This is a genomic window from Crocinitomix catalasitica ATCC 23190, from assembly GCF_000621625.1.
GTDB classification, from domain to species: domain Bacteria; phylum Bacteroidota; class Bacteroidia; order Flavobacteriales_D; family Crocinitomicaceae; genus Crocinitomix; species Crocinitomix catalasitica.
In genome coordinates this window covers 1-95,259 of the sequence record NZ_JHXV01000018.1, presented here as the reverse complement: position 1 = coordinate 95,259, position 95,259 = coordinate 1, and the positions used below count along the sequence as shown (strand labels likewise).

The window sequence follows — 95,259 nt, the reverse complement described above, 5'->3', positions numbered from 1 at the left end:
CCGCATACTACAATGCTGAATAAGCTTCCTATCGCTGATAATATTCTCTAAATACCCCACCAAACACAACTTAAAAAATACAACGGGATCAATACTTTTTTGCCCACTTTCACCATAAAAAGGCTTGGTTAACTTATACAAGTAATTTAAGTCTAAAACCGACTTCAATTGTCTATAAAAGTTATGTTCAGGTACACGTTCACTCAGCAAAAACTGAGTAAATAACTTCTCTTGATATGTTTTTTTACCCTGCATACCTAAAAATACGAAATTCAGGCTTTTACTTAAAATCTAATTAATTATATTTATCAACAGATTAGTTGTGCAACAGGCACAATGGTTATAGTTAATACGGGTTTTGGTGCTTAACCTAAAGTTTAGAGCTTTTAACCAAGTCCGACAAATCTTTTGATTTGGCTTTATATTAAAAAAGATAAAACAAAATAAAAAGTTTTGGCTAAGTGCTTAATCGGGAATTCAGTAATTTTAATTCCCGCACTAACCATAGCCGAGTCGTTGTAGGTATTAAAAGGGAAATAAAACAATTAGAAATTATGGCATGAAATATTAGCTTCATGTGTGTTAAAGCATCAAAGCAAGAAACTGACAAAATTATACCTGATGTACTTTACAAATCAGAAGAAAACCTGTTTTTTGAAGATGCTACTTCATACAGAATGGAAAAAGCAATGGGAGTTACTGAATTAAACGGATGGTTAATTATAACTGATGTTGCAAACAGAGTGACCCAAAACGAAGAGTTCCCATTAGATGTCTCTAAAAGTTTTGAGGTAAAAACATTCTACATATCTGAAACTCCAATCTTCAGGACTTATTCAGAAGGAAAACTAACTGAATCGTGCAAAGGAATTGAGGAGTTTAAAACTCTTTTGAATAGTAAGAATATTGAACCAAAGGATGCTTACGGTGAAACAACATCTATTCAACTTTTTGAAAATGAAATATTAAACGGATTGAATGACGGTTGGGGAGAATATTTATTTAGAGCAAAATTTGATAAGTACGAATTGGATTAAACTAGCTACAATAACTAAGTATTTCCCTCTCGCGCTCATTACGCTAAGGCTAAATGAGCGCGAGAGTGTGAAATTACTCCCAATTCAATTTCAAGAAGATTAACGTTCAGTCCTTCCCTGCTTCTGAGACCTATGTGACTATGCACAACTCGTTTCTTAAAGGTACTATGACTTCTGCTGGCTTGTTCATTTGTTAATTTTTTTTTATTAGTTTTCACGAATTCCGCTTTGCTCCATTTCTTGGCGCATAGAAAACTAATCTATTCCAAGACCTCTCCAGGTAATTGCATCTTCTTTCCCTTGATCCCTGCCAGATCTAATATTTTGGTCATCACTTTCGTGTTTTGGACTTCACAATGATGCGGTGCGCTGAACGCAGCTGAAGCGTGTTTGCTCATCCGACCTAATAGCCTCATATCTGGTTTATTCATTCTTGTTTATTTTTAATGGTATTCATGAATTACGCTACACTTCATTTCCGTTCGTCATTACCAAGTTTTGCAGTTTCGCTTCCTTCAGTGCATAACTCACGATATACCACCTTTCGACTTACTAATGGTTCGATGCGTTACCTCCGCCCATAAGGGACTTGCACCCTCTAGATTAATTCCTATATTTATAGGAAAAGATGCCCATGCTGGGCACACACAATGTGTATAGTGCATAGCACCCTTCGGGATGCTACGACACCATACACGGAACGTTGTAACTAATTAAAGATACTCATCACATAGAAATGATAGAAAACGACTTTCAAAAAATTTGCTTGTCAGTTCTGAATGGCTTAGACAACAAAGCCGAATATGTTGAATTGTGCAAAAAATATTGGGATTTTGAAAATAGAAAAGGGTTAAGTAAAAAAGAAGCTACAGAGGTTAAAGATGAACTTGAGCTGGATTTTAAATTAGCAGGAACGGAAAAAAGGTATTATAAAGACTATTTTTTCGGGAGTATTCAATTGCGGTTTATGATACCTTATGGGCACGGAATGGTTGACTGTTCTTACAGAGTTTTTAGTCCTATGTCGGACAATTCAATTCCTTCTTTTTCTTATCGAAGAATAGTTCAAAATATTACAGGAGATTTCGAAAACTATGAACTAACTTTTCCTATGAACAAGAATATTGAAGAATTTAAAGTGAATCTGAAATTTATATTGAAACTAAACGAAAAGATAATTGATATTTTTGATAGCGAATTTTCAAAGTTGAATAATAAAAACTAGCTACAATAACTAACTATTCCCGCATAAGGCGGACACGCGACGCGCCGAGTGCTCCCTCTCGCGCTCTCCCGACCACTTTCGGGATAATAGAGCGTAATGAGCGTTGCACTGAGCTTTTGCTGAACGTTTCTGTTCTTATGTTGGCCACAATTATGAAAGGACTGATATACATATTATTGACTTTGACATTTATTAGCTGTTCAAATTGTCCTGAAAATCCAGAATTGGATACTTCTTGCTTCAGTTCAGTGATCACTAAATTGACAAATGACTCTGTTAAAAAAATTGACCTAGGATCTGAATTAAATTGCTTTCAATGGGATAGCATAGAAATTGGTGGTCGTGGATCGTATGAAGCTTATCCGTGTATGAATTTTACGATGATTGAGAATGGAAAGTATGCTGAGAACGGAAAAGTAGTAGAAGGGAGTAACCTTGAATCCGAAATGGATTGGTTTGATAGGGACGGACATTGGCAGATGGTTTATTTCTACCATAACGGAAAGATTCAAAATGAAGCTTTTGCAATTTCTCAATCCGCTGTAAGTTTTTTTGACATGACTTTAAATAGAGGAACAATATTCCTGGATAAGTCCGAGTCAAAATTTGACATTTCAGACAGAGTATTAGGTGGGATTTCAGGAATAGAATTAATTGAACACAGACAAATGATAAAAAAATAAAAGCCAGTTGCCAATAACTAAGTTATTCGTTTCACCAAAGAGGTTTTGTGACCGATACTAAACTTATAATCAAGGAGTTTTTATTACTTCTGAAATCTCGTTTTTCATTTTAGGATATTTACTGTATGAGCATGGGATTATATGTGACCCCTACCCTTCGACTGCCGCTCAGGGCAGAGCAGGATCGTCAAGTACTCAGTGTGACGCAGGTTTAGTTGATGATCAGCATCGAGTATGTGCTGGTTATTAATTGCGTGATCAACTAAATAGTGTTTAGACCATACAAATTTCACTTTTCAAGTATCCTCAGGTATAATGATTATTTTTAACCCTAAATATGCCCTTTACTTGTAATTTACGGCACCCAATACCCAAATAATCATCAGCTAAACAATCCATACATGTCAATCACAGAAGAAAACGATAAATATGCTTCACTTTCTTTAGATAATTTACTCGCTGATTTATCGGCAAAAGCAGTCGAACTTAACCCTGATGGTTTTGAAACTACCTGTGAGCATTGGATTGGTTTTGAAAATGCTTTGGAAGCTGATATTCTGGCTGCGGAAAATAGGTTAGCAATAACATTGCCGTCAGATTATAAGACGTTTTTAGGTATAACGAATGGCTTTCCGGCTGTGAATGATATTGCGACCTCGTTTTTACCAATTTCAAAAATTGATTATGCTAAAAATATTGTTCCTGACCTCATTAAAGTATATGGAACAAATGGCTTAAAGAAAAACCAAATCAATCCAGAAAAGTATGACCGTTCGATATTAATCGGAGGATTGGATGAAGAACAAATGTTTTTGCTTATTCCACCAGAAAATGGTGATACAAAATGGGAATATTGGAAATTCGCCAATTGGATTCCAGGTGAAGAAGTGTACGTATCACTTCGTGCATATTTTGAAAGTTCTTTAGATTTTTGTATTTATATTAGAGGTTAAAAATCAATCTTTAACACTTAAAAACTCTCGTTAACAACAATTTCACATATGTAATGCTTACATTCTTACCAAAGTTAATTCTTGGGTCAGTGACCCAAGCATTACAATATTTTGAAAACGAATTACACAAAATAGGATAAAACGCATGTACAAAATTCCATGGATTTTAATCATTTTTTGGCTTATTTCTCCAATACTAAGATCATTCCTAAAAATAGAATGGAATTCACCCGAATTATTGGCTGCATATCAACAAATCGTGGGAATTGCATTTCCATTCACTTTATTTGTTGCAATACTCACAACAATCAAACAAAATGATGAATTATCATCCACTGCTGTCAAAATTGTCTTGGCGATTATTCTGCCCTTATTTTCAATGGTCTTTTTTATGTTTCCTGGCATGTGTTCCTACAACAATCGTAACCTTTTTTACAATAAGGAATCAAAGTCTATAATCATTGAACGAAGTTTGAATTGTGGCGCTTGGGATTCAGATATGCCAAATTATAAAACGGTAAAAGTCACACCCTTTCTTGGCTACTTTAATTATGTATCAAACATAGATACTGCATCAATTGACAAAACTAAATGGATTCATGTCATTGAAGAATAAATTGCAGATTTTGGTGAAAGTAATTGATCCGAAAAGGGCATAGAACGCTAGTGCTCGAACATTATTCAATTTGACAGGAGGGTCAATTGATGTATACCCCTCGCGCTCATTTAGCAGAGCGTAATGAGTGTGTTCTTATTTTGGCATTTGTTATGCCACTACAAATAATCATTTAAGTTATTGTTTTCACCAAAGAAGCTTTGTAAACAATTGTTATTCAGGGTCTGAAGTAGAAAATTGCAAAGTTCTAAATATTCCAATGGTGCTACTTTTTAAAATTCAAGAATATTCGCATTACAAATGCGACTGAATAACACTCTCATTACGCTAACGCTAAATGAGCGCGAGAGTGCGTACCTTATTCTTGCGGTAATCTAGCCGTGCGTAATGAGCGCGAGAGTGGGTAAAATATAGAAAATCCACATTTTCAAGTAAGCATCATTAAGTCCGTTCGTCTTATTCATAAATTCTGAGTAATTTATTGGAATAATTCATAGCATTCAAATCTTGCAATCTGCGAATTAGAACCTGAATTATTTGTGGATGACCCGCGTTTAATATTATAAAACCATACCTATGACAAAAACATTAAAATTCGAAGACCTTAAAGACCGAACACCTGTCCATCATCAAATCAACGGACTTGACCTTGTCATTGTAAGATACGATGATAATGTTTCTGTTTTGTATGGAAGATGCCTACATAGAGGTGCGTTAATGTCAGATGGAAATATAGTGGGAGACAATTTAATTTGTGGTTTACACGGATGGGATTATCGTTATGATACGGGTGTTTCAGAATACAACAATAAAGAAGTATTACATAAATTTAAATCTGAAATTAAGGATGGATATCTTTGGGTTGATGAGGATGAAATAGATGCTTATAATATTAAATTTCCACAGCCTTTTAATCGGGATGAATATCAGGGGCAATATGCGGATACGCATCCTGAGGAAACGGAACCTTTTACTGGTTATATCAAAGCCTTATCTAAAAATGGTTTGAAGAATTTCGGTCATCACGGACCAAGTGCTTCGATGGGGGTTGATAGAAATACATTGCCGAAATGGGAGCATATCCAATTCTTACCGGCACAATTAGCCAGTCGCCCTTTAATGGATGAGGATGATGTGAAAACAGCTGTAGTCATTGGACCAAATGCCAAAAAACCCATGACATTGTCGATGCCCATTTTTGTGTCTGACATGAGTTTTGGTGCTTTGTCTAAGGAAGCTAAAATTGCTTTATCAAAAGGAGCTGAGCTTTCTGGTACTGGAATTTGTAGTGGTGAAGGTGGCATGTTACCCGAAGAGCAAGCCAATAATTCGAATTATTTTTACGAATTGGCTTCAGGGAAATTTGGTTTCTCATGGGACAAAGTAAAAAAAGCGCAAGCATTCCATTTTAAAGGTGGACAGGGCGCAAAAACTGGAACAGGTGGACATTTACCTGGAGATAAAGTAACAAAAGAAATTGCAGCAGTTAGAGGTTTAAAAGAAGGTGAAACAGCCATTTCTCCAGCAGCATTTCCAGACCTTAAAACGGTAGATGATTTTAAAAATGTAGCTGAAGAGGTTCGAAAAATTACGGGAGGCATTCCAATTGGATTTAAACTTGCTGCCAGTCATATAGAAGCTGATATTGACTTCGCAATTCAAGTAGGCGTAGATTATATTATTCTTGATGGTAGAGGTGGCGGAACAGGATCTGCACCAACAATTCTCCGAGACAATATTAACATTCCTACTATTCCTGCTTTAGCGAGGGCTAGAAAACATTTAGATAAAATAGGTGCAAAAGATGTTACCTTAATTATTACAGGTGGCCTACGCGTCGCTGAGGACTTTGCAAAGGCACTCATGTTAGGTGCAGATGCAATCGCTGTTGCTAATTCTGCCTTGCAAGCCATCGGTTGTTTAGGCATGCGTGCATGTGGCACGAATAATTGCCCTGTTGGCATCGCGACGCAAAAAGAAAACCTTAGAAGCAGATTGATTATCGATTCATCAGCAAAACAATTGCATAACTTTTTTCAAGCAAGCAATGATTTAATTAAAGTTGTCGCCCGTTCTTGTGGACATAATTCAGTAGAGAAGTTCAATTTTAACGACCTGTCGACATTAGATTACGAAATATCTAAACTCACAGGTATTCAATATGCGGGTATTCAATAGAATGTTAGATAAAAGACAAAAGAATAAAGAAATAAAGATAAAAGAATAAAGACAAAACATTTGAGACAGTATTGGGCTGCTTTATTCAAGCAGATGAATCAAATATGCGTCAAAAAAAAAGGGTCAAATCAGCAAGTGATTTGACCCTTTTTAAAAGCTTTAAAATAACTTTAGCTCTTGATAGAACAACCAATAGCAACAGTTTCTGTTACGGCAGGTTGCTCACCTCTTAATAAGGCATCAACTGCATCTTCAACATATTTTTCAGTTACTTGATCAGCTTCTTTTGCATTGTTATCAATTGCACCAATATAAGCAACTCTATTACCAGCATCCGTTTTCTCTAAAACATACATGTGAGGCGTTTTAGTCGCACCATATTGTGGAAAGATATGCTGACCTTCATCTAATAAATAAGGGAAATTAAATCCTTTTTCTTTAGCTCTTACTTTCATTAATTCAAAACTGTCATCTGGTGCCAATTCAGGATCATTAGGATTAATAGCAATTACAGGATATCCCAATGGCGCATATTTAGCATTCAATGCGATTAAACGATCTTCGTTTGCGATTGAGAAAGGACAATGGTTACAAGTAAATGTAATAATGAAACCTTTCGCCTCATTATAATCGGCCATTGAAACTGTTTTATTATCAACATTGATTAAACTGAAATCAGTAGCGATATCACCAATATTATAACCCGTTTGTTCAACTATTTCTTCAACAACTTCCACTTCAACATTTGCTGAATCGATTGCTCCTGTTGTTTCTTCCGTTGGATTTTCATTTCCACAAGCAAATAATGCCAAAGGAATTAAGTATGCGATTTTTTTCATTTTTATTATTTATGTATTTGTAAATTTATTCAATTCTGTTTGTAATTCTTCTTCACTAAATGATTTTTCATAGAACTCCCATTTGTCGTCTTGATAGATGATTGTAGCTGGAATTGCTCCTGACCAATTTTCATCAACTTGAGGAATCCAAGAATTACCATCTGGGTCGTCTAATAAAATAACACGCGATTGAATGTTATTCTTCTTCATAAAAGGAATCAAACTTTTTTCTACCTGATTCGCAAAATCCAATGAAACGAGCGTCACATCAATTTCGGGATGATTTGTAGTTATCGCCTCAAAATATGGCAATTCAGCTACACATGGCACACACCATGTTGCCCAAAAATTGATGACATGTATTTTGCCATCTTTTTGATTTAGAAAAGGTTTGAAAGTTTCAAAATCATACGATTCGATTTGGATATCATCTGAAGCAAAGGTCTCTTTACTCGGTGCTTCAAATTCGACTGCTGGTTCAATAATCTCTACTGATTCTGCAGGTTTTTCGTTATTACATGCGATAAACACAGTAGAAAATACTGCGAATAAAAAAAGTTGACCTCGTCTTTTCATTCACCAAAGATAATTAAAGTCGCATGATGGAGTGGCACTACTTTTCTAATTATATGTTAAAAAAAGTGATTTTAATTCGTTAGAATTTACAATACTAATCCCTATTGTTGGTTCAAGTTTGCCTATCGAAGCACCACTACTTACCGCCTCGCTTTTCATTTCAGGGGCCTTTTCTTTTTTCGATATGTTTGACTTACTTCTGAAAGCATTGGTATAATCCTTTCTTGCTGTCGTTTGGATTTCATTTAATTCTGTATTTGAAGATTTTTCCATTTCACCCTCTTCGTCTGCAAAATCAACAGCATCATCAAGTTCTAGCATTTCAGATCTATTATCTTTATCCGATAAAGACATATCTAATTGCGGAGCAGCCATTACAGGGGCCGCCGGCTCTTCTGCATTAACTTCTGCTGGCATATATTTTAAATCTTCAGAGATACTATTTTTACCATTATTCGCACTTCCAAAAACATCCTTCGTATCCCCTTTAAATTCTTGATTTGATAAAACTTCTGGAGCTTGATCAACGACCTCAATCTCCGTTAATTCGTCTTCAGTAAAAAGTTCAACTTCCATTTCTTTTTCAATTAATGGTGTAGTCTCTTGAATGGATTCTTGTCGTTGAACATCAATCTTCTGTTCATTATTCGCCAAATTAGGTTCGTTTACATCAAATTTAAACACGGTTAAGAAACCTAGAATCAATACGGCCGCTATTCCTATTTGGATGGCAGGTTTCTGAAAAAAAGATTTCTCTTTTGGCAACATAAATGCACCAACGGAATTCAACCAAAGTACTTTTTTACGATCCGAATCTTCGAGGTGCGCCATTACTTTCGAACGCAATTCACCGCTCGGAATAATTTGGCTTTTATCAAATTCATTTCTCGTTTGAGACAAAGTCCATTTTATCGCTTCAAATTCATCTTCATCTGCAGCAATTTCATTTACCAAAGTCCGCTCCTCTTCTGTCAATTCGAAGAATTCTTTATTCAATATGATATCTTCTATTTCTACACTCATGGTATTGTTTTTCTATAAACCGCTAACTTATCTGCTAAAAACTTTGTCGCATGATGCAGGCGCGATTTTACTGTTCCCGCATTAATTTCAAGTACCTCTCCTATTTCATTTATTGATAAACCTTCAAAATGACGCAACATAAATACAGCACTGTGTTTCTCTCCTAAATTTGCCAATGCGCCTTTTAACTCTTCGTTAAAGCTATCCTTATCAACTTGTCTATCTTGCAACTCTTCATTGTCAACCGATTGAAATCCTTCAGGCATATCATACCCTGTCGGTTTTCGAATTTCTTGTTTCTTGTACTCGTTTTTGCACATGTTATTGGCAACAGAAAAAAGCCAAGTTTTAAAATTTCTATCGGCATTAAAAACTTTCGGATTATCAATTAATTTCGCAAATAAATCATGTGCGAAATCCTCAGCTTTAATCCTATCCTGCCACAATTTTCTGTAGAAGAAATTAACCATATAGGACTCATATCTTTGATAGATTTCTTCAAAAGCTTTCCTATCACCGTCGGTAAATCGGCGCATCAAGTCTTCATCGCTAAAGTTTTTATAGTCCTTTTTAAAAAGCTTCATTTCTATTTACCGTAGGCGTCTATAATTTGATTTACTGCTGTTGTTTTATTTAATATTGTTGCTAATGTTTCGATGTCCGATTTTAATTTCGAGACTTCTAAACCTTGTGCTAAACTCAATTTATACAGCGTTAGCAGAGCGGGTAAATAATTACCATATAACTTTTTGTCCCGTGCGCTCATTTCTTTAATGTCGTTAATGCTAGGCTGAACTCTTTTATAATAGTAAGTCAACGAATTCAATTGATTTTTTGCTTTATACTCATAAAAATATCCGATCAAATAAACATCATTCATTATTTTACTCAAGTATCGTTGAGGCACTGTTGAAGCAATTATACGATTGGCAGGATTGGCTGCAATCATCATTTGTAAGTACTTTGATTCGTTCCCAACAAAAGTGGTATTGGCTATTTTTAATCTTGCTTCAACTTGTTTTTTATACGTTTTATTCTGTATTAAATCCAATGAAACAAGTGTAGCCTTTGCATTAACTTGTTCGAGTAAATTGACAACCATTGCGGGATAAGCATCTTGTTTACCACTAAATATGATAACATCTGCTTTCACAGACTTTAACATCGATCGGTAATAATTTAATTCACCTGTTGTAAATTGACTTTTAATCTTTTTAGCGAATTCAACTTGTTTCGCATGATCGTCTACCATTACATAATATGCAAACATTTCCAACCGAACTCTTCTATCGTCTGGTTTTAATTCATATGCCTTCAACAGGTTGTTTTTAGCAGCTAAATCGTAATTCGAATTGATATAATTAACCAAATTAAATTCGAATGAATTCGGTCCATTTTCTTTTAAAATTTGAACGAGATTATTTAAATCAGTCTGTTTTGTTTCGGGTAATGTTTTAAATTCGGTTCGATAATAGAAACTTCTTTTTTCCAAATAAGCCTCTTTTAAATCGTGCAAGGACATACTCGGCCCCTGTCCTAAAACGGATAAGGAAAGAAGTAAAATTGATATTTTAAATAATTTCAGCATTTTATTGTTTTAAAAGCATCTTCATATTTAACTACAAATGAAGTTATTAAAAGTTCATTTTTTATTAAAAAAACTATTGATTCTCGTTTTTTTTTCTGATTTTAGTCGTAACTAATTCATTTATACTAAACTATGAAAAATTTTATTCCTTTACTTTTAATCAGTGTTTCTTTTTTAATGTCGGCATGTGGATCTGGCGAAGCTAATAAAATAGTAGACGAGTTTCACCAAAAACTTGATGCAAAAGAATATGATTATATCTGTGATAATATGTTGTCAGAAGATGCCCTTGAAGCGACCTCAAGAGAAGAATGGATGGGCATGTTCACCACTTTAGATTCTTGGGGGAAATTGAAAAAACGCAAGAAACAATCAGGATTCAGTTCTAAAACAAATAATGGCATTAAACGGTGAAATTGAAATATACATTTGCAATTGATACGACACTTTTTTACGAGCGTATAGTCACAATAGACGACGGAACAGGTCCTAAATTACTGGCTTTTTCTGTGAATACAGATGAAGCGGTGGTTGATGAATTTGTTGCCGGTTATTAATTGGCAACTTCGGTTGTTAAACTAACCGATTTAGAGCCGTTTTCAATATTGGCTTTTATTGTGATTTGCTTCACTGTTTTACCAATAAGTTGATCTGTATCTAGGTCGACTTTTAATTTTGTAGACTCACCTGGAGCTAAAATTGATTGCCCTAATTCAAAGTTGGTACAGCCACATTCTGCTATTATTTCTTCAATAATCAATGTGGTATCACTTGAATTTGTGATTTTAAATTCGTGGGATAATTTTGTTCCTTTTTTAGCTGGACCGAAGTCGTGAATTGCTTTGTCGAATTTAATTTCAGCCAAACCAGATGCTTTATTCGCAAAGCGAACAGATTGAATCTCGATTTTTCGTTCCAACGCTGCTTTCCTGCTGTAGACGGAGTTCTTTTGATCGTTCACATTATCACTAATTAACGAATGGGCTGTATACTCACCAAAAGGGATTTTAATAAATGATAACCGTCCTCCGTTTGAAGCTGTTCCATTTAAATAGGGAGCCAATTCGCCATCCTCAAGCTCCATCAAATAATTAATTAAACTTGAAATTCGTCTTTGGGTTAATTTGACATTATAATCTGTTTTTGCCAAAGGACTTGCAAAACCTTTTACCGTAATTTCAATAGCATAACCCTTGTCTAATTCAACTTTTAATAAACGAATAAAGTCGCTGAGATCTACAATTCCTTGTCTCACATACTCTACAAAAAAGTCATTAATATCTTCTTTTGCCTCTTCTGCTTCATCCCCCGATAAACCTTTTGCATATTCAGTTTGATACTTTCCATCCATGTCAACATAGTTGTCATAGGTTTCTTTATAGGTTAAAGTCGTGGTTGTATCTACACTTCTAGGGTTCGGTCTGTCATTATGAAAATAAAGTGTTACAGGCAGTCGTTTATTTAAATCTGCCAAGCTTTCTTCTTTAGTTGGAGGCGGAACGACAGGTAAATAAGCTGCGAATAAATCGTTACAGCAATTGGGACTTTTAGCTGCTTTTACGCCTGTTCTATTTGTTGAGAAAATATATTTTGAGGCCTTTTGGTCAATCGTAAAATAAGTATCGTTTTGAGAAGAATTGATGGGTAAACCAAGGTTTACTGGTTCTGTAATAAAACGCATATTCTCTTGTGTGGCATAAAAAATATCTTGTCCACCAAAACCTTCGTGCCAAGCAGAACTAAAATAAAGTCGATCAGTTATTGTGTCATAAAAAGGAGAGATTTCATCATCCATCGTGTTTATTCCTCTGCCTAAATTGATAGGTCTGCCGTATTGATTACCTGATTTAATCGTACTGTACCAAATATCTAATCCTCCTGCCGACTTCTCTCTATTCGACACAAAAAACAATACTTCTTGCCCATTAATATTTGTACAATGTGGCATCGTATTGATGGCATTCGGCTCATTTATAATTTCCCCTAAACTGTCGACGTCAATGATTTTGCCATTACTAATTTTGCCCACCATTATTTTGCAACGGAAGTCAGCATCGCATTGCGAAAAATAAAACCTTTTACCATCTGGACTGACTGAACCATTCGCCGCATTCATTCCTTTTTCCTTCACCCCTTTTAAAGGTTGAACATTGCTAAAAAGGTCCTCCTTTTTATCTGCCGTATAAATTTGCAACGAATACTCTGTACTGAACACTTCCTCATGACGATTGATAGAATCAGCTTTTAAAGAAGTAAACCAAAGTTGGTCATTAACAATGAGTGGCGCTAATTCTGTATCGTTCGAATTAACAGGTGATGGCAACGCATCTACAATATAATCACTTGTATCTATAATCGCCTTTTGAGCCCATAAACAAGAGATTATTTCTTGCTGTGATTTGCGATACTCGTACGATTTTTTTTGCTTTTTAAAAACCTTCTTGGCCAATTTCCAGTTTACCAAAGAGGCTTCATATTCCCCGATCAACTTTTGCATTGATGCCAACCAGAAAACACTATTCGGATAAATCGATGCATTCTCTTTATCATAGACCTTATCGTAATAATAAGCTGCCTTTTTATAATTTTTAAATTTTCTTTGTGCCTCAGCGAATTTCCATAATATCTCCACCGAATTAGAATCGATCTTCATGGCCTTTTCGTAATAACGAATCGCATAAAAATAATCTCCTTCTACCACCTTTTCATCGGCAAATTCAACCATTTGACTGAATGACTGAGCAAATAAAAGAACCGGCATTAGACACCATAGTAAAAGGGTGTATTTCAGTTGAATTGATATCAGTTCTTTAAATTTAACAGGCATTATTTATAGATAGTCAGGACAAATTCGATGTTGAATCTCTTTAGGTTTAAACAAATGTAAGATATATTGTACTGAAAACTCTAATCCACCGCGCACATTACTGGCAGGTGCCAATTGTGACATATTTATATCATAACTAATACCAACGATCCAATTGTTATAATATGCACCAACCGATAAAAATAAAGCATCATTATTCCGGAACCATAATCCTGCATACGGAGCAATAAATTCACCTCTCTTATCCTTATAGATATATCTCAAATTAGTTCCGAGTACAATTTCTTTATACTTCCCTTGGAATTGCATGAATAATGCAGGCTGTAAATCCCATTCGAAGTTTAATTTATATGTAGCCCGTGCATGTAGCACAAACCTTTTGTCTCTTTTAATAATATTATCTCCAAAAAAACTTTGTTTAGGTTGTGCTAAATTAAACCACCCAATTCCAGCTGTAATTTCTTTACGGTATTCAGGTTTAAAAGTATAAATAGCACCTATCGCAAAATTTAAAGCCGTACGTTTCGCTTGTTGAAAAGATTCTTGTGTTGGTAGATCAGGATCGTAATAGTAGCCATTGAATTGATTGTCGAAATTCAATTTACTAAAGTTAATACTGCGGTGAATGATGCCCAATTGCACTCCAGCAGTTACTGTATGTAAAGAATCTAAATCGAGGTAATATTTATAGGCACTTGTTAAATTCACTTCAGTTGTACGATAATCTCCATCACCAGCGGCATCGTGCATTAAATTAAAGCCGTGATAAAGGTTGGGCAATAAATACTCTTCTCTATTCTCTGCAGAAAAGCCTATCGTATTAAATGGCCTTGACACCGAACGCCATTGGCTTCTTTGGTTTCCTCCAAAACGCCAGTCTCCATCAAAATTTCCTGTCAATGCAGGATTTAAACTAGTAGGATTCATGTAGAATTGAGAGAAATGAATATCCTGTGCCGTCCCATTGAGGCAGCAAAAGAAAAGCGCTATATAACTGATTAATTTCAATCGAATCAATACTATTTGAGCAAGGTTATATTCCCTTTGATTAAATTCTCTTGTCCATCAAAACAAATCACTTTGAGGTGATAAACATAAACATCTGGATCCATTTCTTTTCCTTTATAGGTTCCATTCCACCCAATAGCTTGATCGGTTGTTTCGAAGATTTTCTCACCCCATCTATCAAATATTTTGAATTCTATTTCCTCTATGTTTTTTCCTCGGACATATACTTGATCGTTCTCTCCATCTCCATTCGGCGAGAAAGCATTGGGTACAAAAATGTAAACATCGCCACAAACAAATTCATATACTTTTACATGGACTGTATCTTGTACAAAACAGACACCATTATTCATATAAACTAAAAACACTGTATTCTCATCAACCCTAGCTTTTGGTGTTCGTGACGTTGGATCGTCCAATCCTTCAGTAGGTAACCAATTGTATTCGAATCCTAACGGGAATGCTTCTAACTGCGTCTCACCACCTACAGGCACAAAAGCTGGTGTTGCTATCGCTTCAATTGTCCATCCATCTAAAACTTGAACTTCTACCCAAACAGAATCAGTAATTGTACAACCCAATTCGGAAGTTGCGGTTAGATAAAAATACATGCTTGTTGGCGGTACCGCTTTAGCTGTGTTTCCTACTTCCTCAAAAATAAATTCGTTCGGTTCCCAATTATAAGTCAGTACAATGTCTGGATAAATATTATCAGCATATAGATTCACAACATTTCCTTCACAAATCAATGTATCTGCCATCATCTCAATCGCACCATCTACAAATACAACGGTAACAGAGTCAATTATATCACAAAGCTCCCATCCATTTGATGCTTTAACATAGAAAGTAGTAGTTGTAGTTGGCGAAATTCGAATAGTTGAATCCATAACCCCATCGTTTAAAACGGTACCAAAATCTATATTGTCCGACCACGTAAATGAAATCGCTGAACCAAACGAATTTGCGAATAATTCATAATCTACTGCTGTACAAACAATGGTGTCATTCGGCACTTCCAAAACCAATTCGTCATAAACAGTAATTATTTTTACGGCCGTATCTGTTAAATCACAAATTGTGTCTGTTATCATTAGAACGACTTCGTAGGTTCCAGGTTCAGTAAATAAAACAGAAGGACTTGCTCCACCGGAAACGATTTCTGTTCCCGGTCCAAAATCCCACACAAAATTGACGGTATCATTGCTTTCATTTTCAAAATTCAATGTTAGTGGTGCACAACCTTCTAATAAATCCACCTCAAAATTAGCAACAGGTATAATTTCAAAATCGAATTTAAAAACGAGGTTATTACAATTCGAACTTTCATTGGTTGCCGAATGGGCACCTGGCGTAGTAGGGAAATCACTACGACCGCCACAACCTCCACAAACTGATTGGTAAACAACGCCATACTTATCAAATCTAGATGTACCACCATCTACATGTTCTTGCGCTAATCCACCACCCATATAGGTCCCATATAATAAAGAAGTAGCTTCTCTTTCCAATACCATTAAATAAAAATCAAATCCATTTGGCGGTGTCTCTTGAAAAGCATCATCAGTAGTAGGCATATCATCCAAACGTGTTCCGCCTAAAACACTTCCTCCCCAACCTGAAACATAAATATTACCACAGACATCAACTAAGAATGCTGAAGGTGAAATATTAATCCCTGCCCGCTCATTACCAAAAACTGTTGTAAATTCTGTTCCTGTAAGCGTAGGATTCAGCTTCCATATAAATTGAGATGATCCTGGATTATTGTATACATCTGCACTTATAGGCATTGATCCAAAACTTTGTCCGACGATATAAATATTATCCCATCGGTCGACTTCAATAAAAAAGGCTTGATCGTATAAACTTGTACCTACATAAGTACTTTGAACGATTGCTGTTCCATCAGGACTTATTTTAACTACATATCCATCAGTTTTGCCTCCATTATAAGAAGATTGAAAACCTCCTAACACTCCAGGAATGTCAGTAGAACTTGTACCTCCACCAAGAATCACATTAAAACTCGAATCAATTTTTACGGAGTATCCCGCATCATTATTTGTGCCTCCAAAATAAGTTGACCAAAGCAAAGACGAAAAATCTGCCTCAATCTTAAATAAAACCGCATCTTGCAATCCAGCATTGGTCATTTGAAAACTAGATTCAACTGGAAAATCCTCCGACCATGAACTAGAGGCAATTAAAATATTATTGTCTTCATCCAACATAATCTCACCTCTAAATTGGTCGCCGTAATTTGTAGTTAAAGAATCGTAATGTGAAACCAGGGTATATGCTCCTGAACTCAACTTATAATTAACACCATCGTTTCCAGAACCACCGACATAAGTTGACCCCATTAAATCCATTCCATTTGAACTGAATTTTGCAACAAAAATATCCGTTCCAGCAGAACCAAATCTCGCGCCATTCGAATTTATTGAAAGCGTATTACCACCCGCATGGTCAGGTTGAAAACCACCTGCAATTGGAAAATCCAAACTAGCCGTAGCGCCATATAAATAAACATTATTGTCTAAATCACAAATAAGACTGTGGACAGTTTCTGTTCCTTGCGTATTGTCACCTCCACCAATAAAATTGGTCCAGATCATATCCGTACCATCTTCAGAGTATTTGGAGATAAATACATCTGTAGTTAGCGTTCCAACGTCTTCTACTGTTATATTAGGTGTCGTATTCCATGCTGGAGCAGGTGTGGGATAAGAGTTCCCAAATAAGGTACCTCCACTATAAGCTTTGCCGTCATAGGCATAAGTCGCTGTCATTCCAAAATTATCAGAATCGGCACCACTATAGGTTGCAAAAATTAATATTGGATCAATTACCAATTCGAGTGACTGATCATATTCACCCAATTTAAACGTCACGATGTCTTTTGTTAAAACAAATTCACAAGGAATTTCAATTATTCTACCATTCTTAATTTGATAAGCATAAGGTTTTTGCTCTTCTAAGACACCAATTTTAGTTTCAATAGTCAGGTGCCCTTTTTTATTCAATTTGATATTGGTATACCCTTCGTATTCGATTTTAATTAGGTTCGTATTTACTTTAGGTGCTAGTTTGAATTCGTATTTTAATTGGCCTTCATGTTCAAAAAACACTGCATCGATACCATTGTATAATGATGGATAGGTGACACGATTATATCCGTGCACATTCGTCGCCCATCTCGACTTAATATTCCCTAAAAAATAATTCTGATAATCTTTAGTTGGCAATTCACTTTTAGGTTTGACATTCGTATTCGCTCCAATAAATTTGGCTGCCAGCAAAGCCTGTTTAAAAGTTCCATCATCATCAGACGGTTTATGATCAGGATTTGCATGTGCATCATGCAGATTACTATAATCTAAAAAATGATAGAGTACCCTTGCTTGTTCGAGCCAAATACTTCCACTAGGAAATTTAGCACGGTATAAAACACCGTTTGGCCATTGCCCTTTATTCTCATAAAAATTAAAACTACCTGTCGAATATTCGACAGATTGCGCTACTAAGAAATTAGTAGACAAAAACATAAAGAGGAAAAATATTATTTTTTGCATGGGCATCCTTGCAATTTACTTAAAATATGGCAAATTAATCGTTAACATACAAACGAAAATTTAACCCAATTGGTTGATTTAACATATTAGACGCTCTTACATTAATAACACCTATCAAATACTTTGTTTAAAAAAATATCTACATTTGCTTCGTATAAAGTTTAAACTAAAAACCATGTCAGAAAAACACAGTGCTCAAATTAATGAGTTCATGGACAAGGTAAAAGCTACTAACAGTCACGAGACTGAGTTTTTACAAGCCGTTATGGAAGTTGCTGAAGTAATTATTCCGTTTATTAACGACAATCCAAAATATCAAGGAATCAACCTATTGGAGAGAATGGTTGAACCTGAAAGAACACTTATGTTTAGAGTTCCTTGGCTAGACGACGCTGGAAACATCCAGGTGAATAGAGGATATAGAGTTGAATTTAACTCTGCTATTGGTCCATATAAAGGTGGTTTAAGATTTCACCCATCGGTGAACTTGTCTATCTTAAAATTCTTGGGATTCGAGCAAGTATTTAAGAATTCATTAACAACATTACCTATGGGTGGTGGAAAAGGTGGTTCTGACTTTGATCCAAAAGGAAAATCGGACAATGAAGTAATGAAATTCTGTCAATCATTTATGACTGAATTACAAAGACATATTGGCCCGGATACAGATGTACCTGCTGGAGATATAGGTGTAGGTGGTCGTGAGATCGGTTATATGTTCGGTCAATATAAAAGATTAAGAAACGAATTTACTGGTGTTTTAACTGGTAAAGGTAGAAACTGGGGTGGATCATTGATTCGTCCAGAAGCTACAGGATACGGAACAATCTATTTTGCTAAGGAAATGTTAGCGACTAAGAAGGATGATTTTGTAGGTAAGGTTGTTGCGATTTCAGGATCTGGAAACGTTGCACAATATGCTTGTGAAAAAGTGAATGAATTAGGCGGTAAAGTTGTTACCATGTCAGATTCTCAAGGATATATTTATGATGCCAATGGAATTGATGCTGAAAAATTAGCATGGATTATGGATCTTAAAAATAACCGTAGAGGAAGAATTTCTGAATATGCCGATAAATTCGGTGCTGAATTCCACCCAGGTAGACCTTGGGCTGTAAAAGCCGACGTTGCTGTGCCTTGTGCTACGCAAAATGAGTTGAATGGTGAAGAAGCGAAGACATTATTAGCGAACGGCTGCATTTGTGTTGCTGAAGGAGCGAATATGCCTTGTACACCAGAAGCTGTTACCGCTTTCCAAAATGCGAAGATTTTCTTCTCTCCTGGTAAAGCGTCTAATGCTGGTGGTGTTGCCACTTCAGGATTGGAAATGTCTCAAAACTCTTTAAGAATGTCTTGGACAAGAGAAGAAGTAGATGAGAAATTACACCATATCATGGTTTCTATTCACGAAGCTTGTGTTGAGTATGGAACAGAAGGTGATTATGTAGATTACGTAAAAGGAGCAAACATTGCAGGATTTGTTAAAGTAGCAGACTCAATGATTGATCAAGGAGTTGTTTAATTACAACTACCGTATAAATATTAAAAAGGCGCTGATTTATTTCAGGGCCTTTTTTTGTGCGTTAATTTTTAAAGCTACAATTGAAATCCTAAAATATTAAAAATGATAAAACTGAGTCTATAACGGAAAAAGACCAATTGTTGGGAACGAACTATATATTTGAGTTAATTATAATAAAATTAAAGAGACATTTTTGAATCATCAAAATTTTATTTTGATTTTTTGGATACCCGATTTGTTTTCAATTTTTATTTAACATCTTCTTCCTTTTTTTACAGCAAAAAAAGGAAGCAAAAAAGGCTGCCTGCCAGGGCCTACATCCAATAGCCCGCTTTTACTCACCAACGCTACTCTTGAAAATGGAAAAGATCGGTGATCTCCAATCAGAGATTGGAGCTTCCTCACTTTTTCACCAGTTTCAATTCGTTTCTTACGGCTCTTAAAAGAATGGCATCTAAAAATCTAGTTTAGGATATAATTATTGGGTTGAGTTGTAATTAATGATATTATTTTTCAATCTAAAAATCAATCCAAAAGTGAATATTTAGTACATAAAAAAATCATTTTGGCCTAAATTCCTCCCCACCTTTTGTGACAAATCCTCTATAACTCGTTTGAGAATAAGAATTTATTCGGTGTAGTAAATCTTTCTTTGATTGCATACATAACGATACCCGCTGTATTCTTAACACCTAATTTATTCATGATGTTCTTGCGATGTGTATTTACAGTATGCTTACTTAAAAACAGTTTCTCACTGATTTCGACATTGGTCATCCCTTCAGCGATTAAAGTAATCACTTCAATTTCACGAGGAGATAAAACAACAGGTTCACAGCTAAATTCAGCATCACTGATCTCTTCAACATCAATACCCTCTTTACGAATGGTTTCAAGAATTTGACCACAGAAAAACTTTTGACCACTTGCTGTTTCTTGAACCGAATCAATAATCTCAGACACACTGCAATCTTTCTTAATATGTGAAATCACTCCACTTTTTAAGGCATGAATTAAAGTCGCTCCAGACTGTTGTGGCGTAATGGCTACAAATTTCAATTCAGGGTGCAACGCAAGGGCTTGTGGAATAACATCAATAGAGAATCCTGGACCCGTATAATCAATTAGTACAACTTCTGGCTTAAACGCGTTTATTTGGCTTAATAAAGCCTTAGAATTATCAACTTCACCTACAATTTGTATGTCATGGTTCTTGAATATGGTTCTTAAACCAATTCGAGTTATTTCATTATCGTCTGCTAAAATTAAGTTGATCACTATTTAGAATGATTTTGAATAAGCAAAGATAGAAAACTATTTGACAGTTTAAAAAACAATTCCGTTAAAAATTAATTCATCTGATAATAATCATCTTTTAGAACCTCCAACCGACCTTGCCGGCTCCATAGAACTGTGTTTGTGTAGGATCGGCATGCACTTGATAAGCAATCTCTATTGACCAACACAATTGCTTCCGTTTAATACGATGAAAACCGAATGGAACGTAGAAATTATAACTTTGAATATGATCTTCATCAACGTGAAAGGCTGAATAAACACCCAAATACGGTGTCAAATTCGTTAAGGTATTTCCAAAAAAATGATATTTACCCCCAACAAAATAACCTGGTTTTTGAGCGGTATAGTCTAAACCAGCACCAACTTCGATATCAATTTTGGGGACAATAAAATAATCTACAGAAAACCCCATCAATCCAACAGGTCCTAGTAATGAGAAGTTAAAACCTAAGGGATGTCTTGCCCTTCTGTTAAACATTTCTCTTTTTCGATCTAAGGGAGACTTTTTAGCCGGAAACAATTCGTAACCAAATCCATCGATAGATAAAGCCATCAACAAAAACAAGGTACAAATTCGAAATTTATTTATCATATAATCTAGAGAATATCAAAAACCGCTCCAAATTACTGAAAATAAAGTATTAAAACTTAACAGATAAAGCTAAACTTGGCATTATCGGCAATTGATAAACTTTTTCGTTCGTTACTCTGTTTACATAGAAAATATTCTGTCTACTATATGCATTTGTTACACCAGCAACTAGATCCCATTTCAAATATTTAAACTTTTTAGACGTGAATGATTTTTTCAAGTTGACATCGAACCTGTGATAAGTCGGCAATCTACCGTCATTCTGTGTTTCATAAAGGAAAGTCAATTCGTTTGCATTATTGTCAATATAATCTTCTGAAATATTTGTAATCTCTGGAGATTCATAAACACCGTTTGTTTGTTTGAATGGCAGACCAGAACCTAAATTCCAGCGCGCTGTAAATTCCCAATCCATTTTTTTACCAAAAGTATAAGTCCCAATTAAATTAATATTGTGTCTTCTATCAAAAACGGGTGCATAGTATTCAAAGCCATTCCAACGTACCACTTTACCAATAGAATAAACACCCCATAAATAAAGTTTTTTAGTATTGTAAGCGATTACAATATCACCACCATATGCTTGACCACTCTCTACAATAAAATCCTTTTTATAAACGTCGTCAATTTTAGAATTATCACTATTGTCTTCGTAAATCTTATTGCTGTTAATATTCGTCATTTGGTCAAACCATTTATAATATCCTTCAATCTGTAAAGTGACCTTCTTAGAAATATCATATTCGGTACCAACAATAGCATGCCAAGCTTTTTGTAGACCATTTTCAATATCAACTTCGGTGCCATCAGGCTTCGTAAACTTGTCTGGTAATTTTGTTGCAGCAGGCGCTGTTAAGAAGCCGTAGAATAAGTTAACAACATCTTTATCCGAAGTTGTACTTGTAAAGTTCTGAGTATACCTACCACCAGCGGCTTTTACTCTGAAGTTCTCCGTAATATTATATTTTGCACTTGCTCGTGGTTCAATTGTTGCCTGTCCAGCAGAAGAATATCCTTGAAAACGCACATTTGGCTCAAGAATCAATCTTCTTGAATCACTTACCCATCTATAACTAACATAAGCCCCTGCCTCTATTGTATTTTCGTCTTGTCTAATCGCTTTATTTACTTCGTTAAAAGTTTCAAATTCTGTTATAAAATAATTAAATCCAAATCCATAGTCAATTCGACTTTTACCTGCTAAATAATAAGTAAAGTCAAATGCCAATTCTGTTCCGAATATTCCACTTGAACGATCCGGTAAATTTTCTTCTTCTAAGACAATATCATAAGATGAGAAGTTCAACCTACCTTTAACAAATAACTCTGAATTTTGAGGTACAAAAATGAAGTTACCTCCACCACCAAAGCTATTCCACTGTAAGTTAGAAACGGCTTGATAATTTACTTGATCATTAAAAGAGAAACCGAATAAACTGAATTTATTTGCGCCTTCACCTTGAATAGAAATCTTACCGTATAAATCATAAAAATTAAAAGGTAAACCATCACCATCGTTAATATAAGGATACAATGTTTTTGAAGTTTGCTCTAACAAGGAAGTCTTTCCAGAAACGATATAAGAAATATTATTTGCTTTAGAAATCGGTCCTTCAAGAATTAAACTAGATACAAAAGGAGACAAACCAATTTTACCACCGGTTCTTTTCACGTTACCATCTCTGTAAGTAATATCCATTACAGACGAAATTCTACCACCATATTCTGCATTAAATCCACCGGTATAAATATCTGCTGAACGAATAAGTTCAGTTTCAAATACAGAGAAAAAACCAATTGAGTGAAAAGGATTATAGATTGTCATCCCATCCAATAAAATTTTATTTTGAATCGGCGTTCCACCTCTTACATATACTTGCCCACCTTGATCTCCGGTTGATACAACCCCGGGTACAGTTTGGAAATAACCTGCAATATCTGCCACACCACCAGTAACTGGCACACGTAAAATATCTTCTTTTGTAATTTTTATAACTGAAGTTCCTGGATCAATTTGTCTTGCTTCTTTTTGATAATCAACATCCACCTGCCCTAACGTTTTACCTGCTTTTAATTCGGCAATTACTTCTGTAATATTATCTTTTGTAATTTCAATTTCAGCAGTATATTCCTCAAATTGCGGCGAAGTAATTCGAATAGTAAATTTACCCGTTTCAACTTTTGGTATAGAAAACAATCCATCAGCATCCGAAACAGCTGATCCACTAGTTGTTAAGATTAGAATTTTCGCAAAAGGTATTGAATTTCCATCCTCAGCGCTTTTAACTTTTCCCCTTACAGTTCCTGAACTTTGGGCGTATGAAAAAGTGGTAAAAATTACCAAAATCACTGTTGATAGTATTTGACGCATCATATAATTTAATTAAACGAACAAATATAATTAATAATACGGCGACAATTACATTTTAGGTGCCCGTCTATTGAACGGTTAGAAATAAACTATTAAATGTAAGTTTAGTGCAATAATTTGTAAACCAATTCTCGCAATAACTCGTTTTCTGGAACAGAAGCCTGACCAACACCTTTCGAAAGCAGGTCATATTCTCTTAAATAACTGAAATTTCTTGAAATTATTTTCGCTGGATGATTCCTTCTTTTAAGCAAAATTTCTTTTGCTGGATAAGGATGAATACTAATTAAAGCTGCAAATTGTTTAGGATCCTCCGTTTTTGCGAAATGTGCTTTAAATAGCCGTTGATACAACGTATGTAAATTAGACAGTACTACTGTTATATGCGCGGCTTTTGGATTTTGACCAAAATATTTAACGATTTTATTTGCTTTCACAATATCCTTGTCTAGAATTGCATTGGTCAATTCAAACACATTATAATCTTTACTAATTCCAATGTGTTTTTCAATATGTGCTTCCGTTATTTGAGGTGAATTACCTTCACTGCGCGGGACCATAATGAACAACTTCTGTAACTCATTGACAATTCGACTTAAATCATTGCCAATAAACTCGACCAATAGTGCTGTTGCCTTTTCAGTTATTTGATACTTCTTTGTTTTGATATAAGATTTTATCCAACCGCCCAATTGATAATCCTTCACCAATTCTGACTCGAATATTTCAGCGTTCTTTTTCAGGATTTTGTAGACCCTTGAACGTTTATCGAATTTCTTATACTTGTATGCAAAAATAAGTACCGTTGAAGCTGCCGGTTTCTCTAGATATTTCTCTAGCGCTTCCCAATCTTTAGCACTACTATATTCCTGTGCTTCTTTAACAATAACAACTTGCCGTTCACTCATCATCGGCAGACGCGTAGCAGAATCTACAACACTAATGGGTGGTGTATCTTTCGCGTAAAAAACAGTTTGATTAAAGTCTCTTTCGCTCTCGTCAAGAATGTTTTGTGCGGCATAATTTACAATCTCGTCAATAAAAAAAGGCTCCTCACCATTTAAAAAATAGATAGGTTTTAATGGCCCTGTTTTAATTTGCTTTATGACATCGAGATATGACACAATAAACTATTTTTTTCTGAAATAAATTCGAATTGGAACACCTTCAAAATTATAATTCGCACGCAATTTATTTTCCAAGAATCTTCTATAAGAATCTGGTACATATTGTGGTAAATTACAGAAGAATGCAAAGGCAGGTGCGTGTGTTGGCAACTGCGTCACATATTTAATTCGAACATATTTACCTTTAGTTGAAGGTGGTGGCGTATGATTAATCACCCCTAAACAAAATTCATTCAATTCAGATGTTGGAATTTTTTGAACTCTATTCTCAAATACCTCCATTGCTTTTTCCAAAGCTTTATGCAGACGTTGTTTTGTAATAGTAGAAGTAAAAAGAATTGGAACATCATTAAACGGCGCCAATTGTTCTCTTATTTTGTCTTCGTATAATTTTGTAGACATGGTATCCTTATTTTCAACCAGGTCCCATTTATTAATCAATACAACAACACCTTTACGGTTCTTTTCAATTACATAAAAAATATTCAAATCTTGTTTTTGAATACCTTCTTGTGCATCAACCATAAAGATACAAACATCAGAATATTCGATACTTCGTACCGAACGGATTACAGAATAAAATTCTAGATCCTCATGTACTTTACTCTTTTTACGAATACCTGCAGTATCGATCAATTTAAAATCGAAACCGAACATTTGGTATCTTGTATCAATCGAATCTCTAGTTGTACCAGAGATTGGTGTTACTATATTTCGTTCTTCACCAGTAATCGCGTTAATAAAAGACGATTTACCCACATTAGGTTTACCGACAACTGCTATACGCGGAATATCACCATCATCTTCTGGGGCATCTTCAACTGTGAAGTGTGAAACTAGATGATCTAATAAATCACCTGTACCAGAACCATTATTTGCTGAAATATTAAAAAGTCGATCAACTCCTAAAGAATAGAATTCAGCGGCATCATTTATTCTTGCTGTATTATCAACCTTATTAGTTACGACTAAGAATTCCTTCTCAGATTTGCGCAATAATTTCATTACAGAAGTATCCAAATCGGTAATTCCAACTGTAACATCCACTACGAAAAGGATAATTGAAGCTTCGTCGATAGCTATTTCAACTTGTTTACGAATTTCTTCTTCAAAAATATCAGCTGACCCTTTAACGTAACCACCAGTATCAATCACACTAAAATCTATGCCATTCCACACAGAAACACCATAAATACGATCACGTGTAACACCACTCACCTCTTCTACTATGGCTGATCGCCCCCCTGTTAATCGATTAAATAGTGTAGATTTACCAACATTTGGCCGACCTACAATTGCAACTATATTTGACATGTTTTTATGTTCTTTATTTAAGCTTTAATCTTGTCACTAAAAGCGATACAAAATTAATCATTCCTATTAACCTGCGATTGATTATCCAAGATTTTCACTGAAGACCTTTTCTGATAATGCAACTTGGTTTATTAATATCCGTAACCTTCTAACTTTTTATCGTCTTCTCTCCAATCCTTATCTACCTTCACAAAAAGTTCAAGATGCACATGTTTATCTATAAATTTCTGTATATCTTTTCTAGCATCAATTCCTACCCTTTTAATTTTCTCCCCTTGATGGCCAATGATTATTCCTTTTTGCGTTTTTCGTTCGACATAAATTATCGCTCGAATTCGCACAATCTTTTCGTCTTCTTTATATTCTTCAACATCTACTTGCGTAGCGTAAGGAATTTCCTTTTTATAATGAATGAAGATTTTTTCACGAATCATTTCACTGATAAAAAACTTCAACGGTCTATCTGTCAATGAATCTTTATCATAATAAGCAGGACTTTCAGGAATAAGTTCTACGATTCTCTTCCAAATAAGATCAATATTAAACTTTTGCAAAGCTGAAATTGGCAAAATCTCCGCATTTGGCATTATTTCGTGCCAATACGCGATTTTTTCTTCCATTTTTTCTTGATCACTTAAATCAATTTTATTAATCAAAAGAAGAATTGGTGTACTTGTTTTTTGTAATCGCTCTAATGTTTGCTCGTGATTCAGATTTGTTTCATAAATATCTGTAACAAAAAGAATAACGTCTGCATCTTTCATGGCAGCATTCACAAACTGCATCATATTCTCATGCAATTTATAATGAGGATTTAATACACCCGGCGTATCTGAAAAAACAACTTGATAATCATCATCATTAACAATCCCTAAAATTCGGTGTCTTGTAGTTTGCGCTTTAGAGGTTATAATAGATAGTTTTTCACCCACCAATTGGTTCATTAATGTTGATTTACCAACATTTGGACTCCCAATTATATTAACAAAACCTGACTTGTGACTCATAACATTCGAAAATAATCAACAATTAAGTATGCGCAATAAATGGATTTAAAATATAATTGAAATGAAATTTAATTCAACTATTTAGTCTTAGACTACACGCATAGAATTTGCGCAAAGATATACATTAAAAATAACTATATTTTCGGGAAATACTTTTTTAATTTTTCTGTGAGATCAGTTTTGCTCAATGGCTTATTAATAAATTCTGATGCGGTATATTGTTTCTCAAAATTTTCATGATCTCTTTGTTGCATAGAACTTGTTAAAATAAACAAAACGGGTTCAAATCCCTCGTCATAAACCTCAGCAATTTCATCAATCAATTCAAATCCGTCCATTACTGGCATATTCAAATCAAGTAAAATTAAATCTGGTAAATTTTGTTTATTGTTTTCGTCTAAAATAATTTCGAGTGCTTTCTCAGGATCTTCAAAAAACTCAATTTTATCAAACAATTCCGACTCCATTAATTCTTGACGAATTAAAAAAGAATCGACCTGTGAATCTTCTATTACAAAAACTTTTAATTTCTCCTCATTCATTACTTCAGTTTTGGATTTAGTAAATCTACTTAAAAAAGTCATCGAAAGTTACCCTCAAAAGCTAAAAACGAACTAAAAACGGCTATTTTTTCGACTAAGGGATGTTATTATAAGATGAACAATCAAGATAAAAAATAAATTCTTAATAATCTCTATTTTAATCATTTTTTCAATTAATTTAGTTTTTCTCCCATCATTCAACCCCAAATTAATGACTGATTTATTTAAAGAATACCAAGAATTACTAAACACGAATTTAGGTTTACAAAGCTTTATTCAGCATTCAGCACTAGACGGAGTTTGGTTTTTAGAATTAGACCAGATAGATCGTTCTTGGTATAATTCTACATTCCTAAAAACACTCGGTTTTAATGATGAAAATGATTCATCCTCTCATTTTAATTTTAAAGATGCTGTTGACAAAGATGACCTTGCTTTGCTTATGGCAAAAATCCAGCAATCCAAAAAAGATGAACTAATTGTAGAACAAGTCTTAAAATTTAAGACAAAAAATAATTCCACAATATGGTTTCGATGCAAGGGATTTCTGGTTTTGAATGAATCCGGAGCGGCGACAAGAATGATAGGTACACTTATCAATATTACAGCAGAAAAAAAGACAGCGATAGAATTGGCCCATTGTATTAAACAACACAATCAAGTGATTGAGGGTTCGGAATTGGCTACTTGGGAATGGAATTTAGAAAATGATGTATTGATATTAAATGATCATTGGAAGCGACTACTTGATTACGCTGACAACGAACTGGGAGTAACAACTATAAAATGGTGGGCTGATCGTATTCACAAAGATGATATCGCACAAGTAGAATCAAAATTGATAACTCATTTAAAAGGTGAAACTAAAAAACTTGAATGTCAATTGCGGATGCTCAAAAAAGACAATACATGGATTTGGTTGAGTTGCAAAGGAAAAGTAATTGAGCGAAAAAATGGTCGTGCAACCCTTATATCTGGCTTTCATCAAGATCTTACAGAGTCAAAAAAGTACGCGGACGAATTAGAGCATTATAAGAATTTGCTTGAACACTCCAATGAGGTCGCAAAAATTGGCACTTGGGAAGTTGATATTTCTAAAAATGAAGTACAATGGAGTAAAGTAACAAGAGAGATTCATGAAGTAGATGAGGATTTTATCCCACTTATATCTAAAGGTCTTGAATTCTATAAAAAAGGTAAAGATCGCGATAAAATCACATCCGAATTTAATTTGGCTGCAACTGAAGGAAAATCATTTGACGAAGAATTGAGGATTGTGACTGCAAAAGGTAATTTAAAATGGATTAGATCTGTCGGTGTGCCACAATTATCTAACGGCAAATTGGTTAAGGTCTACGGTGTCTTTCAAGATATTTCAGATAAAAAATTTCATGAAGAGGCGTTACAAAAGAGTTATAATCAAACAAAAGTATTTATTGAACAATCCCCCTCTGCGTTAGCGATGTTTGATTTAGAGTTAAACTATTTAGCAGCATCTAAACAGTGGTTAACGGATTATAAATTAAAGAATAAGAATATCATCGGCATGAACCACTACGAAGTCTTTCCAGGGATAGAAGAAGATCGGAAAACGATGCATCAAAACTGCTTAAAAGGAGAGACACATAGGAAAGATGAAGACGAATTTGTACGAGAAGATGGCACAAGCCAATGGATTACTTGGGAAGTGAAACCTTGGTACAATTTGAATAATGAAATTGGAGGACTGATTATGTATACAGCAATCATCACGCCCTTAATTGAAGCACAACAAAAAGCAAAAAACATGCTTGAAGTGATGACTAAACAGAATGATCGTTTATTAAACTTCTCTCACATCGTATCACATAATTTAAGGTCGCACACTTCAAACATGACCATGTTGATTGATTTTATGGATAAGGATAAATCGACAGAAGCTTTAGAGACCTATTATCCAATGTTTAAAAAAGCAACCGCCAATTTATCTGAGACGATACAGAATTTAAATGATGTTGCTAACATGAATATGCATTCATCCGATACCCTTGAGACATTGAATTTAAAAACATTTGTTGACAAGAACATCGCCACTTTAGATGCTTCAATTATTGATGTTAATTGTAATTTAACCATAGCCGTTGATCCTAAAATAGTTGTCAAAGCGATTCCTGCTTATTTAGACAGTATACTGCTTAACTTGTTTACAAATGCCATTAAATACAAATCTGAAGAACGTCAATTAGAGCTTAATATAACAGCCAGCACAACCAAAAAGTATACTATCATTACCGTTTCGGATAATGGATTAGGAATAGATTTAAAAAAACATCGAAAAAAATTATTTGGAATGTATAAAGTTTTTCATAAACATAAAGATTCCAGAGGTGTAGGATTATTTATAACAAAATCTCAAATTGATGCAATGAATGGAAAGATTGAAATTGAAAGTGAAGTGAACAAAGGAACAAGTTTTAATGTATATTTACTACGATGAAAAAATTTGATTTAGCGTGCCTTATTGATGATGATGAAATATTTGCTTTTGGAGCAAAACGAATTATTGAAATGTCTGAAATTTGTAATGAACTTAAAGTCTTTAATAATGGTCAAGAGGCCATTGACTTTTTAGTTCCAAGTCTGGACAAATTTGATGATAGACCTGTTTTTATTCTACTGGATTTAAATATGCCAATAATGGATGGATGGGAATTCTTAGATAGCTTTACAGCTTTGGCTCCCAAAAGATCAGCAATAATCTATTTGATTACTTCATCTATTGATCCTGCAGATTTAAAAAAGGCACATGAATATAGTAGTGTGAGTAACTATATTGTTAAACCAATTACGAAGGAAGGTTTATTAGAGACTTTAAGTTCGGATTTTGAATAATAATTATTGAACTTTAAAAACGAGTGCTGCTCGTTTCTCTTCACTCCCTGGTTCTTTATAGTTCACAAGAATAGTTACTTGTTTACCTGAAGATTTTTTAAGTATTTTTTTCGCATTATCATCTAACATTCCATTTGCTAATACTTTCCCCTTTGTAGAACTACCCTCTGCAGTAACACTGCCAGATAATATTTCAAATTTCAACGGTTCAATCTGTCCTTTTATTTGTACTTGTAATGATAAAGTTTGATTTAAATCACTTACACTTGGAGAATCACCGTTCTTGATGGTTCCCAGCATTAACTCAGGATTAGTTCCGCAATAAAAATAATATGTGAAAGACATGCGCTCATTCGTCGTTTCATCAACAACTTTAAGCTCAACATTTACCTGCTCATGAACTATATCCTTAAATACATCAGTCGAATTTAACACAACATTTCCCGAAGCATTCACTTGTCCAAATCTTTGATTAGGATCGGACTTTAAGTAAATAATCCCACCAATAACTTTATAATTATCAGCAACTTCACCTTCATAAACAACTTTAAAAATCATATCTGAAAAATCTACATTTTGACCAAAACAAGTTCCGTTGTACAATTTTTCATCACCTTTTACCAAGGCTATTTTTTTCGTTGGCTCAGCAGTTGTACTTGCGTGCAGAGGAGCACTTACAATTAATAAACTAATGAATAATAAAAATATATTTAATGTTTTCATATCGATAATCTTTAAATCGCTTGTAAGATACGACTTTTTTAGAAAGGCAACAGAAAATTTTATAAAGCTAAAAAAGTAAAAATTAGTTTAGAAAAACCGTTCACTCGATCTGCTGTTGACTCCATTATAATACTCCTGCCGGAGACTGGCTATAATCTAGGTTTTATTTGACATCGAAAACGAGCGCTGTTCGTTTCACTAAACCACCCTCGTCTTGATAATCGATGAAAATTGTAACTTTACTACCGCTCGAATTCGCTAATAATTGTTTTGCTTCCTTATTTAATGCACCACCTCGCAATACATTGCCTTGCCTCATTTTATCTTCTACTGATACCGTACCCGACAGTACATTGAAACTTATAGAGAGATCAGAGTCAGTATATTTGACAGTTATTTTACCAGACAATTCACTTACTCCATTTAATACATCTCCATTTTTTGTTGTCCCTAAAAACACTTCTGGAGTAGCGTTCGCGTAAAAGTAAAAGGTAAAAGAACTACGCTCACCAGTCGTTTCATTTATGACTTTAAGTTCAACATTTACCTGTTCACCCTCTAAACCTTTTAATGGTTCTTCAGAATTGAATTCAAAAGTGCCTGATTCGCCAACTTTCCCTAATCTATTCTTCGCGTTTGATTTTAAATAAATAATGCCTTCTATGATTTTATAATTATCATCAATTTCTTCACCATTCACAACACGGAAAGACATCGATTCGAAATACGTTTCATCTGTAAAGCAAACACCATCATAATAGTGATGGATACCATTTATAATTGCAATTTTTTCAACTGGTTCGGTAGTTGGTTTCGATTGCGCCGCTATTCCTACAAGTAGAACACTTGTAAAAAGCAATAAAATATTTAATGTTTTCATACGAATCCCTTTTAAATCAACTGTAAGGTACAAATTTTTAAGGAGTTGACCTAGGATTCTATTTTATTCGACCACCAATTTCGTGCTGTATTCTGCTTTATTTTCATTGTTTCGAAGTGATAAAATATATGTACCTGGAGATAACCATTCCAGTTTAATTGAATATTTTTCACCAATCACATCCTCTTTTGAATACACGATTTGACCCATAGCATTATGCATTATTATCTTGTGATCATTTGTCAAAACTTGCCCAAAATCAACCGTAATAAAATCGTTTGATGGATTGGGGTAGATCGTGATATTCTCATATTTACTATTTGTTGAAATACCAAGATCGTCTTCAACTTCATCTACAAAAACAGTAACACTAAGCGTATCATCACAGTCAAACTCATCAAAACCAATGACTACACTATAAATAGTTGTCTCAGTTGGTGTAGCATCAGTTACAGCTGAAAGCGGATCAGACAACCCGTCGGTTGGGAACCAAGTATAGGAATCTCCACCAGTTGCTTCGAGGGTCGTTGTTTCACCTATAAATATTCTTCTATCTCTAGAAATAGTGGTATTATACCCAATTGGCTCATATACAATATTTTTCGCAACAATTGGCATACAATCATCAACCTCAAGACTAACTGTATATCTCGTTAATTCTCGTGGAGATGCAAAAGTTGTATCACCAAATTCAGTTGTCAAACCTAATGGTGGCGACCAATGCCAATTATAAACATCAGTATTTTCTCCTTCAATGAATAACATTACTGGCACTCCTGGACAAACATGCACGGTGTCAACTTCAGTGCATTCGTTCCAAGCTAATCCGAGCCCATCATCATCCGTTGAATAGTTTATCCGAAATAAATCTTTCAGACCATCGTTCATTGCATCCTCACTCACGGCTACTATGAACGAAAAATTTACACTATCACCTGATAATAAATCTGTCTTATAAGCCAGTGAAATGGCCTCATCCATAATTACTCTGACAAAACTTTCATTACTCTCAAACCTTGGACTCTCACCGTTCCAAATATCTTCAGCGTCTCGATTTGAAAATCCACCCATACTTACTCTAAAATTCTCTCCAATTGCTCCAAAGCCTAAATAAGATTGGACGGGTAAATCTTGTGTTGCTGAGACCAATGCTTTTTGGCAGGCTGAATCTGGTTGTGAAACAATCGTATTTGTTGTTCTAAAATCGCCTGTCAATGCTTGATTATTATCTGGATCTACAGTTCTGTAATAATACAAATCAACCAAATCTTCGTCTGTATTATTAATCATTTTCACTGTAGTTTTATAATAGAGCGCATCCTTTTTCAATTGATAGTTGACTTTCACTTCCAAACCATCTATCTCACCCTGCCAAAATGCATTGATACAATTCCCTTCATCTGAATAGTTAATTAAAGCCGTAGTATCAATTTCGTGAACATTATAATTATTACTATAATCAATGCCGTTCATTCTTATTCCGAAACCATTTTCGGGCGTTCCAGCACTATAATAATCGCCATAGAAACTAGTGTAATCCCAATCCGATCTGTCGATATCAGCTACAAGACCGCAAGGAAACAATGGATCCCCTCCCCTTTCATGAAATACACCTGAATTTTGTCCTCCTTCATTTCCTCTAGTGCCATTTATTGCAATATTTAAATAATCACCTATTAGATATGCATCTCGCCCAATAATTTGAGCTGAAACAAAATGTGCATTTGCAATAAAAAAAGCAAAAAGTAATTTGAGATTTAAGTTTTTCATGGACCAGTTTATTTGACGATTAACTTTGTCTGAGAAAGCTTGTACGAGTTGATGAATTTCATAGTTTCAAGTAATTAGGTAGTCAAATATAAATAAAAAGCAGCATTTTCTGTATTCTGACATCTGAATTAATACGCTATTGCAATAATCGAAAGTCAAAATCTTAGCTGGCGGAATTCAATAATTAGTAGCTAAACTTTCAATATATATTTACGTCGAAAAGCAAAAGTATTGATCGATAATTAGCAAGAACATGAAAAAATTAATCGCAATTTTAGGTTTCACATTTATTTTGATAGGGTGTAATAAAAATAATGCAAACCATATCCCTGCAAATTATATAGGGAATTGGACCGGTCGAGAAGGTGGTTTTTTCGGAATTAATTACTGCATTGAAATAAACACAAATGGAAAAGGCACTTTTACAAAAGCAGCCTTTTTTAAAAGCACTGAGAAAGGAAAAGTAAAGATAAGCGGCAAAACACTTTCGATTGGCAAACTCGAATTTGAAATAAATGACCCTCCTGAGCCAAACAAATTTAATTTTGACAAATACGAAATGACACTGGATGGAATTTGTTATCAAAGACAATAATAAATATTGCTTATATTAATTCTGACTATGAAACACTTAATTACAATAATCAGCATTGTTATTTTATTTTTCAGCTGCCAAAAAAGTGAACCGATACCTGAAACATATATAGGCACTTGGCATGGTAAAGAAAAAATATACCTCACAAGTAAATTATATACCATTACGATTGAAATGAATGGAGAGGCAACCTATAAAAAGGAGACTTATATTAATGTCAATAGTTCAGGAAAGGTTAAGATTAATGGAGATGAACTTAGGATTGGTAAAAGCAAATTCTCTATAGACCAAGCTCCGACTTTAATTGACACAGTTAATAATACTTATGAAATGATACTGGATAGCGTTGTTTATTCGAGGTAAAATAACGTTTGACATTCATTATTCAATAGCACTCCTTCAATTTTCCACAATTTGTGTGGGTATTTCTCCACACATGCGATGCTAACAAAAAAATACAGACCATTAATAATCAACGAGTTAATTGTTTGGCGTATTTATTTCAGTTGAATTCTCAAAGATTTAAAAGATATGAGAGAAGAATTAAGTATGATTTGGGAAAAGCTAGACAATTGGTACTCAACATTAATAACGATGCTACCCAATATAATTCTAGCAATAGTGATCGCCGTTTCTGTGTTTTTCATTGCAAAAGGCGTTAGAATCGTGTTCAAGAAATACCTTATGGCAAAATGGAAAAACGAAGAATTGAAAGCTATTTTCGCCAAAGTCATTCAATTCATTGTGATTGTATTAGGATTTTTGTTTGCCTTATCGGTAGTAAACCTAGATAAAACCGTAACCTCCATTCTTGCGGGTGTTGGTGTTGCTGGTATTGCCATTGGATTTGCTTTTCAGGACATAGCCGCCAACTTTATTTCAGGATTATTTATGGCAGCCAACAAACCATTTAAAATAGGAGACATTGTTGAAGTTGAAGGACAAACTGGTGTCATCAGGGAGCTTAAATTAAGAACAACCATGATACGTACCTTCCAAGGAAACGATATAATTATACCGAATACCCATTTATTTCAGAACCCTGTTACGAATTATACATCGAATGATGAACGAAGAATTGATTTAGAAGTTGGTGTTTCATATTCAGACAATTTAAAAGATGTAAAAGCCTTAACAGAAGAGCGATTAAAACAACTAGAAGGACTTGTATCCGATAAAGCCCCTGAAGTTATGTTCAACGAGTTTGGTGGTTCGTCAATTAATTTCAATGTAAGAATTTGGACTAAAAACACGGATCAATTCAATATTGTTAAAATACAAAGTGATGCCATTATGGCCATTAAAGAATTATATGATGAAAAAGGAATTTCAATCCCATTCCCAATTCGAACATTAGATTTTTCGGATAGTGAAGAGTTTTTAACAACCTTAAGTAATGGCAAAGATTCGGAAAGCATTGCTTCCGATGATGAAGTTGAAGCAGCTGAGTAGAATTGTAATGGTGCTTATGCGATTATCACAACCGCAATAAATACTTGCTTAATTCAATTATTAAAGGTCTTGCACTAAAATTAAATTTGTAGTGACTTTAAATTGATTTGAATTGATAAAAAAAACACTATGAAAAATTTAATTATAATTCTTGGGTTCATATTGCTTTTATTAGGCTGTTCTAAAAAGGATGCTATTGTACCAAAAGAATATCAAGGAAATTGGATAGGTGAAGAAAAAGTTTTAGTATTTACTTATAAGCATTATCTCAATATTAACGACCATGGGAGTGGAAATTATAAAAGTGAAGGAACTTTTGGTAAAGATTATTCTGGTACTGTAACGTTAAATGGTTCGGAATTGAAAATATCTAGACATACTTTTAATGTTGATTAAGCACCGACATTATGCGAAGGCAGTACCGACAAATACGAAATGATTTTAGATGGAATAACTTTAAAGAGGTGATATTCTCTATTGAAGATTAACCATAATAACAGTAATAAACATTAATTTTATAAAGCTACTCAACCACCAACTTCGTACTCATTAGCTTTTCTGATTCGGGACTGTAAAAAGACAAAATATAAACCCCAACGCCTAATTGTTCTTTCTTAATTTCTAAACTAGTACCAGTGACATTTTCATTTCTGTAAACCTCTTTGCCTAGAATATCGTGAATAAGGATGGTGTGGTTTTCGGTAAGTGGTTCGTTGAAATTGATTGTTGTGTAATTACTGAAGGGATTGGGGAAGATTGTGAAATTCTCATGATTTAATTTAGAAACACCTAAACATGACACCACCGAAATTAGAATAGAATCTTTTGAGGAACATCCATTTTCATCCGTCAGTGAATAATAAATTGTATGATCACCTATCCCAGCTTCGTTTGGTTGAAATATATTACTTGCCATCCCTGCCCCACTAAAAACACCATCAGTTGGCATTGCAGAAAGCTCTACAGGACCACTCTCCAAGCAGACAATTTCTTCATCAATATCATCAATAAAGATAACTGGAAGATCAAACACGATTAATTCTTGTATTAGAATTGAGTCGCATCCGGTAACAGATATAAGTGTATCGTAATAAGTTCCGGAAAACATAAAATAATCACCAGAAAAGAACAAGCTATCTCCAGAGCAAATTTCAGCACCAACAAGATTGTTTATTTCTTTTGGTATCACCATCAATTCAAAAGTTGTATCTGTTGCGCAAAAATCTGTGGCTATACTTAAAGTAATATTAAAAGTACCAGCGGTATCTGCCATCCATGAAACATTTGGCTCATTTTCTTCCATGAACTCATCTATTGTCCATAAATAATCGATTGTGGAAGGAGCATTGATGAGTTCAGCTTCCCAAAAATAATCCTCGCAAACCACGGAATCCCCGTTTAATAATGAAAGTACTGATTCACAATCATATAATGTATTGATTTTTGTATTAGTAACAACCGCGGGGTTTGCGTCAAAATAGATATTAGCGGTATTATAAATACTTGTTCCTGGATCTAATCCTTCGTTCAAATGAATTCGATACCGCACATAGCCATGACTTGCGGGTTCATCCACGATACTGTCAGGGAGCATAATATTTTCAAAACGAAACTCCACTTCTCCATCATAATTTACTTCGACATCCATAAAATGACTGGTTGACAGTAACTCTATCGACTCCCAATTGAGATTTGTGTCTAGCTGATCGGATATTATTACAGTAAATGCGGTATCCGAACCAGTGTTTTGGAACCTGATGGTATAATCAAGCTCAGTTACACCTATTGGAATATAGCCTAAGTTATCCGTTCCTGCAGGAGTAGCTATTTTATCATTTGGATCATAGGCACACCTCAGAATTTGTTCCAATTCCGCTGTTGTGGAAAACACCATTCCTTCTAATGAATCAACCGTTGAAAAAAGAGTGCTTGTTAACGTATCTCCTTCACTTAAAAAGTCCGGCATTTGAACGTGCAGATTAATTTGATAGTTCGAAAAATACATTAAACTATCGAAGGACCAATAAATATTTTGACCAACTATGGAGTCAGGTGTTATAGCTGATGAAATATAGGTTAAACTGTCATCAAGCGTAAGTTTAATTTTTCCTGATGGAACTGTAGTTCCGATATTTTCAATATTGAGCCAATAGTTTACTTCTTGATTACATCTTGGAAAACCTCCGACGATATCGGCTGTTATAGCATCAAATACTGTATCAGGGTAGAACCCAAAATCAAGACTGTCCACTGCCGTAAAAAAATCACCAATAAAAATGGAATAAGTTAACGAATCCGTAACGACACTCCAATGTTCAATTTCATTTGGGGCTAATAAGTATGTTCCACTTGTATCAACGAAATTCATGAAATAAGCGCCACTTGGTGCTGTAAAAGCAAAGTCGCTTTCAGGCGTAGTACTTACATTAGTATAACTCATTCCTACGTCAGCTGAATCCAGGAATCCGTTTAAATTAAGATCAACAAACAAATTTCCCTTTATCTGTAAATTTGAATAATATAAATTCTCGTATATAGCCAAATAATCATCATTTATTGAAACGACTCCAGGATCAACATCTCCGTCTTCGTCAAAATCTGCCCCAAAAATCATGTAAGCATCAGCAGAAGCAACGAATATATATTCATCACTAAATGTCCCACCCCCAAAATTTTCGAACCAACCAAACTCCTCTGCCAGGACGTAATTTGAAACCACTCCTATATCTTGATCACCGTCTGCATCTAAATCCATCACTTTCAAACCTTTGCCCAATTCTGGTCCAGGCCCAACATAGATTGGGTCTCCAAACGTCCCTCCATCATTTGGATACCAATAAACCTCAGAATCACCAAACCATACCATTGAAGCTAAATCTATTTGACCATCTCCATTAATATCACCAAAATCAAGGTCAATCTGATCATTTGGCAATTCGGCGATTAGTTCTAAAGGACCAAAACTCACACCGTCCAAATTTTCAAAATAAAATAGTTCTAAAGTCACACTTGAAAAAGAAAAAATTTCTTTATCTCCATCATCATCTGAATCGAATGAAAGAATATCAACTAGATCAAGGAGTCCTTCCAATAAAATTATAGGTGATCCAAATACACCCTCTCCCTCATTCATAAAAGCAAGAATTTTATCATTCAATGCACAAAGGACATCCGCAAATCCATCTCCATTTAGATCATCAACCACTAAAACTTGCTCTGATTCAATTTCATCATAAATTAGTTGTGGATCACCAAAATTTCCCTCCCCATCATTCTCCAACCATAATAACTCATCTGCAATAAAATCTGTCAAAACCACATCCACATAACCATCTCCATTAATATCTCCAGCCCCCACTAATAAAGCATTTAATTCGTCTTCCAAAACAATTCTTTGATCGAAACCTGTTGCTCCCGTATTACGGACGTATTCTACTTTTTTATTTTGTACATACAGGACATCAATATGTCCATCCGAATTTAAATCGGTCGTGATTACCTCTTTAATTATTCCATGCACTGAATTATTGATAAAACCAACATCTTCGAACGTGCCACCACCATTATTTTTTAGTAAAATTATATCACCACTACCTCCAGCCCCGTCATCAACTCTTGAAGTAACCAAATCAATATTTTCATCTCCATCCGCATCCAATATTCGAATTACATTGCAATTATTAGGATTATCAATTATAACAGCATCTCCAAAATCTAAACCATCAAACGGATAACCTTTTATAACATCTCTATAAGAATCTGCGGTTAAAACATCCAGATAACCATCTTCATTATAATCAAATAGTTCAAGGTCATTGTAAACAGGCCAGGAACTACTATTAATCAACTCCAGAGTAAATGCTCCTGTACCGTCATTTTCATAATATGCAACCTTTGTATAATATTCACCATTACTACCACTAGCAACTAAGTCCATATCACCATCTCCATCTACATCTCCTGAAACTATGTAACTTCCATCCGGAAGGGAACCATCAATTTCAGTTTGAGGACCAAATACACCTGCGCCATCATTTTCGTACCATGCAACTTTGTCTCTATACACAACAGCCACATCATAATCTCCATCTCCATCCAAATCACTCGTACAAAGCTCATTTGGATACCCTTCGTAAACACCAAGATATGTCATATATTCCAAATTTCCTTCGCCATCATTAGAAAACCAAATTACTCTAGGTGCTCCTATGGCAGTCACAACTACATCTAAGTCTCCATCTCCATCTATATCTGCAACATCAACACCTTTACCATTCAATGATAAAACTAAAACTGCATCTCCAAACATTCCGGCTTCAGCCCCAAATACTCTATACAATCCATCTCCATCTACAAATATCAAATCTGTAAACCCATCAGCATTCAAATCGGCATTAACAAGCCCAGTCAGACCATTTGCAGCAGTAATATACCTTCCCAATTGAAATTCATATTCTCCTACGTTTTCATACCATAAAATATTTTTCCAGTATCCGGCGACATAATCCTCGTCTCCATCTCCATCTATATCAAAATTATTTATGGCGTAAGGAGAACTATAATTTGCCACAAGCTTCTCTGCTTCTCCAAACTGTGAAAATAAAGCATTGGAAAATACTAATAATAGTATCAGGAATAGGTTATTTACAATCGTTTTCATAGGTTAAAACTAAAAAATGAAATTATGTTCATCTTAATATATTCTTTTAATATTTTACTCCACTACCAATTTCGTACTCAACAATTTTTCAGCTGTGGAGCCGTAAAAAGACAAAATGTAAACACCTACACCGAGCTGTTCTTTCTTAATTTCTATGCTTGAACCGGTAACAGTCTCATTTCGGTACACTTCTTTCCCCAGCACATCATAAATGAAGATGGTGTGGTTATCAGTAAGCGGTTCGTTGAAATTGATTCTGGTGTAGTCGCTGAAGGGATTGGGGAAGATTTTAAAATTATTTACTCGCATATCTACTTCAAGACTAACATAATCATTATAAGTGACTTTTACAGGAGCGCCCAGATCATAACATCTATCTCCATCCCTATCCCAATGAATGGCTCCATTATCATTTATTCCGTTAGCGATATTACCGTTCCCACCAACTCCATCATCTGCAGTAAACGGAACAAAATAATAAGTTCCATAACCCAGTTCACGAACAATAGGACTGGCCGCATTATTAACATCATATATATCCTCAAAAGGTAACATCAAACCTGTAAACCTCAAATCTTCCATAGGATTAGACGTTACAGGTGTATCTGTATAAATTAACCAAATAATTTGTGATGAATAAATACCATCTCCCCCGTCAATGAATGATATGCTGTCCAATGGCAATACAAAATCGTCATTTGAAATGATGTGAAAATTATCCCCACTATATAATTCTATTTCATCATCAAGATCAATGATTTCTCTATTGTGTTTACCATTGAATGTACCAACATCAACTATACATAGTTCGGGAATATCGCATTCAAAATCTCCAGTTCCTCCAATTTTTGCCACAGTAATATCCTGAACTACCATTGCATAATTGGTAATCATAAACACATACACTTCACCGACAATACCCGCTGGAATTTCTGGTGTTTCGAAAAATGTTGCGGAATAACTACAATCAACGATGGGCGAATTGATAGAATCACCTAAAGTTCCGCAATTACTTCGTGCATCAAACAAATTTGCAAATGGGCCCCAAATAATAAAATCGATATCGCTTCCGGCTGAAAGTTCCAGTTCAATATTTCCTGAAACAGAAATTTCTAAAAAATACCAGTTAGGATTTGGTTGTGATGCTAAACAGCCGTAATCATTACCAATCTCTGCATCCTCTCCAATTCCAGCAGTATAAGAAAGCCCTTCATCCGAACAAATAATTTCCATTTCGGAACAAATTTCTCCTCCTTGTGTAAATCCCATGCAAGAGATAAATGAAGTAATTAAAATTAATAATTGACGAGACATCATGTTTTTCATAGGACTAACATAAGCTCATTTTCGCAGACAAGTATTAAAAAGACTAGTCTAAAACAACTTATATCAGTTAGGTTATCATGCGCAATATACGAGATTTCTCTCAAACACACTTAAGTCTATCAAACTTTGAATTCGTCAATATGAGCTGTAAATGAAATAATAAGCTTAAAATATATCATCTCCATAACTGTTCACCAACTCTACCTGACAATCGTTGGTCACATTAATTGTCCAATAATGAAAGTGCGGTTCACCTCTGCCATCTAGTACACCATATGAGAATTGAAATTGAGATACATCTCCTATTTTTTTTAGTTCTATTTTATTAAAATCATCAGGAACTGGTCTTGCCAAAGAATAGGCGGAATCAATATCTGGATATTGGGTTAAGCGATCAATAATAAAGGGGATATTGTAAAACTCTTCAGCGTATAAACCCACTTCCAACGAATCCCATTCGTAAGGATAAGTATTGAAGTTTAAATCATTTATAATGTATTTTAAAAAGTCGTTTTCTATTGATTGGAAGTCGTTTAGAAATTGTTCTTTTAATGCTGATGTACTGAATCGAATCACAAAATCGCGCAGTCCCACACTAGCTTTTTTATAAACATGTGTATTATGAATTAATTTGTAATAGCTACTGTCACTCTCTTGAATCTTATTGTAAATTGCAGACAACTTTCCCAAATAACAATTATAGATTGATTCATCAATTTTGTGATTTGTGAATCCGGAAGTCGCCTTTATTTCCTCATAAGCAAAAGCATACGCACTCAATTTAAATCTATCTGTACTTTCATCTGAAATTTCATATGCACAACACGCGCTTATTGAATGATCATCTTTACGACACCCCACCATCGATAAGAGAACAAAAAATGCAATAGAATTATTTAATAAAACTTTCATAATTAAAACATTCCCCAAGATTAATTATGTAGACAACTGCTAATTATGTATTTACGTTAATATAATCAATTTATTGTTCGGATTCATTAATTGATTGTTCGTAGATGAACTAGAATAAGAAGGAGGCGGTATTTGGAATTATTTGGATGATTAATAACGATCAGACCGAACATGCGTCCGCCTCAGGAGCATAAAAGCGCGACGAGCCTAATATTTTGAGAAAAATAAAAAAAGAGTTGCCAAAACTGAGAACTTTCGAAATTGATAAAGCAGGTGTTATTCATGTGATTTTTATGGGAGGCATTACATCAAACGACCGTATAATTTACCGTTTTAATAATAAGAATGAGTGGTCCAAACCTCAAACCCTAGAACGTAAAGGCAACAAAAGATTTGGAAATTGCCTAAAAATTGATGGAGATGATAATGTGCATGTAATCTATCGCGTACAGAAAAGCCGCAGCAACGCATTGAGCATAAGTCGAGATCCAGCACAACTTTGTTATGCAACAATAAAGAACAACAAGTGGCTAATAAACGAATTAAAATCAGATACTGGGTGGTACAGTACTATGGCTATTGACAAAGATAATATAGTTCACTTTGTTTATATATGCACCGAAGATAACGCAAACAAATTCGTCGCACTTTCGTAAATCATCAAAAATATTTGAACTTTTCAGGTGTCAGAATTCACTAAAATTTATGGTTGGTTCTCAAGTATTGGTCTTGAACCATTTTATAACCATTATATAATGTAAGTCCATCATCATTGCTTTTTTTTAACTGAAATTCAAAAATTTTTCATTTTATCTAACGATTAGTTTCGTCGTATAGATTTCATTAGAATTTGAATTGTACAAAGAGAGAATATATGTGCCTGAAGCAAAATTTTCATTCTTAATTTCTATTCTAGTTCCTGTAATATTATCCACCTGATATACTGATTGGCCAAGTGAATTATAAATCACGATACGCGACGGGTCAACTAATTCTCTACCGAAAGTAACAACAGTAGAATTTTTAAACGGATTAGGATAGATAATAACATTATCCAATTGGTTTGATTCGATATCTAAACAATGTAGAATATTTATTGTTATTGTGTCGGTTGCAATACATCCCGCACTGTCAATTCGAACCCAAAATTCACCTGAAAATTCTGGATAGAAAAATGGTTCAGAACTACCATCCTGCCAATAATTATCTGCTTCTGGATGTCCTGAATAGAGCGTATCAGTAGCGTGTTCGCAAATACTAGTATCGGCACCTAAATCCAAAACCGGCTCTACATTATAGTCAGGTATAAAAACACTGTCACTGAAAAGTGTGGCGCAACCGCTTGTCACCGTTACATTATAATAACCGCTAAGTTTACCTTCAATAGTATTTGAACTATCTGCTGTAGTTATCGTCTCTCCTGAGCTCCAGACAAAAGTTTTCGGGCAATCAGAACCATCGCTAAGATTCACTGTAGCAGAGCCAACACCAGAGGAACATGTATCGGAAATTACTTTAAAAACACCTTCCAATTGATTAAATGAAAACTTTGTAATCCCTAAATTATCACCTAAACTAGGTGTATCATCAAAATAACTTCCAAGTCCAGGATTTACTAGTGGGTATGTATCCCCATCGATTAGAGGATCATCAAACACACGTTCTCCTGCAATATAGATATTCGAATTATTATCTAAGGCCATAGCTTCACGAAAATCTGCATTCGCACCACCTAAAAAAGTCGACCATATTAAAGTACCGAACGTATTAAACTTCGCAACAAAAAGATCAGTACTACCATTTGCAGTGGAATCAGAAGTTCCATAACAATCATTTATTATTGGCATCTCAACAGATGTAGTATTGAATGATATGTATAAATTGCCACATTGGTCAAATTCAAGGTTATCAAAACTGCCCGTATTTTCAAATGATTCTCCACCAAAATAAGTTCCCCAGGTCCGATTTCCAAATCTATCAAATTTAACGATTGTCATATCATAAGCACCTCCCCATGTTTCGTCAAAATAAGTACCTGCATCTAAAACAGGAAAATCAATTGAAGTGGTCATCCCTAAAACAGCGATATTGTTATTATGATCCGCTCCAATACTCCTTAAATAATTCCTTTCATTATTCCCTCCATAACATGTTGCCCAAAGTCTTGTACCATCATTATCAAATTTCAATATAAAACCTTGGCTGATTGATGTTAATATAAATTCTTGAAAATAGGTTCCGGCATCAAAAGTCGCAAATTCAGGACTGTTCGTAAAACCAGTAACGAATACTTCATCAAAATCATTTATCGTTAAACTATAAGCTCTATCAATATATGTACCTCCGTAGCAAGACGCCCATAAGCGATTGCCCATATTATCAAATTTAAGCAGAAACACATCTTCACTCGCATTGTAATCTTCAAAATAGGTTCCGGCGTCATCGAGTGGAAAACTTGCATCCTCGACATTTCCACAAATGAAAATATTCCCTTCCGAATCACATGCGATATCCATAGCTTTTGCCACCGTATCACCTCCATAATTAGTTGCCCATAATCGATTCCCTTCCGAATCAAATTTTAAAATCAATGCCCCTTCATCCAAATCCTGAAAGTAGGTACCATTGTCATAAACGGGACAGTCTGAAGCAGTTGTCCAGCCTGCAATAAATAAATTATAATCTTCATCAAACGCCATGCTTTCTAGCCTCGTTTCATATGTGCTTCCTCCATAATATGTCGCCCAAATAGGTACTCCTGCTTCATCAAATTTCAAAATAAATCCATGTGCCGTAGGCACCATCTCTCCTTGAAAATAAGTCCCTGCATCTACTGTTGGAAAATTTGTTCCTCCATTTGCATACCCAACTATAAACAAATTATCATCATTATCGGTGTCTGCACATAGTGCACCTATTGCTCCGTCATTCCCATAAAAAGTATCCCAAACAACTTCTGGGTCAACAATTAATTCGTTTTTTATTTTTTTATTTTTTATCTTTTTAGTAATTTCCTCGTCAACATTAAAACTAAGCTGACTATCATAACCCTGAGTGATTTCATTATATTCGGATTTAAGCTTAAAGTCTGTTGAAATTAATTCCGCGTTAAAATAAGAAACGGGGGCCTTTTCTATTAAATTTCCTAATGCTGTATTGATCATTAAACTACCATCAAGTTTTAATTCAAGTTTTGTCTTAGATCTGTAGATTAATTCAATGTCATCTGGATCTGCTCCTTCGTGAAGGATAAAATCATATTTATACCCTTTTTCACTTGTATTGGTTAGTACCCAATCAATATTTGGATAAATATTTTGAATTGTTATTTTATTATAACCCTTCACTTTTTTTATGCCATCTGGACAATGACCGAGGTAATAACTGTTATCACTCTTACTTTCATCATGTTTAATTATGTTTTCTTTCGAAATAATCGCACCTTTTAACTCAAGGTCAATTCGTTCCCATTTCACTTTTTTAAGAGGTTCTTTATCTTTTACAGACTGTGCAAACAAAAACGTGATTCCTGAAGTTGTGATAAATAAATCCAATCCTGATCCAGATTTTTTAAATAAAACAAAGGGCACCAAAGTATTATCCATAGCTAACATTTGTCCACGATTCTCAATAAAATCACCTCCGCTGAAATATTCATTTAAAGCGTATGTATCCTCCACTTTTCGGTTGATAACATTGTTTTTTATTTGGGCATTCAAAGAAATTGATTGAAAAACGAGAAATAATAAAATAATACGCGTTTGAGATTTCATACAGCCTTTTTAATTAAAAAATTAGTTTACTTAAAATTAGTAAATTATTCCTAGCAATGCAATGACCATGCTTTTATCTCAAGTTCTACATTAAACGAAATCACATCTAGCCGATATCCAATTGTAAGGACCGCTGATTTAACCAACAATTATTCTTTAGTTCACAGCTTAAAAAACACATACTCGTATAAGCAAGACGTGCAATTAGATTTTTTCCGAATAACAAATTACTGAAATAACAAAGCTTTTAATGATAGCAAGAAGGTTCCGGCTTCCGATCAGCAAAGTGGATGAAGCGAACATGCGTCCGCCTCAGGAGTATAAAAGCGCGACGAGCCTAATATTTTGCTCAAAAACATACATGAGGAACAATTTTAGGAATTTTGCATAGCAATTCGAACCCTACCTGCATTAAACAGGGAAATACAAACATTATTATGATGCTATTTATAATCATTAAAGAATGCACCTGTTTTAGAATAACAGGTAGAATAAATTGCATATTAAATTTATATTAATATATTTGGTAAACCAATTTGGTAAACCAATTGAATATAGGTTTTACTAAATTCTAGAAAAAACAAATCATTCAATTGGTTGCGTTAAACCACTATTAGTAAATTATTAAAGATGAGCATAAAAATTCTTATATCGAGAACTACTCTCAGTTTATTATTGACCAGCACTATTCTACTTTCACACAGCTGTAACAATTCAAACGCAGAAAAAAAAGACAATACAGAAACTTCTACAACGACAACTACTCCCAATGATGTAATTCCATTTTTTGAACATTGGAATCTAATCTTGGGTGACGGTTCAAATGTTGGACAAGCTACCAATTATACAGATGAAAATTACTTCTTCACCGAAAATGACGACAAAGGTGATTGGGTAGTATTCAAATCACCTAATGGAGGAAATACGCATGGTACTTCAAACAATACAAGAACAGAACTAGCGCAGCTAAAAAAGTGGACAGCTATGACTGAAAACAAAATGAATGCGACCCTTAAAGTAATGAATGTTTCAGAAAGTGGCGATCCTCGTGTAGCAGCTACATTCGCCGTTGTTGTTGGCCAGATTCACAGTGCTGATGGTCATGAAAATGAACCACTAAAAATATTTTATAAAAAATTCCCTGGTCAAACAAAAGGTTCGGTATTCTGGAATTATGAAATTAATACCGCAGGTGATGATAATTCACAACGATGGGATTATTCTTACCCAGTATGGGGACATGATTTCGCTGTCACTGCAAATGAAGACAATACCTATCCTTCTGAGCCTGAAGATGGAATTACATTAAATGAAGAATTTAGTTATGAGGTAGATATTAAAGATGGCATGATGTACCTAACATTTAAAAGTGAAGGTCACGAAACTAAAACATTTACTAAAAATCTTATTTCCTCTGAATATACAAGACCTTCAGATTTGCCAGAGCAAGTAAAGAATATTTTTGTACCAATAGGACAAGACGGAGTTGAAGTTCCGGATGGTTATGCTAATGAGGGACTTTTCTTTAAATTGGGATGTTATAATCAAACCAATGGAAAAGATCCTAAAACCAATAAAGTCTGGTGTTCGGGTGCTGAAACTCATGATGGAGATCTTCAAAAACAATATGAAGATGGTAATTATGCGGAAGTATGGTTTAAATCAGCTAGTATTACTATAAGTGAAGATGCCTATTCGAATGCTGGCTATTTTGCAGCGAATGATGACTTAAGTAAAAAAAGAGTTACACCGCATGAGGTTATACCATTCATGGACAAATTCAAAATCATGTTAGGAGATGGCGAAACAATTGAAGATTTGGTTGATTTTGAAAATAAAGATTTCTTTTACACCGTAATTGATGGAACGAGACGATGGGTCGTTTATAAAACGCCAAATTCGGGCGTTACTTCGGCAAATTCTAAAAACACAAGAACAGAATTACAAGAAAAAAGAGAATGGACACCTGAACAAGGAGGAAAACTAACTGGCACATGTAAAGTTATGCATGTCTCTACTACTGGAAATGCCAAAGTTGCTGCCTCATTCGCAACCGTTGTTGGACAGATTCATAGCGGAGAGGGACATGAAAACGAACCAATCAAAATATTTTACAAAAAATTTCCAGGGCACGAAAAAGGGTCAGTGTTTTGGAATTATGAAATCAATACTGCAGGCGATGATAATTCTAAAAGGTGGGATTACTCTTATCCTATTTGGGGATATGATATGTCTGTAGTTGGTTCAAGCGAAAATGAATACCCCGTTGAACCTGCTGAAGGTATAGAGTTAGGCGAAGAATTTAGTTATGAAATAAATGTTTATGAAGGCATCATGTATCTTACATTCTGGTCAGAAGGACATGAGACTAAGACATTCGTTAAAAATCTGATTAAATCAGCATACGTTAATAAATCAGACATACCTGATCAGGTTAAGAAATTGTTCGTACCAATAGGACAAGACGGAACGGAACGTTCGAATGCTTACAGCGGAGAATTGATTTATTTTAAACAGGGTGCATACAATCAAACCAATGGAAAAAAATCAGAAACGAATTTCGTCTGGTGTACAGGTGCTGAAACTTACGGCGGAGATATCATGAAACAGTACAAGAATGACTGTTATACAGAAGTTTGGTTCAGAGAAGGAACAGTGGGACCAGGAACACCTCCAAAAAAGTCTCAATCAAAATAATCAGATATTTATAACTTATAAAAAACAATTTTAAATGAAAACATTTGGAGCTAGTAAAGAATTTGTGTTAGACCAAGACCTAGAATGGGAAACTGTAGGAGAAGGTGTAAAACGCAAAATTATGACTTTTGATGATAAAATAATGCTTGTTAAAGTACATTTTAAAGAAGGCGGAATAGGCTACAAACACGAACACTACCATTCACAAGTAACATATGTAGAAAGTGGAGAGTTTGAGTTTTCTATTGGGGAAGAAACCAAAATGGTAAAAGGGGGTGATTCAGTTTATATACCACCACATATATTACATGGTGCAATCTGCAAAAAAGAAGGTATACTAATTGATGTATTTAGTCCTATTAGAGAAGATTTCATGGTATAAAAAATAGGGATAGTTAATAACTTGTATGATCGCTTAAAATACGAATCACTCCCCTAATACTTTCTAAAATATTGATTTTCCATTGCTTTTAGCCAGGCAATATTTACACCCAATTTATTTTTGAATTGGGTGTTTTTTTTTGTCATTCATTTCATCTAATCACAATCCTATAAAAAAAAGTGAATAGTAATTTTAAAAGTTTTAACGTTTGGATGAACAATTGTATGAGTTACCAACCCTTTCTAATTGCAGTCATCATAGATCACTGTAGCCTGTCAACAGGATCAATTGACGCTATTTCAATTGTCTAGTCTAAAAAAAGTTAGTAATCATTTTGACATATAAAACGGGGTATTAATAGCAAATTGAAACACACATGGTCTCAGCTACCTCTATTTTTTTTTACTCAAGAGAATCAATTCACTTAGCATTAGTTATAAAAATGCCATTCGCATTCAATTGTGGAATGTTACGTTTAAAGGTCCAAATTATTGCCTAACTCTTATCGATTTTCGACAATTGAGGTGTAAATCATTCATTTTTCTATCAATACTTTAGGAAAAAACAGCGAAACCATCAAATTATCACCGATATTCCCCCCAAGCCACTTCACTTTTTAAAATTAGATAACGGTTACCTTCAACAACCAAAACACCTATCTCCACAACTCTTTTACAGTGTGTTAGCTCAATCAAAAACAAATCTACAAACACTATTCAAGTACAATAAAAGTCGATATAATTCAACATATAAAATTATTTCTTCCTATTTATTAAAAAAATGTTAAATAATTTAATATATTTGGATAACCAATCTGGTAAACCAGTTTGGTTGGCCAATTCGCGAGGCAGAAAAAATATAATATTTAAACCTACTTTTGTGTGCGTTTTCTCGAACAAAAGTTTGATACAGTCACTTGTATTAAAAAGGTTTATTCACACGAAAACAATTATATTATGAAATTAAAAATGATAATTATAGTAGTGTTTTTACTATTATTTAGCGCAGTAAACTTTGCTCAAGATGGTAAAACACTCACTGGTCAAGTCTTTGGCACAAATAATTCAACCATACCAGGTGCCGTCGTCAAAGTTTTAGGGACTTCAAAAGGTGTTAAAACGGATTTCGATGGAAATTATAAAATTAAAGTTAAAACAGGTGATAGTCTACGCTTTTCTTTTATTGGCTACATTCCTCAAACTATAGCATATCAAGGTCAACAAACTTTAGATATAAATTTGGTAGAAAAGACTTTAGATGAGGTGATTGTTGTAGGATATGGAACACTAAAAAAATCACACAATACAGGAGCAATTTCAAGTCTTAAAGGAACTGATGTTACAGCTATCCAATCAACTCGAGTAGATGAAGCATTAGCGGGCAAGTTGTCCGGTGTTCTCATTCAAAATCAAGACCCAGAACCTGGTGCCGCTCCAAAAATTCAAATTCGAGCTGCCTCCTCTCTATCGGGAGATTCGGGACCACTAATCATCGTAGATGGGTACCAAATTTCAGGAGATTTAGCGACTATAAATTCGTTTGATATCGAAAGTATTGAAATATTAAAAGATGCAGCATCCGCAGCTATTTATGGTGCAAATGGTGCAAATGGTGTAATTCTAGTTACCACTAAAAAAGGAAAGCCAGGTAAGACGGAATACAGTTATAACACCTATATAAGTATAGCTCAAAAATATCGAGATAATATTTTAAAATCGGGTCCAGAATGGGGCACGTATTCTCGCGAACAAATTGCTGCTGGTAATTGGGATGTCTCCGAACTAGACCCCGCATTTGTTGATTATAGATTATCGGCATATGAAAATTCGCCAGGTGCAATTAGTCCTGAAGATTGGTTATTTAGAACAGGTATTTCGACGAACCACAATTTTAATATGCGTGGTGGTTCTGAAAACGCTAGATATTATGGATCTGTAGGTTATCAAAACACCGAAGGAGTAGCAATTACTCAAGCTTATGAACGATTCAATGCACGCTTAAATTTAGATCTTAAATTAAGTGAAAAACTAGACGCAGGACTTAGTTTCAATGGGTTTGTATCTAAAAGAGACATGTTAGCTCATGATATGCGAGATCTATTAAGAGCATATGGTGTACATCCTATCTATCATACAGAAGAATCTATTGCCTATGTAAAGCAATTAAATTCTGAAGCAATCGGCCTAGGCTTACCATCATTCGATGAAGGTTATCGAGGAGGTGTTGGTCCAACTAGTATAAATGATTTACAGGTTGGTGACCCAGTTGATGATTGGCATTACGGTAGATCAAATAATGGTATTGGTGGTTCAGGTGATGCAGGTCCTGCCCAAAAGCTTGATAACGCACAGAGATGGCAAAAAACATATTTTGCAAACCTTGTTGCCTATTTACAATATGAAATTACTGATGGTTTAACTTTAAAAACTATTTTAGGGGGAGACTTAAACAATGTAGAAGATTATTATTATCAAGGTTTAGCTGCAGATTCAAGAGCAAGAACAGATCAAACGGATTTGGATTTAGCCAATAGAAATGCTACTTCTATCTTAAGTACAACTACACTAAACTACAACAAGTTACTTGGCAAACATATGGTTAACGCTGTAATTGGTGCTGAGGTATTAAATAATCACATTACTGGAACTTCGTTAACGGGAACAAATGTTCCATATAGTGAAATTATTAATTTTAATTTACTTGATCCCGCAGATATAATTGTTGGCGAAACAGATGCAACCAGAGCAAGACAAAGTCTTTTCGGGAGAGCTCAATACGCGTATGACAATAGATATTTATTATCTGCATCAGTTAGAAGAGATGGTGATTCTCGCTTCGGTTCGAACAAACAGTTTGGTGTTTTTCCAGCAATGTCAGCTGGGTGGAATATGCACAACGAATCTTTTTGGAAATCAAAAAAGATAAGTCTTGTAAAATTAAGATTCAGTGTTGGTACTTTAGGAACAAGTTCTTTTTTAAATGATTATGACGCTCAGAGCTTGCTAAATCCTATTGCAACTGTTTATGGAACTGGTTTTGGTATTTCAAGTAACATAAATAACCCAGATTTAACTTGGCAAACAAATAGAGAAACAAACTACGGTATAGATGTCGGTTTTCTTAAAAACCGCATTAGAGCGAGTGTAAACTATTTTGTCTCTGATATCGAAAATATGTTAATCGGAAGTACTGTTTCTTATACCACAGTTGGACAAGCATCTATTATAAGTAATACTGGTGATATGAGGAGTTCAGGATTAGAGTTTGAAATATCTGGAACAGTGATTCAGAAGAAAAACTTTTCTTGGGATATCAATGCAAACATATCTACTGTACAAACAGAAATTACAAGTTTAGATAATGTCGAAGAATTACCGCAAATACAATATGGACAAAGCGGTAGAGGTCCAGTTTTTAGAAATTATGTAGGCGGAGAAATTGGTGAAATGTGGGGCTTAGAAACTATTGGTGACGTAGAAATGATATATATGGAAGACCCTACAAGATACACTAATAATACTTCAGGAGAATCATATGTAGTTGACCAAAATGGTGATGGTGTAATTGACAATGAAGATTTTGTAAAAATAGGATCTGCAACACCAGATTTTTATTGGGGAATAGGTACTTCTATGACTTATAAAGATTTTGATTTATCAATGCAATGGCAAGGTTCGTATGGAGCAGAAGTCTATAATATAGATCCACTTTATTACGAATCACAATGGTCAGGTTTATTGAAAGATAGTTTTGATGCCGATGATGACGGTATTGCAGATCATAATGGAAAGTATTATGTTGCAAATAGAAATCAAACAGATCACGGAATTCAAAGTGCATCATACGTAGCTTTAAGAAACATAACTTTAGGTTATACGATCAATAAAGACTGGATGACTAAAGCAGGTTTAAGCTCATTAAGAATATATGTTGCTGCAACCAACTTGTTGTATATCATGGCTAGTGACTATACTTCATATAATCCAGAAGGTGTTGAAACACAAACTACGGGTTATTTAGGACCTACTACTTACGGCATTCAAAACGGTGCAAGCCCAATTGTAAGAAGCTATACGTTTGGGATAAATGTTAATTTTTAAAAAGAGGACAAATGAAAAAAGTAATTTTATTATTCGGAATATGCTTATCGATTGTGGCTTGTGAAAAGTTAGAACAAGTCCCAAAAAATATTGCTAACTCAAATTCATTAACTGATTTTGGTGGTGTATTAAATGCCGCATATTATTATCAATTGGGGTCTGTAACTCCACTAGCAATTATGGGAGATTTTAGAGCTGATAATGCTTTAATGATAGAAGAACCCTATACTTCTTTTGATAGATTCAATAATGATTTATTAGATATGGAAGAACAATTTTTTAGTCCTTTCTATATTGCCATGTACAGATCTATTCTAAGTGCAAACACTGTAATTGAAAACACAGATGATATGAGCATTGTTGGTGAAGCTAAGTTTTTAAGAGCATTGTCTTATTTCAAGCTAGTGAAAGTATTTGGCGATGTCACTATAAACTTAACTTCAAGTGATATTAATCTAAATCTAACTAGACAATCAGCTTCATCTGTATATAACGACGTAATTATTCCTGATTTAGAAGACGCCATTTCGTTTTTAGATAATTCAGGAATATCAAACGGGCGTGCATCTCAATTAGCTGCTCAAAGTTTACTAGGTAAAGTACACATGCAAAATCGTAATTTTAGTCGTGCTGAAACTTACCTTGGTGATGCTATATCAGCTGCATCAGGAGCAGGAATAAGTCTACAAGAAAATTTTTCTGATATTTTTGGAAGTTTCAATGATCTTAACTCAGAAGTTATCTTTGCTACACAATTGTCACGATCAGTTCCAGACGAATACGGTTTCACTGAATTTACAGGTTGGTATATAGGGAATGATTCTAAATCTTTTGAACCCTTAGATTTGGATTTAGTTGCTGCCTTCGATGCCGCTGGAGATGTTGTTAGAAAAGATTTAACGGTTAACGAATCAAGCAAGGCCGGAATTAAATATATTTCTGAAGATCCTGATCAGGATTGGATAGAAATAAGACTAGCTGACATTATTTTATTATATGCTGAAGCTTTAAATGAAAATGGTACTTCAGCAACGACAGTACTGCCTTTATTAGATGACATTAGAATTAGAGCCGGTTTAGCGATTTTAGACCCTGCTGTTCTAAATACACAAGAATTAGTTAGAAAAGCTATTGCTGACGAAAGAAGATTAGAATTAGCATTTGAAGGACATCGTTGGTTTGATTTAGTAAGAACACAAACTGTTGATGCTGAAATGGGTGAATCAATAAATGAAATTTATCACTTATTCCCTATTCCATCTACAGAAGTACTAGCAAGTGATGGTGTAATTACACAAAACCCAGGGTACTAAAAAAATTATGATAATGAAAAAGAAATTGGTAAATAACTGACTGGACTGACTTTTGACTAGTCATAAAAAAATGATGTATTTTTATAAAAAAAATTAATCAAGTTCATCAATATTTAAATATCGCCCGATGAAAATCAGTTTGTTTATCATAAAGAATATAGTTCTTAAAAACTTGTCTTTCGCATAAAAAACCACAGCAGATAACAATAGAGATGAACATATTTACAAAGATTGAAAATCGTATCAAGTGATGAAATTAGAGGTACTATCAAATACAGAAGATTTAGCGACGCAAAAAGCAATTATTGCTCAAATAAGAGATTTAATAAACTTCAAGAATATTGAACCAGGAGAAAAGTTACCCTCAGAACGTATACTTTCTGAAAAGTTCAATGTATCAAGAAATAACCTCAGAGAGGCCATACAAAAATTAGAATTTTATGGACTCTTAAAATCCATTCCACAGAGTGGTACGTTTGTCGCTCATATCGGAATTATAGCCTTAAACGGAATGATTGAAGATATACTAAGGTTAAGTACACCAGATTTTAAATCCTTAGTTGAAACAAGAATATTATTAGAGCTAAAAACCGTAAGGTTAGCCGCTTTAAGACGAACGGAGGATGACTTGACTGCTATTAAAAACGCATTAGATAACTATTCGAAAAAAGTAAATGCGGGAGAAAGTGCAGTACAAGAAGATTTGTTATTTCATTTAGCGATTGCTAAAGCGAGCAATAACAGTACTATGAATACACTTATGTTAGTCATCACACCTCAGATTATTACAAACTTTAAAAAACATCACGTTTGTGACGAAAATTTAGCTAATGAAGCTATTAAAGAACATACAGCCATTTACGAATCAATCAAACTTCAAGACCCTAAATTGGGGAAACAAAAAATGAAAGAGCATTTTAAAGAACTCTATAAGTATTGTTACAATACTTGATAAAAAATAGTTTTTAAACACCCCAAAGAAAAATGAAATTGAAAGGACTTAGATGGTGGGTAATTGGCTTGATTGCCTTAGCAACCATAATTAATTATATTGATAGGCAAGCGTTAATTGTATTGTGGCCAAATATATCGGCGGATTTGTATCCAGATAAATCAATGACTGAACGAAAAGAAATTTATGCTTTTATATCAGTTGTTTTTATGTTTTCGTATGCCTTTGGTCAATCAATATTTGGGAAAATATTTGATAAAGTTGGTACGCGAATTGGTTTTATTTTATCCATTGGTTTTTGGTCAATATCTACCGCGCTGCACGCTTTTGCAAAAGGGGTTGCAAGTTTCGCTATTTTCAGGTCTTTTTTAGGTGTGTCAGAGGCAGGAAACTGGCCGGGAGCAGCAAAAGGAAATGCTGAATGGTTTCCGGCTACTGAGAGAGCTTTTGCTCAAGGGCTATTCAATTCGGGTGCTGCAATAGGTGGGATTGTTGCCATACCGACTATTGCTTTTTTAACAATATATTTCAATTGGCAAATGATATTTGTTATTGTTGGTATCGTTGGTTTACTTTGGTTAATTCCATGGATAATAATTGTAAAAGCTCCACCAAAAACACATCCTTGGATCACTGAGGAAGAGAAACATTATATTTTAAAAGGAGAAAAAATAAAAGAGGTTAAAGAAAATGAGAAATTACCTGAATACAATCCTTCTGTAAGTGAATTACTTTCTCGTAAACAAAGCTGGGGAGTTATCATTGCTTCAGCTGCAATTGACCCAATTTGGTGGCTATTCGTTTTTTGGATTCCTATTTACCTTTCTGAAGTATATGGTATGGATGTTAAAGCAATTGGCATTTATGGTTGGGTACCATACGTTGGAGGTATGTTAGGAGCATGGTTTGGAGGATTATTAGCAGGCAATAGATTAAAAGCTGGTTGGGATATAAATAAAACCCGAAAAATGGTAATAACGCTAGGTTGTCTATTGATGTTACCAGCCTTATTAGCTTTAGCGAATCCAGGTTCACCATTTAATGCAGTATTAATAATGGCTGTCGTTTTATTTGGGTTTCAAACAGCAATTGGAAATGTACAAACCCTGCCTAGTGATTTATACGGAAAAAAAACAGTTGGAACACTTTCAGGCTTTGCAGGAACGGCTGCAAAATTGTCTGGAGCAGGTTTGATAGCTTTAGTACCAAAACTAACTTCCGATGGCAATTATACTCCAGCTTTTATAATTGGAGCTACATTAGCCTTTATTGTAATAGCAAGTGTTTGGATACTAATTCCAAGGATAGAAGCTTTAAAATCAAGAAAAAAGTAAATTAAATTTTTTAACAAAAAAAAGATGAATAAGAATAGAGTAGCAATTGTAACAGGAGCAACAGGAGGAATTGGTTTTTCTGTAGCGGAGCGTTTAGGAAAAGAAGGTTATACTGTGATAATAAATGGTATTAATGATGAAGCAGGTGCTGAAAAATTAAAAGTATTAACTGATGCTGGTATCGATGCTGAGTATTATGGTTTTGATGTGACTAATGAAGAATTAGTAACATCAAATATCAAGAAAATTGGTGAAAAATACGGCAAAATAGATGTTTTGGTGAATAATGCAGGAGGTTTAGGTGGTAGATCTAGATTTGAAGAAATGACAACTGAATTTTATAGAAATGTTATGGCTTTAAACTTAGATTCAACATTCTTTGCGTCAAGAGCAGCAATACCATACTTAAAGAAAAGTGAATACGCTTCTATTATTAATTATACATCAAATGCTGGTTGGAATGCTGGAGGTCCTGGAGCTGGAATTTATGGCACTTCAAAAGCTGGTGTTCACGCAATAACTAGAGCTTTAGCAAAAGATTTAGCTGAATATGGGATTAGAGTAAATGCAGTATCTCCAGGAACTATTGACACACCTTTCCATGCACAAATCAAATCTACAAAACCAGAAGTTTTTGCTTCTTGGGCAAATAATATTATGCTTGGAAGATTAGGTCAACCAGAAGATATTTCAGGTGTAGTTGCATTTTTAGCGAGTAAAGATGCCTCTTTTATAACAGCTGAAACAATTCAAGTTGGTGGTGGACAAGCTTTAGGTATATAATATAAAAAATTAAACAAATTATGAATAATGTTGTAACATTTGGTGAAATAATGTTACGCTTATCTACTGAACGACATTTACGTTTTGTTCAGGCAAAAACATTCGCTGTCTCCTATGGAGGCGGCGAATTTAATGTTGCAGTATCGTTGGCAAATTATGGAGTTAAATCTGAATTTGTCACTATCGTTCCTGATAATGACATGGGAGCTTGTACTGTTAAAGAAATGCGTAAATTAAAAGTTGGCTTAGATAATGTAGTATACGGTGGAGATAGATTAGGTGTATATTTCTTAGAAACTGGAGCAGGTACAAGAGGAAGTAAAGTTGTTTACGATAGAAAATATAGTTCTTTTGCAACTGCTGAAGAAGGAGTTTTTGATTGGGAGGAAATTTTGAAAGATGCCACTTGGTTTCACTGGAGCGGTATTACTCCTGCTATTTCAGAAAGTGCAACACAACAATGCTTAAAAGCGGTTCAAGCTGCACATAAATTAGGCATTAAAATTTCATGTGATTTAAACTACCGTTCTAAACTATGGAATTATGGTAAACAACCCCATGAAGTTATGCCGCAACTTTTAAAATATAGTCATATTATTTTAGGAGATATTGATACTGCTTACTTCATGTTGGGTAAAAATAAAGTTGATCCTAATTATCAAAATGAATCTTCTTTACCAATTCTATACGAAGAAATATTTAAAGCGTGCCCAAATTTGGAAATAATTGCTACAACACTACGTTACTCTGTTAGTGCTTCTCATCAACGCATTGGAGGTATTTTATTTGACGGAAACAAAGTGTACAGAGCAAAACTTAAAGAGGTGACCCCTGTCGTAGATAGGGTTGGTAGTGGCGATGCTTTTATGGGAGGATTAATCTACGGACTACTTTCCTATGATAACGATTTACAAAAAACACTTGACTTTTCAGTCGCTGCATGTTGCTTGAAACACACAATATCTGGAGATTATAATTTAGTAAGCTTAGAAGAAGTTGAAAAAATGATGACTGGAGACGACACTGGTGAAGTATCAAGATAATTTAATTGTACTTTAATTTTTACAGGTGGCTTAAGAGCCATAGAACACTCATCTCAAAACCACCTGTTATTTTTAATTCTTTATATTGAGCCAATCTTTAAATGCAATGGACTCATTTCACAAAAGATATCGCTTTACTACATATTTACTTTTAAAGAGATAAACTAAACTTATTTTATAATTAAAAAAAGGATACTTTAATAAAAATAAGTCTTTTCAGTTCTAATTAGCCGGATTCAATTTACCACTTTTCTTTAACCCTTCAAAAAGCAGATTTGCTGTAGATGGATTCGTAGCCAATGGAACATCATGAACGTCACAAATCCTCATCAAAACAGAGATGTCAGGTTCGTGCGGATGCTTCGCTAATGGATCTCGAAAAAAGACAACCATATCACACTTGCCTTCTGATACTCTCGAGGCTATTTGCGCATCTCCGCCGTAAGGTCCTGATAGCAATTTGGTTACTTCAAATCCAACCTTTTCAACTTTGCTTCCGGTTGTTCCCGTTGCAATAAGCTTAATTTCATTTTGATGCAGAAAATCAGCATGCTCATTTAAAAACTGAACCATTTCTGCTTTTTTTCCGTCATGTGCAACTATTGCTATAATCATAATTTGTTTAATGTTTGTTTAGAAAATCTAATAGTATCAATATATTTTTTTGTGAGAACGTTCATTTTTATTAAATAAATGTTTTATCTATGTTATGTGCGCTTAAATTATTCAGATTTAATACATAGCCCACTTCTATTTCATTTATCATAACCATTTGGGGTAAATAATTGAAATCATTACTTAACTAACCAAGAGCCGCCAAGAGACATAACATTTGGAAGGTCCAAAAATGTCTGATAATTTTCGGCATTTATTCCGCCCGTAGGACAAAAAATTACTTCCTTAAAAACATTACTATAGGTTTTCAAAGCCTTAGCCCCACCAAATAAATGTGCTGGGAAAAATTTCAAATAGCGCCACCCAAGTTCCATGGCAGACATTATTTCACTCGGTGTTGAAACACCCGGCAAAAAAGGAATTCCACTTTTTTCGAAATTCTCTTTAAGAGCAGGACAAAGTCCGGGACTAACCATAAAGTCAACCTCCAACTCCACGCAGCGCTTAATATGCTCTACAGAAGTGATTGTCCCTACTCCAACCTTAAAACTATCTTTATACTCTGACTTAAAAAGCGCAATCGCCTCCCAAGCAAAATCAGTGCGTAAGGTAATTTCAACGCAACTTATTCCTTGACTGGATAGGTGCTCATAAAGTTGTTTAATCTCTTCTTCTTTATGAATTGTAACCACAGGAATTAGCGGATGGGATTCAAGTATTTTTTCAATGTTATTTTGCATAGTATCTGTTTTTCAACTCCACACCACTTTCATTTACGGTTCACAGCTTTTTTTATTTAATAAAAATAGCAACCGAGGTTGGAGTGTTATATTAATCTAAAGTAAAAGGCTGCCTTGTATATCATCTGATAGTCAGGACAAATTTCCATTTTTCACGTTGAAAGATTAAAATAGCGCTAAAAAATCACTTTTAAAAGGACTTAATTTGCTTTTCTCTCATTTTATTTAACTTAAAAAGTAGAAAACTTCATTGCTAATATAAACCTTTATGTCAAAATGACAATAACTACTTGTGATTAATTCATTAGAAACCAAAATTATCAAATCCGTCTTCCACTAATTTTCTATAATTCTCAGTATTAAACGCATAAAAATTGGATGGTTTATGAGGTACATCTACTTGCTTCTCATCTAATTTTTTTACGATTTGAAGTTTAATCAATTTTCTTCTAAAGTTTCTTTTGTCAAGCGCCTTACCTACAATCACTTCATATAATTTATGAAGTTGTGAAAGCGTAAATTTTTCGGGTAGTAAATTAAATCCAATCGGTTGAATTTTGAGTTTTGTACGTAGCTGTTTGTGGGCATTATTAAGTATGTTCATATGTCCAAAAGCCAAAGAATTAATTTCGTCTATCGGCTGCCAACTGGCCGAAGAAGCAAAATAGGCTGGTTTTAATTCAAAAGATGTTAGATTTACTAAGGCATAATATGCAACTGTAATAACATGTGCTTCTGGTTGTTCCCTAACAGCTCTCAACCAAATTCTATCTTCTTCATTTGAATGGCGATCCACACTAAACGCGCCCAGTTGTTCAAGAAAAATATCTTTCAAACCGGTTAAATCATGCAAAACTCTAATTGCAGCTTGTTCTAGGTTTTCTGTTTCAAAGATAAGGTCACCAGGAAGAGAAAACTGATTCAACCTACCATTTTCTGGTGATTTTCGTTTAATAAGTAAAACATTTAATTTTTCGAAATCGAACCCGAATATTACACAATCGACTGATATACGTTGATTTAAGTTTGAGCGATCATTATTATCCATTTTTCAAATATAAAAAAACAATAGCATAGTTGCGCAAAACCTCTAAATGAACTAAGCGTAAAATAACACATTGTTTTTTTGCACTTTTAATGTTTTTACATGAATAAATAATGCTCCATGTGTAAATAAACAAACGCTTTTAATCGACGGATTTTAAATCATACACCTAATAATAAATGTATTCAATTGAAATAAAAACATGAATCTTAATCAAATTGAATTCAGTATTTTTTTCATTGAAACACCTGATAATTAAAACAGATGACTATCTTAGTGTCATATTGACATTTAATATTTTTTTATTATCTTACAATTCGCATAACTTAATTTCACGATCAATTTTCTGTGAGCCTAAAAATTGCTAAACAGTAAGTGATCGAATTGTATATGCAACCAAAGAATAATGTCCTTTTTTGGATTGGGTGAATTAGATATACATACAAGGGTAATCAAAAAGTGTCTTCACGTGGAATTCGCTGTACCAATAAAAGTATATCAGGAGTATTATTAATAACCGAAAAGGACTGAAAAATATTTTTTTAATCGTATCAGTAAAAACAATTAAAACGTAAAAATAATGGCAAAGTTAAAATTAGGAATAAATGGGTTTGGGAGAATTGGAAGATTGGTGTTGCGTGCAGCAGTTGAGAGACCCGATGTTGAAGTTGTTGCAATAAATGATTTACTTGACGCTGACCATTTAGCATATCTACTTAAATATGATTCAGTTCATTATCGATTTGGGAAGACGGTTGAAGTGAAGAATGGAAATTTGATTGTAGATGGAAAGGAAATCAGAATTTCTGCTGAAAGGGAACCTAATAAAATTAATTGGGCAGCTACAGGAGTAGATATTGTTGCGGAATGCACCGGTATTTTTAAAACCATCGAATCTGCTCAAGGTCATTTAGATGCTGGAGCAAAAAAAGTAGTTATTTCAGCGCCTAGTGCTGATGCCCCAATGTTTGTAATGGGCGTAAACCATTTAGACGCAAAAAAAGATGATGCTGTTGTATCTAACGCATCTTGTACTACAAACTGCTTAGCCCCGCTTGCAAAAGTACTCAATGATAATTTTGGTATTGAAGAAGCACTCATGACAACAATTCATGCAACAACATCAACACAATTCACTGTTGATTCTCCAGCAAAGAATAATTATCGCCTTGGGAGATCTGCAATGACCAATATCATTCCATCATCAACAGGAGCCGCTAAAGCTGTTGGAAAAGTTATACCTGCTTTGAGTGGAAAGTTGACAGGAATGGCATTTCGAGTACCGACAACTGACGTCTCTGTAGTTGATTTGACAGTGAAGCTAAGTTCACCAACAAGTTACGATGAAATCAAAAAAGTATTCAAAGAGAGCTCGAATCAATCACTTAAAGGTATACTTTCTTACACTGAAGATGAAGTAGTTTCTCAAGATTTTGTGGGAGATAAGCACACTTGTATATTTGATGCAGGCGCGGGTATTGAATTAAATTCAACTTTTTTTAAATTGGTGGCATGGTATGATAACGAAGTAGGTTACTCAAACAAGTTAATTGATCTCGCAATGCATATTAATTCACTTTAAACGAATTGACTAATCTATTAACGACTTCGTTTATCTAATTCAAATCGTTATAAACAGACATCTTAAATCCCCGTTTCCAAATACTATTGCTTGGTTCGGGGATACTCCAACGCCCTTCGATTACTATACTTTTTAACCATCTTATCATGATGGATTAGAAAGAACATTCTATCACACGAAATTTTGAACAAAAAAAAGAGTTTTATCTAATTATGTGCAATGCTTTATGCTCTATATAATAATCACCATTAATTTCAGCCTTAAATTGGTAATAATAAACGCCAGTGTTGCAAAGTGCCCCGTTCAGTGCAATGCCGTCCCAAGTGTCATTTTCATTATTCATATAGCCTACATCAACACCCCACCTATTGACTATTTTAACTTCCCAATCAAAAGGGAAAGGTGTATGAAAAGTTAGTTTAAATTCTTCATTTGTATCATCAGAATTTGGGCTAAAAACATTCGGAAAAGTAATATCTAAATAATTAATTTTAGGTCGTCTTACAACCTTGATTGAATCCGAAACGATACCGCATCCACAATAATCAATTGAAAAGCGATATATACCTGGCTCATCCACTATTTTTAATGGTGAAGTACTTCCATCTTCCCAAAGAATTCTTCCAGCCTGTAATTGACTCAGATCTAAAACTAAACTAGAGTCTAAATACATCTCATCAGGCAAATCACTTACTAAATCAGGTAAATATACTCGAATTCTAGCAGTATCTGGATAGCCATTATTATAATACCTAACAGCTGTTACCCAATAATATCCTGTCCCTGAAAATGAATGGGATGGCTCCATTAAAACACTGGTGTTGTTGGAATTAGATTTAGGGTCACCAAAAGACCATCTTAACGAATCAATATCAACTGGATAGTTTGGCCTTGCCAATTCAAAATCAACAGTTTTCTCAAAACAATTAATTGGAGAATTTAGAATTTCTGGGGTATAAAAAATACTTTGGTTAAATCTAGGTAAGTCTCTATATGATATACCATCTAAAGGAATTGTGGCATTGTGTATGAACTCCACGGCATAGGATTCTTGATTAGGGTTTTGAATAATACTTAAACCTTCTCCGTTTCCTTGGTAATAAATTCGCCCATCAGGTCCTAATTGTCCAGTTTTCAAATCAACAGCGAAAGGAAAGTAAAGCACCGTGTCTTTTGAAGCGGCAATGCTATTATCATCTGCCAAGTCTAGGTCATAAACGACCAACATATGTGAAGAAAATATATCTTCAATTTCAACGTAAAGTTTTGAGCCATTACCAGAAAATGCTGGCTCATAATCAAAATAGTTTCCAGGACTAGGGTCGGTATGCATATTATCATTATCTATTTCAACTTTATTACTGACTTTTCCAGTAGCTGGATTAAAATCAAACAATTGTAAATGAGAATCATTCTTTTCTCGCCATGCCATTATAATTTTATCTCCCCTTGGCGAAGCTTTTAATCTTCCTGTAACATGCTTCTTAGCGCTAACTTCTTCGTTAAATGCTGAAATTACGGGATCACGCAACAACCCATTACAGTCGACCAGATATGCATAAAAATTAAATTGATCTTTTTCGTGCATCAACACCCAAAAATCTCTCTGATTAGCATGATTAACTGCCGTAATATCTACCAATGGTAACCTCTCATTTAAAGTATCATTTAGCGCGGTCATTCCAGGAATACCGTCATGAAGATAATCATGAATGATAGAATAGAATGTTCCTTTTATAGAATCTAACCAACTATGAGGAGTTGCCATACCTTGATGAAATATAAAGACACGCTCATTAATATCAGGATGATCAGCCATTAGTGTTTTAAAATTCGAAGCACAACCAGTCCCACCTGGAAGACCCTCACTTTCTATGACTACTTCATTCATTATATCCCAAGCTCTATTACCATCTGTATAATATCTCAATTCACCTGACGTATCAGACAGACTAGAGGCTCCTGAAAATGCTTCTAATTCAGTAAAAGGAAATAAACCAATAGAATCGTTTTCAAAAAACTCAATACCTGAATGTTCACCAAACAACCAATTATTTCCACGCTTATCGTAAATTTTATGATTGTCATCTAATCCAAGACGATTGCCAATAATTATTTTACCTCCACTGCCAACGGCAATAGCTAACGTATCATTAATAAAATCAACATCGTAAACACTAAATGAAATTGGTAATGTTTCTTCAACCCAATTTGATCCATTAATGGTTGTAAAAATGCTTCCAGCTCCTCCTCCAATAATTCCTTGTCCGTTTCGTCTAAACTTAATCGAATATAAGTTTTCTTCCGTGCCAGCATCCTGTAACTTCCATGATCTACCACCATTTGTTGTTTTCATTAAGAATCCTCTATTACCAATACAGTATCCTGAATATGCGGAGGTAAAATAGATATCATTTAATTCGTCAACACTTTCATAATTTAATTCCCAATTCGGACTTTTTCGTTCATCATAATTATATATTTCACCATCATCGGTCACCAACCAACCTATCTCTTTAAAAAAGAATATTTTTTTAATCATTGATGTAATTGCAGGTACACTAGGTATTATTGTTCCAGCAAGAGGATCATCTGGAAAATGTCTATATATTTCTCTTGTTGTTCTCGCAGTATAATATTTCACGTTTGACAACCAACAAGCTGTTGTATAAATTCCGAATGGATAAAAACTAGTCGATATATTTCCTTCCCAACCATCCCAAGTGATGGCATAACCGCCCGTATTATTTAGGACTAAATGATCACCTAAAACGCCGGTCTTAATGTATTGCATTTCATTCAACCCAACATCTGTCTCATTAAACCCCCATGTTAAACCAAAATCTTCAGACATATAAACTCCAGAAATACTAATCCCTGAAAGATATATTCTATTTTCTACGCTTGTTTCAACGGCCGTAATTAAACTCGCAGTTGGAGATGTTACCTCAGACCATTCATACCACTGAGCATGAGTTTTTTGCATAAAAAAACTGAAACAAAAGATCAGAATTATTATTAAATACTTATTATTAATCAAGTAGTTAGTTTATTTTTGATAAAATCAAATTCAACATTTGCAAAAGTGTAAACAACTTATGCTTAGAAACAAAGATATAATTATTGATCAAATGAAAAATTATAATTATCTAGTATTTATTCTATTACTATTAATTACAGGATGCCAAAAGGGGCCTAATTATTGTGGTCATAAGATAACCCTATCTTCACCAACAACTATTAATGAAGGTGAAACTCTTACATTAAACCTCGAAAATATTGAGGGCGCGAAAAATTCAACATACCTTTGGAAAACACCTGACATGACCAAATATACTGAATTTGAGGCTGGACGAATTGCTGGACATGAGTCGTTTGAAATCACAAACTTTTCTATTAAAGACCAAGGAGAGTATTCTGTAAAATTATTCCCTGATGTTGACCATTGCGAACCTATTCTTTTGAAGACTTTTGTTACTATGATTCCAAAAAAATGCGATTGCGAAACACCCGACTTAGAAAACACGTTATATTATTCCCCTTTTTATGAAGGCCTTTTTACTGAGGACGCATCAGACATTCGAGTAGATTCTTATATTGATGATAATATAGGAATAATTGTATCAGGATTTAATAATTTATATATCTCTTTTGGTGATGATATATTTCCAGAAAATTCGAGTACGTATAGAATTTTTGGAGGTCAATCTTTTGACTATACTTTATTTGAACCTCATTTAGGTTTACATTTCTGGATGAATGGTTCAAATCATGGTTGGGATTATTTCATTGTGAATAGTGACGAAAACAACCTATTTTATTCCCGTGAAGGCAACCGCGTAACAATGCAATTTTGCAATGTTAAAGTTGTGCGAAAACATTCTAGAATAGAATCTTTTAAGCTTAGCGGCAAATTCACATTTGACATTTAGCTTAGACAAGTTCGACCACAAACACTTTTTCAACTCCTCTTCTCGTCACAAAGCCTCTGCTTTGGTATTAAATTCTTCTTGAAAGTCAATTGTCCATGTTCGATATCTTACCGTGTACCCTTTTGTAGCTAATTCATTATGTGATTTAAATCGATCCGCAAAATGAGTGGAATACCTGATATAAATCTTGTTATAGGTCGATGTAAGATCAGTCACAAAAGTTGGGGAGGAATTTAGACTAAAATGATTTTCTGTGTACTAAAGAATAACTTTTGGATTGATTTTTAGATTGAAAAATAATTTTTCTAATTACAACTTAACTCAATAATTTTATCCTAAATTCGATTCTTCGATGCCATTCTTTTAAGAAACGAATTGAAATTGGTAAAAAAGTGAGGACGTGTGCGACTCAGTCGTAAACTACAATCTTTGATTGGCGCCTGTCCGACCTTAGGCGGAATCACCGATCTTTTCCAGTTTCAAGAGTGGTGTTGGTGAGTAAAAGCGGGCTATTGGATGTAGGCCCTGCCAGGCAGCCTTTTTTCCGCGTGCGCTGAAGGAATCTTCGATGACCGAAGCTTCTAGCGAAGGCTATAGCGGAGGCGCTGCTAACTTTTCTTTCCCTAAAGTGTTCGGGAGTAAAAAAAGGTAGAAGAAGCTAAATAAAATTTGAAAATAAATCGGGTATCCAAAATTTCAAAATAAAATTCTGATGTTTCAAAAATGTGGCTTTAGTTTTATTAAGATTAACTAAAATATATGCCTAGTCCCCAACAATTGGTCTTGATCCCGGAGCACGTTCCGATAGAAAACGGAACGAACGTGCGAGCAAACCAAAACGCGAAATTTTGGACAAAAAAAAGAGTTGCCAAAACTGACAACTCTTTTAATGGTAGCGGGGACACGACTCGAACGTGCGACCTTCGGGTTATGAGCCCGACGAGCTACCAACTGCTCCACCCCGCAATATATCTTTGTTAAAATTTAAATATTTGATGATCAAAGTTCGATCTGTAAATATTGTTTTAAATCTTAAAATGTTTTTTTCTACTTCGTTAAGCGGGTGCAAATATACAACAAGTATTTTCTTTACGCAAGTTTTATGTTAAAAAAACAAAAACAAACATGTAAAAGAATTCCGATATCTTATAATCATTACCTTTGTTAATCATTCATTATTGTATTTTTTTGTCTTATGAAAACCGTATATTTTAGTTTATTCTTAGTGATTTTAGCAAGTTGTTCGAACGACCAAACTAGCAGTTCAGAAGTTGATAATAAACCTATTAAAGAACCAGAACTTTGCGATTGTAATGAACTTGGTTTTGATAAAGACTATAACAATTTCTTTTGGACAACGCCTAGAAATGGCTACACAGGAACATGTGAATTATATTTTCCTGATGGTAAAATAAAATTACAAAAACATTTTAAAGGCGGTAAAGTTCATGGTAAAATGACCAGTTATTATCAAAATGGACAAATAGAAGACGTTAAAGAATTTGATACAAACTTTCAAGTAGGAGAACAGAAAACCTATCGAGAAGATGGTATTCTAAAATATCATGCGCTTTACGAACGCGGAAATCAAACTAAAATATTGGTTTATCCTGGAACTATCGAATAAATTACTTAAAATCCTTTAAAGATCGCATATCCGACCCTGTTGGATTTTCAAACAATTCTAATTCGAAATATTGCACTGAAGACAAAATGTGGTCAAATACATCTGCAACATTCGCTTCATAAACCTCCCACTCTTGTGATTTGGTGAAAGCATACAATTGTAAAGGCACACCTTTTTCAGTTGGCTGAAGTTGTCTCACCATTAAAGTCATTGACGTATTAATGTCCTCATTCTGTTCTAAATATTTAGTAATATAATATCTAAATACACCTATATTTGTTTGGTTTTTACCATTCAACAATACTTGCTTGTTTACATTGCGTTCTTTATTGAATTCTTTTACTTCCTCTTCTTTTGTATGAATATAATCCTTAATAATCTCTACCTCACCAAACTTGGCCAACATTTCTGGCGTACAAAATTTAATGGATTGCATTTTAATATTAATCGATCGCATTAATCGACGACCATCAGAATCTAACATTCCACGCCAATTCTGGAAAGAATCTGAAATGAATGAATAGGTAGGAATTGTGGTAATCGTCTTGTCAAAATTTTGAACTTTAACTGTTGCCAAAGTAATTTCTACAACATCTCCATCTGCCCCATACTTCTCCATCGTAATCCAGTCCCCAATGCGTACCATGTCGTTTGCCGCTAATTGAATACTACCAACAAAACCAAGAATTGTATCCTTAAACACTAATAAAATGATTGCTGTTGCCGCCCCCATTGAAGTAATAATAACAATAGGATTTATTTGAAATGCAATTGATATCATTACAATTCCCAATAATATCGTCACTACAATTCTCGACAATTGAACATATGATGCGATCGGTTTGTCTTTGAACCTAGGTTTTTCTTCGAGAATATCTTTTAAAGTGTTTAGAAAACGAAGAATGCAATAAAGTAGTATTACGACAATAACCACATCCGTTAATCTTAAAACAAAATCCCGCATCATATTAAAATCTGCAAAAACCGTTCGCACCATTGGCTCAATGAACAAAAAAGGAACCAGGTGAGCCAGTGCAGCAAAAAACTTATTTTTCACCAAATAATCATCCCATTTCGTTTTAGACAAATCAGCAAAAACGTGAATAGCACGAATTAATATTTTTCGTGTGGCCCACCAAAGAACAAAGAACACGATGTTAGCTGCGATTAACAGAACAAATGTTCGCAAATAAATTAATTGATTGTCTGATAAAGGCAAACCACTGAATAAATTATCAAGGCCCTCAAGAATAGATTTTCGACTAAAAAAACTAACGGTGTCTATTACTGCGTAAATCATTTAAACTCTTTTTTTATTACTGAATACTCCATACAAAACTACACATTATTAAAAGAGTAAATATTGTTCAGTACTACTTTCTTCTAACTGAAATTAACTTTAATTCTGCCCCTATTTTAAACGAACTATCCGTAAATTTGCAGCTTATGAAATGGATTTTTTTTATTGGTATTTTTTTTATGTTAAACGCCTGTAATATGGTGCGATGGAATCAAAAACAATTGTCTAAAAAATTTGAAAGGAACGGCATCGTTGAAGGCCATTTTCAAAATGATGAGCATTCAATTCGTTATTTTGAAGGAGGAGAAGGTGAAACAGTTTTATTGTTACATGGATTTGGAGGAGATGCACAAGTAACATGGAGAAAAATGTTCATGGATTTAAGTGAAAACTATCATGTAATTGCTCCAGATTTACTTTGGTTTGGTAAAAGTACAAGTACAGCTACACCAAATCTTGATTCCCAAGTTGATGCGGTAAAAGATCTTCTCGACGATAAAAAAATAGATCAAACAGCAATTGCAGGCATATCGTATGGCGGATTTGTTCTTACAGGTTTAATCTATGCTTATCCTGACCTTTTTACGAAGATTGGTATTATTGACTGTCCTGGTGTAACTTATGATGTTGCAAACCTTGATACCTTATGTGCAACGCAAGGCGTAAAAAGTGTTGATGAAATATTTGTTGTAAAAACACCTGAAGATATTCAAGAACTTTCTGATTTGGGTTCATATAAACAACGGAATATTCCCAATGGAATTCTCGAGGACATTTATACTGTTTACTACGACCAACATCATGAAAAATTAACGAAATTAATCCTTAGTTTAAAGGAAGAACAAGGAAGATTTGCAATTGATACAACATTAAGCTTTGCACCAACCACTATTTTTTGGGGCGAATTCGATCGCGTTTTTCCTATTGAAGAAGGTGAAAAATTGGCGAATTTTATGAACGCCGATTTTCAAATGATACCGAATGCTGGACATGCTCCAAATGTTGAGAATTATAAAGATTTTTTGGTAGCATTTAGAAGCTTTCTCGAAAATTAATTAAAACTATAAATACCCCAACCACCTACTTTAATTCGGCAGAAAGGGTATCTAGGGGTTTACTTAGCCGTTATCACAAGTCTTTGCAAACTACTTATTCCGTTTTGCACAACTTTGAGCAAGTAGACTCCTTCAGCTAAATTTGTTTGGACATGACTGGTACTGTTTAATGTCTTTTCCTGATAAACAATCTGTCCTGCCATATTCATAATTTCTATATCATAATCTCCCTCTGCATTTATTGTAAAAGTGCCGCTTGAAGGATTTGGAAATACTTTAAAATCAATTTCTTCATTATCAGCAACGCTTAATACTCCTAACTCACAACCATATCCTGATTCATCATAAAATTCTTTTACTTCACCTGCAAGATCAATAATACCTTGCACATTTTCTAAATGATCACCATCTCTATTGTATATGATCGCATAATCAAAACATAATTCTTCTTTAAAACCTAAACCGTCAAAAGAATGTGCCATCATCATTGTACGATCACCAGATAAATTTGAATTTGATATTTCACTCCATTCTTCGGGATCGCTAGGATCTCCAGGGTACATATATGAAGTTGGTGTTTCTCCCCCATAACCAGTGCCGCCTAAAGAAATTGAAGTCCCATCATTCCATATCCCTTTTAAATTCGAATAATAATTACTTGCCATTGAAGGCAGACTTTGTGCTGGATTTTCGTCATTATAAACAATAAAAGTACTGATGTCATTGTTGAGTGAAACAACGCCAACCGCTGGAGGATTTTCACCGTATCGAGCATCAATATTTGAACCATTATAAACATAAGCAACATTATTATCTACGTTGACTCCAGCTAAATCATCCGTTGGAAAACCTAAGTCCGGATCAATAAAAACACCCGCTTTAAAAGTATATAAAACCTGAGTTGAACGGTTTATAATGCGCGAATGAATAAATGTCGTATTATTTAAATAATCGTCAGTAGCATATGTGTATATCATTTGATGCACCTCTATCCCAATAGGATCGCCTCCAGTTTCAGTATGAATATTACGTTTATCATTCATAATCATATACGTGGCAAAATCACCTCGCATAACGGGATAATCACCTGCCTCAGGATCGTATATCCCATCACCATCAGTATCCACAAAGGGCGCCAAATAAAAATCTTGATTATAATCTAAATCTCCATGTGCAGGCCAGTTTGCTATATTTTCTGGAACAACATAACCTAAAGCATCCCAATTTTCAATGTGATTATCAATCTCGCTTTTGCGAATTGGATATATTAAATTTGGACCAGCTAGAGGTGATGCTGTTGCTGCACCATCGTCAGACAAAGCGCCTGGAAACATATCTGTTTCTGGCATATATTTAGTACCTGAAATCTTTAATTGACCATTTATATCTTCTCCCGCATACCAAAATGACATATTATATAAAGCATCATTGCCAGATCCTTTCGGTATTTCATATCCCGCTGAAGACGACATTACATCCTGGAATAAAACGCCGCCATTTGTCAAAATCGATTTGACATTATTAAATTCATGATTATAAACAGCTACTTGAGCATGTGTTATTCCAAACACCACCAAGAGTACTAATAAAGTTGCTAATCTATTTTTCATAATTTTTTTATTAAAGATTCTCCACTAATATATGCTTCTTTGGACATTCACATTGGTCCTATTTTTTAAAAATAAACGAAATGTATACCCGTCTAATTCATTATTTTACGCAGAATAATCATGTTATTTTCACAAATTAAATTCGCTAGTAATAAAACTTATTCCCACCTTTGTTATAGATCAAAACTAAATTTGAATCGCAATACCTCAACCGTTTGAATAAGCTATTTTCATCACTATGGTTTATGGGATTAATCACCTTGGTTATTTTTCCCTTATTGGCTTGGCCGATATTGTATTTTACCGATAGACATTTTTTCGATTTATTTACAATTGAAAATGATCAATTTCTTTCGATATTTTCATTTCTTTCTATTGGAATCTTCTTCGGTTTAGCAGTAATTTGGATAAGTGAACACCCTTATTTTGAGGATTCATTATCTAAATACAAAAAAATACTCATCAATTTTAAGATTACGATATGGCGCGCCTTTTACCTGTCTGTCTGTGCTGGTATTGGCGAAGAAATATTCTTTAGAGGTGCTTTGCAACCATTATTAGGCATTGTCTTAACCGCTTTCTTTTTTGTTGCCATTCATGGTTATTTCTCAATCAAGGATTGGAAAGTTAGTTTTTTTGCCCTTTTACTCACTGGATTCATTATAATTCTAGGTTGGTCAGCAAGGGAATTCAGTTTATGGCATGCTATAGCGGGACATTTCAGTTATGATTTTGTTCTCTTACTGTATTTGTATAAAACGTCCTCGAACGACTAACAACGAATAACTTTTCCCGATGCTGTTTCTTTAAATTCTTCAACCAATATTATCTCTTTCGGTCGCTCGTAAGATGATAAAACACTATTTATTTCCTTTTGAATTTCAGTTGTATTTATTACCGAATCAATCCCCTCAATCTTTAATACCATTTCTTGCCCCCATTTATCACTCGGTCGACCGATGCAATAAAATCTTTGGTTGGGCAATAAATGTGCGAGCTTTTGCTCAATAAGTTCTGGAACTAATTTTAAACCTGCCGAATTAATAACATTGTCCCAACGTCCTACCCATTTAAAATGGGTATCTTCTTTCAGCTCAACAATATCATTCGTCACTACCACATCATCAACAATCGCAGATGCTTTAATTATTAAGCAATCACGTTCATCAGTCTGAATTGAGACATTCGGTAAACATTCATAATATTCGTTTCCCTCTTGCAATCTCTTCAATGCAATATGTGAAATCGTTTCTGTCATGCCGAACGTAGCGAATGAATTATTTGGCAATTGATAGATCTCTTCTGCCAACGATTCGGAAACTGGCGCTCCGCCAATTATAACATTTTTAATGTCTATATATTTCTCTCTTGTTTCTTCATCAGCCAATATTGCTTGAACTTGATAGGGAACAAAAGCTGCGAAATCGATACTTAAACCATTGATTGACAGCGCTTTTAAAGGATTCGACGTGGTATCAGTAATTATAATTTTCATTTCATGCAGAATGCCACGAAGGAGCATCATCTTACCCGCAATAAATTCGGCCGATAAATTCACCAATAGGGTGTCATTTACTTTTAAATTGAAAAATTTACCTGTTGCTCGAGCCGAATTCATCATCTTGCGCTTTTCGAGCTGAATAGCTTTAGGTTTTCCTGTAGAACCAGATGTATTTACGGTTATATAATCACTCGCATCATACCAATTTTTCAAAAAATGTTGAACATTTTGTATGGTATTATGGGATATACCGTCCAAGAAAACGATATTTTTATACATTGAAATAGATTTTGTGTGAAGGTAGCATTAAATAGAGAGAATATAAAATTAGAAACATGAAAAGAAGCATCTTATTTTTGGGAATATTGAGTTTAGGAATGACAACAGTATCGGCTAAAACATCGATTAAAGATTTTGGACAAATGGTTCAAAAAGTTTCAGTTGAAAAAGAAGTAACTGGGATTCAATTTTTTAAAGGAACCTGGGCAGAAGCGAAGGAAAAAGCTGCAAAAGAAAGTAAATTGATTTTTTTAGATGCTTATGCAGAATGGTGCGGTCCATGTAAAATAATGGCCAAAAGAGAATTCGTTAAAGAAGATGTAGGTGACTTTTTTAACGCCAACTTCGTCAATTTTAAAATGGATATGGAAAAAGATGCTGATGGAGAACGTCTCTCAGAAAAATACGGTTTAAAAGCCTACCCTACTTTATTCATTTTAGATGTAAACGAAGAAATTAAATCAAAACTTGTTGGAGCTAGAAAAGGCAAAGAATTGATCGCCTTTGGCAAGTCGGTATTGTAAGAATTAAAGAATTTTAAAACATAAAAGGAGACTCGATTAAAAACCAGTCTCCTTTTTTTATTGTTAATTGATAATCAATTTTGAATGATACGTTTTTCCAGCTTGGTTAATCCGCACCATATAGGTTCCCATTGAAAGGTTGGTATGAATTAAAGACTTGTCGTTGGCTTTAAATTCACTTTGCATTAATCGACCGTCTAAACTAAATATTTGTAAATCATATTCGCCCTGTAGGTCAACTGTAAACGAACCTTTTGATGGATTAGGGTAAACTTCTAATTCTTCAACCTCATTATATGCTGAAATCCCTAGATAATATTCACAATAACTATCAGGTTTTGTATCATAAAATGTTTGAATAGCTGGTGCCAAATCAACCAATCCTGCGGCATTTTCAATATGATTCTCCGCTCCTGAAAAAGTAATCACTGCAAAATCATAACACTTCTCTTCACCTGGCGCCAATACAACAGATTCTATGCCCATAAAACAACGACGGTCACCTGGTGAATTAACATCATTTATTTCTGTCCATTCATCTGGATCATCCGCACTTGGATATCCATTAAACATAAAATTGGTATCAATATCGGTCTCTTTATATTTAAAATGCTCGCCAGTTACCAATCTCGCATTCAAATAATGCCAATATTCTATATCCACTGATGGGTCTTGATATATTCCATCTAAATTTGCATAATATCCCCCAACACTTATTCTATTATTCAATGATATTAAGCCAACAGCAGGTGGATCAGCACCATACCCTGGCCCATACATGCTCAACTCATCATCCGAATCTCCATTATAACCATAGATCAGATTATGTACTGGGTAAGTACCAATAAAATCATCAGCAGGATCCCCAACATCAAAATCCATTTGAGCTCCTACCCTGAAGTCAGAAAAATCATTACTTCCTCTATTAATTACTTTAGCATGAATAAAAGTGGTGTTATTGATGTATTCATCCACACTTTCGTATTGGTAAAACATATAATGCATCTCAATTCCAAGGGGTTCCCCACCTGTGCCGTGATGTTCTCCACCATTGTCATTCATGATTAAGTAGGCTGCATAGTCACCTCTAATTATAGGAAAGTCTCCTATTTCAGGTTCGTAAATTCCATTTCCGTTAAAATCATGAAATGGGGCTAATGTTTCTGCTAAGCCTAAATCCACATCGCCATTACCAGGCCAATACTCAATTCCATGAGGCATCACATAACCAGGCGCTGCATGGTTGTAAATATGAAAATCAATTTCGTTTTTCGATACAATATAAACTTCCTCCGCAAAAGGTTCTGCTGGAGGTTCACCGCTGCCATCTACCTGTAAAGGGCCTGAATAAACATCTTGACTCTCTGGACTAAACCCTGTGGCCGCTACCCTTAACACTCCATCAGGATCTACACCTCCAAACCAAAAATTATGGCCAAAAATCAAGTGATTTCCGCTATCTTTAGGTGATTCGTAACCTGAACCAATGTCAGTTTCTGGATTAGTAAAAAAAACGCCTGTACTCGAAATTGTTGCACGGATATTATTCCCTTCTAAATCGCCGATAGTTACCTGAGCTTGCAAAGCTACAAAAGGAAAAAAGGTAAGACAAATTGTAATTATTTTATTTTTCATAGCTGAGTTATTTATCTAAATTTAGCTAATAATTTGAGTCAGCCCGAATTAAAAACACTGAAAACCAGCATAATTATACCAATCTGAATATTGGGCTAATTATGAAACCCAAACCTTAGAAGCATCACAAAACAAAAAAGGAGACCAGTTTAAAAACCAGTCTCCTTTTTTATATTGTTAATTGATTGGATTATTTATCCGTATCTACTTTTGCTAAATCCTCAGCTTTATATTTTCCAGATTTTAATCCTTCTTGCATGATTTTGAAAGTATCAATTGTATACTGTACGTCCTCTAGCGTATGAACAGCAGTAGGAATTAAACGTAGCATAATAACATCTTTAGGAACAACTGGGTAAACCACAATTGAACAGAAAATATTATAATTCTCTCTTAAATCGAAAGTAATATTTGTTGCTTCTGCCAAAGTACCTTCTAAGAAAACAGGCGTTACAGCAGTATTTGTTCGACCAAGATTAAATCCTGCATCTTTTAATCCCTTTTGTAAAGCTGTTGCTACTTTCCACAAATTTTCTTTGTGCTTAGGTTCTGTACGCAACAATTCTAATCTTTTTCTTGCACCAACTACAAGGGGCATCGGTAAAGATTTTGCGAACATTTGTGAACGCATATTGTATCTTAAGAATTCAACAACATCTTCTGTCGATGAAATAAAAGCACCAATTGAAGCCATTGATTTTGCAAATGTTCCAAAATAAACATCAATACCATCTTGGCAACCTTGATGTTCACCTGTACCCATTCCTGTCTCTCCTAAAGTACCAAAACCGTGTGCATCATCAACAAAAAGTCTGAAATTGTATTTTCCACTTTTACGGTACTCAACAATTTCTTTTAAAAGACCTTGATCACCAGCCATACCGAAAACTCCTTCAGTAATAACCATGATACCTCCACCAGTTTGTTCACACAATCTAGTTGCTCTTGTCATTTGTTTTTCAAAACTTTCCATGTCATTGTGTTGGAACACAAATCTTTTTCCAGCATGTAAACGAACACCATCAATAATACAAGCGTGAGACTCACTATCGTAAACAATCACATCGTTTCTATCCACTAAACAATCAATTGCAGATAACATTCCTTGATATCCGAAGTTTAATAGAATAGTATCTTCTTTCTGCATGAATTCAGACAATTCTGCTTCTAAAGCTTCATGCTCTGAAGTTTGACCTGTCATCATTCTTGCCCCCATTGGATAAGCTAAACCCCAATCCTTTGCAGCATCAGCATCAGCTTTTCTTACTTCTGGATCGTTCGCTAAACCAAGATAATTATTTACACTCCATACCAAACACTCCGTACCTCTAAAATTCATCTTGTTTCCTATTGGTCCTTCAAGCTTAGGGAAGGTAAAATAACCGTGTACCCCTTTTGCATGTTGACCAATCGGTCCTCTATTCCCTTTAATCTTCTCAAATATATCTAAAGCCATATTTTAATTTTCTATCACCCCATTGGATGCATATTCATAATGCGAAATTATATTGAAAAATGAGATAAACCCAATTAATCACAAAATTTTATTCACATTTTACCGTTTACTCATGTCTAATTTAATTTTTTTTAACAAATCAAAGCGTATCTTTGTCTAGATTTTCGAAACAATAAGGAAAGAAAAATAATGAAGCAATATACCAAATTATTCGTCATTGCAATAGTAGCTATGCTGACAATGTTATCATGTACACCCTATAAAAAGGTACTTAAGAGTAATGATAACGAATTAAAGAAAGAGGCTGCTCTAAGATATTACGAAGAGGAAAGTTACTTAAAATGTATAACCTTATTGGATGATATACTTGAATTTTACAAATTAACGGAAGAAGGTGAACATATTTCTTACATTTATTGTTTGGCCAACTATAAAATGGAAGATTATTACCTATCAGGTTATTATTTTAAACGTTTTATTCGTCGATACCCATCAAGTAAACATGTTGAGGAGGCGTTATTTTTAAGTGCTTTGTGCTCTGTAAAGAATTCCCCAGAATACAGATTGGATCAAACAGAAACTTACAATGCATTGGATCAAATGCAAATTTTTATTGATCAATACCCTAATAGCAATCGAATTGATACCTGTAACCAGATTATGGATGATCTGCGTGGCAAGTTAGAATTGAAGCAATATGAATATGCACACCTTTATTATAAAACGGAGCGCTATAAAGCAGCTGTTGTTGCATTGAATGAAACGTTGGTTAAATTTCCAGAATCTAAATACAAAGAAGAGATCTATTATTTATTAGTTAAAAGCAAATATCAGCTAGCAATTAACAGTATAAATGACAAAAAATTGAAGCGACTAGATGATACTATAAAAAGTTATCGTACCTTTGTCACCCAATTCCCCGATTCTAAAGCGCTTAATGAGTTGAAACAACTTAATAACAAGGCTGAAGCAGAGAAGGAATTATTTAAATTAGAAGGAGCAAAATAAATTATCATGAGCATAAATTATAAAAATACGAATGCTGAGCGCACAACTATTACTAGAGATTTAGAAACTTTCTCTGGTCAAACTGGTAATATTTATCAGGCGTTAATTGCGATCTCGAAGCGTTCAAATCAAATTAGTAGTGAAATGCGTGAAGAGTTAACTGGAAAGTTAGCGGAGTTTGCATCAACTACAGATAATTTAGAAGAAATTTTTGAAAACAGAGAGCAAATTGAAATCTCTAAATTCTATGAAAGCTTACCGAAACCGGTTTCAATTGCTATACAAGAGTTTTTAGAAGGTAACATTTACTCAAGAGAAGTTGGAGAAGAAGCAGAATAAAACATGCTTACCGGAAAAAAAATTCTAATTGGTGTTACTGGTAGCATTGCTGCATACAAAGTAGCGTATCTAATAAGAAATTTAATTAAGCAAGAGGCTGAAATCAAAGTAATTATGACTTCAGCCTCTTGTGATTTTATATCCCCACTCACCCTTGCAACACTTTCTAAAAACCCCGTTGCGATTGAGTTTATCAAAAACGCTGAAGGGGAATGGGAAAATCATGTTGAATTAGGACTTTGGGCGGATTTATTCATCATTGCTCCTGCAACAGCAAACAGTCTATCAAAATTAGTTTCTGGAAATTGTGATAATTTGCTTTTAGCAACTTATTTAAGTGCGCGTTGCCCAGTATGGGTCGCTCCGGCAATGGATTTAGACATGTTTACTCATTTTTCTACCCGAGAGAATTTAGCCAAACTATCCAAAGAAGGCGTTCGAATTATTGAACCAACTCATGGTGAATTGGCTAGCGGACTGGAAGGACAAGGACGCATGGAAGAACCTGAAAAAATTGCAGAATTAGCCAAGGATTTTTTTACCATCAAATCTGTTTTAAAAGGTAAAACTGTATTGATAACGGGAGGACCTACATACGAAGCGATAGACCCTGTTCGATTTATCGGTAATCATTCAAGCGGTAAAACAGGTATCCTTTTAGCTGACGAATGTGCTAAACGGGGTGCGGTAGTATATTTAGTAACAGGTCCAACTCGCTTTACAGTTAAGGATAAAAACATTCATGTCATTGCCATTCAAAGTGCCAATGAGATGTACGAAGCCGTTCAAGAAGTTTGGCCTAAAGCTAATCTCGGTATTTTTAGTGCAGCTGTTGCGGATTATCGCCCTGAGACCCCTGCGACATCGAAAATTAAAAAGAAATCAAACGAATTGACATTGACTCTTGTCAAGAACCCAGATATCCTATCTTGGGCTGGACAAAACAAAAGAGATGCGCAAACTTTAGTTGGCTTCGCGTTAGAAACTGACAACGAAATTGAAAACGCTAGAGGCAAATTCGAACGTAAAAATTTAGACCTATTAATACTTAATTCATTAAATGATCCTGGCGCAGGATTTGGCCATAAAACTAATCAAGTTACTTTTATCCAAAAAAACAATAAATTACGTAAATTTGAGTTAAAAGAAAAAGGTCTAGTAATACTTGATATTTTAGACGAAATTGAAACGATTATTGAATGAAAAAATTAATTCTTCTTACTATATTTTCTTGCTTTTCATACTTGACTTTTAGTCAAGAGTTGAATTGTCAAATTAGTATTATCCCTTCATCTTCATTATCTCTAGGCCCCGTTGAAAAAGAGACTTTTAAAGAATTAGAAAGTGCTATTTATGATTTCATGAATAATACAAAATGGACCAATGATATTTTTGAAATTGAAGAACGTATCAACTGTAATATCCAAATTACCATAACTGATTTACCAACGACGACATCGTTTAAAGGTAAAATACAAATACGTTCTACACGCCCAGTATATAATACAAGCTATAATACAACACTCTTCAACCATGAGGATGCTGATTTGATTTTTACTTATCTAAGAAACTCTGCGATCTTACCTATGAGTAATTATCAATACCGCGATAATTTATCTGCAATCTTATCGTTCTATGCTTATATCATTCTAGGTTTTGATTATGATAGTTTTAAACTAAATGGAGGTGATCCTCATTTTAAAGCCGCGCAGCAAATTGCAAATAATGCGAAGAGTTCTGGCGATGATGGTTGGTCATCTGGCTCTGGAAACAGAAGAAATAGATTTTGGATGATAGACAATGTTCTTCAACCTATATTCAGTCCTCTTAGAACAACTTATTACGATTATCACCGATTAGGTTTTGATTTAATGTACTCTGACCTCGCAGCAGGAAGAAAAGCTGTTTTGGCTTCTCTACAAAGTTTAGACAAAATTCAAAAATCCCGACCAGGTTCTTTGAATATTTACATCTTCCTCACCAGTAAGTCAACTGAATTAATAAATCTTTTTTCAGATGCCGAAACTGCCGAGAAAAATGCAGCAGTCAGCATTCTAAAAAGACTAGACCCATCTAATTCATCCAAATACCAAGAAATTTTAGGATAAGTCTTTCTCGCATTTTATATTCGAACGGACTAATTTTCTCCGCAGATAATCGTTACTTTTGACATCAACTTTATCAGGTCAAAATATGTTACGTCGATTAGAAATTTCAAATTTTGCATTAATAGAAAATGCCAACCTAAACCTATCAAATGGCTTCACGGCTATTACAGGTGAAACTGGTGCGGGAAAATCTATTTTATTAAAAGCATTGAACTTATTATTGGGTGAGCGTGCAGATAACGCAGCCTTAAGTCATTCAGACCAAAAATGTGTCCTCGAGGCAGAATTCGACATCAGTAAATTGAATTTAAAATCGTTTTTTGACGAGGAAGATCTAGACTTCGACAATAGCTGTATTCTTCGTCGTGAATTTAATACACAAGGAAAATCTCGTGCTTTCATTAATGATACACCAGTTCAATTACAACAGCTTAAAAACATCGGTAATTCATTAATATCAATTCATACTCAGCACGAATCACTTTCACTTTTCACTACAGAATTTCAAACGGAAGTACTTGATTATTTTGCGGGCATTCAAGAAAAAGTTGCAGATTATAAAAAGCTATACAAATCGTATACACATGATATTAATTCATTGGCAGAACTTTCTGTCAAGGAAATGGAAAACCGAAAGGAGAAGGATTATCTTGAATTCTTATCAACAGAATTGGTAGATGCCCAATTGAACAAGATCGACTTTGAAGAATTGAAAGCAAAATCAGTTAAAATTGAAAATGCTACCCAGCTTAAAGATGCGATGTCAAATGCTGTCTCAATTTTAGACAATGATGAATTAGGTCCAATTGTAGGATTGAAACAACTCATTGATATTTTTGATAAGATAAAAATTATCGATCCGATTTATGCAGGTCTACATGGTCGTTTATTGAGTGTAAAAATCGAATTAGACGATATTGAAAACGAATTGAGCGCATTAAATGATGATGACTTATTCACAGCTGAAGAAATTTTGTTGATCAATGAAAAGATGGAGTTGATCAATACACTTTTATACAAACACAACGTTCACACTATAGCAGAGCTAATCGAATTAGAAAATGAGATTTCAGAGAAAATTCTCAATATAAATTCAATTGAAGATAGTTTATCTGATTTAAAAGAACGCATTGACAAGAATAAAAAAACGCTTACAGAGAAGGCACTAGCTATCAGTAAATCAAGAAAAACCTTTGCACCAAAATTAGAGAAAGCAATTCATAGTAAATTAGGTCATTTAGCAATGGCTGAAGCTGCGATAAAGGTAGATATTAGCAATACTGATAATTTATCTATTTACGGTTTTGACCAAGTCACTTTCCTCGTTCGAACGAATTTAGGCGGTCAATTCTCTCCATTAAAAAAGGTAGCATCTGGCGGCGAATTATCGCGTTTGATGTTGAGTGTTTTATCTATCCTAGCCGAAGTTAAAAACTTGCCAACCTTAATCTTTGACGAGATTGATTCGGGTGTATCCGGAGAAGTAGCAGCTAAAATAGCCAACGAGTTTTTAGCGATGAGCAAACATTTACAAGTCATCTCTATTACCCACCTGGCGCAGGTTGCAGGCAAAGCTGAAAATCATTTGCACGTTGCCAAGTCGAATTCTTCAGGCAAAACCACTTCTGCCGTTCGATCACTTGATACTGAACAAAGAATCAATGTTCTTGCACAAATTATAAGTGGTGAAGAAATCACAGAAGCAGCTAGAGATAACGCGAAACAATTATTGAAAACTACCTAATGAACAAACAGATCACAATTACCGGCACTATTTTAATTCTACTTTCCATCATTCTTGGAGCAATGGCAGCCCATTCACTTGAAAAAACTGTATCTGCAGAATTAATAGCCACATTTGAAAAAGGTGTTAAATATCAAATGTATATCGGCTTGGGATTACTAGTTGTTGGTTTAAATGCAACACATTTAAAATTTAAACTGAACGGCTTCTTTTGGTTCAATTTAATAGGAATTTTATTATTCTCTGGAGGAATCTACACCTACACTTTTCACGAAATGACACCAGGTTTAACCAACTTTGTCCACATCGTTCCATTTGGTGGAACAGCAATGATAATTGGATGGGTTTTGCTGCTAATCAAACTTATAAAAACCCAATAATGTCTCCCCAACATTAAGCTGAATATTCGTACCTAAATCGATTTAAAATTGCTAAATTTGAATATAATTAAATTTAAATATGAAAAATCTATTTACGCTATTAGGCTTATCTTTATGCCTTACTGTTTTTGGTCAAGACACAACTGTGGTCCAGACTTTCACTTATGACAGCATTTCAACAAGAAGAGCAATTTTCCCTTTTCCTGCCGAATTAGAAGATAAGCAATTCGAAAAAGTTTTGATGTATTATAATATCAAATGTTCACCATTAACCCCATGGGACAGTTATAATTGTGGAGAATGGGATTATTTGGCTTATTCGAATATTTTCAGACATACAGGTCTTTTAGATTCAGTTGAAGTAAACACAGATCGTTATTTAGTTGATGGTGATGCTTTAGAAACTATCGCTTATGTTGAGGATCCTTATTTTCACTATTATCAACGATACGAAAGATTCATTACTTATTCTGAAGAAGAAGATCTTGATTTTGCAATCGGAGATGCTTCAAGTACATCAGTTGAGCCATTTGGCACGAGTAACCGCGCACAACATTCGCAATTATTATGGTTGAATACCGAATTGATTGCTGCAGGTTTAACAGCTGGTGAAATCGCTAAATTACGATTCGATGTTGACGCTTTAGGCGCTGAAATGGGTCGTTTGGTAATAAAAATGAAACATACACCAGCAATGGTTTTAACTGATTTTGATGATGAAGATTGGATGACTGTATATGATCGTTCAACTGAATTTTTAGCAACAGGAATCAATACTTTAAATTTAACATATCCATTTAATTTTGATGGCACCTCTAATGTCTTAGTCGATATTTCATTTGAAAACTTAGTAGCTGATGCAGCAGACAATGTATTAAAAGCAACACCTGTTGGATTTGATGCTGTGATTAGTAGTAATGTTAAGTACGGTTATTTAAATATTGAAGCGGGTGATTTTGCACAGTTAGATTTTGACGGTGTTACTTTCGGAGATGAAATTAGTATTTCATTTTGGTCGAATGGTGATGCGGATTTGTTGCCAGTCAACACGAGTATTTTAGAAGCTGTAAATAACCGTAACCAACGTGTTATCAATATTCATTTCCCTTGGAGTAACAGTCGTATCTATTGGGATGCTGGTGATGAAACGGGTTATGATAGAATCGATGAATTAGCAACTGCTGCTGAATTTGAAGACAACTGGGTTCATTGGGCATTTACCAAAAATAAAACGACTGGTGACATGAAAATCTATAAAAACGGATCGTTATGGCATTCAGGTTCAGATAAGAATAGATCTATTGCTGAAATCACTAAATTCATCCTTGGATCGAATATCAATAATGACAATAACTGGGCTGGTAAAATTGATGAATTCAGAATTTGGGATAAAGAATTACCCCTTGCTGTAATCAACGATTGGAAAGATAGAAAACTTGATCCTTCGCATCCTAATTATGCGGACTTGGTTGCTTATTATGATTTTGATGAAGTTCCTGCGATGATCGATAGAAGTGGAAACAATCACGTAGCTATGTTGTCAACTCCAGGAATGGTTCAGTTTGATGATGTTGATCATATGCCGTTTCAATTGAGTGAAACACGTCCTGATATCGTATTCGTACAAGGAACATTTACCAGCGAATTAGATTCAGCGATAGTAGAAGATGCGGTGATGGTTGATCCAATTGATGTATTAGAATATGAAGTGGGTGATAGACGTTTTAACATTGCTTCAATCAATTCGTTTTATCCTGTTGGAAATAGTAATACGTATGATGTGGATGGTGAGATAATTTCTACGACTTTACACGAAGCCGACTTCACTACAACGAATGAAACTTTAACCTATTATGAAGAGCCATTTGAGGTGATTGAACGATTTGAAATCGGAAGATTCATTACACCTTATGGAATTGGATTCGATTTAGGACCAAATGGATTTACGTATGTTTATGACATTACAGATTACCAATCTTTACTAGCAGGAGATGTTGATTTTGCTGCACACAATACGCAAGAGTTAATCGATATTAAATTCTTATTCATTGAAGGAACACCTCCAAGAGATGTCTTAGGCATTGAACAATTATGGGATGGATTTGGAAGCTATTTATATAAAGATTTAGATAATGACGATGTTTTATCTGCTACAGAAGTAGATATCGATCCTGAAGGAAAGATGTTCAAAGTACGATCTAGAATTACCGGTCACGGTCATAATGGTTCGAACAACTGTTGTGAGTGGGGTAATGGTGTTGGTCGTGATCACAAATTATTAGTTGACGGATCATTGCGCGATACGTGGGAAATTTGGCAAGAAGTTGAATGTGGTGAAAACCCAAACATCAGTCAAGGTGGAACATGGCCATATGCACGTGAAGGTTGGTGTCCTGGTGATATTGTAGCTGAGCATGAGACAGATATTACTGCATTTGTAACGCCTGGTTCTGTAGCTTCAATTGATTATGATATTGAGGATGTACCTGCTGGAGATCCAGCGCAAGGCAATGGCAACTATGTTATTGCAATGCATTTAGTTACTTACGGTGAAGCTAATTTTAATTTAGATGCAGCCGTGATTGATGTTCTAAATCCTAACGAATGGGAATACTACAGTAAATGGAATCCGACTTGTCAAAATCCACGCATATTGATTAAGAATACTGGAAGTGAAAATTTAACTTCTGCGAAGATTAGCGTTTGGATTGGTGGATATGACAACGTTGTCACGATAGATTGGACTGGTAATTTAGCTTTCTTAGAAGAAGAAATGGTTGAAATTCCAATTACCTCAGATTGGTGGTATGACTTTGAAGGATTAACAACATTTAGCGCTAAAATATCTTCACCAAACGGCGGTGTTGATGAGTATAGCAATAACGATGTTTATACGTCTAAATTTACACCTACACCTGTTATCAACGATCTTTTTTATGTTTGGTTTAAAACAAATGATGCAGCACGTGAGAACGAAATCTACATCCGAAACCAAAATGGAGAAATTGTTTATTCAAGAACAGATTTACCCAACTCAACAGAATATAAAGATACTTTAGATTTACCTGCGGGTTGTTATACTTTAGAGTTAACAGATAGTGATCATGATGGAATTGGATTCTGGGCTTCAGGTGAAACTTCAGGATTTATCAGATTAAGAGAAGTTGGTGGAGGAATGATTGAAACATTCACAACTGATTTTGGAGCTTATATGAAATATAGTTTCACTGTTGATTATGCACTTTCAGTTGATGATTACGAAGAAAACTTCAATCTTAATATTTATCCTAACCCATCAAAAGGTGTATTTAATATAAACCTTGATAATTTTAAAGGTGAAAATATTCAATTAGAAGTTCACAATAGATTGGGTGCAATTGTGCACAGAGAAGTAATTGGCGCAAATAATCCTGATGGTTATTTACAAAGAGAAATTGACTTAACAGATGTCGCTGACGGCATGTACTTCGTTAAAATAATTTCAGAGAACAATACGGCAACAAGACCGATTATCAAACAATAGTATTCGATTAGAATAAGTAAAAAGCAGCTTCGGAAACGGAGCTGCTTTTTTTGTGAAGTAAAGTATGTATGATATTAGTGAGATGATTAAATTATGGGGTCTTAAAATGTAAAATCATAATGTTTCTGGTCAATTATTACTCATGAAGCCATGGTGATATGATTGTGCAGAAATCAAATGCACATAGTTTTTGAGACAATCGTCCTGGATGTTTTAAATTTCAATCTTTAAACTTTGAGCCCTATAAGTCTTATTGGTACACGCTGGGAATAAAATTATTGTCTACTTCAGCTGGCTACCTATCGTCAATCCCACATAATAAGGATATTCACTTAAAGGCACGTCTTTTACTAACCTCATAAAACTCATATTAAAAGATGGTTCTACATAACCCAAGATACGGTCTGAAATTTTAAACTGATAACCTATTCCCAAATTCGCATTAATATTAATTTTATTATAATCAACATTTTCTATGGATTGACTTGTTCTTTTTCGCTCATCAGGAAACTGTTGATAACTCACAACTCTATAATCAACAATATAAGCAAAATCACCACCTCCCCGAATATAAAATGATGGTAAAAAATTATACTTTACACGTAACGGAATTGTAACAAAATGAATGTTGTAAGCATTCCAAACAACATCTGGAATGGCCGGATCGTCCTCTAAAAAGGGAGGGATAAAGATGTCAATTTTATTCGTTTTTACACCATTCAAATAATAATTTACACCTAAAGAAATTTCTATTTTTTCAGATATTCCATAGGCAGAATAAACACCTATTGAACCTCCAAACTTACCATTTACCTGACTTGCGAATGATATTCCAGGGAAAGGATAATTTTCGTTAGTTTGAGCCCGCCAATCAGTTATTGCAGGTGTAACTTCAAAACCAAAACTAATTTTTTCATTCTGCGCCATAACAAATGGGCTAGAGAATAAGACGTATACGAGTAATACATTTTTAAAATTCATAGGCCTATCGTTTCAATTATTAAGATAACGCGCAAAAAAATCCTTTATGATGCTTGCATGCATTAATTTACAATTTAAAATCAATATGGAAATGATCATCATGCAATGAATTCACCAATGGCGTCAATCCTTTCACCACATAAATACCACTTGCCTTTAGTTTCTTTCCGTAATCCGTCGCAAATAATTCGTCTTTCAACTCGATTTTAATAATCACCTTTTCAATCTTCATATTTTCTTCATCAGCTTTCTCTGCAAGTATTAAAATATGCTCTGCTACTAAATTAAAATCAATTTCAATGGACTGGTCTTTTAGAAGCTTTCCATCGTCATTAAATTCCATTAAATAGTGCTGCACGCCTAAGGAATCTGCGCCATAATAAGGCTGACCATCTTTTAAAAGCGGCATCATAAAATCTATACTTAAGCCATTTTGGTGTGTCCGATGAGGATAGAGTTTTCCTCCATGCTGATTGGCGCATTCCATTATCCCGAATTTTCTATTTGGGTATTTTACAAAAAGACTATCGTAGGCAGATAAAGCCAGATTTAAAACATAGCTATTCAAGAATGCCCTACCAGCGAGATAACTTTTCTTGTCAAAATAAGTGTGATTTTCTCCATAAAACGGTAATAATTTCCCGTTCTTCAAACTTCCATTTCCCGGAGTTCCTAACGATATACTTGGCTGATCATTTTGCGGATGCTTCGCCATATAATCAAGAATTTCCTGATCATATTTCACGCTATTATCCTCATCAATTTCAACTTGATTTTGACAGAAACTTAAGAAGGGTAAAAATAATATTAGACTGATTGGCGATAGTATTTTCATAGTACAAAAGTTAGGTACATTGCAAAATACAATCAATATTTTAAACTAGATGTTAAAAAAAGTTATTCAAAATGATGTCAACACAAATAAGATGGAGTTGATGTGAATATCAATAAGATTCCAATGTAGAAATTGGTTTTAAACTGACAAGTCTGCAAATTATCCTTTGACCAATTTACCTACAACAATCTCTTCAATTTTATCTAAACTATAATCGATTTCTTCTTTCGTTGTGTATCTACTAAAAGAAAAACGAGCGTTTGGACGATCTGTATTCGCATTAATTCCACGAAGTACATGAGAACCTGTACTTGCACCCGAATTACATGCAGAACCACCTGAAACAGCAATTCCTTCAAGGTCTAACAAGAATAATAACATCGATTTATTATCAAATTCTGGAAAACATACATTAAGTACCGTATATAAACTCTTATCAGGATCAACTTCACCGTGGAAACTCACATCTGGAATTCTCGCTTTAAGTTCATCCATCATATATGATTTCAATTCTTGCACATGTTTTTGGTGACCTTCAACGTCTTCGTTTGCTAACTCAAAAGCTTTTGCAAGTCCAACAATACCACTCATATTTTCAGTTCCAGCTCTTAATCCTCGCTCTTGTCCACCACCCAAAATAAAAGGTTTCAGTCTTAAATTTTTATTAACAAATAAGAACCCTATGCCTTTAGGCCCATGAAATTTATGTGCAGAACAAGTTAAAAAGTCAGCTCCAAAATCGGTTACATCAATTTTATAATGTCCCATTGTTTGCACAGTATCAGAATGAAAAAGTGCACCATTAGCACGGCATAATTCACTTACTTTTTTATAATCTAATAAGGTACCGATTTCATTATTTGCATGCATCAAAGAAACCAATGTTTTTTTATCAGACTTTAATAATTCTGCAAGGTGATTGTAATCAACCTGACCTGTTTCTGTCAAATCTACATAAGCCACTTCAAAGTCTTTTTCCCCTTCAATACAGTAGCCTACAGCATGATGTTCAGTTGGTGAAGAGATGATTCTTTCTACCCCTAAATCATTCACAGCGCAAGTAATTGCCATATTATCTGCTTCCGTTCCACCAGAAGTAAAAATAAGCTCTTTTGGTTCAGCTCCAATTATCTTAGCAATTGTTCTTCTCGCTACTTCAACTACACCTTTAGCATCTCTGCCAAAAGCATGTGTAGAAGATGGATTTCCAAAATGATTTTTCATCATTTCAGCCATTGCATCAATAACTTCGTTCGCCATGGGAGTGGTCGCCGCATTGTCCAAATAAACTTTCATATGGTATTTTTTTCGCTCTGCAAAGATACGGATTTATTAACAAATCAGCAGAAACAGTCTAAAACTCTATAAACCAGAAAAGGTTAATAGCTTTCCAATTTAAAATAATTTAGGTTTTGCATTAGATTACCAAAGACATGGTATTGACCAGCAACCAAAGTATTATCCTCTAGCACAACCCATAACCTATCTTGGTCCCAAATTAATAACTCTCCATCAAGACCAAGTTTATCATAGTCATATTTTCTACGGTATAGTTTAACTGATTTTGATTCACCTGTTTTTAACTTAACAGTTATGGTTTGCATTGGAGTAACCTGTAATAATGAATCGACACCTTTTTGATCAAGAATATAATTGTGTCGTTCAAAATGAACCTTTCTATAGTTTATTAAATAATCACGAACCTTTAAGGTATCAAACCCTTCTATTTTTTGACCAGACTCTGATTTAAGCTCGAAAACATTATCTGCTAACGCGTTGATTTGAAAACCTTCCAATGTATCACTACTAATTTCAACTTTTACCTCAGCTATGTTTTCCGGATCGTAATTAAATATTCCCGAACATTCATATTCTAAAGGATCAGTTACAAATCGAGGTTCAAGATTACCATGCATCGTTGGTAAATACATAATAAATGGCTCTGGTGAACGCCCTTTATCTCCATCACTCAGCAACATAAACGTTCCGTATTGATCTTGTGTTGGATTACCAATAAACCATGTTTTAGCTAATTTACCATTTTGGTAAATTTCCACTTTTTTATGGTGTATCATCAAACTTTTATTGACAGTTTGTATTGATCCTTCAGACACAGGAGATTTAACTTTAATGTATTTAATAGTATTCAACATTAAATGCACCATATGTTGCTGAACACATTCTTTATCTGGTGATTCCCATCCGTTACTTGAACGAATTAAAGTGATCCCTGCATTACCTTCAGTATCTGTCAAAATCAATTTATCAATGCTTGCTGTATCTGGAATAGCAAATTCAGACAAACCTTCTTTCGCCAATGAAGCCCCTGCCTTATTTTGTGTTAGCGAATATGCGAAATACCCCAATACTGCTACCAATACAATAATAATTATGGTTTTTAAGTTCTTCATTTTCTAGTTTTACTATTAATTTTTAGTATACTTTTTTCTTCTTGTTAGGAAAACCGTGAACGCCAAACCAAGAATAAAAATTAATGGTAACCCAATATTAATTGATCTCCAAAAATCTTTTTCTTCATTCACCTTTGTCATGTCCAATGTGCGCAACGTTATGGTTTTAGCACGTACATCAATCAATGAATAATCGTCTAACATATAATCGATCGCATTGAGAACAAAATCTTTGTTTCCATATACAAATCGCGGCGTATTATTAGGATTCATCACCCCAAAAATATCTACTTCCATTGGAATAGCTTTATATTTTGGTCGACCTTCAATCATTTGCGTTTCCACTTCATTTCTAATGATGTCACCGTCTGAAACGACCAACATAGATGTTGAATCACTTTTCCAAATTGTTTTGTAATCAGATGAACTAGTAAAAGATTCAGGCAACCTATTTTCGAATGCAGAAGTGAATTTACCCTCCATCATAACTGCTACGGGAAATTCAGCCTCACCGGTACTGAATTTAGGCTCGATATCCACAACCGAATAATTGACTCGTACAGGTGCTTTTAATGCTTGTGAATTATTTGACGTATGCAATAAAACTGTCTTTCTAACTTCCTTATCCGATTCATTCACAATTTGAATGGTACTTGAGTATTCAGACTTTATTGGGTCAATATTCTTTGTAATCGGATGTGTTGACCTTTGTAATAATGGGTAAAAATACCAATCTACTACATTTTTAGGATGCCCTGGAATATAAAGAGGAGTACAAACTTTGTCAATTATGAGGCTGGTATTGAATCTCGCTCCGTACTTATAAATCATATCTTTCTCGATATTCAAATCACGAGTAATCCCAAATGTTTGACCGGTATAATATAACGAATCACGATTAATTTCTAAAGGATCCACAAACCAAAGTGTTTTTCCTCCTCGCATTATAAACTGATCGATAATAAATTTATCCTGTTCATTAAAAGCCTCTTTAGGCTGCGCGATTACCAAAGCATCAATCCCATCCAAAGCATTCAACTGCCCTTTTATTTCAATATCCTCTAATTGATAAAAACGATTCAAACCGTCTCTTACATCTGCAGTTTGCCAAGCATCTAATTCACCATGCCCACCTAAAAAGGCAACAGTTTTTTTTCCCTCAACTGCGACCCTACGAATAGCACTAATTAATTGGTATTCTATATTATTTATTGCGCGATCAGCCAAACCTCTAGTATCGTCATTCGCATGAATCAATCGTTTATTAAAAAACTGAATTTGATCGACAGTTTTGCCTTTATACTCAATAACGGCTCCAGGCCAGATGGTATTTAATTCGGCTTTTCCTGATTTAATGATTTGGATATCCGTTGGTCGAACACCATTTTCATAGATCATTTTTTGCACTTGCAAATTCACATCAGCATTCTCATCACCATTTGGATCAAAAAATTCGTACTGCACTTTATCTCCTGCATAAACGATAAATTCATCCAGTTTTTCTTGTATTGAATTTCTAATTTTTTTAATATCTGCAGGTAAATCACCATCAAGGTATATTTTAATAAAAATGCGGTCCTTTAAGATTGATTTATCTTGCAATAATCTCTTCGTGTTTGGAGACAATGAATGTCTGCTGTCTTCAGTTAAATCGTAACGTCCTATAAAGAAAGACAAGACGTAATTAACCAAAATAATGATCGCGAATATTCCAATAAAATTGATTATATCTCTTTTTGCGCTATTTGTTTTTGACTTGCTCATATTTACCATTTTCTCGCTTGTAAAACTAATTTGGTAGCTAAAATGAATACGATTGTAAAACTTATAAAGTAGAGTATATCTCGGGTATCAAGCACACCTTTCTGAATGGATTCGTAATGTTCCATAATCCCAAGATTTCTAAACACCAAATCTAATCCTCCAAACTGGCTGTAAACCGCTAATAAATCGAGACCTAAAAAAAGAAACCAAGACAAGAACATCGCCAAAATGAATGCAACAATTTGACTATCTGTGATGCTCGAAGCAAAAATGCCGACAGCCACTAAACAAGCGCCTACTAAAAACAAGCCCAAATACGAGGTCATTGTTGCTCCGTCATCCATTATTCCAACAGGCTCACCTAATAAATGAACCGTTAGATAATAAATTAAGGTAGGTATAATTGATATTAAAACTAGTGTTACACCTGCTAAATATTTAGAAAGAATTATTGTTAAATCTGAGATTGGTTTTGTGAATAATAATTCAATTGTTCCCGTTCTTTTTTCTTCACTAAAAGAGCGCATAGTAATGGCTGGAATTAAGATTAGAAAAATAATGGGACTGATTGAGAAAAACGAACGCAAATCAGCGGTTCCGCCTTCCAAAATATTGGTTTCGTATGAAAAAACCCATAAAAATAAGCTATTCAAAATCAAAAATATAGCGATAAAAATATAGCCAATAATTGAACTAAGAAAACTACGTAATTCTTTTAAGTATAATGCTCTCATTATTAATTCGATCTTCTTTAACTCGTGAACTTTGCTAACTCAATAAATAAAATTAACCGTTTTGTTACAAATTATTGTTTTTGACATTTTTAACTCTTCTGTCAAGAACAAGCCTCAAAAATAGGAGTTTTAAAGGTCTTTTTACCATAAAAAATCTTAAAATTATTAATAATTCAATGTGTCTAAAATTGGCTTTTTCAATTCTAAGACCTTAGTAACTTGATATGATTGCCATTTCATGAGCAAGAATTATTTTGGGCAATATTTAATCTACTGGTAAAAAAACACTTTGGTATTGTTAAAAGACATGATAGAATCAGACATTTGCACAAAAAATTAGGCGTAAAATTTAATTTTATATTAATAATCGTTGGATTTAAAGAAAAAAAACATAGTTTTACATTGCTATGAAACTAATATTTATCCTGAGTTCAATTCTCTTATTGTCTTTTACATCATGTAAAAAGAATGTTACAAAAGTTAATCCCGAATTAATTGGGAACTGGCAAAGCGAAGATGGTGATTATGGAATATTAATTGATGAAAACGGTTTCGGCAGTTACGAGAATTATCCAACTTTTTTTACAGTTACTGGGCAAGCTAGACTTAGAAAGGATGTTCTACAAATCTGGCCGAAAAGATTCAAAGTAAATCAATTTCCTGAAGAACATAAAGTTCCCGGTGGCGCAGACTACAGAACAATTATTTTGGATAATGTAACCTATAGGTGTAAAGTTTCACAACATTGTTGATAGCAATAAAGCCCTTTCAGCTTCGTTTCGGCTTCGCCTTCACTTCGCTGAAAGGGCTGGAAATAAAATAGTTGATTATTTTTGTTTTACGACAAATAAAAATAATTATGCAACAAATCTATCATTCCAATGCCAAGACAAATATACATATTCGTCAAGAAATTAAAAATAATCTGAACTTAAGTATTGAGCAATTAGCCTTACGTTATGGTGTTTCTCGTCAAACCATATTTAAATGGCGTAAAGCTGAAACTCCTGAAGATAATTCTTGTGCCCCTAAAAAAATAGAATATGCTCTTAACGAGCAA

At 34.4% G+C, this 95,259-nt stretch carries 78 protein-coding genes and 1 tRNA gene; 39 read left to right on the top strand and 40 right to left on the bottom strand.

What is annotated here, in order from left to right:
* Positions 1-255: transposase (locus T367_RS24530; protein ID WP_027420017.1), on the bottom strand; the 255-nt coding region annotated here is incomplete at its 3' end.
* Positions 256-575: 320 nt separating this feature from the next.
* On the opposite strand from T367_RS24530, the gene T367_RS0111705 reads away from it, so the two are divergent.
* From T367_RS0111705 to T367_RS0111675, 6 genes are all read left to right on the top strand, one after another.
* The gene (locus T367_RS0111705) at positions 576-1,037 is read left to right on the top strand and encodes a hypothetical protein (protein WP_027420016.1); all 462 of its coding nucleotides are present in this window, start codon (positions 576-578) and stop codon (positions 1,035-1,037) included.
* Between the two features lie 736 nt (positions 1,038-1,773).
* Complete coding sequence (locus T367_RS0111695) at positions 1,774-2,262, top strand: hypothetical protein (protein ID WP_027420015.1); 489 nt, start codon at positions 1,774-1,776, stop codon at positions 2,260-2,262.
* Positions 2,263-2,414: 152 nt separating this feature from the next.
* On the top strand, positions 2,415-2,945 hold the full coding sequence (locus T367_RS0111690) for a hypothetical protein (RefSeq protein WP_157454210.1): 531 nt from the start codon (positions 2,415-2,417) through the stop codon (positions 2,943-2,945).
* A 401-nt stretch (positions 2,946-3,346) separates the two neighbouring features.
* The gene (locus T367_RS22180) at positions 3,347-3,898 is read left to right on the top strand and encodes an SMI1/KNR4 family protein (RefSeq protein WP_051568512.1); all 552 of its coding nucleotides are present in this window, start codon (positions 3,347-3,349) and stop codon (positions 3,896-3,898) included.
* A 145-nt stretch (positions 3,899-4,043) separates the two neighbouring features.
* Entirely contained in the window at positions 4,044-4,514 is a 471-nt protein-coding gene (locus T367_RS0111680) for a hypothetical protein (RefSeq protein WP_027420013.1), read from the top strand.
* Between the two features lie 576 nt (positions 4,515-5,090).
* A complete protein-coding gene (locus tag T367_RS0111675) occupies positions 5,091-6,692 on the top strand; it encodes a glutamate synthase-related protein (protein ID WP_027420012.1) in 1,602 nt (533 codons plus the stop codon).
* A 170-nt stretch (positions 6,693-6,862) separates the two neighbouring features.
* Here the strand turns inward: T367_RS0111675 and T367_RS0111670 are convergent, their stop codons facing one another.
* From T367_RS0111670 to T367_RS0111650, 5 genes are read right to left on the bottom strand one after another with little or no spacing between them, the layout of a single operon-like run.
* On the bottom strand, positions 6,863-7,540 hold the full coding sequence (locus tag T367_RS0111670) for a thioredoxin family protein (RefSeq protein WP_027420011.1): 678 nt from the start codon (positions 7,538-7,540) through the stop codon (positions 6,863-6,865).
* Positions 7,541-8,107 carry a TlpA disulfide reductase family protein gene (locus tag T367_RS0111665; RefSeq protein WP_027420010.1) on the bottom strand — a complete coding sequence of 189 codons (567 nt, stop codon included), beginning with the start codon at positions 8,105-8,107 and terminating at the stop codon, positions 7,541-7,543.
* A gap of 45 nt (positions 8,108-8,152) precedes the next feature.
* Positions 8,153-9,130, bottom strand: coding sequence for a hypothetical protein (locus T367_RS0111660; protein WP_027420009.1), 978 nt, complete (start codon positions 9,128-9,130; stop codon positions 8,153-8,155).
* Entirely contained in the window at positions 9,127-9,714 is a 588-nt protein-coding gene (locus tag T367_RS0111655; RefSeq protein ID WP_027420008.1) for an RNA polymerase sigma factor, read from the bottom strand. Before T367_RS0111655 ends, T367_RS0111660 begins: the two co-directional genes overlap by 4 nt.
* Positions 9,715-9,716: 2 nt before the next feature.
* On the bottom strand, positions 9,717-10,718 hold the full coding sequence (locus T367_RS0111650; RefSeq protein ID WP_027420007.1) for a hypothetical protein: 1,002 nt from the start codon (positions 10,716-10,718) through the stop codon (positions 9,717-9,719).
* 132 nt (positions 10,719-10,850) lie between these two features.
* Between T367_RS0111650 and T367_RS0111645 the strand changes: the two genes are divergently transcribed.
* The gene (locus tag T367_RS0111645) at positions 10,851-11,132 is read left to right on the top strand and encodes a hypothetical protein (protein WP_027420006.1); all 282 of its coding nucleotides are present in this window, start codon (positions 10,851-10,853) and stop codon (positions 11,130-11,132) included.
* A gap of 2 nt (positions 11,133-11,134) precedes the next feature.
* Positions 11,135-11,275, top strand: coding sequence for a hypothetical protein (locus tag T367_RS24920; protein ID WP_157454209.1), 141 nt, complete (start codon positions 11,135-11,137; stop codon positions 11,273-11,275).
* On the opposite strand, the gene T367_RS0111635 is transcribed toward T367_RS24920, so the two are convergent.
* The 3 genes from T367_RS0111635 to T367_RS0111625 are packed head-to-tail and all read right to left on the bottom strand — an operon-like array spanning position 11,272 to position 18,131.
* Positions 11,272-13,545, bottom strand: a complete 2,274-nt coding sequence (locus tag T367_RS0111635) for a DUF1573 domain-containing protein (RefSeq protein WP_084274405.1) — start codon at positions 13,543-13,545, stop codon at positions 11,272-11,274. The genes T367_RS24920 and T367_RS0111635 overlap by 4 nt on opposite strands.
* A gap of 3 nt (positions 13,546-13,548) precedes the next feature.
* Positions 13,549-14,553 (bottom strand): PorP/SprF family type IX secretion system membrane protein, encoded by a 1,005-nt coding sequence (locus T367_RS0111630; RefSeq protein WP_169736064.1) that lies wholly within the window; start codon positions 14,551-14,553, stop codon positions 13,549-13,551.
* 11 nt (positions 14,554-14,564) lie between these two features.
* Entirely contained in the window at positions 14,565-18,131 is a 3,567-nt protein-coding gene (locus T367_RS0111625) for a DUF7948 domain-containing protein (protein ID WP_169736063.1), read from the bottom strand.
* A gap of 175 nt (positions 18,132-18,306) precedes the next feature.
* Here T367_RS0111625 and gdhA point away from each other — a divergent pair, with 175 nt between their 5' ends.
* Positions 18,307-19,653 (top strand): NADP-specific glutamate dehydrogenase, encoded by a 1,347-nt coding sequence (gene gdhA / locus T367_RS0111620; protein WP_027420002.1) that lies wholly within the window; start codon positions 18,307-18,309, stop codon positions 19,651-19,653.
* 603 nt (positions 19,654-20,256) lie between these two features.
* Here gdhA and T367_RS0111615 read toward each other — a convergent pair.
* From T367_RS0111615 to T367_RS0111585, 7 genes are all read right to left on the bottom strand, one after another.
* On the bottom strand, positions 20,257-20,931 hold the full coding sequence (locus tag T367_RS0111615; protein ID WP_027420001.1) for a LuxR C-terminal-related transcriptional regulator: 675 nt from the start codon (positions 20,929-20,931) through the stop codon (positions 20,257-20,259).
* A gap of 97 nt (positions 20,932-21,028) precedes the next feature.
* Positions 21,029-21,544, bottom strand: a complete 516-nt coding sequence (locus tag T367_RS0111610) for a hypothetical protein (protein ID WP_169736062.1) — start codon at positions 21,542-21,544, stop codon at positions 21,029-21,031.
* 49 nt (positions 21,545-21,593) lie between these two features.
* Positions 21,594-23,918: a TonB-dependent receptor gene (locus T367_RS0111605; RefSeq protein WP_027419999.1), complete on the bottom strand. Its 2,325-nt coding sequence runs from the start codon at positions 23,916-23,918 to the stop codon at positions 21,594-21,596.
* A 101-nt stretch (positions 23,919-24,019) separates the two neighbouring features.
* A complete protein-coding gene (gene holA, locus T367_RS0111600; RefSeq protein WP_027419998.1) occupies positions 24,020-25,039 on the bottom strand; it encodes a DNA polymerase III subunit delta in 1,020 nt (339 codons plus the stop codon).
* Between the two features lie 6 nt (positions 25,040-25,045).
* On the bottom strand, positions 25,046-26,356 hold the full coding sequence (gene der, locus T367_RS0111595; protein WP_027419997.1) for a ribosome biogenesis GTPase Der: 1,311 nt from the start codon (positions 26,354-26,356) through the stop codon (positions 25,046-25,048).
* Positions 26,357-26,487: 131 nt separating this feature from the next.
* Positions 26,488-27,363 carry a GTPase Era gene (gene era, locus T367_RS0111590; RefSeq protein WP_027419996.1) on the bottom strand — a complete coding sequence of 292 codons (876 nt, stop codon included), beginning with the start codon at positions 27,361-27,363 and terminating at the stop codon, positions 26,488-26,490.
* Between the two features lie 134 nt (positions 27,364-27,497).
* Complete coding sequence (locus tag T367_RS0111585; protein ID WP_169736061.1) at positions 27,498-27,905, bottom strand: response regulator; 408 nt, start codon at positions 27,903-27,905, stop codon at positions 27,498-27,500.
* Positions 27,906-28,116: 211 nt separating this feature from the next.
* On the opposite strand from T367_RS0111585, the gene T367_RS0111580 reads away from it, so the two are divergent.
* Both T367_RS0111580 and T367_RS0111575 read left to right on the top strand, forming a co-directional pair.
* Positions 28,117-30,381, top strand: a complete 2,265-nt coding sequence (locus T367_RS0111580; protein WP_027419994.1) for a PAS domain-containing sensor histidine kinase — start codon at positions 28,117-28,119, stop codon at positions 30,379-30,381.
* Positions 30,378-30,776 carry a response regulator gene (locus T367_RS0111575; protein WP_027419993.1) on the top strand — a complete coding sequence of 133 codons (399 nt, stop codon included), beginning with the start codon at positions 30,378-30,380 and terminating at the stop codon, positions 30,774-30,776. The genes T367_RS0111580 and T367_RS0111575 overlap by 4 nt, the downstream gene beginning before the upstream one ends.
* Positions 30,777-30,779: 3 nt before the next feature.
* On the opposite strand, the gene T367_RS0111570 is transcribed toward T367_RS0111575, so the two are convergent.
* From T367_RS0111570 to T367_RS0111560, 3 genes are all read right to left on the bottom strand, one after another.
* Positions 30,780-31,499 carry a hypothetical protein gene (locus tag T367_RS0111570; protein WP_027419992.1) on the bottom strand — a complete coding sequence of 240 codons (720 nt, stop codon included), beginning with the start codon at positions 31,497-31,499 and terminating at the stop codon, positions 30,780-30,782.
* Positions 31,500-31,662: 163 nt separating this feature from the next.
* Complete coding sequence (locus T367_RS0111565) at positions 31,663-32,379, bottom strand: hypothetical protein (RefSeq protein ID WP_027419991.1); 717 nt, start codon at positions 32,377-32,379, stop codon at positions 31,663-31,665.
* 63 nt (positions 32,380-32,442) lie between these two features.
* Positions 32,443-34,149 (bottom strand): T9SS type A sorting domain-containing protein, encoded by a 1,707-nt coding sequence (locus tag T367_RS0111560; RefSeq protein ID WP_027419990.1) that lies wholly within the window; start codon positions 34,147-34,149, stop codon positions 32,443-32,445.
* A gap of 253 nt (positions 34,150-34,402) precedes the next feature.
* On the opposite strand from T367_RS0111560, the gene T367_RS0111555 reads away from it, so the two are divergent.
* The 4 genes from T367_RS0111555 to T367_RS0111540 all read left to right on the top strand — a co-directional run bounded on the left by T367_RS0111555 (position 34,403) and on the right by T367_RS0111540 (position 36,592).
* Positions 34,403-34,744: a hypothetical protein gene (locus T367_RS0111555; RefSeq protein ID WP_027419989.1), complete on the top strand. Its 342-nt coding sequence runs from the start codon at positions 34,403-34,405 to the stop codon at positions 34,742-34,744.
* Between the two features lie 27 nt (positions 34,745-34,771).
* The gene (locus T367_RS0111550) at positions 34,772-35,107 is read left to right on the top strand and encodes a hypothetical protein (RefSeq protein WP_027419988.1); all 336 of its coding nucleotides are present in this window, start codon (positions 34,772-34,774) and stop codon (positions 35,105-35,107) included.
* Positions 35,108-35,275: 168 nt separating this feature from the next.
* The gene (locus T367_RS22175; protein WP_051568511.1) at positions 35,276-36,196 is read left to right on the top strand and encodes a mechanosensitive ion channel family protein; all 921 of its coding nucleotides are present in this window, start codon (positions 35,276-35,278) and stop codon (positions 36,194-36,196) included.
* 129 nt (positions 36,197-36,325) lie between these two features.
* Positions 36,326-36,592 carry a hypothetical protein gene (locus T367_RS0111540; RefSeq protein WP_027419987.1) on the top strand — a complete coding sequence of 89 codons (267 nt, stop codon included), beginning with the start codon at positions 36,326-36,328 and terminating at the stop codon, positions 36,590-36,592.
* A gap of 127 nt (positions 36,593-36,719) precedes the next feature.
* Here the strand turns inward: T367_RS0111540 and T367_RS0111535 are convergent, their stop codons facing one another.
* The 3 genes from T367_RS0111535 to T367_RS0111525 all read right to left on the bottom strand — a co-directional run bounded on the left by T367_RS0111535 (position 36,720) and on the right by T367_RS0111525 (position 43,094).
* Positions 36,720-40,856, bottom strand: coding sequence for an FG-GAP-like repeat-containing protein (locus tag T367_RS0111535; protein ID WP_027419986.1), 4,137 nt, complete (start codon positions 40,854-40,856; stop codon positions 36,720-36,722).
* A gap of 54 nt (positions 40,857-40,910) precedes the next feature.
* Entirely contained in the window at positions 40,911-42,182 is a 1,272-nt protein-coding gene (locus T367_RS0111530) for a T9SS type A sorting domain-containing protein (RefSeq protein ID WP_084274403.1), read from the bottom strand.
* Between the two features lie 165 nt (positions 42,183-42,347).
* Positions 42,348-43,094 (bottom strand): hypothetical protein, encoded by a 747-nt coding sequence (locus T367_RS0111525; protein WP_027419984.1) that lies wholly within the window; start codon positions 43,092-43,094, stop codon positions 42,348-42,350.
* 236 nt (positions 43,095-43,330) lie between these two features.
* Between T367_RS0111525 and T367_RS0111520 the strand changes: the two genes are divergently transcribed.
* The gene (locus T367_RS0111520) at positions 43,331-43,750 is read left to right on the top strand and encodes a hypothetical protein (protein WP_027419983.1); all 420 of its coding nucleotides are present in this window, start codon (positions 43,331-43,333) and stop codon (positions 43,748-43,750) included.
* A gap of 153 nt (positions 43,751-43,903) precedes the next feature.
* Here T367_RS0111520 and T367_RS0111515 read toward each other — a convergent pair whose 3' ends face one another.
* On the bottom strand, positions 43,904-46,867 hold the full coding sequence (locus tag T367_RS0111515; RefSeq protein WP_027419982.1) for a DUF7948 domain-containing protein: 2,964 nt from the start codon (positions 46,865-46,867) through the stop codon (positions 43,904-43,906).
* A gap of 630 nt (positions 46,868-47,497) precedes the next feature.
* Here T367_RS0111515 and T367_RS25560 point away from each other — a divergent pair.
* The 8 genes from T367_RS25560 to T367_RS0111475 all read left to right on the top strand — a co-directional run bounded on the left by T367_RS25560 (position 47,498) and on the right by T367_RS0111475 (position 59,471).
* The gene (locus tag T367_RS25560) at positions 47,498-49,564 is read left to right on the top strand and encodes a polysaccharide lyase family 7 protein (RefSeq protein WP_035843425.1); all 2,067 of its coding nucleotides are present in this window, start codon (positions 47,498-47,500) and stop codon (positions 49,562-49,564) included.
* Between the two features lie 34 nt (positions 49,565-49,598).
* Positions 49,599-49,946, top strand: a complete 348-nt coding sequence (locus T367_RS0111505; RefSeq protein ID WP_027419980.1) for a cupin domain-containing protein — start codon at positions 49,599-49,601, stop codon at positions 49,944-49,946.
* A 968-nt stretch (positions 49,947-50,914) separates the two neighbouring features.
* Complete coding sequence (locus tag T367_RS0111500; protein ID WP_245593043.1) at positions 50,915-54,046, top strand: SusC/RagA family TonB-linked outer membrane protein; 3,132 nt, start codon at positions 50,915-50,917, stop codon at positions 54,044-54,046.
* Positions 54,047-54,057: 11 nt separating this feature from the next.
* Complete coding sequence (locus T367_RS0111495; RefSeq protein WP_027419978.1) at positions 54,058-55,359, top strand: RagB/SusD family nutrient uptake outer membrane protein; 1,302 nt, start codon at positions 54,058-54,060, stop codon at positions 55,357-55,359.
* A gap of 250 nt (positions 55,360-55,609) precedes the next feature.
* Positions 55,610-56,311 carry a FadR/GntR family transcriptional regulator gene (locus T367_RS0111490; RefSeq protein WP_027419977.1) on the top strand — a complete coding sequence of 234 codons (702 nt, stop codon included), beginning with the start codon at positions 55,610-55,612 and terminating at the stop codon, positions 56,309-56,311.
* A 32-nt stretch (positions 56,312-56,343) separates the two neighbouring features.
* Positions 56,344-57,645 carry an MFS transporter gene (locus tag T367_RS0111485; protein ID WP_027419976.1) on the top strand — a complete coding sequence of 434 codons (1,302 nt, stop codon included), beginning with the start codon at positions 56,344-56,346 and terminating at the stop codon, positions 57,643-57,645.
* A gap of 24 nt (positions 57,646-57,669) precedes the next feature.
* Complete coding sequence (locus T367_RS0111480; protein ID WP_027419975.1) at positions 57,670-58,428, top strand: SDR family NAD(P)-dependent oxidoreductase; 759 nt, start codon at positions 57,670-57,672, stop codon at positions 58,426-58,428.
* A gap of 20 nt (positions 58,429-58,448) precedes the next feature.
* Positions 58,449-59,471, top strand: a complete 1,023-nt coding sequence (locus T367_RS0111475; protein ID WP_027419974.1) for a sugar kinase — start codon at positions 58,449-58,451, stop codon at positions 59,469-59,471.
* A 222-nt stretch (positions 59,472-59,693) separates the two neighbouring features.
* Here the strand turns inward: T367_RS0111475 and T367_RS0111470 are convergent, their stop codons facing one another.
* From T367_RS0111470 to T367_RS0111460, 3 genes are all read right to left on the bottom strand, one after another.
* Positions 59,694-60,086: a methylglyoxal synthase gene (locus T367_RS0111470; RefSeq protein ID WP_027419973.1), complete on the bottom strand. Its 393-nt coding sequence runs from the start codon at positions 60,084-60,086 to the stop codon at positions 59,694-59,696.
* A 179-nt stretch (positions 60,087-60,265) separates the two neighbouring features.
* On the bottom strand, positions 60,266-60,826 hold the full coding sequence (gene eda / locus T367_RS22170; protein ID WP_084274402.1) for a bifunctional 4-hydroxy-2-oxoglutarate aldolase/2-dehydro-3-deoxy-phosphogluconate aldolase: 561 nt from the start codon (positions 60,824-60,826) through the stop codon (positions 60,266-60,268).
* A gap of 304 nt (positions 60,827-61,130) precedes the next feature.
* Positions 61,131-61,874, bottom strand: a complete 744-nt coding sequence (locus T367_RS0111460) for an NUDIX hydrolase (protein WP_027419972.1) — start codon at positions 61,872-61,874, stop codon at positions 61,131-61,133.
* Positions 61,875-62,451: 577 nt separating this feature from the next.
* Between T367_RS0111460 and gap the strand changes: the two genes are divergently transcribed.
* Positions 62,452-63,453, top strand: coding sequence for a type I glyceraldehyde-3-phosphate dehydrogenase (gene gap, locus T367_RS0111455; protein WP_027419971.1), 1,002 nt, complete (start codon positions 62,452-62,454; stop codon positions 63,451-63,453).
* Between the two features lie 202 nt (positions 63,454-63,655).
* Here the strand turns inward: gap and T367_RS0111450 are convergent, their stop codons facing one another.
* Positions 63,656-66,439, bottom strand: a complete 2,784-nt coding sequence (locus tag T367_RS0111450; RefSeq protein ID WP_027419970.1) for a T9SS type B sorting domain-containing protein — start codon at positions 66,437-66,439, stop codon at positions 63,656-63,658.
* 145 nt (positions 66,440-66,584) lie between these two features.
* Here T367_RS0111450 and T367_RS0111445 point away from each other — a divergent pair, with 145 nt between their 5' ends.
* Complete coding sequence (locus T367_RS0111445) at positions 66,585-67,385, top strand: immunoglobulin domain-containing family protein (RefSeq protein WP_157454208.1); 801 nt, start codon at positions 66,585-66,587, stop codon at positions 67,383-67,385.
* 45 nt (positions 67,386-67,430) lie between these two features.
* Here the strand turns inward: T367_RS0111445 and T367_RS25605 are convergent, their stop codons facing one another.
* Positions 67,431-67,601, bottom strand: coding sequence for a GIY-YIG nuclease family protein (locus T367_RS25605; RefSeq protein ID WP_157454207.1), 171 nt, complete (start codon positions 67,599-67,601; stop codon positions 67,431-67,433).
* A gap of 674 nt (positions 67,602-68,275) precedes the next feature.
* Positions 68,276-68,351: transfer RNA gene (locus tag T367_RS0111440), tRNA-Met, on the bottom strand.
* Between the two features lie 229 nt (positions 68,352-68,580).
* Between T367_RS0111440 and T367_RS23955 the strand changes: the two genes are divergently transcribed.
* On the top strand, positions 68,581-69,012 hold the full coding sequence (locus T367_RS23955; RefSeq protein WP_051568510.1) for a toxin-antitoxin system YwqK family antitoxin: 432 nt from the start codon (positions 68,581-68,583) through the stop codon (positions 69,010-69,012).
* Between the two features lies 1 nt (position 69,013).
* Here T367_RS23955 and T367_RS0111430 read toward each other — a convergent pair whose 3' ends face one another.
* Positions 69,014-70,312, bottom strand: coding sequence for a mechanosensitive ion channel family protein (locus T367_RS0111430; RefSeq protein ID WP_051568509.1), 1,299 nt, complete (start codon positions 70,310-70,312; stop codon positions 69,014-69,016).
* A gap of 146 nt (positions 70,313-70,458) precedes the next feature.
* Here T367_RS0111430 and T367_RS22160 point away from each other — a divergent pair, with 146 nt between their 5' ends.
* A complete protein-coding gene (locus T367_RS22160) occupies positions 70,459-71,367 on the top strand; it encodes an alpha/beta fold hydrolase (RefSeq protein WP_051568508.1) in 909 nt (302 codons plus the stop codon).
* Positions 71,368-71,426: 59 nt separating this feature from the next.
* Here T367_RS22160 and T367_RS0111420 read toward each other — a convergent pair whose 3' ends face one another.
* Complete coding sequence (locus tag T367_RS0111420) at positions 71,427-72,977, bottom strand: T9SS type A sorting domain-containing protein (RefSeq protein ID WP_027419967.1); 1,551 nt, start codon at positions 72,975-72,977, stop codon at positions 71,427-71,429.
* Between the two features lie 245 nt (positions 72,978-73,222).
* On the opposite strand from T367_RS0111420, the gene T367_RS0111415 reads away from it, so the two are divergent.
* Complete coding sequence (locus T367_RS0111415; protein ID WP_027419966.1) at positions 73,223-73,753, top strand: CPBP family intramembrane glutamic endopeptidase; 531 nt, start codon at positions 73,223-73,225, stop codon at positions 73,751-73,753.
* Here the strand turns inward: T367_RS0111415 and T367_RS22155 are convergent.
* Entirely contained in the window at positions 73,750-74,757 is a 1,008-nt protein-coding gene (locus T367_RS22155) for an AMP-binding protein (protein ID WP_051568507.1), read from the bottom strand. The genes T367_RS0111415 and T367_RS22155 overlap by 4 nt on opposite strands.
* Before the next feature lie 56 nt (positions 74,758-74,813).
* On the opposite strand from T367_RS22155, the gene T367_RS0111405 reads away from it, so the two are divergent.
* Positions 74,814-75,281: a thioredoxin family protein gene (locus T367_RS0111405; protein ID WP_027419965.1), complete on the top strand. Its 468-nt coding sequence runs from the start codon at positions 74,814-74,816 to the stop codon at positions 75,279-75,281.
* Positions 75,282-75,344: 63 nt separating this feature from the next.
* On the opposite strand, the gene T367_RS0111400 is transcribed toward T367_RS0111405, so the two are convergent.
* Together T367_RS0111400 and T367_RS22150 are read right to left on the bottom strand one after the other, a co-directional pair.
* On the bottom strand, positions 75,345-76,916 hold the full coding sequence (locus T367_RS0111400; protein ID WP_027419964.1) for a T9SS type A sorting domain-containing protein: 1,572 nt from the start codon (positions 76,914-76,916) through the stop codon (positions 75,345-75,347).
* Between the two features lie 190 nt (positions 76,917-77,106).
* Positions 77,107-78,372 (bottom strand): aminotransferase class I/II-fold pyridoxal phosphate-dependent enzyme, encoded by a 1,266-nt coding sequence (locus tag T367_RS22150; RefSeq protein ID WP_035843393.1) that lies wholly within the window; start codon positions 78,370-78,372, stop codon positions 77,107-77,109.
* A 189-nt stretch (positions 78,373-78,561) separates the two neighbouring features.
* Between T367_RS22150 and T367_RS0111390 the strand changes: the two genes are divergently transcribed.
* The 7 genes from T367_RS0111390 (at position 78,562) to T367_RS0111360 (ending at position 87,474) form a co-directional block, all read left to right on the top strand.
* Complete coding sequence (locus T367_RS0111390; protein WP_051568506.1) at positions 78,562-79,380, top strand: outer membrane protein assembly factor BamD; 819 nt, start codon at positions 78,562-78,564, stop codon at positions 79,378-79,380.
* Positions 79,381-79,392: 12 nt separating this feature from the next.
* Positions 79,393-79,719: a DNA-directed RNA polymerase subunit omega gene (locus T367_RS0111385; protein ID WP_027419962.1), complete on the top strand. Its 327-nt coding sequence runs from the start codon at positions 79,393-79,395 to the stop codon at positions 79,717-79,719.
* Positions 79,720-79,722: 3 nt separating this feature from the next.
* Positions 79,723-80,922 carry a bifunctional phosphopantothenoylcysteine decarboxylase/phosphopantothenate--cysteine ligase CoaBC gene (coaBC, locus tag T367_RS0111380; RefSeq protein WP_027419961.1) on the top strand — a complete coding sequence of 400 codons (1,200 nt, stop codon included), beginning with the start codon at positions 79,723-79,725 and terminating at the stop codon, positions 80,920-80,922.
* A complete protein-coding gene (gene porD / locus T367_RS0111375; RefSeq protein WP_027419960.1) occupies positions 80,919-81,827 on the top strand; it encodes a type IX secretion system protein PorD in 909 nt (302 codons plus the stop codon). Before coaBC ends, porD begins: the two co-directional genes overlap by 4 nt.
* A gap of 85 nt (positions 81,828-81,912) precedes the next feature.
* A complete protein-coding gene (gene recN, locus T367_RS0111370) occupies positions 81,913-83,571 on the top strand; it encodes a DNA repair protein RecN (RefSeq protein WP_027419959.1) in 1,659 nt (552 codons plus the stop codon).
* Entirely contained in the window at positions 83,571-83,951 is a 381-nt protein-coding gene (locus tag T367_RS0111365; RefSeq protein ID WP_027419958.1) for a DUF423 domain-containing protein, read from the top strand. Before recN ends, T367_RS0111365 begins: the two co-directional genes overlap by 1 nt.
* Positions 83,952-84,030: 79 nt before the next feature.
* Positions 84,031-87,474 carry a T9SS type A sorting domain-containing protein gene (locus tag T367_RS0111360; protein WP_027419957.1) on the top strand — a complete coding sequence of 1,148 codons (3,444 nt, stop codon included), beginning with the start codon at positions 84,031-84,033 and terminating at the stop codon, positions 87,472-87,474.
* 282 nt (positions 87,475-87,756) lie between these two features.
* On the opposite strand, the gene T367_RS0111355 is transcribed toward T367_RS0111360, so the two are convergent.
* From T367_RS0111355 to gldF, 6 genes are all read right to left on the bottom strand, one after another.
* Positions 87,757-88,455, bottom strand: coding sequence for an outer membrane beta-barrel protein (locus T367_RS0111355; RefSeq protein ID WP_084274401.1), 699 nt, complete (start codon positions 88,453-88,455; stop codon positions 87,757-87,759).
* Positions 88,456-88,522: 67 nt separating this feature from the next.
* Positions 88,523-89,290 (bottom strand): penicillin-insensitive murein endopeptidase, encoded by a 768-nt coding sequence (locus T367_RS0111350; RefSeq protein ID WP_027419955.1) that lies wholly within the window; start codon positions 89,288-89,290, stop codon positions 88,523-88,525.
* Positions 89,291-89,449: 159 nt separating this feature from the next.
* Complete coding sequence (locus T367_RS0111345) at positions 89,450-90,586, bottom strand: cysteine desulfurase family protein (RefSeq protein WP_027419954.1); 1,137 nt, start codon at positions 90,584-90,586, stop codon at positions 89,450-89,452.
* Positions 90,587-90,669: 83 nt separating this feature from the next.
* Positions 90,670-91,701: a hypothetical protein gene (locus T367_RS0111340; RefSeq protein ID WP_027419953.1), complete on the bottom strand. Its 1,032-nt coding sequence runs from the start codon at positions 91,699-91,701 to the stop codon at positions 90,670-90,672.
* Between the two features lie 15 nt (positions 91,702-91,716).
* Positions 91,717-93,465 carry a gliding motility-associated ABC transporter substrate-binding protein GldG gene (gene gldG / locus T367_RS0111335; protein ID WP_169736059.1) on the bottom strand — a complete coding sequence of 583 codons (1,749 nt, stop codon included), beginning with the start codon at positions 93,463-93,465 and terminating at the stop codon, positions 91,717-91,719.
* A gap of 2 nt (positions 93,466-93,467) precedes the next feature.
* Positions 93,468-94,199, bottom strand: coding sequence for a gliding motility-associated ABC transporter permease subunit GldF (gene gldF / locus T367_RS0111330; protein ID WP_027419951.1), 732 nt, complete (start codon positions 94,197-94,199; stop codon positions 93,468-93,470).
* Between the two features lie 407 nt (positions 94,200-94,606).
* On the opposite strand from gldF, the gene T367_RS0111320 reads away from it, so the two are divergent.
* Together T367_RS0111320 and T367_RS22145 are read left to right on the top strand one after the other, a co-directional pair.
* Positions 94,607-94,951, top strand: a complete 345-nt coding sequence (locus T367_RS0111320; protein WP_027419949.1) for a hypothetical protein — start codon at positions 94,607-94,609, stop codon at positions 94,949-94,951.
* Between the two features lie 107 nt (positions 94,952-95,058).
* A partial coding sequence (locus T367_RS22145) for a helix-turn-helix domain-containing protein (protein WP_035843365.1) occupies positions 95,059-95,259 on the top strand: 201 nt, incomplete at its 3' end.

Bases quoted from the DNA above. Each gene is read 5' to 3' on its own strand.
- T367_RS0111705 (WP_027420016.1), top strand. From the start codon at position 576: ATGTGTGTTAAAGCATCAAAGCAAGAAACTGACAAAATTATACCTGAT.
- T367_RS0111695 (WP_027420015.1), top strand. From the start codon at position 1,774: ATGATAGAAAACGACTTTCAAAAAATTTGCTTGTCAGTTCTGAATGGC.
- T367_RS0111690 (WP_157454210.1), top strand. From the start codon at position 2,415: ATGAAAGGACTGATATACATATTATTGACTTTGACATTTATTAGCTGT.
- T367_RS22180 (WP_051568512.1), top strand. From the start codon at position 3,347: ATGTCAATCACAGAAGAAAACGATAAATATGCTTCACTTTCTTTAGAT.
- T367_RS0111680 (WP_027420013.1), top strand. From the start codon at position 4,044: ATGTACAAAATTCCATGGATTTTAATCATTTTTTGGCTTATTTCTCCA.
- T367_RS0111675 (WP_027420012.1), top strand. From the start codon at position 5,091: ATGACAAAAACATTAAAATTCGAAGACCTTAAAGACCGAACACCTGTC.
- T367_RS0111665 (WP_027420010.1), bottom strand. From the start codon at position 8,107: ATGAAAAGACGAGGTCAACTTTTTTTATTCGCAGTATTTTCTACTGTG.
- T367_RS0111660 (WP_027420009.1), bottom strand. From the start codon at position 9,130: ATGAGTGTAGAAATAGAAGATATCATATTGAATAAAGAATTCTTCGAA.
- T367_RS0111655 (WP_027420008.1), bottom strand. From the start codon at position 9,714: ATGAAGCTTTTTAAAAAGGACTATAAAAACTTTAGCGATGAAGACTTG.
- T367_RS0111650 (WP_027420007.1), bottom strand. From the start codon at position 10,718: ATGCTGAAATTATTTAAAATATCAATTTTACTTCTTTCCTTATCCGTT.
- T367_RS0111645 (WP_027420006.1), top strand. From the start codon at position 10,851: ATGAAAAATTTTATTCCTTTACTTTTAATCAGTGTTTCTTTTTTAATG.
- T367_RS0111635 (WP_084274405.1), bottom strand. From the start codon at position 13,545: ATGCCTGTTAAATTTAAAGAACTGATATCAATTCAACTGAAATACACC.
- T367_RS0111625 (WP_169736063.1), bottom strand. From the start codon at position 18,131: ATGCAAAAAATAATATTTTTCCTCTTTATGTTTTTGTCTACTAATTTC.
- gdhA (WP_027420002.1), top strand. From the start codon at position 18,307: ATGTCAGAAAAACACAGTGCTCAAATTAATGAGTTCATGGACAAGGTA.
- T367_RS0111610 (WP_169736062.1), bottom strand. From the start codon at position 21,544: ATGATAAATAAATTTCGAATTTGTACCTTGTTTTTGTTGATGGCTTTA.
- T367_RS0111605 (WP_027419999.1), bottom strand. From the start codon at position 23,918: ATGATGCGTCAAATACTATCAACAGTGATTTTGGTAATTTTTACCACT.
- der (WP_027419997.1), bottom strand. From the start codon at position 26,356: ATGTCAAATATAGTTGCAATTGTAGGTCGGCCAAATGTTGGTAAATCT.
- era (WP_027419996.1), bottom strand. From the start codon at position 27,363: ATGAGTCACAAGTCAGGTTTTGTTAATATAATTGGGAGTCCAAATGTT.
- T367_RS0111585 (WP_169736061.1), bottom strand. From the start codon at position 27,905: ATGAATGAGGAGAAATTAAAAGTTTTTGTAATAGAAGATTCACAGGTC.
- T367_RS0111580 (WP_027419994.1), top strand. From the start codon at position 28,117: ATGACTGATTTATTTAAAGAATACCAAGAATTACTAAACACGAATTTA.
- T367_RS0111575 (WP_027419993.1), top strand. From the start codon at position 30,378: ATGAAAAAATTTGATTTAGCGTGCCTTATTGATGATGATGAAATATTT.
- T367_RS0111570 (WP_027419992.1), bottom strand. From the start codon at position 31,499: ATGAAAACATTAAATATATTTTTATTATTCATTAGTTTATTAATTGTA.
- T367_RS0111565 (WP_027419991.1), bottom strand. From the start codon at position 32,379: ATGAAAACATTAAATATTTTATTGCTTTTTACAAGTGTTCTACTTGTA.
- T367_RS0111560 (WP_027419990.1), bottom strand. From the start codon at position 34,149: ATGAAAAACTTAAATCTCAAATTACTTTTTGCTTTTTTTATTGCAAAT.
- T367_RS0111555 (WP_027419989.1), top strand. From the start codon at position 34,403: ATGAAAAAATTAATCGCAATTTTAGGTTTCACATTTATTTTGATAGGG.
- T367_RS0111550 (WP_027419988.1), top strand. From the start codon at position 34,772: ATGAAACACTTAATTACAATAATCAGCATTGTTATTTTATTTTTCAGC.
- T367_RS22175 (WP_051568511.1), top strand. From the start codon at position 35,276: ATGAGAGAAGAATTAAGTATGATTTGGGAAAAGCTAGACAATTGGTAC.
- T367_RS0111540 (WP_027419987.1), top strand. From the start codon at position 36,326: ATGAAAAATTTAATTATAATTCTTGGGTTCATATTGCTTTTATTAGGC.
- T367_RS0111535 (WP_027419986.1), bottom strand. From the start codon at position 40,856: ATGAAAACGATTGTAAATAACCTATTCCTGATACTATTATTAGTATTT.
- T367_RS0111530 (WP_084274403.1), bottom strand. From the start codon at position 42,182: ATGAAAAACATGATGTCTCGTCAATTATTAATTTTAATTACTTCATTT.
- T367_RS0111525 (WP_027419984.1), bottom strand. From the start codon at position 43,094: ATGAAAGTTTTATTAAATAATTCTATTGCATTTTTTGTTCTCTTATCG.
- T367_RS0111515 (WP_027419982.1), bottom strand. From the start codon at position 46,867: ATGAAATCTCAAACGCGTATTATTTTATTATTTCTCGTTTTTCAATCA.
- T367_RS25560 (WP_035843425.1), top strand. From the start codon at position 47,498: ATGAGCATAAAAATTCTTATATCGAGAACTACTCTCAGTTTATTATTG.
- T367_RS0111505 (WP_027419980.1), top strand. From the start codon at position 49,599: ATGAAAACATTTGGAGCTAGTAAAGAATTTGTGTTAGACCAAGACCTA.
- T367_RS0111500 (WP_245593043.1), top strand. From the start codon at position 50,915: ATGATAATTATAGTAGTGTTTTTACTATTATTTAGCGCAGTAAACTTT.
- T367_RS0111495 (WP_027419978.1), top strand. From the start codon at position 54,058: ATGAAAAAAGTAATTTTATTATTCGGAATATGCTTATCGATTGTGGCT.
- T367_RS0111490 (WP_027419977.1), top strand. From the start codon at position 55,610: ATGAAATTAGAGGTACTATCAAATACAGAAGATTTAGCGACGCAAAAA.
- T367_RS0111485 (WP_027419976.1), top strand. From the start codon at position 56,344: ATGAAATTGAAAGGACTTAGATGGTGGGTAATTGGCTTGATTGCCTTA.
- T367_RS0111480 (WP_027419975.1), top strand. From the start codon at position 57,670: ATGAATAAGAATAGAGTAGCAATTGTAACAGGAGCAACAGGAGGAATT.
- T367_RS0111475 (WP_027419974.1), top strand. From the start codon at position 58,449: ATGAATAATGTTGTAACATTTGGTGAAATAATGTTACGCTTATCTACT.
- T367_RS0111470 (WP_027419973.1), bottom strand. From the start codon at position 60,086: ATGATTATAGCAATAGTTGCACATGACGGAAAAAAAGCAGAAATGGTT.
- eda (WP_084274402.1), bottom strand. From the start codon at position 60,826: ATGCAAAATAACATTGAAAAAATACTTGAATCCCATCCGCTAATTCCT.
- T367_RS0111460 (WP_027419972.1), bottom strand. From the start codon at position 61,874: ATGGATAATAATGATCGCTCAAACTTAAATCAACGTATATCAGTCGAT.
- gap (WP_027419971.1), top strand. From the start codon at position 62,452: ATGGCAAAGTTAAAATTAGGAATAAATGGGTTTGGGAGAATTGGAAGA.
- T367_RS0111450 (WP_027419970.1), bottom strand. From the start codon at position 66,439: ATGCAAAAAACTCATGCTCAGTGGTATGAATGGTCTGAGGTAACATCT.
- T367_RS0111445 (WP_157454208.1), top strand. From the start codon at position 66,585: ATGAAAAATTATAATTATCTAGTATTTATTCTATTACTATTAATTACA.
- T367_RS23955 (WP_051568510.1), top strand. From the start codon at position 68,581: ATGAAAACCGTATATTTTAGTTTATTCTTAGTGATTTTAGCAAGTTGT.
- T367_RS0111430 (WP_051568509.1), bottom strand. From the start codon at position 70,312: ATGATTTACGCAGTAATAGACACCGTTAGTTTTTTTAGTCGAAAATCT.
- T367_RS22160 (WP_051568508.1), top strand. From the start codon at position 70,459: ATGAAATGGATTTTTTTTATTGGTATTTTTTTTATGTTAAACGCCTGT.
- T367_RS0111420 (WP_027419967.1), bottom strand. From the start codon at position 72,977: ATGAAAAATAGATTAGCAACTTTATTAGTACTCTTGGTGGTGTTTGGA.
- T367_RS0111415 (WP_027419966.1), top strand. From the start codon at position 73,223: ATGGGATTAATCACCTTGGTTATTTTTCCCTTATTGGCTTGGCCGATA.
- T367_RS22155 (WP_051568507.1), bottom strand. From the start codon at position 74,757: ATGTATAAAAATATCGTTTTCTTGGACGGTATATCCCATAATACCATA.
- T367_RS0111405 (WP_027419965.1), top strand. From the start codon at position 74,814: ATGAAAAGAAGCATCTTATTTTTGGGAATATTGAGTTTAGGAATGACA.
- T367_RS0111400 (WP_027419964.1), bottom strand. From the start codon at position 76,916: ATGAAAAATAAAATAATTACAATTTGTCTTACCTTTTTTCCTTTTGTA.
- T367_RS22150 (WP_035843393.1), bottom strand. From the start codon at position 78,372: ATGGCTTTAGATATATTTGAGAAGATTAAAGGGAATAGAGGACCGATT.
- T367_RS0111390 (WP_051568506.1), top strand. From the start codon at position 78,562: ATGAAGCAATATACCAAATTATTCGTCATTGCAATAGTAGCTATGCTG.
- coaBC (WP_027419961.1), top strand. From the start codon at position 79,723: ATGCTTACCGGAAAAAAAATTCTAATTGGTGTTACTGGTAGCATTGCT.
- porD (WP_027419960.1), top strand. From the start codon at position 80,919: ATGAAAAAATTAATTCTTCTTACTATATTTTCTTGCTTTTCATACTTG.
- recN (WP_027419959.1), top strand. From the start codon at position 81,913: ATGTTACGTCGATTAGAAATTTCAAATTTTGCATTAATAGAAAATGCC.
- T367_RS0111365 (WP_027419958.1), top strand. From the start codon at position 83,571: ATGAACAAACAGATCACAATTACCGGCACTATTTTAATTCTACTTTCC.
- T367_RS0111360 (WP_027419957.1), top strand. From the start codon at position 84,031: ATGAAAAATCTATTTACGCTATTAGGCTTATCTTTATGCCTTACTGTT.
- T367_RS0111355 (WP_084274401.1), bottom strand. From the start codon at position 88,455: ATGAATTTTAAAAATGTATTACTCGTATACGTCTTATTCTCTAGCCCA.
- T367_RS0111350 (WP_027419955.1), bottom strand. From the start codon at position 89,290: ATGAAAATACTATCGCCAATCAGTCTAATATTATTTTTACCCTTCTTA.
- T367_RS0111345 (WP_027419954.1), bottom strand. From the start codon at position 90,586: ATGAAAGTTTATTTGGACAATGCGGCGACCACTCCCATGGCGAACGAA.
- T367_RS0111340 (WP_027419953.1), bottom strand. From the start codon at position 91,701: ATGAAGAACTTAAAAACCATAATTATTATTGTATTGGTAGCAGTATTG.
- gldG (WP_169736059.1), bottom strand. From the start codon at position 93,465: ATGAGCAAGTCAAAAACAAATAGCGCAAAAAGAGATATAATCAATTTT.
- gldF (WP_027419951.1), bottom strand. From the start codon at position 94,199: ATGAGAGCATTATACTTAAAAGAATTACGTAGTTTTCTTAGTTCAATT.
- T367_RS0111320 (WP_027419949.1), top strand. From the start codon at position 94,607: ATGAAACTAATATTTATCCTGAGTTCAATTCTCTTATTGTCTTTTACA.